We start from the raw sequence: 110,844 nt of genomic DNA on the forward strand, positions 1-110,844 counted from the left end.
TGCCGTGGCGGGTTCTCCGGCGTACGGGAGACAGCGGCAGCGCCGAACGCGCACGACTGCGCCGGGGAGCGTGCGAATTACTGGTGACAACGCCAGAAAGCCTCGCGCTGTTGCTCAGCTACCCGGACTCCCGCGAACGTTTCGCCAACCTGCGTGGCATTGTCGTCGACGAATGGCACGAACTCATCGGCAACAAGCGCGGCACGCTTCTGCAGCTCGGGCTCGCACGGCTGCATCGCTGGCTGCCGTCGCTACGCACGTGGGGTCTCTCGGCCACGCTCGGCAATCTCGACGAAGCGCTGCATGCCCTGGCCGGCGATGGCGTGCTCATCGGTGGCAGTTCGCGCAAGAAGACGCATATCGACACGGCGCTGCCGGAAGGCGGCGAACGCTTTCCGTGGGCGGGACACCTGGGCCTGTCGCAGCTACCGCGCGTCCTTGATGCCGTGCTGTCGGCGAAGACCAGCCTCGTCTTTGCGAACACGCGATCGCAGGCCGAGCTATGGCATGAGGCGCTGGCCTCCGTGTGGCCCGGCCCACCGGAGACGCTCGCACTCCATCATGGATCGATCGATCCGAAGCTGCGTTTCGCGACCGAAGAGAACCTTCGTCTTGGCGCGCTGCGTTGCGTCGTTGCCACGTCGAGCCTCGACCTCGGCGTGGATTTCTCCAGCGTCGAGCAGGTGCTTCAGGTCGGCAGTCCCAAGAGCATCGCTCGCCTGCTGCAGCGCGCGGGCCGCAGCGGACATCAGCCCGGCATGCCCTCGCGCATCCTCTGCGTGCCCACCCACCTCCTGGAACTGGCCGAAATCGCCGCGGCCCGACGCGCCCTCGCGGAGGACCATCTCGAACCTCGCCACCCCATGCGCGGCTGTCTGGACGTGCTCGCCCAGCACCTGCTGACGATGGCCCTCGGCGGTGGCTTCACGGCCGACGACGCCTATGCGGAAATCACCTCGTCGCTGGCTTACGCGCAACTGCCGCGCGAGCGATTCGACGCCGTGCTTGCCTACCTGCGTACCGGCGGAACAGCCCTGGCGAGTTATCCGGAGTACCAGAAGCTGATCGAGACCGAAGGTCGCTTCCATGTCGACAGCAGCCGTATCGCGCGGATGCATCGCCTGTCGATCGGCACCATCACCTCCGACGGCAGCCTGCAGGTGCGCTACATGAAGGGCGCGCGGCTAGGTACAGTGGAGGAGAGCTTCCTCTCGCGACTCCGGCCGGGCGATCGTTTCCTGTTCGCCGGGCGCAACCTTGAACTTGTTCGCATCCGCGACATGACGGCTTATGTGCGTGCGGCGCCGAACCGCCGCGGCGGCGTGCCACGCTGGATGGGCGGCAAGCTTCCACTGTCCGGCGAGCTGTCCGACGAGTTACGCCGCACGCTGGCCGAAGGCGCGCCGCGCAGCGCGGAGATGCGTACGCTGGCGCCACTGCTCGCCATCCAGCGCCAACGATCTGCGGTGCCAGCCCTCGACGAAACCCTTTGCGAGCGGACTCGCACACGCGAGGGCGACTATCTATTCGTCTTCCCGTTTGCCGGGCGCCTGGCTCATGAAGGCCTTGCGGCTGTGCTCGCCTACCGTCTCGCCCGCATTCACCCCGGCGACTATGGCTATGCGGTGAACGATTACGGCTTGACGATCACCGCCGCGCGCATGCCGCCGCTGGATGCCGAATCGATGCGGCAGTTGCTTCACCCGGCGCGTCTGCGCACGGACATTCTCGCGAGCGTCAATCTCACCGAGCTGGCGAGGCGGCAGTTCCGGGAAATCGCGAGAGTGGCCGGGCTCGTGTTCAATGGATATCCCGCCGCCGGTAAGACCATGCGGCAGCTCCAGGCATCGAGCGGGCTGTTATTCGACGTACTGCGCCGCCATGATCCGACCCATCCCCTGCTCTGGCAGGCCGAGCGCGAGGTGCTGGACCAACAGCTGGATTACACGCGGCTGCGTGCCTGCCTGCTTCGCGTCGCGCGTTCGCAGTTGCTCTGGCGCGAACCAAAACGGCTCAGCCCACTAGCTTTTCCGCTTTGGGTCGAGCGCCTCCGCGGCGGCATCGCGACCGACGACTGGAAGAGTCGTGTCGAGCGCATGCGTGCAACGCTAGAAGCGGATGCGGACCCGTGATGACTTACGACATCAGCGTGGCCGGCGAGCATCTCACCTTGCACCCCGAACGCGCCGTGCACTGGGCGGCCCGACGAATGCTCCTCGTGTCCGACGTACACCTGGGCAAGGGCGCCGTCTTCAGACGCGCGGGGATCGCGGTGCCCAGTGGCGACACCGACGATGACCTCGCCCGACTCGATGCGTTGATCCGCGAGTTCAATCCGGAGCGTCTGATCGTGCTTGGCGATCTCGTGCACGGTGCTGCCACGGAACGCAGCGGATGGGTGGACCGTGTCCGCGCGTGGCGCCGCTCACACGCCGACGTCGACGTCCTGCTGATCGCCGGCAACCACGACCGTCACTTCGACGTTGCCTCACTGGGCATCGACGTCGTCCCCGATCGACTGGAAATTGCGCCATTCGTGCTGGCGCATCATCCGCATGCCCATGCGGGAGGCTACACGCTCGCCGGCCACGTGCACCCCGGCGTGGTCATACGCGACGGTTGGCGGCGGCATCGCCTGCCTGCGTTCGTGTTCGATCGCGATGTCGGCATGTTGCCGGCGTTTGGCACGCTGACCGGACTTTATGAGATCGCCGCTGCGCCTGGGCGCGAGATCGTCGCAGTGACGCCGGGGGGGCTGGTGCTGGCTGAAAAGCATCGCCGATGAATCGAAGAGCATCGCCGATGAATCGGCTCCCACAGTAGAGCGGTACGACTACGCCCTGCACTTGTGGGAGCCGATTCATCGGCGATGCTCTACCAGCCAGGCTAGCCTCAAACCCTCAAGGCTTCGGCCCCCGCGTAGAAGCACTCAACAACTCAATCGTCGAAACGTTCCGGACCCACCGCGCCGGCCGCTGGTCCCCCGGCACGACGAGCCGAAGCGGCCCGTCCTTCTCATCGAGCGGCTTCCCCTCATGCCGGTCGACGAGAACGACCTTCGCCGCGCCCAGGTCGGTATCGAGTTCGCCCAACCCGAAGACCACCTGGTAGCCGTCCGACGCCGTCACGCGCACGTAGTTCGCGAGAGCATCTCCGCGCAATGCCTTGCCCAGCGGCGCACCCTCGGCGCGCAATACCTCAACCAGCGCCACACCCTCCCAAGCACTCGGTGTATCGCCGTGCGCACCCGCCTGCACGGTGGTACGCGCCATACCTGCAAGCGATTTTTCATCAAGAACCAACGGCGCCCTGCCCGGCGCGAGATAGCGAACGGACTCCGCGGCGTTTGCAGACAGGGCTGTCGCACCAAACAAGCCAACAAGAACAAGACGACGTATGAAACGAAGCATCGGATTCCCCCTTTCAAAGGCCAAGGCGCCTGAAGCGCCGAAAGATCAGCTCAACGCCGCCACCAGCGCACGCACCGTCTCTTCGTCCGTGCGCGTTTCGCCACCGCCCATGCCGAGATCATCCGACGGCGTGCGACGCATCCCCGACGGCAACCGACGTTTTGCGGAAGCATGGAACTCACGCGCACGGGTTACGTTGCGCAACGCGGCAACATTGTCCGGCTCGATGCCCGCGCCGGGCATGACGACGATACGGCCGCCCGCCTGCGCAACCAGACGCGCAATGGATGACGCACCGGCCACCGCACTATGCATGCCGCCCGACGTCAGGACGCGCTCGAAACCGAGTTCGATCACCGTCTCCAGCGCGGCACTACGGTCGGCCACCAGGTCGAACGCACGATGGAACGTCACGCCCATCGAACCGGCCGCCTCCAGGAACAGCTGGCAAGCCTCGGCGTCCACCTCGCCTTCCGCCGTAAGCGCGCCCACGACAACGCCGTCGCAACCCAGGTCGGCGCAGTGCGTAATGTCGTCGAGCATCGCTTCGATTTCGGCGTTCTCGTAAAGGAAATTTCCCGAGCGGGGACGGACAAGCACGTAGAGCGGGATATCGAGGCCTTCGCGGGCCAGCGCGATGGTGCCGTGCGAGGGAGTGACGCCGCCCTCTTCCAGGCTCGCGCATAGTTCAACCCGTCCCGCGCCGCCGGCCTGTGCAGCGAACGCGGAGGCGATCGAGTTTGCGGCAACTTCGAGCAACGCCATGATCAATACGTGCTCTTGCCGGGGATGAGCGTGTCCTGCTTTTTCGCATCGCACACTGCGTACGAAAAACCCGGCTGGATGGCCCAGGCGCCGACATTTCCCTTCTTGTCCATGGCAAGGAAACCGACCTGAAGATCTTTCGCCTCGGGCTTGCGACGCAGGATGCGTTCAACCGCTTCGCGGCAGGCGTCTTCCGGCGAACGTCCCTGGCGCATGAGTTCCACCACGAGGAAGCTGCCGACGTTGCGGATCACTTCCTCGCCGACGCCAGTGGAAGTCGCGCCACCGATCTCGTTGTCCACGTACAAGCCGGCGCCGATGATGGGACTGTCGCCGACACGACCATGAATCTTCCAGGCCATGCCGCTGGTGGTGCAGGCACCGGAGAGGTTCCCCTTCGCGTCGATAGCGAGCATGCCGATGGTGTCGTGATTGCTCGCGTCACCCGGCGTGCCGCCCGGGCCCGCGTTGTACGTCTTGACCTCGCTGTTGGCCGACGGCTTGTACTTCGCCGTTTTCAGCCATTCATGCCAGGCCTTGTCGGATTCCGGCGTCAGGAGTTCTTCTCGCGGGAAGCCCTGCTCGATGGCGAACTGCATGGCGCCGTCACCGGCAAGCAGCACGTGTGGCGTGCGCTCCATCACCCGGCGCGCAACGGAAATCGGATGTGCTATGTGTTCCATCGCAGCGACGGCACCGCAGTTGCCGTGCTCGTCCATGATGCTGGCGTCCAGCGTGACCTTGCCGTCGCGGTCCGGGTAGCCGGCGCGGCCTACGCTGTGATTGCGCAGGTCCGCTTCGGGAACGCGCGCGCCCTGCTCTACCGCATCGAGCGCACGACCACCGCCTGACAGGACTTTCCACGCGGCCTGGTTGGCGGCGACACCGAAGTCCCAGGTGGAGCACACGCGCGGAATCGTCCCGCCCGTGGCGGTCGTTGGCCCGGCCGTGGCGAGGCCTTTAGCGGTCAAGGCCACCCCGGAGGCGATCGTCGCCCCTTGCAGGAATCGTCTGCGATCCATGGACTTCCTCGTTGATCGGCGCGACGCGTGCGCCGTCGCCGATGGTCGCACGCGGCAGGTGTAACGTGCCACCGCGCCGGATCCGCTGAGCAGAGAGCGCGCGGTCGTGGACCGATCGCGACAAGGTCGCGCCCAGGATCGTCAGCATCGCCAGCACGGCGAGGACGAGAAGAAGGATCGACCCTCGCGGCGAAGCGCGCCACGGTCTCATGGCATCATCGTCCGTCGCGACACCACGCGACTGAAATGCCGGCCGTCCCGCATCGTCAACACGACCTCGACAGCATGCACGCCGGTAGCGTGACGCTGCTGGAAAGGCTCGCGATCCACACGACCTGCGCCAGCAGGTACATCGGCGATGACCCTGAGCGACAACATTCCATCCACGTAAACGTCGCATTGCTCGACGCACCGACGTAGTTCGTCCGATACCAACCAGGCGACATCGCCCGCGATCAGGGCGGGTTCCCGGAATTCGCGCGCCATCGCCTTCTGCGGACAATCCCTCGCTTCGGTGCACATATGCCATTCCTCCACCTTCTCCAGGTCGCTCGCGATAGCGGCGAGTGCCAACCACGCCCTGTCCTCATCCCGACTAGTCACCAGATGCCGTTTGGTGGCGATTCCCGTCGCGGCGAGCGATATCGTGGCGACAGCGGCGACCATCGAGGCCACGCAGAGTCCTACCGTCAGTTCGATCAGGCTCGATCCGTCAGTTCTCAACGCTCGAGTGGCCATGCCAGCACCTCCGTTCCGCGCCATGTGATGTGGATGACGCACGTGTTCGAAGGGGCACAACGCACATTGCCTTCGGCCCCCGTTCCGAGGTGGCTTGCCAGCGCTTCGCGGAAGCGCCACATATCGTCTGCGGCCAGATCAGCGGCGGCACAGGACCGAACGCATGTGGCCGGGGGCGCCTGATTCAAATACGCACCCTGGTCGAAGCCAGTCGGGTTCGATCGCATCCTCGCCTCCAGGCTGGACGCGATGGCATCGACCGCCAGCAAGCGAGATACCCGGACGTCACCGAGCGTGCTGTGAATCACCCATGCGACCGTAGCAACACTGCCGATCGACAGGACCGACAAGGCGACGAGGGATTCGACCAGGGATGAGCCGCGAGTAGTCATGCTTCCACGGTGCTCCGGCGGAACCTTAGGTGCTGCCCGGCCTTTCGGCGTCGCGCGTGGTCGCGCAGATATGCCGATGGAGCGTCTCCGGACGCCAGACCCGTCGGCGATGACCGACACCACATGCAACGCCTGGCGCTCGGACGCGTAGGAGTTAGCCCCGCGATAAATACAGTTTACCTGTACAGTTTAACTTCCCGCCTGTTAAGCTCAAACCATGCCCAGAACCGTCCCCGCCCCGGCGCCTCCTTCCCTGGCCTCACTGGCTGCCGACCTGCGAATTTCAGGCGGCAAACTCGTTCGACGGCTCCGTGAGCAATCCCATCCGGGTGACTTCACTTCATCGCAGAAGTCGGTACTCCTGCGCCTCGATCGCGACGGCCCGGGAACCGTTTCCGCCCTGGCACGAGCAGAAGGCGTCCGCCCGCAGTCCATGCGGGTCACGGTCGCCAGCCTGGAAGCGCTCAAAGCCATAACGGGCAAGCCCGACCCTGGCGATGGCCGGCAGACCCTGGTCGACCTGACACCTGCTTTCCGCAAAACCCTCAAGGCGAGCCGGGCGGCCAAGGAAGACTGGCTGGTCCGTGCCCTTCAGTCGCAATTGTCGGCCGAGGAACAGGTCGAACTTGCCGCCGCCGTAAAACTGCTACAGCGCCTCACCGACTTCTGAATTCACACGCGCCTATCCAGGAAAAGCCATGCCATTGCTCGATCTCGCAGCCTGTTTCTTTGGTGGCGCCTTCTTCACGAACGCCATCCCCCACTTCGTCAGCGGCGTGACAGGCAGGGCCTTCCAGAGCCCGTTCGCGAAGCCCCACGGCGTTGGACTTTCGTCATCGACCATCAACGTCGCGTGGGGATTCTTCAACTTCGTCGTCGCCTATGTCCTCGTCCGCCGCGCCGGTGATTTCGACTGGAAAAACACGAGCGACGCCATCGCATTCGGGCTCGGTGTCCTGCTCATGGGCCTGCTTTCGGCGCGCCTCTTCGGACGCTTCCACGGCGGTGACAAATCGACACCGGCGTGAGTAACGCGCCGACGGGCATGTTTCGTTCGCTACGGAATCCCAATTACCGCATCTGGGCGGCTGGTGCGCTGGTTTCGAACATCGGCACATGGATGCAGCGCACGGCCCAGGACTGGCTGGTACTGACAAAGCTGACGCACCACAGCGCAGCAGCTGTCGGCACGGTCATGGCGCTGCAGTTCGGGCCGCAGCTCCTGCTGCTGCCCTGGACCGGCTTCGCCGCCGATCACTACAACCAACGCAAGCTCCTGATGGCGACACAGGCAACCATGGGCGGCCTTGCCCTGGGCCTCGGCGTGCTTACCGTGACCGGCGTCGTCCAGCTCTGGCACGTCTACGCATTCGCCTTCCTGTTCGGCTGCGCCGCATCATTCGACGCACCCGTGCGCCAGACCTTCGTCACGGAACTGGTCGGCGATGCGGACCTGCACAACGCCGTGGCGCTCAACTCGACCTCCTTCAACGCAGCACGGATGATCGGGCCGGCGGTGGCCGGCCTGGTCATCGCCGGCGTGGGTATCGGCTGGGCCTTCCTGTTCAACGGCGCCAGCTTCGTCGCCGTCCTGGCGTCACTGCTCCTGCTCCGCACCAACGGCCTGCAGGGCAACGCGCGGGCGCATCGTACCAAGGGCAGTCTCACAGAAGGATTCCGCTATGTCTGGCACCGGCCAGACCTCAAGGCGATCCTGATCATGCTTTTCCTTATCGGAACGTTCGGCCTCAACTTTCCGATCTTCATTTCGACGATGGCCGTCGGCGTCTTCCACAGCGACGCCCGCGGCTATGGCCTGCTGTCTTCAATCATGGCCATCGGCACGTTGTCCGGCGCATTGCTGGCAGCGGGACGCGACCGCCCGCGATTCGCCTCGTTGCTGTTCGGCGCGGTGGTCTTCGGCGTCGGCTGCACCCTCGCGGCACTTGCCCCGACCTATTGGCTGTTCGCTGCCGCACTGGTGGTGATCGGCGTGGCCGCGCTGACCCTGACCAACACCACCAACAGCCTGATGCAGTTATCGACCGAGCCCGCCATGCGAGGACGCGTGATGGCGTTACGGGTCGCAGTAGCTCTCGGCGGAACTCCCATCGGCGCACCGATCGTCGGCTGGGTCGCCGACCACCTCGGCCCACGCTGGGCCCTCGGCGTCGGCGCGGCTTCGGGTGTCGCCGCGGCGGGAGTGGTTTTAGTGGCGATGGGCCGGACGCGCGCCGCGCTGCGGTAAGAGCCGGCGGGTCTCACCCTCGGGGCCGGTAGGCAGGCGAGAGCTTCGGGTGGGTTCTTCGCGGATGACCGGGGCTTGGGCGCTCGCCTTCGGCCATGTGGGAGCCGCTTCAGCGGCGATGACCCGTTGGCCGCACACTTGGGCGTCTCGCGGGAGACCTTGATGCCCAGGCACCGAAGGCTCTGCGCCGCGATGTCCAGGCACCGAAGGCTCTGCGCACTACCCTCCAACCCCGAAGGCTCTGCGCCGCCACGTCCGGGCCCAGAGCATCGCCGATGAAGCGGCTCCCACACGAATCAGGCACAAAAAAACCCCGCATTCGCATGCGGGGTTTCAAGGCAACGCTGTCGAGGCGATTACGCCGCGATTTCGACGCCCGAAGCCTGCGCGCCCTTCGGGCCCGTAGTCACTTCGAATTGTACGCGCTGGCCTTCCTGCAGGCTGCGGAAGCCCTTGGAATTGATTGCAGAAAAGTGGACGAACACGTCCTCCCCACCGTCCTCAGGCGCGATGAAACCGAAACCCTTGGCGTCGTTGAACCACTTGACCGTACCGAAACGCATGCGGAAACCTCTGGACATGGATTGGAAGCGCCCCTGCGTTGGCGAGGCGTTCCCCATGGATCCCCTGTGCCTGCCCCCGCGGCGCAGGCGAAGTATCGACAAGTTTGCAGGCAAAGCGCAACTAAGACTATTTCCCAGTCAATCGCCGAAGATCAGCCCCCAGCGAGCAGTCGGCCGAGAATGGGTGGGACGTTTGCGGTCGCCGCGGCGAGGTGCGCGAAGATCTCCTCGATGCTGATTTCCGCCTCGTCGCCCGCGCCGGCCGCGTAATTCGCCACCAGTGCCAGGCAGGCGAATTCGAGATCCAGTTCACGCGCCAGCACTGCTTCAGGCATGCCTGTCATGCCGACCAGATCGCAGCCATCCCGTTTCATCCGGGCGATCTCCGCCCGCGTTTCCAGACGTGGTCCCTGCGTAATGCCGTGGCAGCCGCCGTCGATGATCGTCAGGCCTTCGGCTCGTGCGGCGGCCAGGATGGCCTGGCGCAGGCTCTCGGTATAGGGCTCGCTGAAGTCGATATGGCGAACCTCGGCCCCTTCGACATCATTGAAGCTGGTGTACCGGCCGTGGCTGTAGTCGATGATCTGGTCCGGCACCACCAGGGTGCGTGGTCCCATGTCGTCACGGATGCCGCCAACGGCATTGACAGCGACCACGCGGCGCGCGCCCAGCGAATGCAGCGCCCACAGGTTGGCCCGGTAGTTGACCCGATGCGGCGGTACCGTGTGGCTCTCGCCGTGCCGCGCGAGGAAGGCCAGGTGCCTGCCGCGGAAGTCGCCGGTGACGACGTCACCCGAGGCCGGTCCGAACGGCGTTTCCACCGCGTGCCGCCGGGTGTTCTCCAGCCCTTCGAACTGATACAGCCCACTACCGCCGATGACGGCCAGATCGATCGACATGGGTCAGTCCTTCAGTGCGTAGATGGCCGGCAGGTTACGTGCCTGCTCGTGATAGTCCATGCCGTAACCGAAGACATAGCGGTCCGGCAGGTCGACGCCGTTGAAATCGGCTTCGATGCCGTGGGCGCGGCGATCGTGCAGCTTGGTGCAGAGCACGGCCAACAGCACACGCGTAGCGCCCATGTCGATACAGGCATCGCGAACCGCCTTGAGGGTGTGGCCTTCGTCGAGGATGTCGTCGACGAGGATCACCGTGCGGCCCTTCAATGGCACCTCCGGGCGGCGCAGCCAGTGCAGTTCGCTGCCGCTGGTCTCGCCGCGGTAGCGCGTCGCGTGGGCGTAGTCGAATTCGAGATCGGCACGGATGGCAAAGGCCAGCTGGCCGGCGAAAATCAGCGCGCCGTGCATGACAGTGAGAAAGACCGGACGCTCGCCATCGAGGGCGTCGTCGATCTCGCGGCCCATGCGGGCAATTTCTTTATCGAGCTGTTCGCGATTGAACAGTACGTCGGCGTGCGCAAGCGCGTAGTCGAGCGAAGCGGTGGCAGTCATGAGTGGTTTACAGCTCCAGAGCGGTCACGCGCGCGATGAAACGATCGCGCTGGGGATTGGCGACGAGTCCTTCCCAGGTCGAGCCGATCGCCCCACGCAAGGGGGTGATCCGCTCGGCGAGCGACGGACGGCGGTCCTTGACCGCCGCGATCGCCTCGGGAACGACGTCGGGAAAACAGGCGAGCACGAGATCACAGCCCGCATCGAGGTTGGCGCTGACACGCGCGGCGATGCCGCCCACGCTGCCGGCCGCGGCCATGCTGATGTCGTCGCCGAACACGCAGCCGCGGAAGCCGAGCTCGCCGCGGAGGATCTCTTCGATCCACACGTGGGAGTAACCGGCGGGTTGATCGTCGACCGCCGTGTACTTCACATGGGCGGCCATGACGGCCTCGGCATGGGCGTCGATACCGGCCACGAAGGGCAGCAGGTCGGTGGTGAGGATGTCGTTCTTGCTGCGCGGATCGACGGCCACCGACGTGTGAGTGTCTTCCGAGACCGAGCCGTGGCCGGGGAAATGCTTCAGCACCGCAGCCATGCCACCCAGATGCATACCGCGCACATACGCCTGGGTCAATTCGGCGGCAATGACCGGGTTCGCGTGGAAGGCGCGGTCACCGATCGCCGCACTGCCGCGGTCGAGGTCGGCCACGGGCGCGAAGCTGAAGTCGACGCCAATCGCGCGCATTTCGCTGGCCATGATCCAGGCGTGCTCTTCAGCGCGGTTGATCGCCTCGTACGGCACGCTGTCGTAAAGCTTGCCAATGGACGCCAGCGGCGGGAGCCGGGTAAAGCCGTCGCGAAAACGCTGTACCCGGCCACCTTCCTGGTCGACGCACACGAGGAATTCCTCGCCGGCGACCTCACGCACCGAATCGATCATGGCGGTGAGCTGCTCGCGCGAGGCGAAGTTGCGCGAGAACAGGATGACGCCCGAGACGCCGTGCGCCGTGAGGCGCCCTTGCTCATGGGCTGCCAGTTCGGTACCGGATAGACCGATGATCAGCATGCTGCGTCCTCCTTCCCTTCCTTCTCGGCCACCGACCACATCGCGTAGGGCCGGTCGATCAGGTTCACGTTGAAATAGCGCACGTGCTCGCTCACTTCGGGCCCCAGCCAGTCCGGTATCGGGTAAGGGGCATCCGGGTGCGGCAGCTCCACTTCGGCGACGATTAGACCGGCGTTCGCGCCGAGGAATTCGTCGATCTCGAAGTGTGTACCGTCGAGCATGACATGGTGACGAATCTTCTCGAGGGAGCCGTCCGACAGATCAGCGAGAAGCCGCTCCGCATCGGTCACGGGAATCGGGTACTCGAATTCCTGGCGGGAAATGCCCAGCGTGGCCGACTTGATGTTCAGCCACGCGAGCTCACCCGATATCCGCACGCGCACCGAGCACTTCACTACCCCCGCCTGGATCGCCGCCGACCCGGACAGGTAGCCCTGGGCGATCCGCTCGCTGCGGACCACGATGGCGCGCCAGTCGTCGCTGGCGAGCAGGAACTTGCGTTCGATCTCGATACCCATGGGTCTCCCGGATGACTCAGCCGCGCTCGAACAGCGCGATGGATTCCACGTGCGCGGTGTGCGGGAACATGTCCATCACCCCCGCCGATACCAGTTTGAAACCGTGCTTCTGGACGAGGATACCCGCGTCCCGCGCCAGTGATCCCGGATGACACGACACGTAGACGATCCGATGCGTTCCCTTCCGGGGCAGGTACTCGAGAACCTTGTCGGCACCCGCCCGCGGCGGGTCGAGCAGGATCTTGTCCCAGGACTGGCTGGCCCACGGCGCCGAACGCTGGTCCTCGAACAGGTTGGCCACGCGGAACGACACGTTACCAAGGCCGTTGCGCGTCGCGTTGGCCGCGGCGCGCTCGACCAGGCCGTGCTCGCCCTCTACCCCCACGACCTCGGCCGCATGGCGTGCCATCGGCAGCGTGAAGTTACCGAGGCCGCAGAACAGGTCGAGTACCCGGTCGGTCGGTTGCAGGTCGAGCAGTTCCATGGTTCTGGCGAGCATGAGCTGGTTCATCCCCGCGTTTACCTGGATGAAGTCCAGCGGCAGAAACTCCAGCTCGACATCGTCGGCAGGCAAGGCGAAAGCAAGGCGCGGCGCCTCGGGCCAGATCGGATACACGCTGCTCCCGTTACCCGGCTGCAGGTACACGGCAAAGCCATGCTCCTGGCCGAATGCCACGAGCGCACTACGGTCACGATCGGACAGCTGCGCCATATGGCGAAACACCAGGGCAACCGTGTCATCGCCCGCCGCGAACTCGACTTGCGGAATATCGCGCGCCGCGTCCATCCCATCGATCAGGTTGGCCAGCAGGCCGACCTTGGGCCCGAGAGCCGGATGGATGACCTCACAGCGCTCGATGTCGGCGACGAGGCTGGTATTGGATTCGTCGCGGAAACCGACCAGCACGCGCCCCTTCTTGGCGACATAGCGCACGGAGAAGCGGCCCTTGCGCCGGTACGCCCATGGCTGGCCGGAAAGCGGCGGCAACCAGGACGCCGGCGTGACCTTGCCGAGACGTTCGAAGTTCTCGGCCAGCACGCGCTGCTTGGCAGCGATCTGCGCGACCGGATCCATGTGCTGCAGCGAGCAGCCGCTGCACTGACCGAAATGCTGGCACCGGGGCTCGACGCGATCAGGCGAAGCCTCGATCAACCGCACGACTTCGGCGTCGTCATAGTTGCGATGACGCTTCAGATACTTCAGCACGACCCGCTCGCCCAGCAGCGCGCCGGATACGAACGTGGCCTTGTTGTCGATGCGGGCGACGCCCCGGCCGTCGTGGCTGAGGTTGGTGATGGTGGCTTCGAGTTCGGTCATGCGCTCAAAAACGTAAAGCCCGGACGACGAAGGTCCGGGCTGACTGGGAGGGTGCCTCGCGAGGGCCTACTTGCGCTTCCACGCACCGGAGGCGTCCTGATAATACCAGCCCGACGGCGAACGCTGGACCCAACCCTCGGCAAAGGTCTTGCGGATCTGCCCCTCCCATTCCGGGTGGCCATTGGCTTGGGCAACTTCCCGATAAAGCGCGTCGCGGTCGCTGTTTTCCTGCCCGACAATGGCGTTGGCTGCCGACCGCTGGTCCAGCGGGAGGGAGTTCGCGTCGCGTACGGCGACCAGGCCGTTGGCCGTGAGCCCCACCGCCCCGCTATTGAACAACGCTGTGAGCTGCCCGCTGTAACGGGCCTTCATCCGCGCACGGATCGCATCGGTTTGCGGTGTACTGATCTGGATATTGGGCGCATCCGCCGCCTGCGCGGAGGGGATCACCAGGTCCAGCAAGGATGCCGACGGTTGCTTGCCCGGGATCGGCTTTGCCGGCGCCGCCGGAGCGGTCCCCTGGGCGGGTTGGGCAACACCGCTCTCGTCAAGCACGTTTCCGATGAACTGGTCCGCGGCCTTCTGCGCGGCCGCTTCCGGGAAATACACATTGACCGTGACGCAACCCACCAAGGCGATGGCCGCCGACGTCACTATTCCAACCAGTGCTTTACGCATCATTGTTAACTCCTTTTCTAATGATCATCGTACGACCGGACCGCTGCCCTCGGTGGCTGCCTGAAGGCGCCGCACCAGGGTCGGCCAGTCCACTTCACGTTGATGGCCGACCACGGTGAGGCGCGGCAGGCCGCTGCCCTCGACGATAGTGTAGCCATCGTTGGCGGCACCCAATCCACCCATGGCGCAGACATCGCCCTTGAGGACACACGTCAGGCCGATCCGCTTGTAGCCAAACGTCTTGAATATCTTCAGGACGGTTCCCTGCAACCCACCCGCCAGGCCGCCGCCGCCGACGGCAGTGAGGTTATTGACCGCCTTCTGGCTGATACGCCCGCCTTGGTCGGCGACGAAACTGGCCTTGAAGGCGGCCGGCTTCCAGGCGACAAGACGCAGCTCATCGAGCGCGCCATTGAGGCGGCCGGTGATGCTGCCGAAGTCGAAGACGGACGTGAGCAAGGCGAGGTCGAGCTGGCGCAGCGCGATATTCCCGGTGAGAATCGGAGCATCGCCAAAGGGTTGCGATACAGTCATGCGTGTGATGTCAACAAACCCGTCGAACACATTGAGGGATAGACCGCCGCCCATCTCGACGCGGTCGTCCACATAGCGCAGGGAGGGAACGGCACCACCCACCGTTCCCTTGAACGCCGGCCAGCCGAGCGCACGACAGAGGGCGGCCATGTCGATCTGAGTCAGGGCCAGGGAGGTCTGCAGGCGCTCCCCGGTGGCGGCAGCCGGCTTCCACGCGAGACTCTGCACCCGGAACTGGCCGTCGAGCACGGGGATGGCAAGCGGCTTCTCCAGCGTCAGTGCGCCACCACGACTACGCCAACTGCCTTCCGCAGCGCCATTGGGAATCCGATAAACCTGCAGGGCCCGCCACCCGAGCTTCGTCGCCGGGCGATCACCCTTGACACTCCAGTCCAGTGCTCCACGCAACCCCGTTACCCCAAGGCGTCCCTGGGAGGCCGACAGGTCGAGACCGTCCGTCTGTACAGCGAATGCCGTCGGGCCACTTCCGTCCAGGCTGAAGCTACCGCTGACTTCGCCCCTGCCCACGAGTCCGTCGATGCCCAGGCTCCGCAGCCAGCCCTTGCCGTAACGGTCGTAAACGGCTGGGAAACGCGCACTGAATCGACTCAGCTGCAGCTGCGTGAGATCGCCGTTTGCGGTGAATCCGAGCTCGCCCTCCAGTTGCAGCGCATCCGGGTCCGTAACGCGCAGTCGCGGTATCGACAGGACGCCCTTCTGGGAGCGCGCGCTCATCGACAGTTGAACGGGATGCGGGGGTAGCGCGGCGTAAAGCGGACCCAGGAGGATTTCACCGCCCCGGAGGCTGGCATCGAGATCGATCGACGTGCTTCCGGAACGGCTGTCGATGCCCAGGCGGCCGCTTCCGGAGAGCTTCTGTCCAGCGAGCTTGCCGCCCGGGCTATCGAAACCTGTCCCGTCGAGCGCGAACTGACCAGCCGCCTGAAGACCTTCGTTGAAGAGATCCAGCGCCAGATCGGCATCCACGCGACCCGTCGTCGTACGTCCCGTCCACACCGTGGACAGCAGGCCGTTGAGCCAGCCGGCGGGCAAGCCCTTGAGTGTTATCTGGGCATGGGTGGTCTGATCCATCGGCAAGGCGATCTTTGCGCTCGCCTTGTCCTGGGTCACTGAAAGCTCGAGGGTATTGGCCGACTCATCGGCGACCATGTGCAAACGCGCATTGGTCAGGGCACCACCCGGGGCACCCTTCAGATGAAGCGCGCCGTCGAACACCCAGCGCCCGAGTTCGTCGCGGTCAAGGGCCCCATCCAGGGCGAGACCCAATTTTCGCCAGCCCATCGCTGGAATATCAGCGCGATCGGCTGACAGTGTGAGCTGCAATCCTTGTCCGTCCGGCGCCGAATTTATGTCGGCCTGCATCCCGGCCATATCGACGCCGGGGACAGTAAGGCTGTCCGCGCCCACGGAAACGCCCGCGCGCACGCTCCCCGCCCCGGCGAACAAGGCGCAGGCAAGAAGGGCGAGCGTGAGGGAACGGGTTGATACGGCAAGCATGCTCGGCCATTCTGCCAAACTCAGATGAACGACACGGAACGTTGCATGCCAGATCGCCCTTTTCCCTTGTTACTCGTAGCCGACGACGACCCCTCCACCCGCGAATTTCTCAGGGGCGCGCTCACCGGTATGGGTTACGTCGTGACGCTTGCCTGCGATGGTGACGAGGCGCTCCGGTTTGCGCGCGCCACGCGCTTCGACGCCCTGCTGCTGGATTGCCGCATGCCCTCCGGCGGCGCCGTCGATGTCCTGGCCGCCTTGCGCGCGGATCCGGCCGCCGGGTCTTACGATGCCGTGGCGATGGCCACGAGCGCGGAAGTACCCGCCGAGCTGCGAAAGACACTGCTCGATGCCGGGTTCGACTGCGTCATCGAAAAACCCTGCCAGATCGCGTCCCTCTCCTACGCACTCGGTGCCACCCTTGGCGTGAGGGGGGATGCAGCCGTCCTCGACGACGAAGAGGCCCTGCGCGCTGCTGGCGACCTCTCAACCGTGCATGCTTTACGCGAGCTGTTTCGCGACGAGTTGCGCCAGTTCCTGAAAGACCTCGAATGGCTCTCGAACGACCCTCGGCAGCTCATCGAACGCCTCCACCGGCTGCGCTCAGCCTGTGGATTCTGCGGCGCAGGGCGATTGGCCGCGCAGGCGAAGGTCCTTCAGAGCCACCTGATGGAAACGCAATGGGTATCGCCCAGTGCCCTGTGCTGCTTCCGCTGGGAACTCGAGAGCACGCTGGCGGCTCTAGCGTAAGACGCGCCAGGCCTTGAGTTCGCCACCGCCGAGATGGAAGGTAATCACGTGCCGCATCATGCGGCGCAGTGAGGAAAGTCCGGCGGTATCCGGCGGCGTGTCCGCCGCGAGGGCTAGCAGGTCGATACCACGAATGGCACGCTGGTCGCCTATCCGCCCTGGCAACACACCCGACTCCGGGTCGTAGAAATAAACCAGGGACGGGTCTACCGGTGAGCCATCGATCGCGTCGATGTCGAGCTGCAACCCGTAGCCCAGAGCATCGAGCATGTCGCGTTCGAAGCGTCGCAGGGTCCACGCCAGCGGCTCGCCCGACGCCATGCGCCGCAGGGTGCGGTCGTAGAACGCGAACAGCTCGGGATTCGCATCCTGACGGCCCGTCAGCCTGACCACCAGCTCGTTGAGATAAAGACCGGCAAGACCGGCGTCGCCCGTCAGGCGAAGCACCGCACCCGACGGCTCGGCGCTGCGCAACGTGGCGAGTTCGCCCTTCATCAGCAGGTCGAGTTCAACGCGCTGGAAAGGCTCGAGCTGTGCCCGCTGGGTACGGGCACCTTCCCGCCTCACGCCACGGGCCACCACGCCAATGCGGCCATGATCACGCGTCAGGCATTCGGCCAGCATCGAGGTTTCCCGATAGGGCCGGGCATGCAGGATGAAAGCAGGCTGCTGTTCGACGCGCATGTTGGCTCGCGCCCGGTGGCTTATTCGTAACCGAAACGCTTGAGCAGGTTCTCGTCGTCGGCCCAGCCCTCACGAACCTTGACCCAGAGCTTCAGGAACACCTTGCGCTCGAACATGGTTTCCATTGCCTTGCGCGCCGAGGTGCCAATGGCCTTGAGCTGGGCGCCACCCTCACCGATGACGATGGCTTTCTGGCCGTCGCGCTCGACCCAGATCACCGCATGCACTTCGGCAATGCCGTCGGGACGATCCTGGAACGCTTCGATCTCCACCGTGGTGGCGTACGGCAGCTCCTGGTTGAGGCGCAGCATGAGCTGCTCACGAACCATCTCCGAGGCAAGGAAACGCTCGCTGCGGTCGGTGATTTCGTCCTCGGCGTAGATCGCTGGCTGCTCGGGAAGACGCTTCAGGATGCCCTTTTCGAGGCCCTCGAGGCCTTTCGACTTGAGCGCGCTGACGTAATACACATCGTCGAACGGATGCTTCTGCATCAGGTCGGCGACGAAGGGCAGCATGATGGTCTTGTCTTTCTGCAGGTCCACCTTGTTGATGGCCAGCAGCTTGGGCACGTCAGGCTGTTCGGCAAGTGCGGCATACATCGCGGCGTCTTCGTCGGTCCAGCGGCCTGCCTCGATGACCTGCACGGCCAGGTTGACCTCGGAAATGGCGGCCCGCGCCGCGCGATTGAGGCTGCGGTTCATGGCGCGCTTGCCACCGCGGTGGAGGCCGGGCGTATCGACATACAGGATCTGCCCGGTCGGCTTGGTGGAAATGCCGAGAATGCGGTGGCGCGTCGTCTGCGGACGATGGCTGACGATGCTGAGGCGCACGCCGATCATGGCGTTCAGCAGCGTGGACTTGCCGACGTTGGGACGACCCAGCAGCGCGACGTAGCCGCAGCGGAAGTCGTCGTCGACGAGGGTATCGTTGTCTTCGTGTGTATCGATGTCGTTCATGATTTCTTTTCCAGCAAGCGGCGCAGCACCGTTTCGGCAGCGTCCTGTTCGGCGGCGCGCCGGCTGCCCCCGCGTCCTTCGACGCGAATCGGTTCCGGTTCGTCGATCGTACAGCTGACGTCGAAGATCTTGGCGTGATCTTCGCCGTAGCTGTCGGTTAATTCATAAATGGGAAGGGGAAGCCCCCTGCCCTGCAGCCATTCCTGCAGCTTCGTCTTGGCGTCCTTGCTGGAGCGCTTGATCTCGGCCACGCGCGGCGTGAATAGCCGGCGCACGACCTGACGGCAGGCGTCGTAGCCGTCGTCGAAGTAGACCGCGGCGACCAGGGCCTCGAAGGCGTCGGCAAGAATGGAGTCGCGGCGGAAACCGCCGCTCTTGAGCTCGCCGGGCCCCAGTTTCAGGTCGTCGCCGAGTTCGAGCTCGCGTCCGATGACCGCCAGGGCCTGGCCGTTGACCAGCTGCGCACGGAGGCGAGAGAGCTCGCCTTCGCTCGCATTGGGGTGTGCCTCGAAAAGGAGCTCGGCGACGAGCGCACCCAGCAAGGCATCGCCCAGGAATTCCATCCGCTCGTTATTCGGCTTCCCGGCACTGCGGTGGGTCAGGGCCAGGGTCGCGAGACCAGGATCACGAAAGCGGTAAGGAAATTCCACGAAACCTCATTGCCCTACGGCACTTTTGAGCGGCACCGACTTCTCGAAATGGAGCAGGAAGGCGATGTTGTAGATGAACGGGATCACTTTGTCGTAAGCAACACGCAGGTTCGTCTGGTTGCCCAGGCGCTGGATGGTGACGTCCTTCGGTTTGATCGTCGAATCATCCACGTACTGGAAGCTCATCTTGAAGGCGAGCTGGCGGCGTGCCTGCTCGATATCTTCGTTGCCACCCTCGGTCGACATCTGGTTGAGCGCTTTCACGACGCCCATGTACTCGATGTAGGACGGCACCAGCTTCATCGCCATGAAGGCGAAGAAGCCAACAATGGCCAACATGATGATGAACCCGATAAGGGTAATACCCGACTGCCTGGATTTCATGTTCCGTCTCCGCCGCGCGTAGCGGCTCCCCTGTTCAAGACTTTAAATGCCAACGGGGCGCGCAAGGCGCCCCGCAGCGGAGATTACCTTGTCCGGGGCGTACCGCAACGCCTTGCAGCGTGACGGACGCCACCGTTCCGTCAATGGATGACCCTGCCCATCTTGCCGAAGTCGAACCAGCCGTTGCCGGGACCGCGCCACGCAAGCCAGACGAAGAAGGCCTTCCCGACGAGGTTCGCCTCGGGCATGCAGCCCCACCAGCGACTGTCCGTGCTGTTCATCCGGTTGTCGCCCATGACGATGTAGCAGCCCTTGGGCACTTCCGATGGCACCGCCGCGTTCGGGATGTCCTGCGGCATGTTGTAGGCCGGGGTCAGCGCGATCGTGTGGTTGATGCTACCCAGATGCTCGGTGTAGAGCTTCGAGCCGAAGGTCATCAGCAGCCGGTCTTCCACTCGCGTCATGCTGCCCTTGAAGGGACCGATTTCATCGGCACCCACGCGCTCGCCATTGATGTAGAGCTCGCTGCCGCGGGTTTCGATACGGTCGCCCGGCAGGCCGATCACGCGCTTGATCCAGTTTTCGCTGGGTACGGCGGCGTGTGGATCCTGGCAGGTGATGTCGCCGCTGCGGATGGTCTTGCCGTTTTCGTCCTGGCACACGTAGCCCGGGAAGCGGAACACGATCACATCACCGCGGCGGGGCTCGCCGTTCTCGACCAGCTTGTTGTTAAAGGCCGGCATGCGCAGGCCGTAGGCGAACTTGTTGACGAGGATGAAGTCGCCCACGTCAAGCGTCGGCATCATCGAACCCGACGGGATGCGGAACGGCTCGGCCACGAACGAGCGCAACAGGAGCACGACCAGGATCACCGGGAACAACGAGCGAGCCCAGTCGACCGGCCACGGCTCGGGCTGCTCGGCGCCGAGGGCTTCGGCGCGGGCGCGGCGCGCCTTGACCAGGAAAAGGCGATCGAACAGCCAGACCACACCGAACAGGACGGTCAGCCCGAGAAGAATCGCCGAGAAATCAAATGCCGCCATACCATCTCCATCAGTCGTGTCGAAGGGCCTTACGGCCCGGTCCGGCGCATCCGGCGCCGGCTTTCCATGTCGCTTTTACTTGTCCTGCCGCAGCACGGCGAGGAAGGCTTCCTGGGGAATTTCCACGCTGCCCACCTGCTTCATGCGCTTCTTGCCTTCCTTCTGCTTCTCGAGGAGCTTCTTCTTTCGCGACACGTCGCCGCCGTAGCACTTGGCGAGGACGTTCTTGCGCAGCGCCTTCACGGTCGAACGGGCGATGACCGCCGCACCGACGGCCGCCTGGATGGCGACATCGAACTGCTGGCGAGGAATGAGATCCTTCATCCGTTCGACAAGTTCCCGGCCACGCCGGTCGGCGTGCGAACGATGCACGATCAGGCTCAGCGCGTCCACGCGATCGCCGTTGATCAGGATATCGACGCGCACGAACGGACCTGGATCGAACCGCTCGAGGTGGTAGTCCATCGAGGCGTAGCCGCGGGACACCGACTTCAGGCGATCGAAGAAATCGAGGACCACTTCGGCCAGCGGCAGCTCGTAAGTCACCTGCACCTGTGTAGCCAGGTACTGGATGGACCGCTGCACGCCGCGCTTCTCTTCGCACAGCTTGATCACGTTGCCGACGTAATCGCCCGGCGTGAGGATGGTCGCGACGATGATCGGCTCGCGAATCTCGACGATCTGCTGCGGAGGCGGCAGCTTCGCCGGGTTGTCCATCTGCAGGACGGTGCCGTCGGTCTTGGCCACCTCGTACACCACGGTCGGCGCCGTGGTGATGAGGTTGAGATCGTATTCGCGCTCGAGGCGCTCCTGCACGATTTCCATGTGCAGCATGCCGAGGAAGCCGCAGCGGAAGCCGAAGCCCATCGCCTCGGAGCTCTCCGGCTCGAAGAACATGGCGGCGTCGTTGAGGCGCAGCTTGTCGAGCGCTTCGCGCAGGGCCGGGTAATCGTCGGCGGACACCGGGAACAGGCCTGCGAACACGCGAGGCTTCATGACCTGGAAGCCGGCCAGCGGCTCTGCCGCCGGTTTGCCGGCAAGGGTCAGGGTGTCGCCCACGGGAGCGCCATGAACGTCCTTGATCGATGCATTGATCCAGCCCACTTCCCCCGGGCCGAGGCGATCGAGTTTCTTGCGCTTGGGCGTGAATACGCCGACGTCGTCGACCAGGTGCGAGCGGCCGGTGGACATGACAAGGATCTTGTCGCCCGCACGAATCTCGCCCTGCATTACACGTACCAGGGACACCACGCCGAGATAGTTGTCGAACCAGGAGTCGATGATCAGCGCCTGCAGTTTGTCGGTGTTACCCGGCTTCGGCGCAGGAATGCGATGGATGATCGCCTCGAGAACTTCGATGACGTTCTGGCCAGTCTTCGCGCTGACCGGAATCGCGTCAGTGGCGTCGAGCCCGATCACGGCCTCGATCTCGGCCTTGGCCTTTTCGACGTCCGCGGTGGGCAGGTCGATCTTGTTGATGACCGGAATGACTTCCAGGCCCTGCTCGATCGCCGTGTAGCAGTTAGCCACCGATTGCGCCTCGACACCCTGGGCCGCATCGACCACCAGCAGCGCGCCTTCGCAGGCGGACAGCGAACGGCTGACTTCGTAGGAGAAGTCGACATGCCCGGGGGTATCGATGAAATTGAGCTGATAGGTCTTGCCGTCGCGCGCCGTGTAAGGCAGCGAAACCGACTGCGCCTTGATGGTGATACCACGCTCGCGTTCGATGGGATTGTTGTCGAGGACCTGCGCTTCCATTTCGCGCTCGGTCAGTCCCCCGCACAACTGGATGATGCGATCGGCCAGGGTCGACTTGCCGTGGTCGATGTGGGCAATGATGGAGAAGTTGCGGATGAGTTCCATGGAGCGCCGTGGTCACGTTCACCATCGCTCGCGGCGCGAACGACGCGCGCCAGCCCTCGGGGCCGGCGCGAATCAAGCATTATCGCATGGAAGTCAGTCAGCGTTCGCTGGGAACGGTCACGCCGACGAACCGCGTCGAGTCATCGCGCCGGACCAGTAGCATGGCGGTGTCCCCGGACTTGATGCCACGGGCCGCGTCCCGAAACGCTGCGGCCGTCCCCACGCGCTTCTGGTTGACCATGAGGATGACATCGCCGGGCTGAAGTCCGGTATTCGCGGCCGCGGGACCCGACACCCGGCTCACCACGACGCCTTCCCCTGCCTTCAGGCCGAGCTCCTTCCGCGTCGTGGCGTCGATATCCTGCACGGCAAGGCCCAGGGCCGCCGCAGAACCGCCCTCGGCCCCATCCTCTCCCGTCGCCGTCGAAGCGAGCGCCGACTTGTCGCGCGGCAGTTCGCCGACCTTGACCTCAACGGTCTGCTTCTTGTGGTCACGAAGCAGTTCGACCTTCGCCGTCGAGCCGGGACGGGTGATCGCGACCAGGGGCGGCAGATCGGGCGCCTGGGTGACCGGCCTGCCATTGAAGGAAAGAATGACATCGCCCTGTCTGAGCCCCGCTTTGTCCGCCCCGCTGCCGGGCGTGACCTGGGCGACAAGGGCGCCGTTGGAGTCCGCAAGATCGAGATTCTTGACGAAGGGGTCCACCGGCTGCACGGTCACGCCGAGCATGCCGCGAGAGACGTAACCCTTCGCCTTGATCTGCTCGACGACGTTCATGGCGACATCGATCGGGATGGAAAACGAGAGTCCCTGGTAGCCGCCGGAGGTGGAGTAGATCTGCGAATTCACGCCGATGACCTGGCCTTGCAGGTTGAACAAGGGGCCGCCGGAATTGCCGCGATTGATCGGCACGTCCGTCTGGATGAACGAGGTATAGGGCTGGTCGCGGCTGCCAAGATTGCGACCGACCGCGCTGATGATGCCGTGAGTCACGGTGGCGTCGAGGCCAAAGGGCGAACCGATCGCCAGGGCCCACTGCCCCCGCTTGACACTGCGCGAGTCGCCGATGGCAACCGCAGGCAAGGCGCCGGCGTCGATCTTCAGCAGGGCGATGTCGTATTGGGGATCCTTGCCAACCACTTTCGCGGTGAAGCTGCGCCGATCCTGCAGCCGGACCTTGACCTCGTCGGCATCGTCGACGACGTGATCGTTGGTCAGGATGTAGCCATCGGCGGAAATGATGAAGCCCGAACCCAGCGAGGTCTGCTCGGAAGGCTGCGCGGGCGCCCCCGGGAGGCCGAAGAACCGCCGGAGGAGTTCCTCCTGGTCGTCCTGGGCGCCGGCCGGACCACCCTTCGTTTTCTTGTGGGCGCCCGTCGTCTTCGCCTCGACATGGACCACCGCCGGCGCATTCTTTTCAACCACGGCAGTGAAGTCAGGCAGGCTCTGCGCCTGTGCAGCCGCCGTCGTCAGTACCAGTGCGCCACCGAGCAAGGCACGTGCATTCAACCAACCCATCCTCTTTCCTCCTTGTCAAAGTCACGGTTGCCCGTACGTCGACGCGACCGCACGGGTGGTTACGAATAAGGGATCGGGCGCGCCGGGGACGATCGGCGCGCCAGGGTAGCGTCGCGGCTCAGCGAGCCTGCGACGCGGCGACCGGCTGCACATAACGGCTGCCGTCGGGACGGGTCAGCAGCATGTAGCCATTGCCTTCCGGGGCGGCGTCGGCCCGGGCACGATGAATCTGGTACGGCGTGGAGCGTGGAAGATAGGTCGGGCCGCCTTCGCTCGAGCTGTCGAACGCCGCCTTCTGGGTGAACTGCGACGCCATATTGCTGCCCACGAGCCACTGGGGAGCGACCGGAGCAGCCGCTGGCTCGGGCGTGGCTTCCGCGACCTGGACATCGCCAGCGGCCGGAACCAGGTGAGCGACGTCAGGCGTGGCGCCGGAACGATTGCCCGCCGGTTGGGACAGCATCAGCGCGGCAACCGCCACGCTTGCAGCGATGGCGCCGCCTGCCGACCAATGCAGCCAGCGGCGACGCGGAGCGATACCCGTGACCACGGATGCGCCTTCTTCCGCCTCGATAGCCGCCATGACCCGGTCGACGAAGTCGTGGGACACAGGAGGCATTACGTCGCGGCGAAGACCGTCACGACCCGCGTGATAACGCGACCAGACGTCGGCCAGGCCCTGATCGGCCTCGAGACGACGCAACAGGAAGCGGATTTCCTCCCGTGACAGCTCTCCGTCCATTCCGGCGGAGAGAAATTCCCGATTGGCTTCACTCATGGATTGCGATCCTCGCGGTCGGAAAGAAGCGGCCGCAGCTTTTCGTCGATGGCTTCACGAGCCCTGAAAATACGTGAACGAACGGTACCGATGGGACAGTTCATGATGGCGGCAATCTCGTCATAGCTCTTGCCGTCCACCTCACGCAGGGTAATCGCGACCCGAAGTTCTTCGGGCAAGGCTTGGACAGTGGAAAATACGGTTTGTTCCACCTGTTCCCGCATTAACTCGCGTTCGGGGGTGGCGCTATCGTGCATCCGGGTCGCCCCCGGGACGTAAACGGCGTCCTCGACGTCGATATCGCCGGTGGGCGGGCGTCGCCCCATGGCGACCAGGTGGTTCTTCGCCGTATTCACGGCGATCTTGTAGAGCCAGGTGTAGAACGCGCTTTCGCCACGGAACGACCCGAGCGCACGCCAGGCGCGCACGAACGCCTCCTGGGCGATGTCCTCGCATTCGGTCCAGTCGTGTACGTAGCGCGAGATCAACGCGATGACCTTGTGCCGGTACTTGCGCACAAGCAGGTCGAACGCGCGGCGGTCTCCTTGTTGCACACGCTCGACAAGTGCTTGATCCAGTTCGTTTTCGCCCATCCGGGCCGTCTCCTCACATCATTCGGGGCCAGTCGCGGGCGCAGCTGAGACAAGCGCGGACCGCGCAAGTTCACCGCGCGGCCCGGTGGTCATCCTGTGAAAATATGCGCAACCCGGGCTGAACCTCAAGTTCGGAAGGTCGAGGTCAGGCGGTTACAGGAGCCCTTCCTTCGGCAATCACCCGCTCGCGCTCGGCCAGCAACTTGTCGAAGGCGACCACCGGAAGCGGCCGGCAGAACAGGTAGCCCTGGAGCTCGTCGCAGCCATTCGCGCGGAGGAAGTGCAGATGCTGCTCAATCTCCACCCCCTCCGCCACCACACCGCGCTTGAGGCGATGGGCCATGTCGATCGTCGCGCGAACGATGGCTTCGTCGTCCGGGTCCACGCCGATGTTGCGCACGAAGCTCTGGTCGATCTTGATGCGGTCGGCCGGCAGCCGGCGCAGGTAGTCCAGCGACGCGGCGCCGGTGCCGAAATCGTCGATGGCGATGTGGCAGCCCATCGCGTGCAGGGCGTCGAGCGTCTCGACCAGGTGTGGCACGGTCTTCACACTGATGCTCTCGGTCACCTCGAGCTCGAGGCTGTCCGGGTTGAGCCCGGTGTCGGTCAACGCGCTGGTCACCACCTCGGCCAGGTTCTGCTGCATGAGCTGCACCGCTGAAAGGTTCACGCCAAGGCGCAGGTGCAGGCCATAGGTATCCTCCCAGGCCTTTGCCTGGGCACAGGCGGTGCGCAGCACCCATTCCCCGATCGGCACGATGAGACCACTGGCCTCGGCCAGCGGAATGAAAAAGGCCGGACTGATCATCCCCAGTTCGGGATGCTCCCAGCGCACCAGGGCTTCCATGCCGACGATGTCTTCGGTGATGGCGTTGACCTGGGGCTGGTAGAACACGCGGAGTTCGTCGTTCTTCACCGCATGACGAAGCCGTGCCTTCAGGGCGACATGCTGTTGCTGCGACGCGTCCGGATTCGCTGCGTAGATCTGGTAATTGTTGCGCCCCAGGCTCTTCGCTCCGTACATCGCCTCGTCGGCATGCCGTAGCAACAATTCGCCTTCCGTCGCATCGTCGGGGAAGAAGGAAATGCCCACCGAAACCGTCGCCTGCAGCTCGGATCCATCGTCCAGGCCAAGCGGAATCTCCATCGCCTGCACCACTTTCTCGGCGATACGCAGGACATCGTCACGCTTGATGATGTGGCGCAGGATCATCGTGAATTCGTCACCGGCGTAACGGGCGACGGTGTCAGAGGCTCGCACGCTGGCGCGTAGCCGCTTCGCCACGGCGGTAAGCACCTGGTCTCCCACGGCGTGGCCGAGCGTGTCGTTGATGCCCTTGAAGCGGTCGAGGTCGACCAGCAGGGTGGCGAAGCATTCACCGGTGCGCTCGGCCTCGCGGATGGTCGTGTCCAGCCGATCGTTGAACAGGAGGCGGTTAGGCAGGTTCGTGAGGGTGTCGACCAGGCCGCGGGCGCGCCCCTGGTCGCGCGCGCGCCGCAACTCCAGCGCCGAAGCGAAGCGTGCAGCCGCTGCTCGCAGTGCCGGCTCGAGCACGCGACCGTCGCTGGCAAGCCGGCGGCGACCGGCCAGCAAGGCGCCAAGGGCGTTGCGCCGCTCGTCCAGCAGCGGAATGAACGTGTAGGAACGCAGCCCTAATGACTCGACGAGAGGATCGGCAAGCTGTGCGGCATCGTCCTCACCCAGGTGCGAAAGCGTCTCGCCTCCCAGGCATATTTTCAGAAGCGGCAGGTCGGTTGCCTCGGGCCATTCAACCTGCCCGGGGCCATTCCAGATGCGCGTAAGGACTTCGGGCCCGAGCTCGCTTTCCGGCAGGGCCGACCAGACCGCGACGACGTCGAGTTCCAGCGCGTCGGCAAGCATCGCCGCCGCCTCGCCCATGCCTTCATCGTCGCTGGGACAGGCGTCGAGTACGGACAGTAGCGACAGCGCCCTGCCCGCCATGTCGACGGCGCGCATGTCGCGAAAGCCGACCGCGATCCGGTGCGCGCCACGGTCGACCAGGTGACGCACGTCGAGCTCGCCCCCGATCTCGCTGCCATCGAGTCGGCGCAGCGTGCAAGGCATCGCGTCACCGTCGGGAATGGGCCAGGTGCGGCCGCCCTCCATCTTGAACAGGTCGGCGAGGATCCTGCCCTGGACCGGACCATCACCCGCCAGCAAACGGTTCATGGCGGCGCCGCTTTCGATCACGCAGCCCTCGGGCGTGGAAGCAACCACCCACGCAGCGCCCGCCTCGAACGCGAACTGGTAGTCGAGCCCGGTCGGCTCGCTCGGCGCGACCGGCTCCTCGCGGTCGATGGCTGCACGGACCCGCTGGGCCAGTTCAGCCGCGATCGCGCCCTCACGCAGCCAGTCTGCGTTGTCCTCCGGTGCCACGCCCGGCGCCTCGTCCACCACGTAGACCACGGGCAGCGCCGAGTACGCCGCCGAACCACGAAGGATACGCAGACCTTGCGCCATGTCGGCCGTGCCATCCGCACCGATCACGGCGACATGCAGGGGCGGGGCGTCGGCCAGCAGGGCCTCGAGCTGTGCGGCGTCGCGTGCGCTCAGGAGAACGAAATCACCGTCGGCGTCGAGCGCGTCGAAGACGGCACGGCGAACATCGCGGCGCGGCGTAAAGATCAGCACACCCGTGGGATGGGACGTCGACATGCGCGCGCTCAAACGATCCACCTGCCGTCGCGCAGGCGCGGCGCGGCAGAGCGGGCATGCCAGTCGGCATCGACCCGGATGATGTCGTCCTCGAAGGTCGCCAGCAGCGTCGGGCTGGCACCCATCAGCACCACGCGGCGCACATGACCGGTCTGGGCACGCGCAAGTTGCCGTAAAAGTGCACCGTCGGTCGCGCTGGGTGGTCCGGGCGGCATGTCCAGCAGGTACACGCCGAAGTGCAGGCTCTGCGAGATATAGCGCAGCGCGTCGCCCAGACGCGCGCAGCCCGGCACCCTCATCTGCGCGTCGCGCAGGCTGGCGAGGCCCTCCGTATGGCGCCACAGGTAAACCGCCTGGCCGGTCCGCCGTGCGACCAGACGGAACTGGTCGATCAGCTGGTGAGTGTCGCCGGCCTGCAAAGCGACCAATGGGCCCGACGCGGACAGAATGCGATCGAAGACATCGGTTCCTACATGGGAGTCGGCGGGCATGGGCGACACATCGGCGGCAGTGGCGCGAAGTATCGGTCCAATACGGGGGCGTACGCTAGGGAGGCGCACCATACGCGGAGGTATCTCGCATTCGGCCCGGCAGGAAGGTATGGTGATGCGCTCATTCGTCAGCGTACGGCCCACCATGTTCGAAGGACTCCGTTTCAAGCACTGGAAGACCAACGTGGGCGACGACGGCATCGTCGTGCTCACTTTCGACCGCGAAGGCTCCAGCGCCAATGCGCTGTCGCGCGAGGTGCTCGATGAACTCGACACGATCGTCGAGCGCCTGGCCATCGAGAACCCGCGAGGCGTTGTCATCCACTCGGCCAAGCCGTCGGGCTTCGCCGTGGGCGCGGATATTCGCGAATTCGTCGAATACGCCCAGACCGGCACGGTGCTGGCCAATATCGAGAACGGCCAGCGGGTGTTCGAGAACCTTGCCCGCCTGCCCTGCCCCACGGTCGCCGCGATCCATGGCGCCTGTATGGGCGGCGGTACCGAACTCGCCCTGGCCTGTCGCCAACGCATCGCCGTGGACGACGACGCGACGAAAATCGGCCTGCCCGAAGTCATGCTCGGCATCCACCCGGGCTGGGGCGGCACCGCGCGCCTGCCGCGGCTCATCGGCGCGCCGGACGCATTGCCCGCCATGCTCACCGGCAAGCCGTTCAACGCGCGACGCGCGAAGGCCGTCGGCCTGGTCGACCGGCTGGCTCGCGCCGACGAATTGCTCGCCGAAGCACGCCACCTCATCAAACGTCCACACCAGCGCCCGTTCGCGCAGCGCGCAAAGGCCTGGGCGACGAACACCCTGCCGGCACGCGCCATCCTCGCGCCCATGGTCCGTAAGCAGACCGCCGCCAAGGTGCGCAAGGAACACTACCCTGCGCCGTTCGCCCTGATCGACACCTGGGCGCGTGGAGGCTCGAGTATCCAGCAGCGACTCAAGCTGGAAGCGAAGTCGGTGGCGAAACTCGCTACCACCCCGACCGCGCGCAACCTCATCCGCATCTTCTTCCTGCAGGAACGCCTGAAGGGACTCGGTGGCGGCACCGACCATGGCATCAGGCATGTCCATGTCGTCGGCGCCGGAACGATGGGTGGCGACATCGCAGCGTGGTCCGCACTGAAGGGCTTCGACGTCACCCTGCAGGATCGCGAACTTCGCTTCATCGAGCCGGCCATCAAGCGCGCACGCGCCCTGTTCGAAAAGAAGCTCAAGGCACCGGCGAAGATCGATGCCGCCGTGGCCCGCCTCCGTGCCGACGTCGATGGCAAGGGCGTCGCCGATGCCGACCTCGCCATAGAAGCGATCTTCGAGAATCCCGAAGCCAAGCATGCGCTGTACGCGAGTATCGAGCCGCAGTTCCAGGCAGACGAGATCCTGGCCAGCAACACCTCGTCGATTCCTCTCGACGAACTCCGCCAGGGCCTGAAGGCACCGCAGCGCTTCCTCGGCCTGCACTTCTTCAATCCGGTGGCACAGATGCCGCTAGTTGAAGTCGTACGTCACGACACCCTGGACCCGGCTATCGAAAAGCGCGCCCTTGCGTTCTGCAAGGCCATCGGCAAGCTGCCGGTGCCGGTCAAGGGCACGCCGGGCTTCCTGGTCAATCGCATTCTCATGCCCTACCTGATGGAAGCGATGCGCCTTTACAACGAGGGCGTCCCGGGTCCGGTACTCGATCGCGAAGCGAAGAAATTCGGCATGCCCATGGGCCCGATCGAGCTGGCAGACACCGTCGGTCTCGACGTCTGTGCATCGGTCGGCAAGGAACTTGCCCCCTTCCTCGGCCTGGAGATCCCGCACGGCCTGGAAGAAAAGATCGCGGCGAACAAGCGCGGCAAGAAAGACGGCGAAGGCCTGTACGTGTGGAAGGAAGGCAAGCCGGAAAAGCCCGAGGTCGATCCCGACTACGTGCCGCCTGCAGACATCCAGGACCGCATGATCCTGCCGATGGTGAACGAGGCCATCGCCTGCCTTGCTGAAGGCGTGGTCGACGATGCCGATCTGCTCGACGCCGGCGTCATCTTCGGTACGGGTTTCGCGCCCTTCCGTGGCGGCCCGATCCAGTACACGCGCACCGAAGGCGTGGCCGCGGTGCGCGAGCGGCTGGCAAAGCTGGAGGCGAAGCACGGTGCGCGCTTCGCGAAGAAGGAAGGTTGGGACAATCCGGAGCTGACCCAGCCCGCAGCCTGATGAGACATGTGGGAGCCGGGCATCGCCGATGAATCGGCTCCCACAAACGGCAGAAAACCCTGTGGGAGCCGCTTAAGCGGCGACGCCTCACCACATCAAATCGTCAGGCACCCCGTCATCCGACTCGCTCACCGCATTCGGATCGACCAGCAGCGCGATAAACTCGGGCGCCAGTGCCTGCAACTCCGTGATCACGCCCTTGTCGACGACGAGATAGCGCCCACCCTGCTGCACCACGCCAAGCTCGCCCGCATTGATCGCAACCAGCTGGGCGGCATCCACGTGGACGCGACGGATCTTCTCCCCGTACGGGAAATGGCGCACCTGATCGGCGTCGGCGAGATTCAGGGCCTTGCCTTTCAGCAGCTCCTCAACCATCCGCTTCTTTTCCTTGCGCAGCCGAGCCAACTCGGCCGCCTCGGCTTCGAGACGGCGACGCTCGGTCGCATCAGTCTGCGCGCGAATCGCATAGGCCTTGGCGAGATCGATCTCACCATCCTTGCTCGCGGGGCGCGAGTGACCGGCCGAGCCGGGCTTGCCGCCCTGCTGGGGCTGACCACCGCCCTGGGGACGACTGCCTTGCTGCGGGCGGCCACCGTGCTGGGGCTTCCCACCGTGCGGCTGCTTGCCGCCCTGTGCCGGCCTTCCGCCGGACGGCTTGCCACCCTGGCGAGGGCTGTTGCCCGCGTAGGGCTGGCCACTGCCGGCGGACGGTCGGCCGCCCTTTCCGCCATCGGAACCACCCTGCTTCGGTGGCACGGAGGTCCTTTTCTCTTCGCGGACCTCCTTGACGAGGCCGCTCTTCAACAACTGGTCGCGCAGGGACTCTGCCATGTTCGGTAAGGCTCGTTCGGTGTTTTCAGTAATGCGGCGGCGGGGGCTCGTTGGCGGTGTCGCTGCCGAGTCCCGCACGCATGTTCATGAGGTCGGAGCGCAGATCGCGCAAGGCCCTCTCCAGTCGGTCCAGTCGCCGGGATATCTCGACATCCGCCGAGGACAGCCCGTTGACCGTATCGTCGATGAAGGCGAGACGCATCTCGAGCTCCATCATGCGTTCGTCCATATCAGTCACCGTGTCGACCCGCCAGGCTGCGGCCGCGGCCAATGCCGTAATAGGCAATGCCTGCTTCCTCGACCACTGCCGGGTCGTAAAGATTGCGGCCGTCGAAGATCACCGCCGTCTTCAGCAGCGATTTGACGCGTGCGAAGTCAGGGGCACGAAACGTTTTCCACTCGGTGACGATCACCAGCGCGTCGGCGCCGTCGATCGCTTCGTACGGTCCCCTGACCAGATGCAGGTCGTCGCGCTCTCCATAGATGCGTCGCGTCTCCGGTGCCGCTTCGGGATCGAACGCGTTCACGGTGGCGCCCACCTCCCACAACTGTTCCATCAGGCGACGGCTCGAGGCCTCGCGCATATCGTCGGTGTTCGGCTTGAAAGCGAGGCCCCAAAGAGCGATCGTCCGTCCTTTCAGATCGCCGCCGAAGTGACGTGACAACAGGTCGAACAGACGCGACTTCTGCGAATGGTTCACCGCTTCCACGGCGTCGAGCAGGCGCGCGTCATAGCCGACCGCATGTGCCGTGCGTGCGAGCGCCTGCACATCCTTGGGAAAGCATGAGCCGCCGTATCCGGCGCCCGGATAAATGAAGTGGTAGCCGATACGCGGGTCCGCGCCGATGCCCTGGCGTACGAGCTCGACATCCGCGCCGACGTGCTCAGCGATATTCGCGATCTCGTTCATGAAACTGATCTTGGTGGCGAGCATGGCGTTGGCAGCGTACTTGGTCAGCTCGGCCGAGCGTTCGTCCATCACGACCATACGGTCATGATTGCGATTGAAGGGGCCGTACAACTTGCGCAGCATGGCGATCGCCCTGGCGCTCGATGCACCCACGATGATCCGGTCAGGACGCATGCAGTCTTCAACGGCATCGCCCTCCTTGAGGAATTCGGGATTGGAGGCGACATCGAATGGCACGTCGACGCCACGCGCCTCCACACGCGCCGCGATGGCTTCGCGCACGCGATCGGCGGTTCCAACGGGCACCGTCGACTTGTTCACCACGACGGCGTAACGGTCGAGGTTGTCCCCGATGGTCTTCGCCACGGCAAGCACGTACTGGAGATCCGCGCTGCCGTCTTCGTCCGGCGGCGTACCCACAGCGATGAAAACGACATCGCCATGACCGACGGCTGGAGCCGCATCGGTGGTGAAATCCAGACGGCCGTCCGCATGGTTGCGTACGACCATCGGCGTCAGGCCCGGCTCGTAGATAGGGATGTCCCCGGCCTTCAGGCGAGCGACCTTGCCCGCATCGACATCGACGCAGACGACATGGTTTCCCATCTCGGCAAGGCAGGTGCCGGTGACAAGCCCGACGTAGCCGGTACCGAAGATCGTGACTTTCATGGAACTCCCAGGACATCAGGACCTGCTGCCGTAACCGTCGATTGTAGTCCCGACCGGCGCGCAGGCAAAGAAAAGGGCGCGGATCGCTCCGCGCCCTTTCGGTTTTCTACGACAGACGCTAAGGCTTACTTGCCGCCCGGAGCGCCGGCGCCCGGACCACCCGGACCCTGGCCAGCCGGAGCCGGACCGGTCTTGAGCAGTTCGACGTCGAAGATGATCGTCGCATTCGGCGGGAAGCCGTTTTCCGGCTTGGCGCCGTAAGCGATGCTCGACGGGATGAAGAGCTTGTACTTGCCACCGGTCTGCATGAGCTGCAGGCCTTCGCGGAAGCCCGGGATCACAGCCTGGAGCGGGATGTTCGCCGGACCGGCAGGCTGGTGATCGGCGGAAGCGTCAAACTTCTCGCCGTTCACGAACGTACCCGTGTAGTTGATCGAGACCTGGTCGTTCGGGCCCGGACGTGCACCGGTACCAGCCTGGACAACCGTGTACTGCAGACCGGAAGCCGTGACCTTCACGCCGGGGGCGCTCTTGTTCTTGGCCAGGAAAGCATCGCCTTCCTGCTTGTTCTGGGCAGCAACCTTGTTGTACTCAGCTTCGGCCTTGACCTTCAGCTGGGCCACGAAGGCTTCGCGAACCGTCTTGGCTTCGGCTTCGGTCATGGTCGGCTTCTGACCGGAAAGGGCAGCCTGCAGGGCCTTGGCGACCGTAGCGGCATCCACTTCCTTCGCGACGAGCGGCGGCAGGGAGCTTGCAAGGTCCCAACCCACGACGTAGCTGGCCTTCTGCTTGTCAACGGTGCCCGCACCAGCTGCAGCCGGCTTGGCTGCCTGGGCGGATGCGCCCGCGGCAGTACCCAGCGCAACCGCCAGGGCGACGGCCGTCATCGTGGGACGCAAAAATTGCTTCATTCGGTATTCCCTCTCTTGGAAAGATTCGGCGACGCCGCCGGTACACCTCCGTGTGGAGGTTGAAACGCCATTGTGCGGTGGTTAGCGCCTTGCTTGCAATGACGTGGCGAAAGACAAGGTTTCACACTAAAAGTTCAGCAACCTTTCACCGAAATGACGATTGAGTCACTCATCGTGCCCGGGACCCGGCTTTTCCAGGGTGTCCCGCAGGGCTGCCTGCAGCCGGGCATGCACCTGCACGAGCACCCGCCAGAGCAGCCACGTGAGACCAATTCCGATCAGAATCAATACGCCAGCGACCTCGCGCGGGGGCAGGATCGTGGAGGCCAGGGCCGCCACCAGCAGGCCCAGGATCAGCATCGCCACCACCGGGATGATCCTTCCGAGGACGGCGCGGATTCGCCAGGTACGGCTGCCGAAACGATCCGGGATGCTCAGTTCCGCCAGCAACATGCCCAGCGCGCCCGCCTTGCGATAGGCCGCGACCACCATCGGCAGGGAAAGCAGGGCAGCGAGCGACCAGGCCAGGCTGCGGCGCACCGTGGGATCGTCGCTGAGCACATCGACGTGAAGGAAACCGCGGCGGTAAGCAAAGGCCACGATGACGAAGACCGCGATCACCAGCATCATGTTGATGATCACGTGCCAGACCAGCCGGCGGATCATTTTCATCACGATAGCGCCCTGCCCTTGCAGTCCAAGGCTGCCCATCCACTCGGTGTAGGCACCGAACACGCCTGTGACGCGAGCGGGCAAGGCACGACCCAGGAAGCTCGCCAGTGGATCGGAGGAGCGGATCAGGTACGGAGTGAGGAAGGTCGTGATGGCCGACACCGCGACGGCCACGGGATAGAGAAAGCTACTGGTCACTTTGAGCGTGAGGCCCAACGACGCGATCACGAAGGAGAATTCGCCGATCTGCGCCAGGCCCATGCCCACGCGCAGTGAGGTCCGGCCATCGTTACCGGCGACGAAGCTGCCGAAACTGCAGGTCACCACCTTCCCCACGACGACCGCAATCGTTACGACGGTAATCGGCCACGCGTACTCGACCAGCAGGGCTGGGTCGATCAACATCCCGATGGCGACAAAGAAGATCGCGCTGAACATGTCGCGCACCGGCATGATGATCCGCTCGATGCGGGCCACGCTCTCCGACTCCGCGACGATCGCGCCGATCATGAAGGCACCCAGCGCCACGCTGTAGCCCATTTCGGTGACCAGCAGACAGAAGCCGAAGCAGATACCGAGCACGGCGATCAACAGCACATCGTTACGACTGACTCGCGCGATGTAGTCGACCACGCGTGGCACGAGCAAGAGCCCCACCACCAGCGACACGGCCATGAACAGCCCGAGCCTGCCGATCGCCGCGAACGCCTGCCCTGCCTCCACCCCGCCCGTACTGGCGATACCCGTGAGCAGGGCCATCAGGACAATGGCAAGGAGGTCTTCCACGATGAGGATGCCGAACATGAGCTGCGCGAAGCGCTCGCGCTTGAGACCCAGGTCTTCGAGGGCCTTCATGATGATGGTGGTCGACGAGATCGACAGCATCGCGCCGAGGAAGATCGCGTCCATCGCGGACCAGCCGAAAAACCGGCCGATCTCGTAACCGATCCACACCATGAGCACGATTTCGGCGAACGCGGCGACCAGTGCCGCACCACCCACGGCGCGAAGTTTCTTCAGGCTGAATTCGAGGCCGAGCGCAAACAGCAGCAAGATCATGCCCAGTTCGGACAAGGTACGAATCGTTCCTTCATCGTGGATGAAGATCACCGGCAACGTATGCGGCCCGATCAAAAGTCCCGCGATGATGTAGCCGAGCACCACCGGCTGCCTCAGGCGCTGGAAGATCACGGTGGTCAGCCCGGCAACGAGCATCACCGTCGCCAGATCCTGGATGAAAACGATGCCGTGCATGCCTGTCCTTGTCGGTGCGAAGGGACAGGTTAGCGCGTGCGCAGGATCATGCCCACGGAATGCGCGTCGGGACGGAGTCGCCTGTCATCACGCAAGTCCGTGCCAGTGTTCGTCATTCTCGAATTCGTGAAAATAATTTCAAAAAAAATGTAACGAATGCTTGACGAATTACCGGGTCGGACGTAATCTTTGCGGCTTCCAGCAGGGGGCCATAGCTCAGCTGGGAGAGCGCCTGCATGGCATGCAGGAGGTCGCCGGTTCGATCCCGGCTGGCTCCACCAACTTCTAAGACGTCCCCATCGTCTAGAGGCCTAGGACATCACCCTTTCACGGTGGCGACCGGGGTTCGAATCCCCGTGGGGACGCCACTTTCTGGTCCGCCAGAGAGTGTTAAGGACGAAGAAGTTGGAAATGTTGGAAAGCTGGAACGTAAGTGTGGAGCGGTAGTTCAGTCGGTTAGAATGCTGGCCTGTCACGCCGGAGGTCGCGGGTTCGAGTCCCGTCCGCTCCGCCATTACTTCCAAAAAGAATCCCGCCATCTGGCGGGTTTTTTTTGCCCTGAATTTGCCCAGACCAGGAGCAGGGTTTCTGGCCCGCTGCCGCGGGATCGCCGATAAATCGGCTCCCACACCACACAGATCAGGTCAATCGGGCGAAGAGCGCGTCAGTCCGATTTGGTCTCGTCCAGACGCTCGAGCGTGCCAATCGAGTGCCCCTGCTCGGCCAGGAACTCCAGCCAGCGGTTGAGGAAGCCATTCATGCGCAGGCGGTGCTGGAGCACGGTATTGGCCGGCGGAAAAGGGCCGAGCACCTGCCACAGCTTGCGTCCAGGGTGGCAGTGCATCGCCTCGGCCACATGCGCATCGGTATACATGCGCAACTGCGCCGACGGTGACGGCTGGCCGGTGGTTTCGTCGACGAAATCGTAGGTGAGCTCGAGCTCCAGCGTGTACGGGTGCTTTTCCTGCACATCCAGGCGCACCTTCAGGCCGTCGTCCACATCCGAGATGTAACGGCCCGGCGCCAGCCGCTGCGGAGCGAACAGCCGTGCCAGGCGGTGGTAGTTCTCCGCATAAAGCCCCATCAGGAAGCCGAAGCGTCCCGGAAGGAAAGCGGATGGGCGTTCGATGACGGCGGTCATGCGGGTCAGGTTCTCCGTGGGGCTGTCTAGTACATGTGACGTTCGATGCCGAGGTACTCGAAAATCTTGCTCGAAATCTCCTCGATCGACGTGTGCGTGGTGTTGAGGACCGGGATATTTTCCCGCCGCATGAGCCGGTCGGCCTGCTCCAGTTCCCAGCGACACTGCTTCAGGGTCGCGTACCGGCTCCCCGGCCGGCGCTGCTCGCGTATCTGCGCAAGGCGGTTCGGGTCGATTGTCAGACCGAACAGCCGGCTTCGATAGGGGCGGAGACGGGTTGGCAGCTCCAGCTTGTCCAGGTCGTCGTCCGTGAGCGGATAGTTGGCGGCACATACCCCGTAATGCAAGGCCATGTAGAGGCAGGTAGGCGTCTTGCCGGAGCGGGAAACACCCACCAGGACCAGGTCGGATTCGTTGTAATCGACATCCAGGCCGTCGTCGTGCGCCAGGGCGTAGTTGGTGGCGTTGATCCGCGCTTCATAGCGCTCGAAGTCCACCAGGCCGTGTGAACGGTTGACCGCGCCGGACTGCTTGGTGCCCAGTTCGGCCTCGAGAGGGTCGATGAAGGGGGCGAAAACGTCCAGCATCAGCGCGCCGCTTCCGGCGACGATGTCACACAGGGCCCGGGAAGTCATGGTATTGACCACGATCGGCCGCTGGCCGTCCTGGGCGTACTTGGTCTTGATCCGCAGCGACGCCGCCTCGGCTTTTTGAGGATTGTCGATAAACGGCAGGCGGTGGGTGTCGAACTGGACCCCCTCGAACTGGGCCAGCATGCTGTTTCCGATGGTTTCGGCGGTGATGCCGGTGGAATCGGAAATAAAGAAGACAGTACGGCGCATCGGGGGCTTTCCCAGCGAGTGGTCCATGGACAAACCTTAGCGCAAGACGCCGCCATAACAAGCAACCCCCCATGATCCCTGAACGTTTGTGCATCGCGCCTTGTTTCTGTGGCGACAGGGCTACCACAATGCGCGGATTTTCAAGCGCGGCCCGCCGCAATACCGACGAACCGATGTGAGGACTTTCCTTTGAGCGACCTGGTACTTTGGCTCGACGCGCTGCGCATGACCGATCTGGGCAAGGTAGGCGGCAAGAATGCCTCCCTGGGCGAGATGATCGGCAACCTGGCGAAACTTGGCGTGTCCGTTCCGGGTGGCTTTGCCACCACGGCCGACGCCTTCCAGACCTACCTCGAAAAGAGCGGCCTCGCCAAGCGCATCCAGGAACGCCTGGCCACGCTGGATGTGGACGACGTGGATGAATTGGTCCGTGGCGGCAAGGAGATCCGCGGCTGGATCGTCGACACCGCCCTGCCCGCCGATCTCGAACAGGCGATTCGCGACGCTTACATCAAGCTCTGCAAGGACGCCGGCTCGGATGACATCGCCGTGGCCGTGCGCTCTTCCGCCACCGCGGAAGACCTGCCCGATGCCTCGTTTGCCGGCCAGCAGGAAACCTTCCTCAACGTCGTCGGCATCGACGACGTGCTGCACAAGGTGAAGGAAGTCTTCGCGTCGCTCTACAACGACCGTGCCATCGCCTATCGCGTCCACCAGGGTTTCAAGCACGAGGATGTCTTCCTCTCCGCTGGCGTGCAGCTGATGGTCCGCTCGGACGTCGGCGCCTCCGGCGTGCTGTTCACCCTCGACACGGAATCGGGCTTCCGCGACGTCGTCTTCGTGACCGGCTCCTATGGCCTGGGCGAGATGGTGGTCCAGGGCGCCGTGAATCCTGACGAATTCTACGTGTTCAAGCCGACCCTTCGCGAAGGCAAGCCGGCCGTTCTCCGCCGCAGCCTTGGCGCCAAGCAGCAGCGCATGGTCTATTCGGACCAGCCCGGCGAGCGCGTGCGTATCGAGGAAACCCCGACCGAGCTGCGTCACCGCTTCTGCGTCGTCGACGCCGACGTCGAGGAACTGTCGCGCCAGGCCTTGATCATCGAGAAGCACTACGGTCGCCCGATGGATATCGAGTGGGCGAAGGACGGCAACACCGGCAAGCTCTACATCGTCCAGGCACGCCCGGAAACGGTGAAATCGCGCGCTACCACGACCACGCTTGAGCGCTTCCAGCTCAACGAAAAAGGCAAGGTGCTCACCGAAGGTCGCGCGATCGGCCAGAAGATCGGCTCGGGCAAGGCGCGCGTCATTCGCTCGCTGGCCGACATGAGCAAGGTGCAGCCGGGTGACGTGCTTGTCGCCGACATGACCGATCCCGATTGGGAGCCGGTGATGAAGCGTGCCGCAGCCATCGTGACCAACCGCGGTGGTCGTACCTGCCACGCGGCGATCATCGCCCGCGAGCTCGGTGTACCGGCGGTCGTCGGCTGCGGTAACGCGCTCGAGACCATTCCGGACGGCATGGAAGTCACCGTGTCCTGCGCCGAAGGCGATACGGGCACGATCTACGAAGGCCTGCTCAAGTTCGATCGCATCACCGCCGACCTCGGCGCGATGCCGGAAGCACCGCTCAAGATCATGATGAACGTGGCGAATCCGGAACGTGCATTCGACTTCGGCATGCTGCCGAACGCCGGCATCGGCCTGGCGCGCCTGGAAATGATCATCGCCAGCCACATCGGCGTGCATCCGAAAGCCCTTCTCGAGTACGCAAAGCAGGATCCGGAAACCAAGGCTCGCATCGATGCGCGGATCTATGGCTACAAGGATCCGGTGTCGTTCTACGTCGACCGCCTTGCCGAAGGCATCTCCACCATCGCCGCCTCGGTGTACCCGAAGCCGGTGATCGTGCGCCTGTCCGATTTCAAGTCGAACGAATACGCCGGCTTACTGGGTGGTTCGCGTTACGAGCCGCACGAAGAGAACCCGATGATCGGCTATCGCGGCGCCAGCCGTTATGTCGATCCGGGCTTTGCTGACGCGTTCGCGCTGGAATGCAAGGCGGCCAAGTACGTCCGTGAAACGATGGGCATGACCAATGTGTGGATCATGATTCCCTTCGTGCGCACGCTGGACGAAGGCCGCAAGGTGATCGAGGTGCTGCGCAAGAATGGCCTCGTTCAGGGCGAGAACGACCTGAAGGTCATCATGATGTGCGAGGTCCCCTCCAACGCCCTGATGGCCGACGAGTTCCTCGACATCTTCGACGGCTTCTCCATCGGCTCGAACGATCTGACCCAGCTCACCCTCGGCCTGGATCGCGATTCGAGCATCGTCGCCAACCTTTTCGACGAACGCGACCCGGCAGTGAAGAAGCTGCTCTCGATGGCGATCAGCACCGCCCGCGCCAAGGGCAAGTACATCGGCATCTGCGGCCAGGGTCCTTCCGACCACCCGGATCTTGCCGAGTGGCTGATGGACCAGGGCATCGAATCGGTCTCGCTCAACCCGGATACCGTCGTCGACACCTGGCTGCGCCTGGCAAAGAAAAAAGCCGGCTGAGAAAGACATGTGGGAGCCGCTTCAGCGGCGAATAAGCAAATGTGGGAGCCGCTTCAGCGGCGAAAAGCCTACGGAGCGGCGACGCTGCGAGGCCTATCGCCGCTGAAACGGCTCCCACAGTTCCATCTACAGATGCACGGTGACACCGGCCGCACGATAACGGGCCACAACCGCCGCGTCCGTGTCCGCGGCAACCACCAGATGCGAGATACCCGTGATCGGCGCCGTATGATGCGTCGCCGAGGCCACCAGCTTATCCGGCGTCGCGATGGCCACCGTCTCGCCACTCGCCTCGATGATCGCCTGCTTGAATACCGTTTCTTCTTCGTCGTAGGTCCATAGCCCACGCTGCGGATCGATCGCGCAGACACCCGGAAAACACAGATCCGCACGGATATCCTGCGCCTGTCGCACGGTGCGCGAACCGATCGCGCCACCAATGGCGGGGTCGAGCTTGCCGCCAAGCATGATGACGTCGAAGCCCGGCCGCCCCAGCACCGCCAGCGCCACATCGGGTGCATTGGTCACCACGGTCAGGTCACTGTGGTCAGGCAACATCTTCGCCAGTACGGTGTTGGTGGAACCGGCATCAATGAAAAGAATCTGGCCTGTGCCGATCAGGCCAAGGGCCGTGCGCGCCAACGCACGCTTCAATTCGGTGCGCTCGGCATGGCGCTCGCCAAGTGGCGGAATATTCACGGCGAGCAAGGCACCGCCGTAGACACGTCGGCAGAGCCCCTGCCCGGCAAGGTCACGCAGGTCACGGCGGATCGAATCTTCCGATACACGAAACTCTTGAGCGAGATCCGTTGCAATGACCTTCCCGTCGCGCTGCAGGCGCTCGAGGATCAGCTGCTGTCGCTCACGCGGTAGCGTGGTATCCAGCACGTTCATTTCGGCAGGAACCCGAGCCCGATCAGTTCGGCACGTAGCTGGGCGGGAGTATGAAAATGGATGCCGTGGATACCGAGGGCTTCCGCAGCCTCCACGTTGACCTTGTTGTCGTCGATGAAGACAGCGCAGGTCGGGTCGATGTCGTAGCGTTCGAGCAGGGTCTCATAGAGCTTCGGGTTGGGCTTGATCATGCCCTCCTCGCCCGACACGACGATGCCATCGAAGCAGTCGAAGAACGCATACCGTTGGCGTGCGATGGGAAAGGTCTCGTGCGACCAGTTGGTCAGGCCATACAACGGATGTCCTGCGGCCTTCAGCTCGGCCAGGATGTGCAGGCTGTCGTCGATGGGACCACCGAGGGTTTCTTCCCAACGATGCTGGTAGGCCGCGATCAGGTCCGCCTGGGTAGGATGTTCCTCGGTCAGCAGCCGAACAGCCTCTTCCCACGGACGACCGGCATCCTGCTGCAGGTTCCATTCCGGCGTGGTCACTTCGGCGAGAAAACGCTCCATGCCGGCTTCGTCGTCGCCGAACAACTTGCTGTATAGATAGCGCGGATTCCAGTCGACAAGCACGCCGCCGAAATCGAAGATGACCACATTGCGTTTGGAATGCATCGAATGACTCCTTGATCAGCGGCGTGCGATGGACGCGAAAAGGGATACGACCACGAGCAGGGCCGCGACGCCACTCAGGGCGATCGACAGCGTGCTGGCTTTGGCGACGAAACCAATGACGGCCGGCCCGGCGAGCATGCCCGCGTAGCCCAGCGTGGTCACCGTTGCGATGGCAATGCCGGGCGAGGTGCGGATCTGGCGTCCGGCGGCACTGAACAGGACGGGGACGATGTTCGAGGCGCCGATACCGACCAGCGCAAAACCTGCCAGAGCCGCCGGACCCCACGGCAGCATCGTGGCGAGGAAGAAACCTGCAGCGGCAATCAGGCTGCCAAAACGGACGATATTGACCGGCCCCAATGCTGCGGTGATGCGATCACCAAGCAGCCGCCCTGCCGCCATGGCCACCGAGAACGCCGCATAGCCCAGGCCGGCCACGGAAGGATCGAAGCCACGCGAGAAGCGCAGGAAGACGGCACTCCAGTCGAGCATGGCGCCCTCGGCGAGAAATACCACCATGCACAGGAAACCGAGCAGGAACACAGCGCCGCCAGGCATCCGGAAGCGTGCGTGCGGTTCACCGGAGCCGTCGTCGTGACGAACGAGGAAGTGACGCCACTGCGTGGTCACGATGACCAGCAACAGGATCGATACCGCAATCGCGCTACCCGTCAGGGGCGAGCCGGCGTGCAACAGGGCCGCCATACCCGCGGAGCCGGCAAGACCACCCACGCTGAACAAGCCATGGAAGCCGGACATCATCGGCCTTCCCTGCTGTTTCTCGACGTCCACCGCGTGCGCGTTCATGGCGACGTCGACGACGCCGATGGAAGCACCGAAGAACAGCAGGGCCGCGCCCAGCCACCACACGTTCGGCACCAGGGTCAGCAAGGGCAACGCCAGGCAGACCAGCAGCCCGCTCACGCCGATCACGTCGCGATGGCCAAAGCGATGACTCAGGAAACCCGCCAGCGGCATGGCGATGACCGCACCGAAGCCCATGCACAACAACACGAGTCCCAGGCTGGCGTCGTCGAGAGCAAGGCGCGCCTTGGCGTAAGGCACCATGGGCGCCCAACTGGCCATGCCTATGCCGGAGAGAAGGAAGATCAAACGAGTGGCACGTACGGGATTCATGCGGATTCCGAGAACAGCGAATGCGCATTAATGTACACAAACGTGCACAATCGTGCAATAAGATTTAAAGCCAGTGAAATCCTTTCGCCATCAGCCCGGCCATACCCACGGCCACACTGATGATTGCACCGAACAGGAGCCGGAAATCCGTGCGCGCCTGTTGGCGGACATCGCGAAATTCGGAGCGGACTTCCTTCTGGAAGTCGCGCATTTCGTCCTTGAAGTCGCGAACCTCGGTTTTGAAGTCGCGAACCTCGGTTTTGAATTCGCGAAGGTCGGTACGAAGATCCCGAAGATCCTCCTGGATATGCTGGACGGTAACCTCCAGCCGGGTAAGACGATGTTCCATGGCGACATCCTGTGCTGGCGATGCAGGGCGTGCAAGCGGATTGCAGCCGACGGACTGAGTTGAAGAGGTCACCGTGGAAGCGGGGGCGATGGTCATGGCAACTCACGGACCGCTCTGGCGGCTTGTTCGGGTTGGGCCCATGATCCGCCCGACGCCAAGCGGCCTCCAGATGCCTTTGCCCTGGCCCTCGTGTAGGGGAACCCGGGAAGTGAGACTGGGCGACACGCCATTGAGGCATCCCGTATTCGCATCCCCTCTTGCACCGCCCCCTCAGCATGTGTACAAATGTACGCATGTCGACACCTACCCTTACCGAGCGTCAGCAAAAGACCCTTTCCTTCCTGCAGGAATACCTGCAGACGCAGGGGCTCCCGCCGACACTGCGCGAGATCGCCGATGCCCTGGGCTTCACCAGCCACAGTTCGGCACAGGCCTGCGTCGAGTCCCTGGTCCGCAAGGGCGTGCTGGAGCGCTCCCCGCAGCACCGCGGTCTGCGCCTGCCCGCCGGCCTGGCCTCCAGCCTGCGTGGCCCAGCCGCCAATGAGCTGCCGCTGATCGGCCGGGTCGCTGCCGGCTCGCCCATCCTCGCCGAGGAAAACATCGAATCGCAGTTGGAAGTCGATCCCGCGCTATTCCGCCCGCGCGCCGATTACCTGCTGCGTGTCGTCGGCCTGAGCATGCGCGACGTTGGCATCCTCGATGGCGACCTTCTTGCCGTGCACAAGACGGCTGTCGCCACCGATGGCCAGATCGTCGTTGCCCGCCTGGACGACGAAGTCACCGTGAAACGCCTCAAGCACGACCGCAACCGCCTCCTGTTGCTGCCTGAAAATCCCGACTTCGATCCGATCGAAGTCGACCCCCGTCGCCACACGTTCGCCATCGAAGGGCGTTACGTCGGCATCATCCGCAGGACCTGACCATGAACGCCATCGCTTCCCCGAATCTCGCTCAGGTGCTCGACCATCCCGGTATCTGGCGGCGCTCCGCCGATCGGCAGCCGCGCGTACGCGCGCTGTCCACCGGTTGGACCTCGCTTGACGCAAAGCTACCTGGTGGCGGCTGGCCGCAGGGTGCCCTCAGCGAAATCCTGTTCGAGCACGACGGCCTGGGCGAACTGGACCTGGTCATGCCTGCGCTTGCAGCGCTGACCCAGGAACACCGTCGGGTGATCTTCGTGGCGCCGCCTTATCTTCCCTATGCACCCGCGCTGGCCGCAGCCGGTGTCGACCTGCGCTTCCTGCATGAAATCCATGCCGGCAGCACCGAGGCCGCATGGAGCATGGAGCAGTGCCTGCGCTCGGGTTGCTGCGGTGCCGTGGTGGGCTGGTTGCCGGACATCGACTATCGCAGCCTGCGTCGCCTGCAGCTGGCCGCCGAAACCGGCGATGCCTGCGCCATGCTTTTCCGCCCGGCCACCCATGCCGCCGAGAACAGCCCGGCCGCGCTCCGCCTCAAGGTCAGCAACAGCGACGAGGCCACCTATGTGGATGTCCTCAAATCGCGTGGTCTGCTGACCACCACCGCTCCGCTGCTGCGCATGCGGGCCTGATGGATCCCGTCATGACGCCGCGTTCAACACGCCGTCGTGACGGACGCTCCGTCGTCGCCCCTCTTACGCAGCCATGCTTTGGGCCTGCCTCCGCTTTCCCGGCCTGGCGTTCTCCGCCGCCTTCGCCGCGACACCGGAGGCAGGCCCCTCCGCTCTGCTGGACGGCCACGCGCGCCAGCGACTGATCGCCGCCGCCAATGAAGAAGCCGCCGCCTTCGGTGTTCGCCGCGGGCAAAGCGTTGCTGCCGCCAGGGCGCTATGTCCGGCCCTCGAAGTACGCCCCCGCGACCGCGATGCCGAAACCCGTCTGCTCGCGGGTATCGCCGCATGGTGTTACCAGTTCAGTGGGCATGTCAGCCTGGCGCCGCCCCAGGCGATCCTGATGGAAGTCGGCGCCAGCCTGCGCCTGTTCGATGGTTGGCCGGTGCTCGCCGAACGCCTCCGTAGCGGACTGCTCGAGCAGGGTCATCCACACACCATGGCCGCTACGCCCTTCGCGTCGGCGTCATGGATTTTCGCCGCGAGTGCGGATGGCATGGTGCTGCCGGAACGCGAGGGCGTGCTGCGCATGCTCGCCGCCTTGCCGCTGTCGCAGAGTGGGCTCTCCGCCAGCATGGTGAAGTCGTTACAGGCGATGGGCTTTCGCCGCCTGGAAGACATCTTCCGCCTGCCTCGCCCCGAATTGACCCGACGCATCGGTCGCGATGGTGTGGCCTGGCTTGATCGCATCCGCGGCCAGTCGGCACATGCCCTGCCCGCCTGGCAACCGCCGGCGAGCTTCCTGCAGAAGATCGAATTCGACAGCGAACTCGACGGCAGCCAGCCCCTGCTGTTTCCACTACGCCGCCTGACCCGCGAGCTGGCCAACCTGCTTGCCGCGCGCGACGGCGGCGTACAGCGCTTCACACTGACGCTCGAACATGCTCGCGGCCAGAGCACCCGTATCGTCGTTGCCATGGCGGCGCCGCAACGCGAAGCCGAGCGTCTTTTCGAACTGGCGCGCACACGCCTGGAACGAACCACGCTACCGGCACCGGCACGTGCCATCGAACTCATCGCCGAAGAGTTGCCGGTATTCCGTCCGCCCGTGCGTGACCTGTTCGAACCGGTGCGTGGTGACGGACTCGACTGGCCGACGCTGGACGAGCGACTACGCGCACGCCTGGGTGACGCCGCACTACGGCAGATTGCCCTGGTCGCCGATCATCGACCCGAGCGGGCCATGTGCTATGGAACCCCTGGTCCTGTCGTTTCCCTGCCGCGTCGACGCCGGCCGCTCTGGTTGCTAGCCCGCCCCATGCCCATGCGGCCGGACCCAGTGGCCGTCCTTGCCGGTCCCGAGCGCATCGAAAGCGGTTGGTGGGACGGTGCCGATGCGCGTCGCGATTACTACATCGTGCGCACGGCGCGGGGACAACAGGCCTGGGCGTACCTTCCGCCGGGCACACTCGACGGCTGGATGCTGCACGGCTGGTTCGCCTGAATACCCATGCTTCCCTACGAACTCCCGCCTCCCGCCAATGATGGGGATGCCCCTGCCCCCAGGTACGCCGAACTTCATGCACTGAGTGATTTCAGTTTCCAGCGTGGTGCGTCCAACGCGCGGGAACTGTTCGAGCGTGCGAAGGACATCGGATACAGCGCACTGGCCATCACCGACGAATGTTCGCTTTCCGGCATCGTGCGTGCGCTGGAGGCTTCGCTGGAAAGCGAATTGCCGCTGATCGTCGGCAGTGAGTTCCGGCTTGAGGATGGCACCGTGCTCGTGCTGCTGGTCGAGAACCAGACCGGCTACACGGAGTTATGCCGACTCATCACCCTCGGTCGCCGACGTGCGCCCAAGGGTCACTACGAAGTGCACCGCACCGACTTCGAGCATTTGCCCGAAGGTCTCTGCGTGCTGTGGATCCCCGGCCCACTGGCCGCCGCGGACGCCGCGCTGCATGACGATCGCGCCCGATGGGTCGCGAACCATTTCCTTGGGCGCGCATGGCTTGCCGTGGAATTGCATCGTGCCCAGCACGACGAAGCCGAGCTGATAGCCCTACGCGAACTCGGCGCCCGCCATGGCCTGCCTTGCGTCGCCGCCGGGGATGTCCACATGCACCTGCGTCGGCGGCGTGCCCTGCAGGACGTCATGACGGCGATCCGGATCAACCGGCCTGTCGCCGAAGCAGGCCATGCCCTGTTCCCCAACGGCGAACGCCATCTGCGCCGACGCGAAACCCTCGCCCGTATCTATCCTGTCGACCTCATGGACGAATCACGCGTGGTGGCCGCGCGTTGCACCGGTTTCGACATCCGCGGCATCAACTACGTCTACCCGCACGAGCTGGTGCCCGAAGGCATGAACGCACCCGCCTATCTGCGCCAGCTCACCTATGCGGGCGCCGCTACGCGCTGGCCCGACGGCATTCCCGACGGACTGACCGAACGCATCGAGAAAGAACTGACGCTTGTCGGCCAGATGCAATACGAGGCCTTCTTCCTCACCGTGCAGGACATCGTGCGCTTCGCTCGCTCACGCGACATCCTCTGCCAGGGTCGCGGTTCGGCAGCGAACTCCGTGGTTTGCTTCTGCCTGGGCATCACCGAGGTCAATCCTGCGCAGATCTCCACCCTCTTCGAACGCTTCATTTCGATCGAGCGCGATGAGCCGCCGGACATCGATGTAGACTTCGAGCACGAACGCCGCGAGGAGGTGCTGCAGTACGTCTTCAACAAGTACGGACGCGAACGCGCCGCACTGGCAGCCACCGTGATCAGTTACCGGCGTAAGAGTGCCGCGCGTGATGTCGGGCGTTCGCTCGGCCTGTCGGAGGACCAGCTCGACCAGCTCAGCCATGCCTATTCGCATGCGCATGGCGACGTACCGATCACCGTACGCTTGCAGGAGCGTGGTTTCGATATCGCCAGCCGGACCATCCGCCAACTGGTCGTGCTGGTGGAAGAACTCAACGGCATGCCCCGCCATCTCTCGCAGCATGTCGGCGGCTTCGTCATTTCCGACACGCCGCTGCACTACCTCGTGCCCGTGGAAAATGCGGCGATGGACGATCGCACGATCATCCAGTGGGACAAGGACGACCTGGAAACCATGAAGCTGCTCAAGGTGGACTGCCTGGCACTGGGCATGCTCACCTGCATGCGCAAAGCGGTCGACCTGCTGCGCAAACTTGGCGGCGAGGATTACCGGCGTCTCGCCGACATTCCCATGGACGATGGCCCGACCTACGAGATGATCCAGAAGGCCGACACCGTCGGCGTGTTCCAGATCGAATCGCGCGCACAGATGTCGATGCTGCCGCGGCTGAAACCCGCGTGCTACTACGACCTGGTCATCCAGGTGGCGATCGTCCGTCCCGGGCCTATCCAGGGTGGCATGGTGCATCCCTACCTGCAGCGGCGAAAGCTTCCTCCTGGTGACATCGTCTACGAGCACGGCGTGCGGCCGGTGCTGGAACGCACGCTCGGTGTACCGATTTTCCAGGAGCAGGTCATGGCGATCCTGCAGGTCGTGGCGAATTTCACCGCTGGTGAGTCGGACGAACTGCGCCGTTCCATGGCCGCATGGAAGCGTCGTGGCGGCCTGCAGAAGTTCGAGCCAAGGATTCGCCGCAACATGGCGGAGAATGGATACACCCCCGAATTCACCCAACAGATCATCGACCAGATCCAGGGCTTTGGCAGTTATGGTTTCCCCGAATCGCATTCGGCCGGTTTCGCCCTGATCGCCTATGCGTCCTCCTTCATGAAGTGCCACCACCCGGCCGTCTTCACCTGCGCACTGCTCAACAGTCAGCCGATGGGTTTCTACGCACCGGCACAACTGGTCGCCGACCTGCGGCGGCATGGCGTGGAAGTGCGCCCGCCGGATGTCACGGCCAGTGACTGGGACTGCACCCTGGAGTCCCTGCCGAAGAAGCCCGATACGTACGCCTTGCGCCTGGGGCTACGCCTGATCGGCGGCCTTTCAGCCGATCTCGGCACGCGCATCGTCGCTGCGCGCGCTACCACGCCTTTCCGCGACCTCGCCGATCTCGCCCGTCGCACCAGCATGAATCGCTTTGAGCGCGAACGCCTCGCCGACGCGGGCGCCTTGCGCGTGCTCAGCGGCCATCGTCACCGCGCACGCTGGGAGAGTTCGGGCATCGAACGGACCCTGCCCCTGCTCGACAACGTGGCCGAGGAACGCCCCACCCTGCGCCCGCCCACGCTCGCGGAAAACGTCTTCGCCGATTACGCCACCCACGGCCTTTCGCTCACCGGCCATCCGCTCAGCCTGATTCGCAAGAACTTGCAGTCTCGTCGCGTACGTCGCGCCAGTGAGATGGAAACGATGAGAAACGGCGCGTGGTTGAGACATGCCGGCCTGGTCACCGTGCGCCAGCGCCCACAGACCGCCAGCGGGATCACCTTTGTCACGCTGGAAGACGAAACCGGCCAGGTCAACGTCATCGTGCGGCCCAAAGTGGCCGAAGCCTGTCGACAGGCACTGCTGGACGCAGTGCTCCTGGCGGTCGACGGACAGTGGCAATCCGTCGATGGCGTGCGTCACCTCATAGCGAATCGCCTTCACGATTTCAGTGACCTGCTGCCGGCATTAGGCTCGGTATCACGCGACTTCCATTAGTCGAGACTGCCCTCACACGGCACGTCCTACGTCGTCACTTAACAGACGCTAATTTTCACCTGAACGAACGCCTACAAAATGCTGCGTTGCAAGAGCAACGTTCATCGAAAACGAGATAGCTTCTGCACCACGTACTTAGTCCGGGTCACCGGTGAGCGATGCCTTTGCGCCGGGTATCGCAATGTTCCTATCGGCGCCACAAGTTCCAGGAGCTACGTCATGCGCAACACGAAACTGATCCTCGCGATGCTGGCTGGTTGTACGGTCATGGGCGGCGCGGCCTTCGCGCAGGATGCATCGCAGAAGGCGGATCCGACCCCGGCCGCCAAGACCGCCACCCCCACGCAGACGAGCAGCGATTCGATGAAGTCGGGTGACTCCTCGTCGATGAAATCGGACTCCTCGATGTCGGGCGATTCGATGAAGTCAGGTGCCTCCGACGGCACGATGAAGTCGACCCACAAGAAGGCGCACAAGAAGGCGGCCACGGGTGACACGTCGGCTCCGGCCAAGTCGTCCTCGTCGGGCATGTAATCCAGCCTGCATGAAACAAAAAACCCGGCGCCTCGCGGCGCCGGGTTTTTTATGCGCGTTGCCGACGGTCAGTCGATTTCAGGCAACACACTGATCTCGACGTCGGCGCCCCGCGACGGATCGACGAATTTCACGATCTGCCCGGCACGCACCTTGTGCGTCTTCCGCAACTCGACGACACCGTCTACTGAGACCAGGCCATCGGCGACGAAATGCTTGCCTTCGCCGCCGCTCTGGGCGTGGCCAGTGAGCTTCAGCAGCAGGTTGAGCTCGACGTACTCGCCTTCGAGGCGGAATTCTTCAAACGACATGGTTGGCGTCTTTTAGCTGATCGGGTTCACCATTAGAGCGCAATTCGGCCGCCGATGTTGAGCAGCATGAAGTCTTCCGCCGTGAGACCGGTCTCGGCAAGGGCCTCGCCGAGCAACCGCGGCGGCTCATCCAGCTGGTCGTCCGCCAGTTCGAAGACACCCCAATGGATCGCAATGGACCGCTTGCAGCCGATCTCCCGGTGCAGTCGCACGGCCTGCGCAGGGTCCACGTGCTGCCCCTGCATGAACCAACGGGGGGCGTAGGCACCAATCGGAATGGCCGCGAGATCGATCGGACCCATCCGGCGCCCGATCTCCGCGAGCTTGTCCGAATATCCGGTATCGCCCGCGAACCAGAAGCGGAAACCCTCATGAGCCATGACCCAACCGCCCCATAGCGAGCGATTGCGGTCCCATAACGTCCGCGCACTCCAGTGTCGCGCCGGGACGCAGGTGAACACGGCACCCCGAATCTCGGTACTTGCCCACCAGTCGAGCTCACGGACATTGCCGATGCCCGCCTTGTCGAACCAGCGCTTCAGCCCCAGCGGCACCAGGAAGACGACCTGCGGGAAGCGTCGGGCCAGCGCGTGTACCGTCGCCTTGTCGAGATGGTCGTAGTGGTTATGGGAAATGACCACGACATCGATGGACGGCAAGCCGTTCACCTCCACAGGCGCCACCGTGCGCCGGGCGGGCCCGGCAAACGAGAGCGGTGAAGCGCGCTGCCCCAGCACGGGGTCGGTGAGCACCGTTAGTCCCTTGTGGCGGACCAGTACGGTCGCGTGACCCAGCCACCATGCGGCATCCCCACGGCCACCAAAGTCTGTTGCCTGCCACCAGCGCTTGGCGAAGGCCTCGTAACCCGCTTCGGGAGGCCGCGGTAGCTGCTGCTCCTTGCGCTCCTTGCGCCAACGATTGAGGCCACCGGGCGGTCGGATATCCGGCTCAAGGTTACGGAATCCTTCCGCCGTGTGGTGTTCCTTGGAACGGTCGAAGTACGGGTTCGTCCAGGCCATGCTCAACCTTGAATGGGAAACGGGTCGCAGAAGACCTGCGGCCCGTTGCCTGTCCGTTCAAGGCTCAGTCGACGTCGATCCGGCGAATCTGCGAAAGCCAGTCTTCCAGGTTGTAGTAATTGCTGACCCGCACGATCTTGCCGTTCGCGATCTCGAAGAACGCACCGCCCGGCAGCGCATACGACTGCCCCTGGGCCAGGGGCAATCCCTCGTCGGTCGCCTTGTACACGCCATGGATCATGTACTCAGCAGCTGCCCTGCTACCACTGTCGTCGCCCATGACGATCACATTCCGCAGCTGCTCCTCATAACTGGCCGTCGTCCGCTGGAGGAACGCGGCGAAACGCTCGCGCCCGACCTCACGGCGGCCCTGGTTGAGGTCGTGCACCACATGCTCGTCCAGCAGGTCCAGCATGCCCGGCCAGTCGGCACGATTGAACGCCTCGTGGTAACGGCGAATCAGGTCGATCGATGCATTCATCGGTGGGCTCAATAAATAATGACGGAGCGGATAGCCTTGCCCTCGTGCATGAGGTCGAAGGCGCGATTGATATCGTCCAGGCCCATCGTATACGTGATCATCGGGTCGATCTTGATCTCCCCGCCCATGTAGCGGTCGACGTAACCCGGCAACTGGCTACGTCCCTTCACACCACCAAACGCCGAACCGCGCCAAACCCGACCGGTGACCAGCTGGAAGGGACGCGTGCGGATCTCCTGGCCGGCACCGGCAACACCGATGATGATCGACTCACCCCAGCCCTTGTGGCAGCACTCGAGCGCGGCGCGCATCACGTCGACGCTACCGATGCATTCGAATGAATAATCCACGCCGCCGTCGGTCAGGTCGACGATGACCTGCTGGATAGGTGTATCCGGGAAGTCGCGTGGATTGATGCAGTCGGTGGCGCCCAGCATCTTCGCCATCTCGAATTTCGACGGATTCGTATCGACCACGATGATGCGCGATGCCTTCGCCATTACGGCGCCCTGCACCACCGACAGGCCAATCCCTCCCATGCCGAACACGGCCACGGTCGAGCCCGGCTCCACCTTTGCGGTGTTCAGGACCGCGCCGATACCGGTGGTGATCCCGCAACCGAGCAGGCAGACCTTCTCCAGCGGAGCGTCCTTGTTGATCTTCGCCAGCGAAATTTCCGGCAGCACCGTGTACTCGCTGAAGGTGCTGGTGCCCATGTAATGCAACAGCTGTTTGCCGCCCAGGGAGAACCGCGAGGTCCCATCTGGCATCAGGCCTTTGCCCTGGGTAAGGCGAATCTTCTGGCAAAGGTTGGTCTTGCCCGACAGGCAGAATTTGCACTCGCCGCACTCGGGCGTATAGAGAGGAATGACATGGTCGCCCGGCTTCAGCGAGGTCACGCCCTCGCCGACCTCCTCCACGATTCCGCCACCCTCGTGTCCGAGGATGACCGGGAAGGCACCTTCCGGATCGTCTCCTGACAACGTGTAGGCATCGGTGTGGCACACACCGGTAGCCACGATCCGGACGAGGACTTCACCGGCCTTCGGACCCTGAACGTCGATTTCTTCGATGGAAAGCGGCTTTCCAGCCTCCCAGGCAACGGCGGCGCGCGACTTCATGGCGGATTTCCTTGTGCAAAAGCGGTCAAACCGGCCCTCGGCCGGGGGGAACTGTCGATTCTAACTGAACGGCCGCTCGAGCCTACGTGGCAGCCCAGGGACCCATGAGTTAAACTATGGTTAACGGATGAGGTCGAAACGGCGAACGAAAGCTACAGGGAAGACAAGCAGCGTCTGCCGTGTTTTGCCTTTGTGAAATTTTTTTTGAACCTTTTGCTTACACCCGCTGTCCAAGCTTTTAACGCTTGAAAGCCCTTGTAAAGCCTGAGGGCGCCCATACAACGGGCTGCGTAGGAAACTGGTTAGTACAGAAATTAGGCCCGGAACGGGCGTGACGAAACACTAACGAACCTATTGTTCACCAAACGAAACGGACCAGTCGCTCAGCGCCATCCTTCACGGCCTGCAGCAGCGCAAGGTCCACGACACGCCAGAGACCGGCGGCGTGACGTCAGACGATTGATAACCGGTCCCTATAAAGGCTGGGAGAAACGATATGAATGAGCTTCGCAACGATTACGGCATTTCGACCTTCGAATTCACCAATGGCTCCCGCGCGGCCGATATGGCCGGCATGGATCTCTTCGGTGGTGAAATGGACGGTTACGACTGGCTGGGCGAAGTCGCCAGCCGCCTGAGCGGCGACACCCTCTGATCCATCGCTCCCGCTAGACCCTCCAGCCAAAGCAATGGGCCCGCATCATGCGGGCCCATTGTCGATCAGGATGCCTTTCGTGCCCTGGTCCGTGCCGCCTTCTTTGCGGCCGTCTTCCTTCCCGTCGCACCTTTGGTATGCGCCGCCTTCTTCGCAGCGGCGGATCGGCTGCCTGCCGTTCGCTTGGACGCGCTCTTCTTTGCTTGGGTCGACAGCGCCCGCTTTGACACAGCCGATGTGCCCTCGCGCTTAAGCGCCTTGGTCGTGGCGCGTTTTCGAGCCGTCGATTTCTTCGCGGCCGTACCAGTGGAGCGTTTGCGCGTCGCCGCCTTCGTATCCTGCGCCGCCTTCTTTTTCGTCGCCGCGCTGGCGGTCTTCGATGGCTTTGCCTTTACGCCGTCACGCCGCGCCTTCGAGAGGCCGATCGCAATGGCCTGTTTGGCCGACCGGACCCCATGCTTGCCTTCGCGCACATGGTCGATCTCTTCCTTCACGTACTCGCCGGCCTGCGTCGCGGCTGATTTTCCTTCGCGTTTATCTTTTCGCGCCCTGGCAGTGGTTTTTTTCTCTGGCATGAGAAGAAGCCCTCCTTTTAAAGGGAATGCCTGATGTCATGGAATGCGAACATCCAGCGCTTCGGGCGCCGGGGGTTGCGGGACGCCATCACCTTCGGGATCGTCTGGATGGGCCGGACGTTCCTGTGGCCGCTCCCTCGAGGGGTCGGTGCCGGGCATTTCCGGTTTCGGCGCGTCGGGCGTCTCTTCCGGGATGACCGGCGAGGTGCCGGGCGTTTCAGGAACGAAGGGGCTCTGCATCGGATCGGGCACCGTTGATGTCGTCGGGGGCGAGACTGCTCGGCTCCATGTGATGTATGTGTCAGGCCTTTGTCATGCCAGGTCGAACACCTGGGCGACCAGCCACAGGTTCGCCGCAGAAATCACGACGAACAGGACCCACGCCGATAGCGACACCCACCGGGTGTTCGCAAACGCTCCCATCAGGAGACGATCGTCCGTGAAGCGGATCAACGGGTACATGGCGAAAGGCAGCTGCAGGCTCAGCACCACCTGGCTGGCCACCAGGAGCACACCGATAGCCCGGTCACCCATGGTCACCACGCCGATGAAGGCCGGGATGATGGCCAGCCCGCGCGTGATCAGTCGCCGTTGCCAACAGGGCAGCTTCATCCGGAGAAATCCGTCCATGATGACCTGCCCTGCGATCGTGCCGGTAAACGTGGAGCTCTGTCCCGAGGCGAACAGGCCAATCGCAAAAGCCAGGGCCGCGACCGTGCTGCCGGCGATGGGCGCCAGCAACTGGTAAGCATCCGAGATGTCCGCCACGTCGGTGCGTCCGGTCCGGTGGAAGGCCGAGGCGGCGACGACGAGGATGGCCGCATTGATCAGCAGCGCGAGGGAAAGCGAGCCGATGGTGTCGATCCGGGTTAGCCGAATCGCGGCGCGCTTACCCTCCTCGCCGGAGACGGCGCGCGTCTGCACGATCGAGGAATGCAGATAGAGGTTGTGCGGCATGATCGTGGCACCAAGGATGCCGATCGCCAGATAGAGCGGCTCACGCGACGACAGCGCATGCAGCGAAGGTACGAAGCCGGCGGCCACTGTAGCCCAGTCAGGACCGATCAGGAACAGCTGCACCACGAAACAGATGCCGATCGTGCCGACCAGACCGAGAATGATTGCTTCGACACGGCGGAACCCCTGCCCCTGTAGGCCCAGCACGATGAACGTGTCCAGCGCCGTCAGGGCCACACCCACGGGGAGTGACACGTTGAACAGCAGCTTGAAGGCCAGCGCGCTGCCGAGTACCTCGGCGAGGTCGCATGAAATGATCGATATTTCCGCCAGCACCCACTGCACCCGGCCGACCGCCCTGGGATAGCGCTCGCTGGACAATCGGGCGAGGTCCTTGCGCGTGGCGATACCCAGGCGCGCAGCCAGGCACTGCAGAAGGATGGCGGCGAGACTGGAGAGCAGCACGACGAAGAGCAGGCGGTAGCCGAAGCGCGACCCGGCTTCGATGTCCGTGGCCCAGTTGCCCGGATCCATGTAGCCCACGGACACGAGCAGGCCCGGCCCGGCGAAGCGCGCGACCTTCTTCCACCAGGGAAGCCCGGAGGGAACCACGATGGAACCGGCGACTTCAGAGGGACAGAACGGCGCAGTCGCCGTCTTCGGTAAGGAAAACATGGGCGTCATGCTAACCAAGAACTACCGCGCCGTATGCACCTCAAGACGACGCGCATTGCACGCCCTTGGCGTCACGTTCGGTTCTTTCCAACGGAGAGGCCTCCATGACGCTGAAAGCCCTGGGATTGAACTGCACCCTGTCGCCCTCGCCCAAACCTTCGTCCAGCCAGAAACTCCTTGACCAGCTCCTCGATGGCCTGAAGAAACACGGCATCGAGACCGATAGCGCCCGTGTCGTCGACCTCAATATCAAGCCTGGGGTGAATCACGACGAAGGCCCGGGTGATGACTGGCCGGCACTACGCAAACGCATGATGGCGGCCGACATCCTGGTCATCGCCACGCCGATCTGGATGGGCCAACCTTCCAGCGTGTCCAAGCGCGTGATCGAGCGGATGGACGCCATTCTCGGCGACATCGGCGAGGATGGACGCTACCCCACCTTCGGCAAGGTCGCCATCGTCGGCGTGGTGGGCAACGAAGATGGCGCCCACCACGTCACCGCCGAGCTATACCAGGCACTGGCCGATGTCGGTTTCACCATTCCCGCCGGGAGTTCCGCCTATTGGGTGGGTGAAGCCATGAGCGACACCAATTACATCGACCTGAAGAAGACGCCCGACAAGGTTGCCAGCACGATTGCGACGCTGACGACGAACGCGGCGCACCTTGCAAAGATCCTGAAGGCTTCGAATTATCCTGCGCCTCCGTGAGGGTGAACATCGCCGCACGTTCGCTTCACGCGTCTGTAATGCCGTAACGGCGTAAATCGATCCCGCTGCGAATGACGCAGAGCCAGATGAGGATTGCATCATGGACAAGAATCGTACCGACGGCATGAAACACGAGGTCAAAGGCGCCGTGAAGGAAGTGGCCGGCAAGGTCACGGGCAACCACGCCAAGGAAGCAGCAGGAAACATCGAGAAAAATGCCGGCAAGGTTCAGAAAGAAGTCGGCAAAGCTGCGGACAAGGCGCGCGATACCGATCGTCATCATTGATCTGGCCGCGCGGGAGCCCTTCACGGGTTCCCGCGCCACTCGACCATGACCCTGCGCCGCTGGTTCGACCTCGCGACGAAATCCGTCCGTACGGCAATCGACGGATTCACGGACGACGAGTTGATGACACGAGCCGCGGCGCTTTCCTTTTATTCGGCACTCTCGTTCGCACCCTTGTTGGTGCTTTTACTGTGGGTGCTGGCCGCTCTCCGGCCCGAGTGGCAGAACGATCTGGTCGATAGCCTTACCAACGTCATCGGCTCCCAGGGCGCCGGCGCGGTAAAGCTGGTGATCGACAATGCGCAGCAGCGCCCGCATCTGGGCAACATCATCGGCATCATTGGCCTTTGCATCACCCTGTTCAGCGCATCCGCTGTCTTCAGCCAGCTGCAGTCAACGTTGAACCGCGTATGGAAACTTCGTGCCAAGCCCGGCGATGCCGTGGTCGGCTGGTTGCGCACTCGCGCACGCGCCTTCGGCTTGCTCGTTGGCATCGCCTTCCTGCTGATCATATCGTTTGTCATCAACGGACTGATCAAGGCCATGATCCCCGGTGACACGACGGCCTGGCAGCTCACTGAGGCTGTTATCTCGTTCGTCGTTTTCGCCGTTGCTTTCGGCGCCATGTATCGCGTGCTTCCCGACGCTCAGATCGCCTGGAAGGATGCGACGCGCGGCGGCGTGCTGACCGCCGTCCTGTTCGCCGCCGGCAAGTTCGTTATCGGTCTTTATATCGAGCACGCGTCCATTGGCGGCGCGTATGGGCCAGCGGGCGCTATCGTCGTGCTGCTCACCTGGGTGTATTACGCGTCGATCATCGTTCTCCTGGGCGCCGAACTCACGCGTGGCCTTGCCGTGGCGCGAGGGGCAAAGATCCGTCCGGCCGAGCACGCCGAGAGCTTCGCAGACGAAGTGACGCCGAGCCGCTAGTGACGCCCGGCCCTCGGGGACGCCACGAGGGGGGCCGGCTGTTTTGTGTGGGAGCCGGCTGCGCCGGCGATCGGTCGAGGGTACCCGGTCATCGCCGCTGAAGCGGCTCCCACACTATGCTTAGGCCACGCGCGACGCGTATTACGTGCAACCGCGGACGAGGAAGATCAGGATCAGGACCGGAATCGGCACGCCCAGCACCCAAAGAAGGATGTAGCCGATGCCGCCGCGCTGCTTGTCTGCTACGGGGGTGATGTCTTTCTCTTCCATTGCACGATGCTCCGGGGGGGTGGATTGGGTACGGAGATTCGGCTGGATGACGTGCACCGTATGTGACAGCGGCGCCATGATGCATTTCGCAACGACACCGTCTTCGCACCTCGTGCATTATTCGTGACGGGCATTCACCAGGAAGGACGTCCCATGACCCTGCTCCGCCCCACCGCGCTCTTCGTCGCTCTGGCCGTCGCCACCGGCTCCGCCGGCGCTGCCGGCGCTGCCACCATGATCCGGGGCGCCCGCGTCATCGACGGGACCGGAGCACCGCCGCGGGAAGACGTGACCCTGGTGATCGACGGCGACCACATCTCCCTCATGGGCTCGGGCTTGCGCGCGAAGATGCCCGCGGGGACCCAGGTTATCGATTACACGGGCAAGACCATCATCCCCGGACTGGTCTCGGACCACGGCCATATCGGCTCGGTGGATGGTACGAAGAGCGGCCTGCCCGCGCTCTACACGCGCGACAACGCCCTGCGTCAGCTGCGTCAATGGCGGGCTTATGGCGTCACGACGGTGACCTCGCTGGGCGTGAACAACCCCGATGTTTTCTACCCGCTACGGGCTGAGCTCCATGCTGGCACGGCCGACGGTGCCGACCTTTTCGGTGCCGACCGTGGCATCGGTGTACCGAACGGCGCGCCACCGGCGAAGATGATGCAGGCCGGCCCGAATCAGCTCGACCGACCGGCGACCCCCGAGGAAGCCCGCGCCGACGTCGACGCGGCGGCCGCGCGGGGCACGGATCTGGTCAAGATCTGGCTGGACGACTTCAACGGCAGTCTGCCGGTCAAGATGAAGCCCGAGATCTGGCACGCCGTCATCGACGAAGCCCACGCAAAGCATCTCCGCGTCGCGGCGCACGTCTACTACCTCGACGATGCCCGACAGCTCGTCGATGCCGGCGTGGATATCCTTGCCCACGGCGTACGCGACAAGCCGGTGGACCCCGGCTTCATCGAAGCCATGAAGCAGCACGGCACCTGGTACATCGCGACACTCGACCTCAACGAAGCCGCGTTCATCTATGCCCGCCACCCCGGCTGGATGGACAGGCCCTTCTTCCAGCATGCCGTGCAGCCGGACCTCGCAAAGCAATTCGCGGACGGCGCGTGGCGTGACAAGGTGAATAACGATGGCTCGACACCCGGCAATGAGGAGGCCTTGCAGGTGAACCTCAAGAACCTGAAGACCCTTTTCGACGCCGGCGTGAAGATTGGTTTCGGCACGGATGCGGGCGCCATGCCGCTGAGGATTCCGGGCTTTGCCGAACACCGCGAACTGGCGCTCATGGTCGACGCGGGCTTGACGCCGCTGCAGGCGATCCACGTAGCAACGCAGAGCGCGGCGCAGCTGCTTGGCCTGGACGACCGGGGCGTGCTTGCCAACGGCAAACGGGCAGACTTCATCGTGCTCGACGGAAATCCCACCGACAACATTGAAGCGACGACGACGATCGACGCGGTGTGGCAGCGCGGCAAGCTGGTCTCGGGTCACGTCGACGCGTTCCATCCGTAGAGCCGGTCGATGACAACGACCGCCTCCGATCCGTTCGCCTTCCTGCCCGCCGATTCGGTCACGGCGAACGAGATGCGTGCACTCGACTGGTCATCGAGTCCGCTTGGGCTGCCTGGCGGCTGGCCTGCCGCGCTACGCAGCATGTTGTCGACCATGTTTTCCATCCCGCAGCCGATGTTCCTTTCCATCGGGCCGGCTTACACGTTCTTCTTCAACGACGCGTACCGGCCCATGCTGGGCAACCGGCTTGCGGGCGCCGTGGGTCGGCCCTTCGACATGCTGTGGCCCGACGTCTGGCCGGACGTTGAGTCCCACGTCCTTGGCGCGCTTGCCGGACAGGGCTCCGTGCATCGTGACATGCGCCTGTTCATGACTCGCCATGGCGCCGTCGAGGAGACCTGGTGGACGTTTTCATACGCACCGCTGCGCGACGAACACGGCGACATCATCGGCATGTACGCGGTGACCAACGAAACGACTCGCGGCGTGCGCTCGGCCCTCGCCCTGCGCGAACTGAACGCATCGCTCGAAGTCGAGATCGACATGCGCACGCGCGAGCGCGACCAGATCTGGGCCATCTCGCGCGACCTCTACGTGGTGCTCGCGCGCGACGGACACTACCGCAACACCAATCCAGCCTGGCACAACGAACTGGGCTACGAGGTCAGTGAACTGGTGGGACTCGGTTTCGAAGAGCTCGTCCATCCGGACGACCTCGACCGCGCACGTGACGCCGTCAGCCAGATGTTCGAAGGCGAGGTGGTCGAAGACCTCGAGCTTCGCCTGCGCGCGAAGGATGAAAGCTATCGCTGGTTCGCCTGGACCTGCGTACCCGACGGCGATGTGGTTTACGGCATGGGCCGGGACACCCAGCGCCGCCGCGATCTCGACGAGCAACAACGACACGCACAGAAACTGGAGGCGCTCGGTCGTCTTACCGGTGGGATCGCGCACGACTTCAACAATATCCTCGGCGGTATCGGCGGTGCGATCGAAGTCGTCGCCGAGCGGGTGGAGAATGGTCGCATCGACGGTATCCGGCGACTCCTGGACGCCGCAGGCGGCGCCGTCAAACGCGCCGCCGGCCTGACCCATCGCTTGCTCGCCTATGCCCGTCAGCAGGCACTGTCACTTTCCGATGTGGATGCCAACGCGCTCGTCAGGGAGCTGGAGCTCCTGCTGCGGCCGCTGATCGGCGAACGGGTCACACTCGACCTGCGCATGCAGGAAGACCTGTGGCGTACGCTTTCCGACGCGAGCCAGCTCGAAAGCGCGGTGCTCAACCTGGCGATCAATGCGCGTGACGCGATGTCAGCAGGTGGCACGCTCACCATCCGGACAAGCAATGCCGCTCACGCCGACATCGGACGGGGGCGTCGTGACTACGTCGTCATTGCCGTCAGCGATACGGGTACCGGCATGACGCCGAGCGTGATCGAGAAAGCCTTCGATCCGTTCTTCACGACCAAGGCCATCGGCCAGGGGACCGGACTGGGCCTGTCGATGGTCGACGGCTTCGCCCGACAGACCGGTGGCCGCGCGATCATCGATTCGACGCCCGGCCAGGGCACGACGGTAAGTCTGTGGCTGCCACGTCACGCAGGCGAGAATGCAGGCACTCACGCCCATGTCGATGCCACGGTCGTACGTGGCCAGGGGCAGCACATCCTGCTGGTCGAAGACGAAGAGATGCTGCGCTCCATTGCCCGCGAGGTACTTGAGGAAGCGGGTTACCGGGTAAGCGATTGCGCCGAAGGCTATGAAGCGCTGCGCATCATCGACGCCGGTCCGCCACCCGACCTGCTGGTCACGGACATCGGACTGCCCGGGATGGACGGGCGGCAGCTTGCACTGGCGGTTCGCGAAAGCTTGCGGTCCCTTCCCGTCCTTTTCGTGACGGGATATGCCTGGGATGCCTTTGCGGATTCTCCGGCCTTGCCCGATCGAACGGCCATGCTGAGCAAACCGTTCTCGGTGCACGCACTCATCGACGCCGTGGCCGACCTGCTTGGCGGGACGGCCGCGTAACGCCAGCCATCCATTCCGTTGACTGATCGCCACGGACACTTCACCCATGAACCGGATGCGCTACTACGCCCTGCTCGCCCTTATCGCAGCAACGATCGCGATCATCGTCGTCGGCGGCATCATGAAAGGCGGCCCAGCGGGCGATACACCCGATGATGGGAGCCGCGCACCTCGCTCGCACGCTGCGGAACGTTAAGCCGGCTCGACTTCGTCCGCCGCGCGGGCGGCGTCATGCGACGCCGCGGAACGCTGCATGGCGACCAGAAAATCGACCCCGTAGCGCATGACGAACGGCGCCACCGTGCCGGGCATGAAGCCGTCGGGCCAGGGCGCTGCAGTGCGGTCGGTGTCTTCGACGACGGGTGTGCTGACTTGCGTAACTCGACGTGCCATGGCCTTTACGGCCCCCTTTTGATGTTCCCCCGTCGCCCTTACTAAGGCAAAACCACGGCTAGGTCAATGGGTGCACCCTCTGTGGCAAAACGGCGCAGCCGTATGACCGCCTCCCACCCATGACGACGACGACGCCTAAAATACGGCTGCACTCCCTGAGTGCCGGAGGTAAGTCGTGTCGTCTGCATCAGCCATCGCCAACCCGTCCGCCATGCCTCAGCGACCGTCCATCTGCTGCAATGCGTCGTGCCGGCACGCGGCCGTTTGCGACGCCACGCGTGGCGGCGACCCTGCCCTGCTGGACATCCGTGATGTGGTCGAGCGCGTCGGTCCCTTCACCGAGAGCGATCGGCTCGTCCAGCCCGATGCACCACACCGTGCCGCCTTCGCCGTCCTCAGCGGGCTGGCCAAGACCGTCGCCAAGGGTCGCATCGTCGCCTTTCACCTGCCCGGCGAACTGTTCGCCCTGGACGTTCCGCGTACCCAGACGCACAGTGCGTCGGTGGTGGCCGTCGGCAGGACGTGGTTCTGCCGATTTCCCCGCACCGCCACCGACGCACTGTGCGAACACAGTGAAGCGATCGCTACCCACCTGCGTTCATTACGCCGCCGCGAACGCACGTTTGCACGCCGCGTCACCGACGGATCGGCCGCCGAGCGGGTGAAGGCGTTCCTGCTCGAACTACGCGACCGTCGCCTTCGCGTCGAAGCCGCAGGCAGTGGCTTCGTGCCACTGCCCATGTCGCGCGAGGATATCGGTTCATACCTGGGCATGAGTGCGGCCACGGTGACCCGCATGCTGGCAAAGTTGCGGAGCCAGGGGTCCATCGCCATCCATGCGGATGGCGTGGACGTGCTCCATGAGGCATCGCTGCGCGGTTGAGCTCTAGAGCTTCACGCGAACGCCTACGGTGAAGAACCGCCCGACCACGCCGTTCTGTGCGTAGGTCGGGTTGTAGTTCAGGGCCGCGTAGTTCAGCGGGTCGAACGGCGCTTTCTTGTCGAACGCATTCATCACCGAACCGGTGATGGCGATTTTCTCGGTCAGGTCATACCGGCCGGTCAGGTCGAAATCGGTGAACGACGCCATCCGGCAATTTTCGGGGAAGTTCGCACCGGTATCCGTGTTGGTCGAGAAGCAGCCCTCCTGGACATCCGGGGCGGTCAGCTTGAGGCCACTGGTGTAGTACAGGGTTCCCGTGATGGTGGCCTTGCCGAACGTGATGCTGTTGGCCCACGAACCTCGATAACGCGGGGTACCCGCACCTGACGACACGCCATACGGACCATGCGTGCCGACGAACTCTTCCGTGGTGCCATCCTGCAGGGTCAGCTTCCAGCTGATGATCTTGGTCAGGTTGATCTCGCTGGTGAAACGCACGTTGTCGTTGAAGCTGTAACCCGCCTTCAGGTCGAGGTCGACACCCTGGGTCTTCAGGGAGTTCTGGTTAACGTACGGCGCCGCGACGATCAGCGGACGCGGAAGCGCGCCAGGCGCTGCCGGGTCCGGACCGTCGGCGACGATCGCTGAACCGGCCGGCAGAGGCTCGCCGGCGAAGTACGCGTCGAGCACCGCGTTGGGATCCTGCTGCGCGATCACCCCTGTTTTCTTGATCCGGTAGAAATCCAGTGACGCGCTGAGGTCCGGCGTCGGCTGGAACAACAGGCCGAGGGTGTAGCTCTTAGACCGCTCAGGCTGGATTTTCGGATTGGACGTGGTGAGGAAGGCGAGCGGATACGGTTGCACGTAGCCGCTGTTGTTGTGCGCATTCTGGAAATCCGCCGGCGGCGTGAACGTCGCGAAGCCTTCACTCTGGCTGTTTCCGCTCTCGGAGAAACCAGGTGCACGGTAGCCTCTCGAGAACGTGCCGCGCACCGCCAGTTGCTCGAACGGTTTCCACTTGAAGCCGATCTTGGGCGAGAAGTTGTTACCGAAGTCCGAGTAGTGATCGAAGCGGCTGGACGCATCCACTTCGAAGGACTCCGTGAATGGCGCATCCAGCTCGACGTAGACGCCTCCGACCGTGCGCTGGCCGCTGGTACGCGCGACACCGAGACCCTGCGCCTGAAGGTTGGCGTTGAGGTCGGGATCGTTCTGCTGCTCGTGGCGCACATCGATGCCTGTAGCCAGGCCCAGCGAGCCGCCACCCAGATCCATCAGCGGACGCGACACGTGGAAATCGAGCGATTGCAGGTCGCTGGTGGACGTCTTGCGCAGCGTGGGCGCCAGCGCGTCGAGCAACTCACGCGAGTTCGCCGAGGGATTGACGAAGTTGTACGTCCCATTGGTGACTGCGGAGATGAGCTGGTCGTAGTTGAGAAGACCGTCGAGCCGCGTGTCCAGCGAATCGTGGTTCAGTACCAGGGCCGTGTCATAAGTCCAGTCGCCCCACTGACCGTTGATTCCGCCCACCAGCCGGAGGTTATGGTTATCGGTCTGGCCGCTCGCCAGGGCGTTGGGGAACGAGTAGTTGACCAGAGCCGCGCTACCCTGCGCGGCGAACGGGTTGTTCGGATTGAGCGAGCCGTCCGGCAGCGTGGCCGGCAGGGCGATCGCATTGGTGTTGTTCGGCGTGCTGGCCTGGATCTGCGCCGGCGTACCCGGGAAGGTCGTCTTGACCTCGTAGTAGCTCGCGCCGATGTACGCCTGCGTCGTATCGGACAGCTTGATGGTGAAACGACCGTACAAGCCGCCCCGCTCGGTGGTGGGCTGGATAGCGGTATACAACGCACGGTTCTGCGCACAGTAGCTGCCGGGGTTTGCCGGATCGTCCGTCACCAGGGTCCCGAGCGAACCGCACGACTGCAGCGGCTGCGCCAGACCACCTGGGTCGGCCACGCCGGACGTGACATCCCCGGGACGCGACAACGTACCGGGCGTCACCGTGCCGTAGATCGAGCCGGAGTTCTGCGATGGCTGGCCGCCGATGAGGTTGTTGCCGCCGCTGCGGCGCAGGTCGGCCGTGTTGTACGGATAGCCGCGATCGCGGGTCATGATGCTGTTGTCTTTCTGGTACTCGGCGCTGAAATAGGCGTTCCAGCCGTCCTTCTTCAGATCACCGCCGCCGAACAACACCGTGCCACGCTTCGTCGTCCCTCCGCCATGCTCCGAAGTGCCGACATCCGCCGTGAACTCGGCACCCTTGAACGTAGGCTTGAGGATGATATTGACCACACCGGCGATAGCGTCGGCGCCGTAGATCGACGAAGCACCGTCCTTCAACACCTCGATACGATCGATCGCATTGGAGGGGATGGTGTTGAGATCGACAAACGATCGCTGGCCATCGTCCGTCACCGGATAATTAGCCGCGCGCCGCCCGTCGATGAGGACGAGCGTCGAGTTCACGGTCAGGCCACGCAGCGCCACGCCGGTGGCACCGACAGCGAAGCCCGCGGTGAACGAGGCCGGGATGGAGCCGCTGTTGTCGGCCGAGATCGACCTGACGACATCGGACACGGTGGTCAGGCCGCTCTTCTGGATATCCGCCGCGGTGATCGTCGTCACGGGCGAGGGCGTTTCCACGTCGATGCGCGGCAGGGCCGAGCCCGTGACGGTGATAGCGGTCAGCTCGGTGGTTTTTTGCTGGTCGTCCGGCGGAGGATTCTGTGCGGCCGGAGCCGGAGCCGGAGCCGGAGCCGGGGCGGGAGGCGGAGGCGTCTGGGCCGAGGCTTGCGCACAGGCGCATGCGAGTGCGGCGGCGATGGACAAAGCGAGGCCGTGACGCCGGGGCGTCATGAGTGTTTTCGTTTTCATTGTGAGTCTCCGGGCCGTAGGGGAGTTGGGCTGGGACTGGCGACCCGACGAATGAGAACGCAACGAGACATTCACAGGGACGCAAGGAAAACTTACGCCGTGTAAACGGGTTGCACCATCGGCCATTCGGAATAACTTGCGCGGCCACTTCTGGCACGCGCTATGCACGTCTGGACGGGCATTCAGCGCTGGCTTGATGCCTTGCGCAGGGGATCGAGAAGACGGCGCAGGCCATTGTGATCGAGCTCGAGCATGATCGCGAGAAGCCGGCCGAGCTCGCCCGGAGGAAAGCCCTCGCGGGCGAACCACGCGAGGTAATTTCCGGGAAGATCCGCGATATCCCTGCCCTTGAACTTGCCGAAGGGCATGACCGCCGTGGCGAGTTTCGCAAGGTCCTGGCGGAAGGCGTCGTTGGGATCGGTCATGCGGTCATTCTAACCGCCTACTCGTCGCCCGGATCGAAGCCCTCGCGCTCCTTCATCAGCTTGCGCGCCGCCGTCACACCGAGCGTCATGCCTTCGGCGCAGGCGTCCTCTTCATTCTCATGCAGGGTGGTGCAGAGTTTCTCGGCGATCTCGTCGCCGTCTTCACTAATGACGTATTTGCCGCGCCAGCGCCCGGGTTTGGCGACATAGCACGAACCTTCCACGTCGAAGAAACCGATCTTACGATGCGTCATGAGTGGGGTATTCCTCCTTTCTTACCCCCATCGTATGCATCGCGCATCAAGGTGACGTGCAGCGCTATTGCAGGCCGCTCACCGGGCGCTTGGCGTTCGACTCGAATTCGCGCCAGATCCCGTCGGCCCCTTCGACCGATACAAGGACCTGGAGGCCATTCTGGACACCCAGCAGCTTGGACTGCTGCACCGCATACGCGATGGCGCGCACTCGCGTTTCGAAATTTTCCATGGGCACGCCATTCATCTGCACGTGCCAGAGCCCCGCGAGATCGGGGCTGAAAGGAATGTCGTAGATCACCAGTGCCATGAATCGGTGGGTAACCTTGAGTGGAAACGGCGGTCGGACGGCGGATGGGGAAGATTATCCGTTCGCGAATGCCCCCACAATGGAATGATGACGCATCTTTTTCTTCACACCTGACTCACGCGCCAAGGCGTTTGGATACGTGAACGCGAGGCGAGCGGCCGTGACTCATGACGGGCGTCCGGGTACGGCGTTCGTCTAGACTTCGCCGATGACGACGCCCCGCCTGCTCCTTGCCCTGCCCCTCCTGTTCGGCCTGGCCGGCACGGCCGGCGCCCAGACCCAGACGCCCACGACGTCTGCCCCCACGCTTCCCGCGCCCGCCGGCAGCGTGCCCACGCTCGAAACGGTGACGGTCAGCGGCGTCCAGCCCGGACCCGGCCTGTGGAAGGTCACCAGGGACGGGCACACTTTGCTCATCCTCGGAAGCCTGTCGCCGCTACCGCAGAACATGACCTGGAAGTCGGACGAGATCGACGATGCCCTGGCCCACGCCAGTGAGCTCATCCTTCCGCCGAAGGTCGACATCAAGCCCAACGTAGGTTTCTTCGGCAAGCTCGTGCTCTTGCCCTCTCTGGTCGGAGTCCGCAATGCGCCGGATGGCGCGACACTCAAGGACACGGTTCCCCCGGACGTCTACGCGCGCTGGCTCACGGTGAAGGCCCGATACATCGGCGACGATCGTTCCGTGGAACGCTATCGCCCCATTTTCGCCGTGGTGGAGCTGTACAAGAACGCGGTGAAGAAGACCGGCCTGGGCAAGGCCGGCATCATCACGCGCACCGTGGTGGCCATCGCCACCAAGTACAACGTCAAGCAGACACCCGTGCAGTACACCCTGATGGTGGACGATCCACGCAAGGCCGTGAAAGAGTTCAAGCGGTCCACGCTGGACGACCTTTCGTGCTTCACCCTCAGCGTCGACAACATCGATGCGCAGCTGGCCGACATGACCCGACGCGGCAATGCCTGGGCCACGGGCGATATCGCTGCGTTGCGCGACGACCGCACTGCAAAGCAGCGCGCGGCCTGCCTGGATGCCGTCACCGACGGCGGCGTGGCGCAACGTATCGGCCTGACCGACATTCCCAAGGCCGTGCGCACGACATGGCTAGGCGTCGTCGACACCGCGATGGCCCATGACACCCAGGCCGTCGCCATCGTGCCGATCGAAGACCTGCTCGGCGACGACGGCTACCTCGCGGCGCTCAAGGCAAAGGGCTATAGCGTCGAAGCGCCCGACGACGGCGACTGAGCGGGCGACGATAGCTGCGCCGGCGGCACGCCCTCGCGAATGATCGCGGAGAAATCGTCACCCGGCCGGGTGGCCCGGGCCCGATCGGTGATTCGCCCGAGCCTCCGCCATTCGTCCACGGAGAGGCGGCGGTCCAGCGCCCCATTGTCCCTCAGGTAACCCGGCAGGTACCCGGTAAGAAGCAGGCGGATGTCGAAGGGAAGGCCGCCGTCGATGCGCTTCGCCATGCGATAGACGATGGTCGTGCAGTTGGACGTCACCGTGTTGTAGAAGCGGGGTCGATCGACCAGATCGTTGGCGGCATTCACGTACGAGAGAAACAGTGAACGCATGCCTTCCCTGGGCATCCGCAACGGGAAGATGTAGTCGTCCTCGTTACGGATGTTGGTCCGCACGCGGACAATGTCATGCTCGTCCGCAGCGATCAGCACCAGCTCGAACTGCTTGAAAAAGCCGCCGACTTCCGAGAATGCCTCGCCCTTCTCGCAACGGATCTCCATCGAGAACACCACGTGCCGGCCGTCGTCGAAGCCGAACGACAGCATGGCGTGCGCGATCGCTTCGCTCGACCAGTAAGACAGAATCGCGTCGGCGGACACAAGATGGTCGAGGTCGTACTCGCGGGTTTCCCAGCGGGCATCGAAGTCGTCGTCACTGCGCCAGTCGAAGTCGCGCACGTTACGAAGCGTGACGCGGGACCCGTCGACCTCGCCCGACATCAGGTGGGCCACGTCGTCCGACCACACACGATCGTTTCGCGGACGGATGGTGGTCCACCAGCCGATCAGGAGGGCAAGCGCGATCGCCAGCCCGACGGGTGCCCACCATGCTCGCCAGCCGAAAAGGGCCACCAGCAGACCGATATAGAGAACGCCCCACACGACCGCACCGGTCGCGCGCGCCGCTGCCGGCCCCGGCAACTGGTAGAACAGGGCGATGGCGCCCCAGGCGCCGGAAACAAAGAGCAGCACGCCGGCCACGGCTCCCGCGATCGTACGGGCGAGCATCCTGCGTTTTCTCATGGGCAAAGGGGTTCCGGAAGGCTCATGGCGCAAGCATGGCCGAAATCACCTATTCGGACTATGGCGCACTGCGACAAAGCGGGTTATTTTCGGCATGAGCCGGGCATGCGACCACGGCAACGCTGTTTTCGATGGGGGGCTGGCATGGTCCGTTTTCCGGCGATACCGCAAGCGATCGTCTTCGACCTCGACGGCGTGCTCTTCGATACCGAAGCGCTTTACCGCGATGCCCTGCTCGACGCCGCCGCCGACGTCGGCATCCAGATTCCCTTATCGCTCTGCCAGCGCATGGTCGGCCTTCATGGGCACGCGGCGCGCATGCTGCTTCGCGAATACGTAAATGACGACGTCGATCTCGACGCCGTCTGGGCCGGTGCCTCCGAGCGTTATCACGCCATGTTCGAGACGGACCTCCGCCTGAAGCCCGGGGTGACCACCTTGCTCGACACCCTTGACGAGTTCGGCCTGCCCCGCGCTATCGCCACGTCATCACCTCACGGCACGGCCATCCACCATCTCGAGGCCTTCGGCCTGCGCGACCGCTTCGATGCGCTTGTCGCCGCCGGCGATTGCGAGCGCTGCAAGCCCTATCCCGATCCCTACCTGCGCGCCGCGCGCATCCTCAACAAGCCCGCCAACTGCTGCCTTGCCCTGGAAGACTCGCAAGCGGGCGTACGTTCGGCGGTCGCCGCCGGACTGCCGACGATCATGGTCCCCGACCTGCAGCAGCCATCCGCTGAGCTGCGGCGGCTGTGCGCGGGCATCGTGACCGACCTGGATGTCGTGAACGAGTGGCTGCGGCAGGCCTGCGGGGCGGCCAGCCGCGACGCTCCGACGCACTGATTCAGCCCGGGACGATCCCGCCGATGGCATCGTGCACCAGCACCGCCCCGACCTGGTCGCCATCGTCGTCAACCACCGGATAAGCAGAGCCCTGCATCGTCTGCCGTGTACCATCCGGCCGGCGAACCACCCAGCGGGCGTGCTTGCTCGTCTCGCCGTTGCGAACGGCGCGGGAGAGAGGCAGGTCCTCGGATGGGTACGGGCGCCCTTCTTCGGTGAAGATGCTGTACATCCGGCTGTAGTCGTCGGGCCCTACGGCGAGGCGAACCCAGCCATGCAGCTCCGCCGCGCGCGCATTGACGTGAACGATGTCACCGCTCGCGTCGGCGACGATCACACCGAACGACGTGTCCTTGAGGCCACGCCAGGGGTGGCCCCCGAAGGTCCACGGCTCATCGAAGCTGATACGCGACATCTCACCCCCGTTACGATGTCAGGCGGATCGCCGGTTTCCGGCGATGTGGCGGCCATAGTGGACAAAAGCGCACGTTGTCACAAGCGAACCACGTCGCGGCCCCGACCTTCTCGTCACGTTGACGCGCGGGAAACACCCCGTGCATGCCACACAGTGAAGACTGCAGGCTTCTGACGCACGGGAGTTCGACCATGGGTCGCTTTGACGAACGCAGTGTGCCGGGTGACGAGTTCGGCAGCATGTACGCCAACCGGGGGCGATTTCCGGACCAGCGCGACTTCGGAGCGAGTCCCTACGAGGTCGGTCACGAGGGTGGCGCTGGCCAGCGCCCCGGGCATCGCGACTTCGGCGGCAACCACGCGTACGGCGGAATTCACCCCGGGCACCGCCACTTCGGGCGTGACGAAGCCTCGTCCGCACAACCTGCGGAAGGAAGGCGCTGGACAGCCTCCGGCTATCCGGGCGGACACCGGGGTGTCGCGCCGAAGGGTTACACGCGTTCCGACGATCGCATCCGCGAGGATGTCTGCGAGCGGCTTACGCTGCACGACGCGATCGACGCCTCGCGCATCGAGGTCGGGGTGGCCGAAGGGGTGGTCACGCTCGGTGGCGACGTGCCCGAGCGTTACATGAAGCATCTCGCCGAGGATGCCGTCGTGGACACGATCGGTGTCAGGGATGTAGAGAACGCGCTCCGCGTACGTGTAGGTGATCGCACGGACGCCTGAAGCCGCGAATCAGGCCCGGCCGGCCGCCGAAACGGTGATGCTGGCCGGTGACCGGCCGTGTACGCCAAGACGGCCACATGCTTCGCGAATCGCGTGCTCCAGTTGCTGGGCGCTATAGGGCTTACAGACCAGGGGTGCGAGATACCGGACGGGGATGTCCAGAGGCATCGCGCCCGTGGCGAGCACATAGGGAATGCCGCGACGGATAAGTTCATCCAGCGCGGGATATGCCATCACGCCCTGCAGATCGAGGTCGACGACGGCGACGTCGCAACGCTCCACATGTGCCATGCGGATCGCATCTTCGATGCAGCCTGCGCATCCCACGACGTCATAACCGAGCCTCCCTGCGAGCAGATCCGTAAGCGCCGCGGCAAGCGCCGAATGGTCTTCGAATATGATCGCGCGCGGTGCGGCCAGCTCAGTACTCATGAAAGCCTCGATATCGGCTTTGGGGAACCTGTGGGTCAAGCTACTACCGAATTTGCACGTTGAACATAGACCACTCGGCAGATTTTTCAGGAGTGACTATTTAGCTCGATTGAATCGCAGATCCGTCATGCAAGATCACTGATTTCCGTCGGGTTCGACAATAAAAGGCGGCGCGCCACCGGCTCCTTTATTTCTTGCCCCGACGTCGTCACCCACTTTGGCGAGGCGCTGCACGATCCGTCCGCTGTCCTGGCGCAAGGCATCGGACGGATCGCCTGCCCTGGCGCTGGCGATCAAGGCCGCCTGAGCCTGTTTCAGACGCACTACACCCAGGTTGTATAGCGCTTGAGCATGATCAGGCTTGATCTTGATCGCGCGTTCGTACGCGGCGCCCGCGTCGTCGAGTTTCTGCAGGCGAAAACGGGCATTGCCCAGACGGAACCATGCGTCCGCGTCGTTGGGCATAGCCGTCACCACCGCTTCGTAGAGATCGGCAGCCTGGCGGATATCGCCGCTGGCATACGCCTGGTTGGCAGCGTGCTTGTCCAGCGACGCTTCGCCTGCGTGTCCGGGGCCTGGCGGGGGCAGCGTGCCGTGACCAGCGCACCCGGCGAGGCCTGCCATGGCAGCCATGAAGCACAACCGGGAGATTCCACGTGTGATCACGTTCGCAGTTCCTTCAAGGGCAACAGGCGTCCACCTTGCCCCCACGAAGCGCGATTCGTCAAACGCGGCCGCGATCTCTCAGCGGGCCAGCCACTGGGCAGCCAGGGCGACCGCCGCTGGCAGGGCCTGCACATAGAGGATCCGGCGGCTCGCCGTGAGCGCACCCCAAAGGCCAGCGACCACGACACAACCCAGGCCGTAGAACACGAAGGCCGTGGCGAAGGGCTCCCGCAGTGCCAGGCCCAGGATCAGGGCGACCACCAGGAAAGCGTTGTAGAGCCCCTGGTTCGAGGCCAGCGCGGCACTGTCGCGGGCGAAATCCGCGGTGATACCGAACACTTTGGGCCCACGCGTGCGCCAGAGCGCCATTTCGAGGACCACGATGTACACGTGGATCAGGATCACCAGGACGGTTAGTAGGGTTGCTGCGATGGCCATGGCGATCCTTTCCTCGAGAGTGACCGGGATTCTACTTAGGCCGCATGGCGGATTGCAGCGGCCACGCTCCGACGCTTTCATGGATGAATGCGTAACCTCATGGCAGCACAGGAGATCTCGCTGGAGGCCCTCGGGCTTCTGCAGGCCCTCTTGCATCACGACTATTTCGAAGCCCAGTTTCGCGCCAACCACGTCGCCCGGCATGCCCTGGAGCACGAGCACCTCCCCGTGGCCGATGCTGCCGAACGGATCGAGGGCCTGCTGGAACGGGGCTGCCCGAACGCCCTGGAACTGCGCATCGCCCTGCGCTTCCTCGCCGCCTCGGTCGACAGCATGCAGGTGGTCGCCCTCCGCCGCGCGGGCCGCATTCTCTAGCCGCGTTTAGCTAGCGGCATAGGGAACGTCTAGACAGGCCGTGGCAGCCGTCGGGTAGGATCAGGGCATCCCCCTGGAGGTGCCCATGAACAACGGAAACGACGGTATCAACCTGGACGCGGAGCCCAGCGGTACGGGTTGCCTGGAGTGCCTTGCCGCCGGCACGTGGTGGTTTCACCTGCGCCGCTGCGCGGAGTGTGGTCACATCGGCTGTTGCGACGATTCGTTGCACAAGCACGCCAGCAAGCATGCGCACGCCAGCGGCCACCCGGTCATCCAGAGCTTCGAGCCCGGTGAAGACTGGTTCTATGACTACCGTACAGACGACACGTTCGGCGGCCCCGCGCTCAAGCCGCCGCGCAGCCATCCGCAGAGCCAACCGACGCCGGGCCCCGAGGGACTCGTACCGCGACGCTGGCAGGCAGTGCTCGCCCGCGGCGAGGAAAGCCCGTGAAGGCCATCGTGTTCGACGATTTTGGATCGGCTGATGTCCTTCAGCTTCGTGATGTTCCCGAGCCGGAGCTCCGTGACACCGACCTGCTCCTTCGCAACCACGCGGCCGGCGTGAATCGGGCCGACATCATCCAGCGCACCGGCGGCTACGGAAAAGACAGCTTCGGCGACTCGGCGGTCATGGGCCTGGAACTCGCCGGCGAGGTGATCGACATGGGCTCGGCGGTCGAGGGATTCGCCCTGGGCGACCGCGTCATGGGCATCGTCGGCGGCGGCGGTTACGCCGAGCAGGCACGCATCGACTATCGCATGGCCATGCCGATTCCGGCATCGCTGGACTACGTGCAAGCCGCCGGCATTCCGGAGGCCTTTGTCACCGCTCACGAAGCCGCCTTCCATCTCGGCCGGCTCGAGGCCGGCGAAAGCATCCTGATCCACGCCGCGGCCAGTGGCGTCGGTTCGGCAGCGTTACAGCTCGCGCGTGCGGCAGGGGCGCGGGTCTTCGCCACTGCGAGCGCGAGCAAGCTGGATCGCGTGCGCGCGCTGGGTGCGGACGTTGCCATCGACTACAAGACCGACGATTTCGCGAAAGCGATCGAACGCGAGACCGCCGGAAAGGGTGTCGACGTGATCGTCGACTTCATCGGTGCGCCCTACTTCGAACGCAACATCGCTTCGCTGAACTTCGGCGGACGACTGGTCGAAGTGGGCCTTCTGGGGGGCGCCAAGGGTGCCACGTTGCCCCTTGATCGCCTCCTCTATCGCCACCTGCAGGTGATCGGCACCGTGATGAAATCACGTCCGCAAAGCGTCAAGCAGGCCATGACCCAGCGCTTCCGCGATCGCTGGCTGCAGGCCTTCGACGGCGGCACGCTCGCACCGGTGATCGACAGCACGTTCCCTCTCGCCCAGGCGGCGGAGGCGCATCGGCGCATGGAGTCTTCCTCCAGTGTCGGTAAGATCATCCTCACCATGTAGCCACGAATGAACTTGACGATGAGCGAGACGATCACCTGGGCCGATTTCGAGAAAGTGATGCTGGTGGCGGGCACCGTCACCCGCGCCGAAATCTTTCCCGAGGCCAGGCGCCCCGCCTACCTGATCTGGGCGGACTTCGGCCCGCACGGCGAACGCAAGACGAGCGCGCAGGTCACAGGTGTTTACCAACCGGAAGACCTTATCGGTCGGCAGATCGTGGGCGTGATCAACTTTCCGGAAAAGCAGATCGGACCAGTGCGTTCACAGTTCTTGCTGACCGGCTTCCACACCGATGAGGGTGTCGTCATCACCACCGTGGAACGGCCGGTGCCCAATGGCACGAGGATGGCGTGAGCCCACTAATCCGCGTCACAACGTGACGCTTGGTGCCGTCGGAGCCAGGAGGCTCTCGACGGCGCTTTGTATCTACTTTGCAGGTGTATCGAAGACCGGGTCTTTCAGACCCGCGATCGTATGCGACCCGCCCGCCTGCATCTCGAGTACAACGACCTCGTTGCGTCCTTTCTTGAGCCACGACGCCGGCACGTAAAGCGTCTGCTGCGGCCCGATGTTCCAGAAGCGGCCGAGGTGGCGGCCGTTGATCCACACGTTGCCCTTGTTCCACCCGCGCATGTCGAGGAAGGTGCCATCCGCCTTGCTCATCGTGAAACTGCCGTGCCAGAACGTCGGCCCCTGCCCTGTGCCGCCTGCGGTGAAGTGCAGTCCTGACAGGTCATCCAACGGCAGCGGGTAGACCGACCAGTCGAGCAGATCCTCTCCGCCGACCTGCACGGAATAGGTGATGCCTTTGTAGTCGTCTTCCATGCCCGGGCCGATATTGATCCGCCCCATGTTTTCGACCACGAGATCCAGCGTGCTGCCAGCCTTGAGGTCGACCGGCATCGCGTGCTGATCCTTGCGGCGGTCCAGCGTACCCAGCGGCTTGCCGTCGGCGAGCACGGTGGCGTAATCACGCACATCGCTGATGTCGAGCGACCCCTTGGCATCGGCGTCGAGGGCCTTGCGGTAGAGGATAAGGCCGTAGTTCTGACCGAACGTTTCCATGCCGTGCGGCGTCACGGTTTTTTGTGCCTTGCTCAGGCCCGGCAGCGCATCGAGCAGGCTGATCGAAGCGTCCATGGTGAACCGCGGAATCGCGACCGTCGGCGATGAAGCGGGCACCTTGGGAAGCGTCTCGCCCTTGGGCAGGTGTGCCGCGATGACCTTGCGCAGCGCCACAAATTTCGGGGTCAGGCGTCCGGCTTCATCGATCGGGGAGTCGTAGTCGTAGCTGGTCGTCACCGGCAGGTAGTGCGCGTCGTCGTTGTTCGCGCCGTTCATCCAGCCGAAGTTCGTACCGCCGTCGACCATGTACAGGTTGAATGAAACATCGTGGTCCATCATCCACGACACCGCGCTGCTCACATCGCCGACATCGCGTGTCTTGTGCGCAAGGCCCCAGCGGTCGTACCAACCCGTCCAGTATTCGCCCGCCATGCGCGGCATGTTCTCCATCAGCGGCGCCGAGCGTCGGAACGCTCGCTCCGTCTGCTTGCCATCACCGGTGAAGTTGATCACCGAGAGCATGCCGGGCAATGACCCGCGCGGCATCCAGGTCGGACCAGGGCCATTGGAGGTGAACATCGGCACGTCGAAGCCGGCGTCCACCATCTGCTGGTGGATCGCTTCAAGGTAATCGTGGTCGTTACCCACGTAACCGTACTCGTTCTCCACCTGGACCATGAGGATCGGCCCGCCACGGCTGCTCAGCAGCGGCGCGAGCTCCTGGTTCAGCCGCTTGAACCAGGCTGCGCTGGCCTTGAGGAAACGAGGGTCGAACGAGCGAATGCGCAGGCCCGGCGTGCGAAGCAACCACGCAGGGATGCCACCGAACTCCCATTCCGCACACACGAAGGGGCCTGGACGAACGATGACGTTCAGCCCCTCTTCCTGCGCCGTTCGCACGAACGCCGCGATGTCACGGTCGCCGCTGAAATCGAACTTGCCCGGCTCCGGCTCGCTTTCATTCCAGAACGCGTAGGTGGTGATCGTATTCAGGCCCATCGCGCGAGCCTTGTGCAGGCGGTCGCGCCAGTCCGCACGCGGGATACGCGGGTAATGCATCTCGCCCGAGCGGATCACATAGGGTTTGCCGTCGAGCAGGAACTGCCCGTGGTCGACGGCAAAGTGTGGCGTTGTCGCGGCCGGTGCGGCGGCGAAGGAAGGACAGACCGCGCCCGCCAGCAGGCAGGTCGAAAGGAGCACACTCAGACGCTTCATCGTCTCTTCCGCAGGTTCGAAGCGTCAGAACTTACCGTTGCCCACACCCCACGGCAAGGTCACAGATCTCGCTTTGTGGGAGCCGATTCATCGGCGATCGAGTCGCCACGAAAAAATCATACAATTTCAAATACCTCCGTCGGCGTGCCTTGATGGTAGATCAATTGCCAGTCACCACCAGACCTCACCCAAGTACTGCACCGCAGCGTATGCCGCGAATCCACACCAGACGGAGAACGATGCGCCGACCGATAAAGCAGCATCGCCACCCCCTCCGTAATTCGACGCAGCTCGAACCCATCCGCGACGATCGAGCCGTTCCCGCCTTCGGTCGGAAGGTCGCGCAAAACATCCATCAGTTCGATGCGGTATCCCGAGCGCCCGATCTCGACGAAGGAATGGTGCAAAAGCTCACGCAGGCGTCGGACATCACGACGCACCGACGGCACGTGAAGCTCTCGCTCCAGCTCCGTCAGTGTCGCTAGTAGCGCGCTGTCAGAAATTGGGGACATGCGCGCGATCCTCCCTAACTCAGCCGATAAAAAAACTCGGCGAGATCTCGACGGCGAACGGGTCGTGCAGCTTCACTTCGCGCGTTTCCACGGAGACGACTTCATAAGGCACGTAAATAAAACGTGCGTAGCCTTCCGACTCGATGTGCACGCGAACCCCGTCTTTTGCAGGCGGGTCGAACTCGTCGGGAATCGTCACGTTGGCAACCAGTGCCGCGGCAATGGCTTCCGAGGGCCGGCTCGCGGAGAACCGCTCGAAGATCACGCGATAGACATCATGCGCGTCCGGCTCGTCGCCGCCGTCCTCGTGACCCGCGTCGGCCGCCAGCTTGCCCTCTTCGGACACCGTGGCGCCGAACGGGTAGAAATCGCCGTTCTCTTCCAGCATCTCCTTCGCAAAATCCATCGAAAAGGTGAAGAGCTGGTTGAGCCGGGTCTGCGTGACGTCCATACGAATTCCTCGAACACGCCGATCGGCGATGGTGCAGGCATCGTAAGACAGCGTGCGCCGCGATGCTATGCCGGGGTCGGGGTCGGGGTCGGGGTCGGGGTCGGCAGGCTTTGCGCGAGCTGATCGCCAGGGACGGGGCTACCCAGCAGGAAGCCCTGCAGCACGTCGCAGCCGAGCCGGGTCAACAGCTCCTGCTGCTCGGCGGTCTCCACGCCTTCCGCGACAATGTTCAGGCCGAGGGTCTTGCCCAGTGCGATGATCGCCGACACGATGGCTTCGTCGTCGTTGCCATGGGTCAGTTCAGTCACGAAACCACGATCGATCTTGAGCTCGTCGGCAGGTAGCTGCTTCAGGTAAAGCAGGCTGGAATAACCCGTACCGAAGTCGTCGATCGAAATGCCCACGCCAAGCGCAGCGACCTGATTGAGGATGGCCAGACTGGCTTCCGCATCGCGCATGGCGGTGGACTCGGTAATCTCCAGCACGAGGCAGGCCGGATCGAGCGCATGACGCTCGAGCGTCGACCGGAGCACGTCGACCAGGCCGGTGTGCGTGAGTTGCACGGTCGACAGGTTGACCGCGACAGTCCAGGCACCGTGTCCCTCGTCCTGCCATACACGCATCTGCCGGCAGGCCTCGTCGAGCACCCAGTTGCCGATCGGGATGATCAGCCCGGTGCGCTCGGCCACGCCGAGGAACTCATCCGGCGGCACCAGGCCCACGCCGGGTTTCTGCCAGCGCAACAGCGCTTCAACACCGGTGACCGGGCCAGCGGGCGAGACAAGCTTAGGCTGGTAATAAAGCAGGAATTCGTGCTGATCGAGCGCCCGCCGCAGATCGTGCTGCAACTGCAGCTGCTGGTGCACGTTGGCGTTCATTGCGCTTTCGAAGAAGCAATAGCCGTTACGGCCCTGCTCCTTCGCGTGGTACATGGCCGCATCGGCGTTGATCATGAGGTCGTGCGTCGTGCGGCCATTTTCGGGGAAGACCGCGATGCCGACGCTGGCCGACACATGCACGCTGTGGTCATCGATCAGGTAGGCACCACCCAGCACGTCGACCAGGCGCTGTGCCTGCAACGCAGCGTCTTCGGGCCTGGCGACGTCGAGGGACATCACGAACTCGTCGCCACCCAGGCGAGCCACGGTGTCTTCGCCGCGCTTGACGGCCAGGATGCGCCTCGATACTTCCTTCAGCAGGAGGTCCCCAACATGGTGACCATAGACGTCATTCACCGCCTTGAAGCCGTCGAGGTCCATGAAGAGGACCGCGAACTGGCGCCCTTCCCTCGTGGCCTTGTGGATCGCCTGGTCCAGGCGATCGCCGAGAAGTACGCGATTGGGCAGCCGGGTCAGGTTGTCGTGCAGGGCGAGTTGCACCAGTTCGCTGTTGGCGCGATCCAGCGACGTCGTCAACACGTTGGCTCGAACATCCAGCATCGACACGATCAAGGCGATGGCGAAGACGGCCAGGCTGACGACGATCACGACCAGGGCCAGCCACTTGGCGTCGATGCCCGAATTGGCGGCCCCGCAGTAGCTCCCCACGGGGAACTCAGAAGCAGCCATGCCGGTGTAATGCATGCCGACAATGGCACAGCCCATCAGCAACGACGCCCCGAGGCGAGCAAACGTGACGCGCTCGACGTCCTTGCGCAAGCGGAAGGCAATCCAGAGTGCCGCGCCAGAGGCGAGCACCGCGATGACGATCGATAACGCGAACAGCAGCGGGTCGTAAACCACCCCCGGCATCATCTGCATGGCGGCCATGCCGGTGTAATGCATCGCGGCGATGCCCGCACCCATCATCAGGGCGCCGACAACCAGGCGCCGCCACGGCAACTGCTCATGGCACACCAGCCATAAGGCGAACGCCGAGGAACCGATGGCGAAGACCAGCGAAAGCAGGGTCAGGTCGAGATCGTATCCAAGCGGGATGGGCAGGCTAAAGGCCAGCATCCCGATGAAGTGCATCGACCAGACGCCGATCCCCATCGCGAAGGACCCACCCACCAGCCATAGTGCCGACGCCGTGCCGCGCGTGCCCGACACGCGCCCGGCCATGTTCAGCGCCGTATAGGAGGCGAGGATGGCGACCACGAGGGAGAAAGCGACGAGGATGCCGTTGTAGCTGCTGTCGAGCATGGGTTTACCTGAGGGGACCTGCCGTGCCGCCATCCCTCGGAGGAAGGGATGGCCTCGTACAGGATATCGGCTTTGGAGGCGCCATCTTGAGGAACTGCGATCAATTTCGTCAGATTTAAGCAAGCAATCTATACCGCACGGCCTAGGGCTTTAAGGCTAAGTACCTGCCATGAGCCCTTAAAAACAGGGTCGAACATCGCTTCTGTACGAGCACCCCGCTGAGCAGCCTCCTTTACGCACCTGCTCCGAAGAGTACGCTGACCAGGCTGGGACTCGGAGAAGAGGCGGTTCCGGCACCGTGGGGACAACCTGAGCTATCCGGGCAGATCTTGGCGACGCGCATCGCAGTCGGAGATTGGCTATGAAAAAACTGCTTATCGGTGGAGTGCTCCTGGCACTCCTGCTTCCGCTCCAGGTCATGGCGCAAAGTGCCTTCGATGGCACCTGGAAGGTCGACATCAACAAGGTGAAGTCATCGGACAAACCGATGATCATCACGCTCAAGGGTGGTGAGTTCACGTGCAATTGCACACCTCCCGTGAAGATCAAGGCGGACGGTGCCGATCACGCTGTCACCGGTCATCCGCGCTACGACACGGAGTCGGTGAAGATCGTCGACGACCACACGATCGTCGAGACCGTGAAAAAGAACGGCGCGCTGGTGAATACCCACACCACCACGGTCGCCGCTGATGGCAAGACAGCCACCTTCGAATCGGCGAGCACGCGCGAGTCCGGCACGACGACGGTCAAGGGCACCCTCAAGCGCACCGCCCCCGGCGCCGCCGGTTCACATGCCGCCGCAGGCTCCTGGCTCGTCAGCGGTTATCAAAGCGCTTCCGATGGCATGACGACCTACACGTACAAGGTCGACGGCGACACCGTCACCATGAATGACCCACGCGGCGAGTCGTATACCGCGAAGCTCGACGGCAAACCGGTCCCATACAAGGGCGACCCGGGCACCGACATGATCGCCGTCAAGATGGTCGGCAGCGCTTTGGAAGAAACTTCCATGATGGGTGGCAAGACGACATCGGTCGCCAAATCCACCTTGTCGGCCGATGGCAAGACCATGACCACCTTGATCCATAACGCGGTCAGCAACCGGGACATGACCCTGGTGGCAGAGAAACAGTAAAACCGGCCGGCGCTTCGAAGACACACCAACGACGAATAGCCCGGCCCTGTGCCGGGCTATTCGTCGTTGGGCCCCCTCAACTGCCAGACAATCGCATCGAACCCTCGGCCGATGGCGCCGGCCTGACCTGCTGTCTAAGTAGTTCAACGGTTTTCCGGTAGCGCTAGCCGGTACAAGATCACTCACGCCCGTCCAATCGGACACCTGCGCACGGGACGTAGTGTGTCGACGGGGGAGGACTACCGATGAATCAAGCTCGCCGCGTGTCCGGATCAACTGCGCTCGGCCGCGTACGCGCGGGTGTGGGGGCGTGGTTGTTCCTCGCGCTATGCGCGGGCAGCCTTCACGCCCAGGTACGCAGCACCGTCATCGCACCGGACTCCATCGCAACGCGCGTCATGGCTTGCACCACGTGCCATGGCGAACGCGGGCAAGGCAGTGGTGACGACTACTACCCGCGGCTCGCCGGCAAGCCCGCGCGGTACCTGTACAACCAGCTGGTCTCCTTCCGGGACGGCCAGCGCAAGTACGCGCCCATGACCTACCTGCTCGAGTACCTGCCCGACGCGTACCTGCAGGAGATGGCGGCGTACTTCGCGGAGCAGCAGACGCCCTTCCCTACGCTCCCCAGGCCGAATGTCACACCAGAGGTCATGGCGCTGGGACAGAAGCTGGCACTGGAGGGTGACGCTGCCAGACACGTACCTTCCTGTGTCGCCTGCCATGGGGCCTCACTGACCGGCGTATCGCCGGATATTCCCGGCCTGCTTGGGCTGCACGCCAAGTACATCAGCGCCCAGCTCGGCGCCTCACGGTATGGCGCGCGCGTGACGCCCAAGCCCAACTGCATGCAGAAGATCACCGTTCTCCTCTCGGATGCGGACATCACCGCAGTCTCGGCGTACCTCTCGTCGCTTCCCTCCCCGTCGAATCCTGCACCCGCCACCGAAGGGTCGCTGAAGCTGGCCCTCACCTGCCAGAGTGGTGAGGCCCGATGAGGACGAAACACTGGTTCGCTTGCGCTTTGCTCTTCCTGGCCCAGGTCGCACATAGCCAGGAGGCATCCGTCGTCGCGCGAGGCGAATATCTCGCCCGCGCTTCCGACTGCATCGCCTGCCACAGCAATCCGGGCGATAAGCCCTTTGGCGGCGGCCGCCCGATGGCGACACCGTTCGGCACGCTCTATTCCCCCAACATCTCACCCGAGCGCGCCACCGGGATTGGCACATGGAGCGCGGACGACTTCTATTCGATGATGCACACCGGCCGCTCACGGTCGGGACAACTGCTCTACCCGGCCATGCCGTTCGCCGCGTACACCAAGATGACGCGCGCCGATGTCGATGCGATCTTCGCGTACCTGAAAACCGTGCCACCGGTACACCGGCCCAACACGCCGCAAGACCTCCGGTTCCCATACAACAATCGCAGCCTTCTTCTTGGCTGGCGCACGCTTTACTTCAGCGAAGGCGAGTACAAACCCGACCCATCGAAATCGAACGACTGGAACCGCGGTGCCTACCTCGTCGAGGGGCCGGGCCACTGCTCGATGTGCCATACCGCCATCAACGCGCTGGGTGGCAGCTCCGCTTCGGCGGCGTACCAGGGCGGTCTCATTCCGATGCAGGCCTGGTACGCGCCGTCGCTGACATCAAATCGTGAGGCCGGACTCGGCGAGTGGAGCATCGGCGACATCTCCGACCTGCTGCAGGCGGGTGTCTCGACCCGGGGCGCGGTCTATGGCCCCATGGCCGAGGTCGTCCACAACAGCCTCCAATACCTCTCGGATGCCGATATCCGCGCCATGGCGGTCTACCTGAAGGCGTTGCCGTCGACGGGTTCGTCGAGTGCGCCGACGAAGGCCCAGGAGCAGGACAAACTGCGCCTGTTCCCGTTGGGCAAGAAGATCTACACGGCGCAGTGCGCGGTGTGCCACGGCGCGCAGGGCGAAGGCCGGGGCTCCGACTTCCCGCCGCTGGACGGCAACCAGTCGATCCAGATGACGTCGTCGGTCAATCCGATCCGCATGGTGCTCAACGGCGGTTACCCGCCCGGGACGATACGCAACCCGCGGCCGTACGGCATGCCTCCGTTCGCGCAACAACTGTCGGACGAGGAAGTCGCCGCCGTCGTGACCTACATCCGCACCGCCTGGACCAATCGTGGCACCGCCGTGACCAACGCGGACGTCAACGCACTTCGTTCGGCTCCGCTGGACTGACGGGAGACACGCCATGACCGAGATCGACAACACACCGCCCAGCGACGAAGACAAGCGTGTCGACGACATCGTTCGCGCCGGGCCGCGTGGCGCCCTGATGGTGGCCGGCATCGCGGTCGCACTCGTTTTCCTGATGTGGTTCCTCTTCTACTTCTTCGCCTTCCTTCCGCGTGGCGCCATTCACTAAAGGACACCTCATGGCCCGAACGGCTCCCGCAGACCCGCACGATGGCGAAGACGTCGCCACGCGTGTCGAGAATCGTTGGGCCATCACGATGGTGGGACTCGTTGCCCTGCTGGTGGCCATGGTGATCTTCACCGGCCTGCATTGGGCGACGATGCCGCCGTCCCGCGTCGAGACCATCAATCCGACGACCCTGCACGTGAGCGGCGAGTTTGTCGAAAGCAACCTCGGCAGCGCCGTGGAGCCCGACGGTTCCGTCACGGTGCGGATCATCGGACAGCAATATTCGTTTACCCCGCAATGCATCGCCGTTCCCGCAAAAACGCCCATCACTTTCCGCGTCACCAGCGCGGACGTGATCCACGGCATGCTCATCACCGGCACCAATATCAACTCGATGGTCTCGCCCGGCTATGTGTCCACGTTCAAGACGACCTTCGACAAACCGGGCGATCACCTGATGCCGTGCCATGAGTTCTGCGGCGTGGGACACGAAGGCATGTGGGCGAACGTCAAGGTGGTCGAGCCGGACGCTTTCGCGAAACTGGTCGGCCCCACCAGGAGAGCCAGCTGTGATCTATAACAAGCGGCTCATCCTCGCGCACTTCTGGCTGGCCTTCGGCCTGTTCGCCGTCGCCATCCTGCTCGGCGAATGGCAGATGTTCATTCGTAGCCCGCTGCACGGGTGGCTGCGCAATGCCGACCTGTATTACCGGTCGGTCACGGCGCACGGCACCGTCATGGGCTATGTGTTTCCCACGCTTGTCGCGATGGGCTTCGGTTACTTCATTTCCGAGGCCGCGCTGGGGCAGCCGCTGGTCGGCAGGCGCTGGGCCTGGGCCGGCTACTGGATGATCATCGTCGGATCCGTCGCCGCCGTGGTCCCGGTGGCGCTCGGACTGGACTCGGTGCTCTACACGTTCTATCCGCCGATGATCGGCAACGCCTTCTACTACATCGGTGTCGTACTCGTCGTCGTCGGCTCGTGGGTCTGGGTCGCGCTGATGGGCATCAACATGGCCGTATGGAAGCGTGCCCATCCGGGTGCGCCGGTGCCGCTGGCCATGTTCGCCAACGTGGCCGGTGCGTATCTGTGGGCGTGGACGGCGGTGGGTGCCGCGCTTGAGCTGTTGTTCCAGATTCTTCCCGTGGCGCTTGGTTTCGCCACCACTATCAATGCCGGGCTTTCACGCGTTCTCTTTTCATGGACGCTGCACGCCATTGTCTACTTCTGGCTGATGCCGGCTTATATCGCCTTCTACACCATCGTCCCGCGCGCGATCGGCGGGCGCCTCTATAGCGACAAGATGGCGCGAATCTCCTTCGCACTGTTCCTGGTGTTCGCGATGCCTATCGGCATCCATCACCTGTTCGCGGATCCGGAAGTCGGCTCGGGGTTCAAGGTGGTGCATTCGATCTTTACCGCCATGGTGGCCGTACCGACCCTGCTGACAGTATTCACCATCTGCGCTTCGGTGGAGATCGCGGCACGCCTGCGCGGAGGTCGAGGGCCCCTCGGTTGGGTGAAGGCGCTGCCCTGGAAGAATCCGCAGATGCTCGCGCTGGCGCTGTCCTTCGTCATGCTTGGCTTCGGCGGCGCTGGCGGCCTGATCAACATGAGCTACCAGCTGGACTCGACCATCCACAACACGCAATGGGTGACCGGGCACTTCCACCTGATCTTTGGTGGCGCGATCGTGATCATGTACTTCGCGCTCGCTTATGACCTGTGGCCGCATCTCACGGGGCGTGCCCTTCTGGATGGGCGGCTCATCCGCACGCAGCTGTGGCTGTGGTTCATCGGCATGATCGTGCTGACCTTCCCCTGGCATTACGCCGGTCTGTTGGGCATGCCGCGCCGCATGGCGTTCTACGACTATACGGCGCCGGGGATGTTCGCCGAGGGTGTCTCGGTGGTGATGTCGACCATCGGTGGCGCGCTGCTCGTGCTGTCGGCGGGGTGCTTCATTGCGGTGCTGGTCCGAAACCACTTGGCCGCGAGCGTGCAGCCGGAGCCCTACACCTTCAGCAAGCCCGTGCATGAGCCCGTGTCGCTTCCGTGGGCATTGAACGGCCTGACGCTGTGGGTGTGCCTGATGGTCGCATTGACGATCACCAACTACGGCTACCCGATCGTCCAGCTGATGATGACGCCGGAGGGCCGTGTCCCGCCGGTGTTCGTGGGAGGGCAACCATGAATGGCCCACTTCTTCGTAACCGGTGGTTTGTCGGCAGTGTCGGCGGGACGTTTCTGCTTATGGTCTTCTCGATTTTCGTTGGCTTCGTCTGGCTACCTTCCGCCCAGGACGACGCCCTGTTCAAAGGCCTGCTGAACTCGATATGCAGCGCCGCCGGCGTGCCCCGCTCATGGTACGAGGGAGCGAGCGCACCGGTGACCTCGGCGGTGAAAGTGTCGGAGGTGGTCATGACCCCAACGACGCTCGACGAGCCTGCATCCGGCGGTGGTGTCGGCCGGGGCGCGACGCTCGCACTCCGCTGCACCATGTGCCACGGGCTGCGTGGCGTGAGCTCATCGCAGACGCCGAACCTGGCCGGACAATACGCGTCGTCCATCTACAAGGAGCTTCGCGATTTCCAGAGTGGCGCGCGAGTGAGCGCCGTCATGGCACCGCTGGTCGTGAAGCTCAGTGACCAGGACCTGCGCGATCTCTCTGCCTACTACGCCTCACTTGCCCGTCTGCAGACGAAAGCCGCGCAGGATCTTCAATCGGCACCGGATATCGTCGCTACGGGCGCGCCGATGCGCAACATTCCGCCGTGCGGGTCGTGCCATGGCCGGCTGACGAGCAAGCTGGGGGTGCCGTGGCTGGATCCCCAGCCGCGCGATTATCTGAAGACGCAGTTGGAGGCGTTTGCGCATGGCACTCGGCGCAACGATACGAGTGCACAGATGCGGAATATCGCGCGGAATATGACGGCTGAGGAGATTGAGGCTTCGGTCGATTATTACTCGGGCGAGCGATGACGCTTAGGTAGCTTCTCTGCCGGCCCGCGTTTGCGCATACTCAGGCTGCCGCATGCTGCGGCTTTGCGCCCGGGGTTTCCAAGGATCAGCAAGGCGTATCGCGTTAGACGCCAGACCCCTGCCGCTGCGGTTGGTCTCCCCCCCGGCATAGGCGCGATGACTAACGAATCGCCGAGCAAATCTCCGAGACCGAAAGCTCTCCGTTCGTCAGCCGTCGCCGAAACTGATTGTTCGCGCCGATTCTCGGCAATCCTCTCGAGGCCAAACCTCCCTCCCTCTTTCCTCGACATGTTTCACGCGCCCTTGGTAGTACTCCTTCATCCTTTCCTTAAAAAGGACCGCTTTAGAGGGTGCTTCGTCAGGAATGCTCCCGCGAGCATCGCGCCACGGCGATTCAGCGTGCGTCATGTTCTCGAGCTGCTTCGCCGAGAGGTTGCCGTAAACGTCGGCCACCTCCATGAGGAGCGCGCCCTGATCCTCATCAAAGCATCCTTCGAGCGACCGGTCTGGAACATCGAGTGCATTCCAACCTTCGCCAGCAAAAGCGCGATAAACGCTAGGTGCGACCGGGCCATGGGCCCACGCCTGCATGTCTTCATCAAACATCGGCTTATCGAGAAATGCGAGCGACCAGGCCTGAGCGTAATAGACGAGCTTTTGGAGCTTCAGGTGAGTGATCGAGTCGCCAGCTGATCGATCCATGTTGCCGAGGAACCACGTTGCAACGTCCAATGCGGTGGCCATGAAAATGTAGCTCCCATGTTGATCCGAAGTCCTTGGTGTACAGCCATATGACTGTCTCGAGCCTCGTCCGACACGGATCTTAGCGACTCGGCATACGCACTAACAGCGGTACTAGCGACTTGGCCAGTAGGAATACAACCTCTCAGCAGCAAGCCAGCGCCGACACAATGAAGTCGCAATTCAGAACCCACGCAGCCAGCACAGTTTTTCAACGCGGAAACGATCGCCGACTGGGGGCAACACGCGTGCTCGGAACGTGCCGCCGCTCGCTTACTGATAGTGACGTCTCGTGTACTGGCCGTGGCAATTCATCGAGCGTTCTGAGATAAATCTACGTGCCAGTTCGCTTGACTCGCGCTGCGTACCAAGTGGGCCTCCACAGATGACACGCCGGAGCGGACGGAGATTGGCGTACGTGATGGCGCTCGGCTGTGCCCTTATCGCAATTGCTGTTGCCCTTTCGTGGTGTGCAGACCACGGGATTCTGATATCACGCTGACCGCTCATCGGGCATGCCGATGTTTTACGGTTCTCGTCACCTTCCCGCTGTGAATGTCGTCCTGCCGAACGCCCACAAAAAAACCCGCTTTCGCGGGTTTCTCTGCGATCCGGTGAGGTCTCCGGATCTGTGTTGGTGCCCAAGGGGGGACTCGAACCCCCACAGCCTAAGCCGCTACCACCTCAAGGTAGTGCGTCTACCAATTCCGCCACCTGGGCATAACTTTTACAGCGTGTTGCAGTGTTGCTGATTTACTTCTTGGCCGGCTCGGCGGGAGCCTTGTTGGCTTCCTGCTTCGCGGCCGGAACATCGTTGTTCGCTGCCGGGGCGGTAACGACGGGTGCCTGCGGCACGTCCGACGCGACCGGCTTCACCGGAGCGGTGTTGGCGGGAGCGGCCGGCACGGTAGCACCGGACATCACGCCAAGATCCGCGGCCGGCTGGGGCGTGCCCGAGCGACCGAGGTAGATACCCATGCCCAGGCTCAGCACGAAGAATAGTGCCGCCAGGACCGCCGTGGCGCGCGTCATGAAGCTCGACGAACCACGTGCACCGAACACGGTTGCGGACGCGCCGCCACCGAAACCGGAACCTGCATCCGCACCAGCGCCGCGCTGCATAAGAATCAGCACGATCATCGCCGCAGCTACAAGGATGTAAAGAACGCTGAAGAGGATGAACATATCTTCTGTTTGCCGTGTCGCGTTATCGACGCGCCGCGGCGCAAATTTCCAGGAAGTCGGAGGCTACGAGAGCGGCTCCGCCGATCAATCCCCCGTCTACATCAGGCTGGGCGAAAAGGTCGGCCGCATTGGCCGGCTTGACGCTGCCACCGTAAAGCACCCGGGTCAGGAGCGAGATATTAACATCCTTTTTTGCCACTTGGCTACGGATGAACGCATGAATTTTTTGCACCTTCTCCGGGGTGGCCGTGAGGCCCGTGCCAATGGCCCAGACCGGCTCATAGGCGATCACGCCGGTACGGAAAGCCTCCACGCCATAGACGTCGATCACGGCGGCTAGCTGGCGGCCGATGACCTCTTCGGCCCTGTCCGCCTCGTGCTCTTCGTGCGTCTCACCTACGCAATAGATAGGAGTAAGGCCCGCATCGCATGCCGTCCTGAACTTCTTCGACAGCAGCGCGTCGGTCTCGTGATAGTACTGGCGGCGCTCGGAATGGCCGACGAGGGTCCACTTGGCACCGACGTCGCGGACCATCGCCGCGGATATCTCGCCAGTGTAGGCGCCCTGCTCGGGATGCTCGGAAATCGTCTGTGCGCCGAAGCCCAGGCCGCGATCACCGTATTTATGGACCAGGTCGGCCAGGTAGATGATCGGCGGGATCACCAGCACGTCGACGCCGTCTTCCAGGCCCTCGACGATCTCGCGGACCAGGCCATCGGCCATCTTGCGCGATCCGTGCATCTTCCAGTTACCGGCGACGAGCTTCTTGCGCATGGGATTGCTTCCGGGCGGGGCCAAGGGGCGGCAGGATAGCGGCGGCTGGCCCGGCGGCAAAAGCTGCAACGCCGCAAAAGGCCGCCGAACACGACGTTCACCGAGGGTATCGCATAACCCTCGCAATTGACCTGCCCCGTCCCGCCTTCGATGATCCCCGCATGCGAACCCTGAGAATTTTCTTTACCGCCCTCCTTCTGACCGTCTCGGTCGCCGCCTTCGCGCAAGCGCCGGACGACGACCCGGGCAAGCAGATCGGTGATCTACGCACCCAGCTCGACCAGATCGAGAAGGGGATGAAGGACGACAACATCACCGATTCGGTGATCGACGACCTCCGCGGCAAGGCCGGCGACGTCGCCACGAAGTCGCAGAAAGTGTCTGGTTCGCTCTCGCCCAACCGCGATGCGGCCAAGGCGCGCCTCGACCAGCTTGGCCCCGCCCCGGCGACCGGGACCAAGGAGCCACCGGAGCTGGCTGCCACGCGCAAGGACGCCCAGAAGGCCTTCGACGCGGTCGATGCACAGATCAAGCAGGCCGACGGCATCACGCTGGAGGCACAGCAGACCACCAGCCAGCTGGCCGACCTGCGCCGCATTCGGTTCCAGCAATTCCTCTCCCGGAGGACAGCATCGCCATTTTCGCGTCCATTCTGGTCGGAGCCGGCGAAAGCGTTTCCTCGCGATTCGGCCAACCTGAGCGACTTCGGCGGTGGCGTGAAGGTCGATCTGGTCAAGAGCTGGACGGACGGGAACCGCGTCGCCCTGATCATCTGCGTGCTGTTCGGCGTCCTGCTGATGACGGGCGTGCGCTTCTATCTTGAGCAGCGCGCTCGCCACCTTACGGCGAACCGCATGCCCCCGGGCCGCCTGCGCCGCTCCGCCCTCATCCTCGGTATCACGCTGACCTCGGCGCTCACCACCGGCCTCGGCACCCAGCTGCTTTATCTCGGCCTGAACTGGGACGAGACCTTCAGCGACGACACGGACACGATGGCCAAGGCCCTCGTGCGCATCATCTTCTTCGGCGCCTTCATCGCCGGTCTCGGCCGCGCCCTGATTTCGGCCAAGCGGCCGTCGTGGCGCCTGCCCGCCATCTCCGACGAAACGGCACTCAGCCTGCGTCGCTTCCCGATGCTGTTCTCGCTGGCCGTGGTGTTGTTCTACTTCCTCAAGGAACTGAACCGCACGATCGGCACCAGCCTCGCTGCCACGGTGATGACGAGCAGCCTGCAGGCACTCGTACTCACCTCACTCACGGCGATCGGACTGGTGCGACTGAGCCGCTCGCATCATGTCGTCAACGAAGACGGCGATGCGCCAGCGCCTCGTCCGATCTGGGCCAGCCTGTTTATCGCAGCGGCGTGGATCGCCATCGTCGCCTCGTGGATCGGCCTGCTCACCGGCTTTGTCGCCTTCGCCTCGTTCATGGCGGGCCAGGTGGTGTGGACGATCATCGTGCTCTCGGCCACGTATCTGGCGATGCGCCTGGTCGACGATCTGTTCGAGACGTTGCTGTCCGAGAAGGGCCCGATGAGCGCGCGTGCGCAGGCCATCTTCGGCACGCATCCGCGCCTGCTCGACCAGGCAGGTGTGTTGCTCTCGGGCATCGTGCGCCTGGGCCTCTTCATGTTCGGCCTCGTCGCGGTCATCTCGGGCTTCGGCGCCGGTGCGTCGGACATCCTCACGCTCGGCACCAAGCTGCAGACGCTGAAGATCTACAACTTCGAGTTCAAGCCGGACCAGATCCTCACGGCGATCGGCCTCTTCTTCCTCGGCCTGCTCGCCGTACGCGTGATCAAGAACTGGATGTCCGAGCAGTACCTGCCGCGGACCAACCTCGATCCCGGCATGCGCAGCTCGTTGACGACGCTGCTGGGCTATGTCGGTGTCGTCATCGTCGTGGCGATCGCCCTACTGGCGATGGGACTTTCGGTACAGAACGTGGCGTGGGTGGCTTCCGCCCTCTCCGTGGGTATCGGTTTTGGTTTGCAAGCGATCGTCTCGAACTTCATCTCGGGCCTGATCCTGCTGGCGGAGCGGCCAGTGAAGGTGGGCGACTGGGTGGTGCTCGACGATGCCGAGGGTGATATCCGCCGCATCAACGTGCGTGCTACGGAAATCCAGGTGGCCGACCGTTCGACGATCATCGTGCCGAACTCGTCATTCATCACCAAGCCCGTGCGCAACATGACCATGGCTAATCCGCAGGGTCGCGTGTTGATCAAGCTGCCGATGCCGCTCGATACGGATCCGATGGAAGCGCGCGAGCACATGCTCGAGTCCATGCACAAGCACAAGCAGGTGCTGGAGACGCCGGCGCCGTCGGTGACGCTGGATAACATCGACCGCGCGGCGATGACATTCTCGCTGACGTGCTATGTGGGCGGGCCGCGCGACGTGGGAAACGTGAAGAGCGATTTGCTGTTCGACATCATTGCACGCTTGCGCAGTTCGGATATCCCGTTGCTGCGGCCGCAGGACCTGGTGTTGCGTGGCGGCGGGAACATGTCGGATATCGTGGGGCCGACGGCCGATTCGGCGCCTAAGGCGTCGACGGATGATCCGGCGGGGTGATGGGCTAGCACCCTTTCGCCGCTGAAGCGGCTCCCACACAGAGCGCGTGCCATGTGGGAGCCGCTTCAGCGGCGATGCTTTTACTTGGAAGCCTCAACCGGCACAAGCCGCAAATCCTGGAAGTCGAAGCTGAAGTCGGTCAGCGGAGACACCGGCTCCATCCGCACTTCCCTTACCTTCCCGTCTGCATCCAGGTTGAAGTTAACGAACGCGTCGCCGTTGAGCGAGCGATCGCTCCAGTGTGCGATGAAGGTGTCGTGCTGCCAGGGATCGAGGGTGCCGGTGAGCTGGGCGGTCTTGCTAAAGCTCATCACCAGCTTGCCGCCCTGCTTGCTCACCTTGACGTCGCCATACCAGGGATCGCGATACGTGCCGACATAGCCGTCCAGCGGGAGCGAGGGCTTCGAACCCTTCGCGCGTGCCGCTTCGTGCTTCTTCATGCTGTCGTCCGCGTTGCCTTCGGACTTGCGCACGCCAGCGGCATACGCGGCGATCCAGTCGGTCTTCGGCGCTTCCATGTACGCATCGAGTGCGCGCATCGTCACGGCCTGGAAGGCCGCACCGGATTCCTGGTTCGTCAACACCACGATACCCAGCTTCAGGTCAGGAACGAGCGTGACGCGCGAAACCATGCCCGGCCAGCCGCCCGTATGCCAGACCAGCTTGTGGCCGCGGTAATCGGAAACGAACCAGCCTTCGCCGTAGCCCGAGAAGTTCGGCTTGGCGCCTTTCAACTCCGGCACGCTCGGCTCGGAGATACGGATGGGCGTAAGCAGGGACCACATTTCGTTCTGCCGCGCCGCGCTGAACAGGTGCTGTTCCTTGCCTGCGCTGTCCTTGTAGACACCACCGTCGAGCTGCACGGTCATCCACTTGGAGAGGTCGTGCACGCTGGAGTAGATGCCGCCAGCGGCCTGATTGTTGTTCCAGGACATCGGCGCGACCGGCTTGAGGTCCTTGAAGTCGAACTTGGCGTGGCCCGTGGCAATGTCGTCGCCCGCACCGATGTGATCGGGTGCGTGTGTCTGCGATTCGGTCATGCCTAGCGGGGTGAAGATGCGCTGGGTGATGAAGTCGGCCCAGGGCTTGCCCGACACCTGTTCGATGACCAGGCCAGCGACGGCAAAGAGAATGTTGTCGTAGTTGTACTCGGCGCGGAAACTGTTGGTCAGCGGCACGTAACGCAGACGCTGCACCACTTCCTGCGTTGTGTAGGTCGTCGCCGGCCAGTACAGAAGGTCACCGGCGCCGAGACTGAGGCCGCTACGATGCGCGAGCAGATCGCGGATACGCATCTCGCGCGTTACGTACGGGTCGGACATCTGGAACCAGGGCAGCCGGTCGACCACGCGATCGTTCATGTCCAGCTTCTTCTCGTCGGCGAGGATCGACAACGAGGCGGCGGTGAACGCCTTGGTATTGGAAGCGATGGCGAACTGCGTATGCGCATCCACCCTGGCCGGGTCGCCCAGCTTGCGTACGCCGGAGCCCATCTCGAGCACGATCTTGCCGTCCTTGACGATGGCTACCGCGATACCCGGCACATCGAACTGCTTGCGCGTGGCATCGACATAGTCGTCGAAGTCAGCGAGATCCATCGGACGGGCAACCGTGCCGGCAGGCACCTGCTGCACCGGCTGCGCCTCCTGGGCCGACGCGGCAAGCGCGAAGGCGAAGCTGGTGACGCCGAAGGCGAGGAGATAGCGAAGACGCGGCATGGAGAGTCCCGACAGGAAAGAACGTGCCGGGACTATTCCATGCCGCGACGATCCGCGAAAGACCCTGTCAGCCCTTGCTCTTCTGACTGAAGAGCACGCTGCCGAGAATGATCGCGCCGGCAAGGGCCATTGTGGGGGTGAGGGCTTCGCCAAGGAACATCCAGGCCCATGCCACGCCGAACAGCGGCACGAGATAGGTTGAGGTCGCTGCGCGCGGGGCCCCGATGCGCTGGATCAGGCGGAAGTAGAAGGCATACGCCAGTCCCGTCGAGAGAACGCCAAGGGCGACGACGGCGATCCATGACTTGGTCGGAATAGGCGCATCCGGCCAGGTCAGTGCAGCCAGTGGTGCCATCAGGACGGTTGCGCCAAGCAGGCACCCCGCTGCAACGGCCGTGGGCGGCAGGTCGGAGAGATAGCGTTTGATCAGGTTGGCCGCGAGCCCATAGCAGAACGAAGCCGCCGCGCCGGCGAGTGCGGCGGGAGCGACGTTCTCACCCGCCGTGCGGCCGCTGGCGAGAATGACCACGCCGACGAAACCGGCGACCAGGGCGATGGCCTTACGCGTACCAATCTTTTCGCCGAAGCCGATGAAGGCGACCAGCGCAGCGAAGAGCACCGTCATGCTGTTGGCGATGGCGCCGATACCGGCCGGCGCGCGCTCCGCGCCCCAGGCAAACAGGGTGAACGGGACAGCTGCGCTCAATGCACCGAGCGCGAGCATTTTCCAAAGGTGTGAGAGGCGAACTGCCTTGCGGGCCTTCCAAAGCAGGGGCAGAAGGATCACCGAGCCAAAAAGGAGACGCGTGGCCACCATCGGGAAGGGGCCGAAATCCTTGGCGGCGACGCGCATGAAAAGGAAGGACCCGCCCCAGATGGCGCCGAGGGAGACGAGTTCGACCGGCGTGCGCCAGTCGCGTTCGGCGACCGGACCCAGGGAATCGGCGGGAGGATTGATGGCGGTCGACATACGAACCTCACTTGTGGCTAGCCTCCATTTTCGCTGGAATGGCGCGCTGGACAAGCGCATTCTTTGCAAGCCAGCCTCTCATATTATTCAGCCCTCCTATGCGATCCGCCCTCCTTCCGGCACTTGCCGCGTTCGCCTCCGCCGCCCGACACCAGAATTTCGCTCATGCGGCGGAAGAGCTGCACCTCACCGCGAGCGCCGTCAGCCATCACGTGCGCAAGCTCGAAACCGCACTGGGAGTGAGCCTGTTCCAGCGCCATGCCCGTGGCGTGGCGCTGACCCCGGAAGGCAGGCTCCTTGCTGATGCGGCGGGCTCCGCCCTGGCCGAGGTTGAAGCCGTGCTCGACAGCCTTCGGCAGCACCGGCGCGATAACGGGTTGCGCCTGAGCGTTCTGCCGTCGCTGGCGGCCAACTGGCTCACGCCGCGGCTGCGACGCTTCATCGACGCGCACCCCACCGTACGCCTGTCGATCGATACCGATCGCTCGCTTGTCCGCTTCGATGAAGGCGGGCCCGATCTGGGAATTCGCTACGGCCTGGGCCAGTGGCCCGGGCTGACGGCGCGCTTCCTCATGGACGACTCACTGCAGCCACTGGCGTCACCGGAACTGGCTACCCGGATCACGTCGCCCGAGGACGTCGCCACCCTGCCCTTGCTCACCGACATCGCGCCGGAAGGCTGGCGCGAATGGTTCAAGGCAGCGGGGGTGCGTTATCCGCGCGGCGGCACCATGCACACGCTGAGCGATTCGGCCGATGGCCTCAATGCCGCTGCTTCCGGGTTGGGTGCGGTGCTGGCACGTACGCGGCTCGCGTCGGCCCACCTGGCCGATGGGCGACTGGTCCGTCTGCCCGGACCCGAGCTGCCGACGCGCTACGCCTACTACCTGGTGCACTCGGCACACCGGCCGCCGACGGCCGCCGCACTGGCATTCATTGCCTGGGCGGAGCGCGAGACGCTGGAGCCGCGCACCTGACTGACGACTTCGGGGCGCCCATCCACCGACGGCATTACGTCACGCCGACGAACCCACCCGTCTGGTGCGCCCAAAGGCGGGCATACAGGCCACCGCGCGCAATGAGCTCGGCATGCGTACCGGTCTCGACGATGGCACCGTGCTCCATGACCACGAGGCGATCCATCCGCGCGATGGTGGAAAGACGATGTGCGATGGCGATCACCGTCTTGCCCTGCATCAGCGTTTCAAGGCTTTCCTGAATGGCCGCTTCGGCCTCGGAATCGAGGGCCGAGGTGGCCTCATCGAGCACGAGAATCGGGGCATCTTTCAGAAGCACGCGCGCGATGGCGATGCGCTGACGTTGTCCGCCCGAAAGCTTCACCCCGCGCTCGCCCGCATGCGCGTCGTAGCCGGTGCGGCCTTCGCCGTCCGACAACAAGGGCACGAACTCGTCCGCACGCGCCTTGCGGACGGCTTCGAACATCTCGGCTTCGGTAGCGTCGGGGCGACCGTAGAGCAGGTTGTCGCGAATCGACCGGTGCAGCAGCGAGGTATCCTGCGTCACCACGCCGATATTCGAACGCAGCGACTCCTGGGCGACCTTCGCGATGTCCTGGCCGTCGATGAGAATGTGGCCTTCCTCGAGATCGTACAGGCGCAGCATCACGTTCATCAGGGTGGACTTGCCGGCGCCCGAGGGGCCAACCAGGCCGATTTTCTCGCCCGCGCGGACGATCAGATCCAGCCCGCCGATGACGCCGCCCGCCTTGCCGTAATGAAAGTGGATGTCGTCGAAGCGGACTTCGCCCTTGGTCACGACCAGCGGCTTGGCGTCGTCGCGATCGACCACGGTGCGCTCCTGCGCGAGCGTGGTGATGCCGTCCTGCACGGTACCGACGTTGTCGAAAATACCGTTGACCACCCACATGATCCACCCGGACATGTTGTTGATGCGGATCACCAGGCCTACGGAAAGTGCCACCTGTCCCGTCGACACCGTACCTCGCGACCACAACCAGAGCGCGAGGGCACTGGTCCCGGCAATGAGCAGGCCGTTGAGCGAGGTAATCGAGAAATCCATCGAGGTGATCATGCGATTGGACGAGCGCACCTTGTCGGTCTGCTCGAGCATGGCCTCGCGTGCATAGGCTTCCTCGCGGTTGGTATGCGCGAAGAGCTTGAGCGTCATGACGTTGCTGTAACCGTCGACGATACGTCCCATCAGCTTCGAACGTGCTTCGGACGCTTTCCAGGAGCGCTCCTTCACTCGCGGCACAAAGAAGACGAGCATGCCGATGTAGCACGCGATCCAGAGGACCAGCGGCAGCGCCAGCAGCACGTCGGCCTTGGCGAACAGGTAGACCGACGTGCCGGCGTAGACCGTGACGTACCACATCGCATCGACGACCTGAACGGCGGATTCCCGTAACGACGGCGCGGTCTGCATGATGCGGTTCGCGATGCGGCCAGCGAAATCGTTCTGGAAAAACGACAGGCTCTGCTTCAGGACGTAGCGATGGTGCTGCCAACGAATCAGGTTGGTCATGCCGGGGTTGAGGGTCTGGTTCACCAGCAGGTCGTGCAATCCGATGGAGACCGGACGCAGCACCACCACGACGAAGGCCATCCAGAGCAGGGTCGTGCCGTGCGTCTGGAAGAACACCGCTGCCGGCGTCTTCTGGGCCATGTCGACCACCCGGCCAAGGAAGTCGAACAACGCGACCTCGATCAACGCGACGGCAAGGCCGACGATGAGCGCGACGGCGAAGATCTTCCACACCTGGCGCAGATAGTAGATGTAGAAACGCACGACACCCTTCGGTGGCGCCTTGTCCGGCGCCTCGCGGAAGATGTCGATCAGGGATTCGAACCAGCGGAATATCATGCGCTTATTCTAGCTCAGGCCAGCGTTTCACGTGCCCAGTGGCGGCCGCCGGCAATGGCCTGCAGGAACGCGCCGGTCATGTCCTCGCTGGCCTTGCCGGCCATGACCACCACGCCATGCGCCGCGCGCAGCTTGCCCTTGCCGGACGGAACCCCGGGCAAACCTTCCAGCAACTCCGCGCCAGCCCCGCTCGCGGCGATCGGTTTGCAGTGGCGCCAGCTGTCCCGGACAAAATCACCGACCTCGCCATGCCGCTTGAGCGCGTCGACGCTTCTTCGGCCACCGGGGATGTAGATCGCGTCGAAAAGGACAGAATCACCTGTGCGGAAGCTGAAATCCGCCTCCACCGTATCGTGGTGCGAAGGAATCGCGCCCAATTGCGGCGCAACGATTTTGACCCAGGCGCCAGCGCTCTCGAGGGCCTTGCGCATCGTGGCCAGGTCCCCACGGTCGTAGCCGTCGGCGAGCAGTACCGCCACCTTGCGCGTGGCGACCCCGTGCTTGCGCCCGTTGGCCATGCTCAGCGCAGGCGACGCGGGTACATCGCGTGCCGGCCGGGGCTGCAGTTTCATGGGATCCACGCCCACCGGTATGCGCCCATTGAGTGGGCCGGCGCCCTTGCGCGGCACAGGCATGCCCAGACCCTTGCCTACGCTTGCCGCCATGTCCGCGTCCACCTGGGCGAGCATGAAGAGCATGCGCTCACGTACCGTCGGCGACTGCACCTTCCCCAACTCGAACTCGAAAGCATGGCAGATGTGGTTGTACTCGGGCTCCGACTGGCTGTGCAGGAACATGCGTGCCTGCGTGAAGTGATCGAGGAAGGCATCGCTGCGCACCTCACGGCCGTGACCATGCGGCCGAGCGTGCCCGGATGCGGACGCAGTACTGCGGTTGATCGGCAGATCGGCGCTATCGACGCCTCTCATCCGGGCGTCCTGCGCATGCGCATAAGCCGCGACCCTGCCCTGCAAAAGCGGATCATCGGTCAGATCGATACCCGGCACGACGTGACCGGGATGAAACACCACCTGCTCGGTCTCCGCGAAATAGTTATGCGGATTGCGATCGAGTACGAGCTTGCCGATCAACCGCACCGGTACGACTTCTTCCGGGATCAGCTTGGTGGGATCGAGGAGGTCGAAGTCGAAGGCGTGCCTGTCTTTTTCATCGACCACCTGCACGCCGAACTCCCATTCCGGGAAGTCACCGGCGTCGATGGCGTCGAACAGATCGCGACGGTGAAAGTCCGGGTCGTTTCCCGAGATCTTCGTGGCTTCGTCCCACGTGACCGCATGCATGCCGAGCACCGGCTTCCAGTGAAACTTGACGAAGTGCCCCTCGCCGGCCGCGTTCACCAGGCGAAACGTGTGCACGCCGAACCCTTCCATCATCCGGTAGCTACGCGGAATGGCGCGGTCCGACATTGCCCACATGATCATGTGCATGGACTCGGGTAGACGGCTTATGAAGGACCAGTACGAGTCCTGCGCCGTGGCAGCTTGCGGCATCTCGCTGCGAACGTCGGGCTTGGCCGCCTGGATCAGGTCGGGAAAGGCCGTCGCATCCTGCACGAAGAAGACGGGCATGTTGTTGCCAACCAGATCGTAGTTGCCCTCCTCCGTGTAGAACTTGACGGCAAAGCCGCGCACGTCTCGCGCGAGATCGCTGGACCCGCGAAAGCCGGACACGGTGGAGAAACGGACGAAGACCGGCGTGCGCCGCCCGCGCTCTTTGAGGAAGTCCGCGCGGGTGAGAGACACCATGGATTCATAGGCTTCGAAATAGCCGTGGGCGCCGGCGCCACGTGCATTGACCACACGCTCCGGCTGACGCGCGTGATCGAACCGATCGAACCTCTCGTGCAGTGCAGAAGCATCGAACGGCGGCTTGCTCATGACGGACCTCATGCCTACGGCAGCAGGTCGGTTATGGCAGTGCCTTCGTGAATCGAGGGTCAATGCAAAGCAAGATTTATGCTATGTGCTGGTGCGTCGGGCCAGTGCCCTGTCGATTGCTACGAGACCCAAACCCAGTACAGCAAACACCACGGCGACGCCCAGGGCGTTTATCGACACGGCGCCATACCCGAGGTGATCGACGTCCATGAAGGGGTATGGATACTCATGCACGACAGCGCCGCGCAGCAGCGTCCAGACGAGATATATCAACGGAAACAGCAGCCAGCGAAATGCATCACGCCACACCAACGTGCCGTGAGGCAGGAGCACGGTCCACCAGAAAAGATAAAGGAACGGCACGACGTAATGCAGCGCGCGGTCAGCGACAAGCTGTGGACCCTGGAGGTGGAAACGTCCGGCGAGCACCGTTGCGTAGATGAGGCAGGTCACCGCGATACACAGTGCGGCGAGCCCGCGCACGCGTGGCCTCCGCCAGAAGCGCAGCGGGGCCCAGTTACCGCCCGTCGCCGCAGACGCGGCGACCAGGCCGACCAGTACGTTCGACAGGATGGTGAAGAAACTGAAGTAGCGCACCGTGGCATAGGGCATCGGGCCCGACCACAGGATCAACCAGTACTGCAGCATCAACGCCGGCCACGCGACGGCCGCGACAACGATCGCATAGAGATTCGAAATCGTGGCCGTGCGTGGCGACATGGTCTCAGCCGCCCTTGCCGGCGGCAGTGACGGCCCAGCTGTTGTTCGAGCGGTCACGATCCGGAATCACGTGATCCGGATCGATCGTCGCGGCGACGATCTTTCGCCCACCGGGTACGGTCAGGTCGAAGCTCTTGTGCTGCTGCCAGGTTTCCACCGGCACGCGGATATCGCTGGTCGTCTTGTCGTCGAAAGTGACCCGCAGCGTTGCCGGCATGACCAGCTGATCGCGGTTCTCGATGGTAACGACCGAACCATCGACCTTGGTGATCGCCATGTCCAGCTGCCAGTTGTTCGCATACCAGCCACGCCAGAACCATGAAAGGTCTTCGCCCGCCTCGCTTTCCATCAGACGGAAGAAGTCCGACGGCGAGGGATGGTGATACGCCCAGGTAGCGATGTACTTGCGGAACGCCGGATCGAAACGCTCCGGTCCGATGATCTGCTCGCGGAGTAACACCAACCCGAGGGCCGCCTTGAAGTACGTGGCAGGATGACGGTACTTCTCCTTGACCATGTCCGCACCGATCAGCAGGTTCGGTGCATCGGGGTCAGCCAGCAACGGGAGGATCTCGTCCACCGGGTTGCCGCCCTTCGGCGAATATTCGCTGTCACGCTTGGGCGCGAACTCGCCATGGTGGAACGCGTCCGCCTCGTAAACGTCGATGAACGTGTTGAAGCCTTCGTCCATCCACGCGTTACGGCGCTCGTCGGTGCCGACGATCATCGGGAACCAGGTGTGACCGATCTCGTGCGCGGTGACCATATGCAGCGGCTTGGCCGGGGCCTTCATCGGATCGAAGACGATGCCCGGATACTCCATGCCGCTGGCGGCGGAACCCGCCTCATTGACCGCGACGGGGTACGGATACGGGTACCACTTAGTGGAGAAGTGCTCGACGGAGGCCTTCAGGTACTCCGTGGAGCGGCCCCAGGAATCGTTACCGACGCTCTCGAAGGGGTAGACGGACATCGCCAGCGCCTTCTTCCCCTCGGGAAGATTGATCCGCGCCGCGTCCCATACGTAAGCCGTTGAGGCGCCGAAGGCGACGTCGCGAGTGTTCTTCATGCGGAACTTCCACGTCAGCGTGCCCGTCCTGGCCGGACGGCTGGCGGGGTCGGTGACTTCGGCCGGCGTGCGGATCATCACCGTCGCGTCGCTGTCGCGTGCCTTGGCCAGGCGCTCGCGCTGCGCAGCGGTGAGCACCTCCTCCGGGTTCACCAGCTCACCGGAACCGGCGACGATCATGTTGGCCGGTACGGTGATCGCGTAATCGAAGTCGCCGTATTCGAGGTAGAACTCGCTGTTGAGGAAGGGCGCGGTGTCCCATCCGCGCAGATCGTCGTAGACGCACATGCGCGGATACCATTGCGCCATCTCGTAGATGTTGCCGTTCTTCGAGGGCGCGAAACCGGTGCGGCCGCCGAAGTCGCCCGGCAGATCGTAAGAATATTCGATCGTCAGCGTGACCTTGCCGCCGCGGGCCGCGACGGGCTCGGGCAAACGCACCTGCATCCGCGTATCAGCAACGACGTAGCTGGCCCTGACGGCCTTGCCACCCTGCTCGAGGGTCACCGTGGCGACGCGATAGCCATCGGTATGCTGTTTCGGCGTGCGGCCCGAGGTGAAATTGCCGCGCGCATCAGCGGTATAGCGGTTCTGGTCCATCTGCAGCCAGAGCACGTCGAGCGCGTCCGGGCTGTTGTTGGTGTAGTGGATGGTCGCCTTGCCCACCATGGTGTTCTTCACCGGGTCCAGCGTCGCCGCGAGCTCGTAGTCCGCGTGGTTCTGCCAGAACAGCGGGCCCGGCATGCCACTGCCCGAGCGATACGCCGTGGCCTGCTGCGGATACGTAAAGGGCGCGAAGGTCTCGCGCGGGTCGAAAGTCGCGGCCGAAGCGCCCAGCGAACCCGCGAGGGCGAGGCTGGCGATCGACAGGCGGGCAACGTTTTTCATCGGTAGCACCTTGGGGACGACCCCTCAGCGTAACCGGCAAACGAAGCCCGCCTCTACCGTGCCGAAAGTCAGGGAGGCGGGTCGGGTCAGCGCACGTCGATCTTGCGATTTTCCCCCATGTCCGGCGTCTTCCCCGTCATGCGCGCCTTGAGGTAGTCAAAGGCGACGACCATCTTCGATGACGGGCCATCCCAGTATTCCGCGGTGTCCACGTCCACGCGGATCAGGGCCAGGTCCGGGTCGTCCTTGCCATCGGGGAACCATGTCTTGATCCACTCGTTCCAGTGAGCGTCGATCGCCGCGCGGTCCTCGACGACGACAGCACGCCCCGAGAGCGAGATGTAACTATTATCCGCCGCGCTGGCGTAGGAGACGTTGACCTCGCGGTGCGCCTCGACTTCAGCCACTTTTGGCGAGCTCTTCTGCGTGAAGAACCAGAGGCTGCCGTCGAATTCCTTTTGCGAGGCGCCCATGGGACGGCTGTAGAGGCGACCGTCGCGCTCGCTGGTCAGCATCGCAACGCGGGCGTCCTTGATCAGCGACCAGATCTTTTCATTGTCGTCTTGTCGATTAGTGGCCATGTCGCTCTCCAGGTGGGCTTTGAAGCCCCACGCTCCCATCCCGTGGCTGAAGAGGCCGTCAACTGAAGTGGCATCCGGGAAGACGCCGGACTCACATGCGGTTTACCATGGGGACCTGAATCCTCCCCGGAGCGCCGATTAGAGCGCCCCATCCCAAGGTATACCTTGCATCGCGCCACGGTATCCGCATATTCCCCACGTTGAACTCATCGAGGAACCCACGCATGAAAATCGGCTTGATCGGACTGGGCAAGATGGGCGGCAATATTGCCCGCCGCCTTATGAGGGACGGTCACCAGACCGTGGTCTACGACAATAACGCCAACGCGCGTGCCACGCTCGCCAAAGACGGCGGTGAAGCTGTCGACTCCCTCGAGGCCATGGTCAAGGCCCTGCCCTCGCCGAAGATCATCTGGGTGATGCTGCCTTCCGGCGAAATCACCGAGAACACCATCGCCACGCTCAGCGGCCTGCTCGGCAAGGACGACATCGTCATCGACGGTGGCAACACCTTCTACAAGGACGACGCCCGCCGCGCCGAAGAGCTCGCTGCCAAGGGCCAGCATTACGTCGACGTCGGTACGTCCGGCGGCGTGTGGGGCCTGGATCGCGGCTACTGCATGATGATCGGTGGCGACAAGGCCACCGTCGATTACCTCGACCCCATCTTCAAGACCCTCGCCCCGGGCGCCGGTGATATCCCGCGCACGGAAAGCCGCGATGGCCGTGATGCTCGCGTGGAAAATGGCTACATGCACGCCGGTCCGGCGGGCGCTGGCCACTTCGTCAAGATGATCCACAACGGCATCGAGTACGGCATGATGCAGGCCTTCGCGGAAGGCTTCGACATCCTGAAGAACCGTGACGGTAAGCAGATTCCGGAGCGCGAGCGTTACAGCCTGGACATGGCGGATATCGCCGAAGTCTGGCGTCGCGGCAGTGTGGTGTCTTCCTGGCTTCTCGACCTGACCGCCAGCGCGCTGGCCAAGGGCCCGGAGCTTGAGAACTACTCCGGTTACGTCGACGACTCCGGCGAAGGCCGCTGGACCGTCAACGCCGCGATCGAAGAAGCCGTCCCGGCCGAGGTGCTCACCTCCGCCCTGTTCGCCCGCTTCCGTTCGCGCCAGGATCACACCTACGCCGAGCGCCTCCTCTCGGCCATGCGCATGGGCTTCGGTGGTCACATCGAAGGCCGCGGCAAGCCGCCGAAGGAAAGCGAGCACTCCTGATAGCGAGCACTGCTGATAAAAAAACGGAGCCAGATGGCCCCGTTTTTCTGATGTGGAAGCCGACGAAAATGTCGGAGCCGACGAAAATGTGGGAGCCGATTCATCGGCGATAACCAGGTTGCGGCAAGCACCCTATCGGCGATGAATCGGCTCCCACAATGAATCGGCTCCCGGACTGAATCGGCACCCGCACCGAATCGGCTCTCACGCTGAATCGGCTCTCACCGAGGGAATGCTTCAGGCCTTGCCGTCGAGCTGGCGCAGGCGTTCCCGCCATCCTTCCGGCGTCTGCGGCTTGATGAACAGGGCCACGATCGGTAGGTTCGCCGCCTTCGTGCGCGCCTCGATCTCTCGCACGCACTCCTCGATTTCCACGGTCGTCAGCGCGTCATCGAACGCCGCGGACAACGCCACCAGCACATGGTCGGGTCCGACCTGCACCGTAAGCACGCCGTTCACTGCCTCGATCCCCGGAACTTCACCGGCGATGCTGCACACCTGCGCCAGCAGCCTCGGTTGAGCGGGCTCGCCAATCAGCAGGGCCTTGCTCTCTCGGGCCAGCAAGCTGGCGGCAGCGGAAAGCACCACGGCGATGCCGACCGACGCCCAACCGTCGATGCGCGGATCATTCAACGCATGCGACAGGTACACGCCGATCGCGGCGATGCCAAGGCCCAGCAGCGCCGCCGTATCCTCGAACAACACGGAGAACGTCGTCGGGTCCTTGGTCCGGCGGAAGGCTTCGAAGTACCCGTACTTCCCCTTCTTCCGCTGCACGCTCTTCAGCGAGAGGTACCAGGAGCTGCCTTCGAAGAGTGCGCTTACGGCCAGCACGATGTAGTTGGCCATCGGGTCTTTCAGCGGCTCCGGCGCAAGGATCCGACTGACGCCCTCGTACAATGAGAAGCCTGCGCCCAGCGCGAGGACCAGCAGCGCGACGATGAAACTCCAGAAGTAGAGCTCGCGACCGAAGCCCAGCGGATGATCCCTGTTCGGCGGCCGCTGCGAGCGCTTCAGCCCGTAAAGCAAGAGGATTTCGTTCACGCTGTCGACCAGCGAGTGCACTCCCTCCGAGAGCATGGCGGAGCTGCCGGTGAGCGCTGCGGCGATGAACTTCGCCACGGCAATGGCGACATTCGCGGCAAGCGCGACGAATACGACGAGTCGGGAGCTATGGGCCATAAGGGCAATCGTCGCCGTGAGGATGTGTTTCCCAAGTAAACCACGAGCTTTGTTCGTGGGGCATCCGGCTTCTTGTGGGAGCCGATTCATCGGCGATCCCGCGGCAGCGGGCGGGATTACGGCTAGCACCCATCGCCGCCGAAGCGGCTCCCACATGTAACGGGCATCCCCGCTTAAGCGGCTCCCACAACAAAAAAAGGCCGCGCTTTGCAGCGCGGCCTTCTCGTTTGCAGGAACCTGCCGCGAACTTACTTCGCGAACAGATGCTCCACGCCTGCGCGCTCTTCGCGCAGTTCCTTCTCGGTCGCATCGATGCGAGCCTGCGAGAACGCGTTGATCTCGAGGCCCTGGACGATGGCGTACTTGCCATTCTTCACGGTCACCGGGTAGCCGAAGATCACACCCTTCTCGACGCCGTACGACCCGTCCGACGGAATGCCCATGGAGACCCAGTCACCCTCGGCCGTGCCGAGCGTCCAGTCACGCATGTGGTCGATGGCAGCGGAAGCGGCCGACGCCGCCGACGACGCACCACGGGCCTTGATGATGGCCGCGCCGCGCTGCTGCACGGTCGGGATGAAGTCGCTCTCGTACCAGGCCTGGTCAACCTGCTCGAGCGCCGCCTTACCCTTCACCGTGGTCTGGTGCAGGTCCGGATACTGCGTGGAGCTGTGGTTGCCCCAGATGGTGAGCTTGGCAATGTCGGTCGAATGCGTGCCGGTCTTCTCGGCCAGCTGCGACAGCGCACGGTTATGGTCGAGGCGAACCATGGCCGTGAAGCACTTCGGATCGAGGTCCGGTGCATTCTGCTGCGCGATCAGCGCATTGGTGTTGGCCGGGTTGCCGACGACGAGCACGCGCACGTCGCGCTTGGCGTGGTCGTTCAGGGCCTTGCCCTGCGGACCGAAGATGGCGCCGTTCGCCTCGAGCAGGTCCTTGCGCTCCATGCCCGGGCCGCGCGGACGCGCACCGACGAGCAACGCATAATCGACGTCCTTGAAGGCGACGTTGACGTCGTCGGTGGCGACGATGCCAGCGAGCGTGGGGAACGCACAGTCATTGAGTTCCATCACCACGCCCTGCAGCGTCGGCAGCGCCGGGGTGATTTCGAGCAGGTGCAGGATGACCGGCTGGTCGGGACCCAGCATGTCGCCGGCGGCGATACGGAACAGGAGGGCATAACCGATCTGGCCGGCTGCGCCGGTCACGGCAACGCGAACGGGTGCTTTCATCTTTCGACTCCTCAGGAATATCGCTTGGGACTGATCAGGTGAGCTCGGCGAAGAACTCGACGATGCGGGCCATGCCCTTGTCGAGTGCCTCGTCCGGGCAGGAATAGGAGATACGCAGCGCACGCGGTTCGCCGAACGCCGAACCCGGCACGCAGGCCACGCCCTTGGTCTCGAGCAGGACGGCACAGAAGTCCACGTCCGACGTGATCTCAACGCCGTTGTGCTTCTTGCCGAACGCGACCGAGATATCCGGGAACGCGTAGAACGCGCCCTGCGGACGCGGGCAGACCACGCCCGGGATCGAGACCAGCGCGTTGTAGACGCGGTCGCGCTTCACGGCGAACTCGATGCACTTCGCCGCCGGCACGTCCTGCGGACCCGACAACGCGGCAACTGCCGCAGCGGTGATCACTTCCGGCAGACTGGTGATGTGGTTCGAGTTGAGCGTGGTCACGGCCTTGGCGACCGATTCCGGCGCGGCGATGAAGCCCACGCGCCAGCCCGGCATGCCGTAGGTCTTCGACAGCGAATCGACGAAGATCACGCGGTCTTTCAGCTCCGGGCGGATGTGCACGAAGTTGTGGTAACCCACGCCGTCGAACACCATGGTGTTGTAGATGTCATCGGTGATGATCCAGGTATCCGGATACTTCGCGATGACATCCGCCAGCGCGACGATTTCATCGCGCGTGTAGACCATGCCGGTGGGGTTCGACGGGTTGTTGAACAGGAAGACGCGCGGCTTGCGCGCCAGCGCCTCATCGAGCTGAGCCGGCGTGAGCTTGTAGTGCTGCTCGGGCGGGCACGGCAGGATGTTGATCTTCGCGCCGACGATCTCGGCGATGTCGAGGTAGCTGGTCCAGTACGGCGCCGGGAAGGCGATTTCGTCGCCCTCGTCCAGCAGGGCCTCGGCCAGGTTGTAGAGGATCTGCTTCGCGCCGACGCCAGTGGAGACGTTCTCGCGCTTGTAGCCCGTCAGGCCGAGGGCCTCGATGTGGCCGAGGAAGGCATCGACCAGTGCATCGGAGCCGCGGTTGCTGCCGTACTGACCGGAATCCTTCGCCAGAGCCTCGCGGGCCGCGGCGTAGACGTGCTCGCCGGGGAGGAAGTTGGGGACACCGATCGAGAAGCTGACAATGTCGCGCCCCTCGGCTTTCAGGCGCTTGGCCTTTTCGGCGATGACCATGATCGCACTGGGTTTGGCGCGACCCATTCGCGTGGCAAGCTGCGGCATCGTTTCCTCGGAGGGGGACGGGGCAAAGGCCGTTATTTTAACACGGGCGAGTAGGTGGGGCATCGCCGCTGAAGCGGCTCCCACAAAAGACCTGCGCGGACCTGTGGGAGCCGCTTCAGCGGCGAGTGTGGGAGGCACTTCAGCGGCGAGTGTGGGAGCCGCTTCAGCGGCGATACCGCGGCAGCGGGCCCATACGCAAAAACGCCGCCCGAAGGCGGCGTTTCAAACGCGGGAAAACCGGCCGCTTAACGCGCGTCCAGCACCGCATTCCACTTGGCGACATTGTCCGCCTGCTTCTCGAGCACCGCGTCCACGTCACCCTCGACAATCACCTTCTCGATGGTGTCGTCGCCAGCGATCTCGTTGACTACGGCCTGGTCTTCCGGGCCCACGACTTCGCCGAAGACGCTGTGCTTACCGTCCAGCCACGGGGTCGCACCGTGGGTGATGAAGAACTGCGAACCGTTGGTGCCCGGGCCGGCGTTGGCCATGGACAGGACGCCCGGCTTGTCGTGCTTGAGGCTGGCGTCGAATTCGTCGCCGAACTTGTAGCCCGGACCGCCACGGCCCGAACCCTCGGGGCAGCCGCCCTGGATCATGAAGTCGGGGATCACGCGGTGGAAGGTCTTGCCGTCGTAATAGCCGCGCTTGGCCAGGTTCACGAAGTTAGCCACCGTCATCGGGGTCTTCTCGTCGTGCAGGCGCAGGTGGATATCGCCCTTGTTGGTCTTCATGGTGACGTTGATGGTCATCGCAATTCCTGTAACTCGTTGAAAATCGGTCCAGTCGCCTCGTGCGACCGGCTCCGGGGGGCTGCAAGGCCACCAAAGATGGCGCCCTCTTCCCCAGAGTTCAAGCGAGAAAGCGTGATGGCGGCTCAGTTTTGAGGCAAGGCCAGCGTTTGAGCCGTCAGCGGACCGGGCCCGCGGGGTCGTGTATCACGCACGGCGGCGTCCTCCGGAAGCGCCCTACCCTCCCTTACGTGAGCCCAGGCGCGGTCCAGGGCCGCATAGCCGAAGGGAAGCAGAGGCGCATGGCGGTCGCCGAAGTCGGAGAACGCAAGAAAGGCATCGAAGTGCTGGGCGTATGGCACCTTCCAGAAGACCGGGGTGCGGCCGGCATCGCGCAACCAGTTCACATAAGGCTGCGAACTGAAAGCCACCGGGATGAGGCCGTCCTGGGTACCGTGGACGATGAGAATGGGCAGGCCTTCCCGGGGTAGCTCCGCCGCCGTGGCGTCAACGGCAGCACACAGCTGCTCGGCCTCCGGGTCTTGGCCGACCTGCAGGTCACGCAGGCTCAGCACGCCGGGAAGCGTCGGGTCGAGCGAGAGGTCCGTGCCCCCATCCAGCGAAATTCCCGTTCCGGGCGGCACACCCGACCCGTCAGCCCACCACGCGGCCCGGACGATGGCATCGATGGGACCGGCCATCCCGGCCGCGTGATGCAGCCGATAAGAAAAGCCGCCAGGCATATGAGCCGCATCGCGTTTCAGGTACGCCGAAGCATAGGCGACGGAGACGGCGCGCCACAGATCCAGCGATGTCGATGAGGCCGCGGTGGCCAGGACATCGTCCTGCCAGCCCCCTGCCCTGAGCATGGACAGCGCTTCTTCGGCCTGGGCGCCTGGAAGCGATGAGCTTAGCCGGCCGTGGGCCCGTAGCGCCGCGCCCCGCAGTACCCAGGCCGGCGGTGACGCGGCACCGACCCGGGCGAAGGGCACGTCGTCGAACTGGCGCGCGGACAAGGCAGCCGGAATCAACAGGGCAGCCTCGGTGGCGTAGTCGTAGAACGAGCGGGCTCCGCGCACATGGATATTTGGCTCCAGCGCGACGACGGCCGCGAGGATGCCGTCCTTGTCGTCACCGGCGGCACGAAGCACGGCCCCGCCGCCGTTCGACAAACCGGTGGCGATGATCGTCGTGTTTTGCGGGGTGAACGGTGCCTCCTCGGGGAAAGCGCGATCGAGCATCGCCAGGCCGAAGTGCGCCGCCTGGAGTACATGGTGCCCCCAGGCCGACTCGGGGTTATCTCCCGAATGCACGTGTTTCACCGCGATACCGGCATCGGCCGCCAGACCTTGCGGCTCGAACTCCAGCGGCGCCGAGCCGGCCCTGGCGCGCGTACCATCAAGCTGCACACCCGTCTTTTCGACAGGGTCGAAATAGCCCGCTCCGCCGGCCTTGTCCGTATAGGCCACGGCGCAGCCGCGCGGCAGGCCCCAGCCACCCGCCACGGCGATGGAACCGTAGATGCCGCGAGAGCCGGACGAAGCGGTGACCACGAGGCAGCGGCTCTTGCGATCGAAGTCGTCCGGCACCTGCACCAGGACGCGATGGGAGGCGCGCGCGCCGGGTAGGTAGGCGAACGTGGTGAACTCCCGACCGGGAACGTTCGGGACGCTGCCATACACGCTGCCGAAGCCGCCGCGCGGCCCAAGGTCCGCGATGCCCCTCCAACTGGACTGGATGGCGCGCCGGCGTAGTTCCTCCGGTGTCGGCGAGGCTGGCTGCGCGAAGCGCGTCGAGGCGCCGGCCAGGCCACGCAGTCCGAGTCCCGCACTCAGCAGGTCGTCACCCTCGCGATGCGTGGTGATGCGTACGTCGCCGAAGGTGTCGTTGACTGGCATGCGGGAAACCATGCGTGAATGACTCACCGATGGCAAGTCACTCGTGGACGAGGGAGCGGCGCCGGCTGACGTGGACCAATCGTCGGGCATTCCACCGCGCCTCCCAGCCGTTCATTTGTGCGGAGTATCCATAGAACGGACGATCCTTCCACCAGTCGCACTGCCAAGCGCAGATACGAGGGCAAGCGGTCCCCATGTCGCGCCTTCACGATGGTGTCGCGGCCGTACCGCCATGGCACGTGGCCGTAAGAGTCGTAGGTGAGTGCGAACGACGCCGTTCTGAGTTCAGCGGCTGGCGCGTCGCGCAGCACGTTGGCATAAAGGGCCGTTACATAGGTCGCCTCTTTCCCCGGGAAGAGATCCCAGTCCGGGTGTCGCCCGGCCATGTCGGCCCTGACGCCGAGCCCGTAGTAGTACGCCTCGGTCGCGCGCGAAATGCGGTGGCAATACGCGCTCTGCCATCGCCAGAATGCACGCTCGCTCGGTGCCATGCCACGCCGACGAAGCCATTCGCGTTTCATCTGGGTGCACGACTGCATCGCGTCCCAAACGGCGTACAGCGCATTCGAATCCTTGTCGACATAGGGAGCTAGTCGCGCGAGAACGCCACTCGCCGAATCATGACGTTTCAGATACTGCTTCGGCGCCTGCACCACCGCGATCCGGGCCTGCGCCAACACAGCCAGGGCACCCCCCGCGAGCATCAACAGCGCAACGACCCACACCAACGCCTTCCCGCCCTTTTCCATTGGCTAATCCTTGTCCCATTCCAGGTGCAGTCGCATCCGTGCATCCCCCGTCCCTTGCCTTTACTACCCTGCGCAGCGTGAGGGAAAGCCTATCCGATCGGCATACGGGATGCATTTCATCTTGGCGCGCCCGGCGACGACTGACA

General features: G+C 63.9%; 111 protein-coding genes and 4 tRNA genes (1 of these 115 only partly in view). 41 read left to right on the forward strand and 74 right to left on the reverse strand.

Annotation, left to right across the window (positions count from 1 at the left end; translation table 11 throughout):
- Together ACVWWJ_RS14620 and pdeM are read left to right on the forward strand one after the other, a co-directional pair.
- Nucleotides 1-2,132, forward strand: the 3' portion of a protein-coding gene (locus ACVWWJ_RS14620) for a ligase-associated DNA damage response DEXH box helicase (protein ID WP_456968448.1). Its footprint begins 310 nt before the window's first position; only the last 2,132 of its 2,442 coding nucleotides appear in the window; its start codon lies off the left edge, out of view; the stop codon is at nt 2,130-2,132.
- Complete coding sequence (pdeM, locus tag ACVWWJ_RS14625) at nt 2,132-2,785, forward strand: ligase-associated DNA damage response endonuclease PdeM (RefSeq protein WP_159896152.1); 654 nt, start codon at nt 2,132-2,134, stop codon at nt 2,783-2,785. Before ACVWWJ_RS14620 ends, pdeM begins: the two co-directional genes overlap by 1 nt.
- A 115-nt stretch (nt 2,786-2,900) precedes the next feature.
- Here pdeM and ACVWWJ_RS14630 read toward each other — a convergent pair whose 3' ends face one another.
- Genes ACVWWJ_RS14630 through ACVWWJ_RS14655 form a run of 6 tightly spaced genes read right to left on the reverse strand, consistent with a single transcriptional unit; the run spans nt 2,901 to nt 6,327 of the window.
- Nucleotides 2,901-3,410: a molybdopterin-dependent oxidoreductase gene (locus ACVWWJ_RS14630; RefSeq protein WP_456968450.1), complete on the reverse strand. Its 510-nt coding sequence runs from the start codon at nt 3,408-3,410 to the stop codon at nt 2,901-2,903.
- A 45-nt stretch (nt 3,411-3,455) separates the two neighbouring features.
- Nucleotides 3,456-4,175, reverse strand: coding sequence for a copper homeostasis protein CutC (locus ACVWWJ_RS14635; RefSeq protein WP_456968451.1), 720 nt, complete (start codon nt 4,173-4,175; stop codon nt 3,456-3,458).
- 2 nt (nt 4,176-4,177) lie between these two features.
- Entirely contained in the window at nt 4,178-5,197 is a 1,020-nt protein-coding gene (locus tag ACVWWJ_RS14640; RefSeq protein ID WP_456968452.1) for a N(4)-(beta-N-acetylglucosaminyl)-L-asparaginase, read from the reverse strand.
- Nucleotides 5,136-5,408, reverse strand: coding sequence for a hypothetical protein (locus tag ACVWWJ_RS14645; RefSeq protein WP_456968453.1), 273 nt, complete (start codon nt 5,406-5,408; stop codon nt 5,136-5,138). The genes ACVWWJ_RS14640 and ACVWWJ_RS14645 overlap by 62 nt, the downstream gene beginning before the upstream one ends.
- The gene (locus ACVWWJ_RS14650) at nt 5,405-5,935 is read right to left on the reverse strand and encodes a hypothetical protein (RefSeq protein WP_456968454.1); all 531 of its coding nucleotides are present in this window, start codon (nt 5,933-5,935) and stop codon (nt 5,405-5,407) included. Before ACVWWJ_RS14650 ends, ACVWWJ_RS14645 begins: the two co-directional genes overlap by 4 nt.
- Nucleotides 5,917-6,327 carry a type IV pilus modification PilV family protein gene (locus ACVWWJ_RS14655; RefSeq protein WP_456968455.1) on the reverse strand — a complete coding sequence of 137 codons (411 nt, stop codon included), beginning with the start codon at nt 6,325-6,327 and terminating at the stop codon, nt 5,917-5,919. The genes ACVWWJ_RS14650 and ACVWWJ_RS14655 overlap by 19 nt, the downstream gene beginning before the upstream one ends.
- 217 nt (nt 6,328-6,544) lie before the next feature.
- On the opposite strand from ACVWWJ_RS14655, the gene ACVWWJ_RS14660 reads away from it, so the two are divergent.
- Genes ACVWWJ_RS14660 through ACVWWJ_RS14670 form a run of 3 tightly spaced genes read left to right on the forward strand, consistent with a single transcriptional unit; the run spans nt 6,545 to nt 8,575 of the window.
- The gene (locus ACVWWJ_RS14660; protein WP_456968456.1) at nt 6,545-6,997 is read left to right on the forward strand and encodes a MarR family winged helix-turn-helix transcriptional regulator; all 453 of its coding nucleotides are present in this window, start codon (nt 6,545-6,547) and stop codon (nt 6,995-6,997) included.
- Between the two features lie 28 nt (nt 6,998-7,025).
- On the forward strand, nt 7,026-7,355 hold the full coding sequence (locus ACVWWJ_RS14665) for a hypothetical protein (protein WP_456968457.1): 330 nt from the start codon (nt 7,026-7,028) through the stop codon (nt 7,353-7,355).
- Between the two features lie 17 nt (nt 7,356-7,372).
- The gene (locus tag ACVWWJ_RS14670) at nt 7,373-8,575 is read left to right on the forward strand and encodes an MFS transporter (RefSeq protein WP_456968458.1); all 1,203 of its coding nucleotides are present in this window, start codon (nt 7,373-7,375) and stop codon (nt 8,573-8,575) included.
- A gap of 356 nt (nt 8,576-8,931) precedes the next feature.
- Here the strand turns inward: ACVWWJ_RS14670 and ACVWWJ_RS14675 are convergent, their stop codons facing one another.
- The 8 genes from ACVWWJ_RS14675 to ACVWWJ_RS14710 all read right to left on the reverse strand — a co-directional run bounded on the left by ACVWWJ_RS14675 (nt 8,932) and on the right by ACVWWJ_RS14710 (nt 16,164).
- Nucleotides 8,932-9,138: a cold-shock protein gene (locus ACVWWJ_RS14675; RefSeq protein WP_063573812.1), complete on the reverse strand. Its 207-nt coding sequence runs from the start codon at nt 9,136-9,138 to the stop codon at nt 8,932-8,934.
- A gap of 152 nt (nt 9,139-9,290) precedes the next feature.
- Nucleotides 9,291-10,037, reverse strand: coding sequence for an S-methyl-5'-thioinosine phosphorylase (locus ACVWWJ_RS14680; protein WP_456968459.1), 747 nt, complete (start codon nt 10,035-10,037; stop codon nt 9,291-9,293).
- A gap of 3 nt (nt 10,038-10,040) precedes the next feature.
- A complete protein-coding gene (locus ACVWWJ_RS14685) occupies nt 10,041-10,589 on the reverse strand; it encodes a hypoxanthine-guanine phosphoribosyltransferase (protein WP_456968460.1) in 549 nt (182 codons plus the stop codon).
- 7 nt (nt 10,590-10,596) lie between these two features.
- Entirely contained in the window at nt 10,597-11,598 is a 1,002-nt protein-coding gene (nagZ, locus tag ACVWWJ_RS14690; RefSeq protein ID WP_456968461.1) for a beta-N-acetylhexosaminidase, read from the reverse strand.
- A complete protein-coding gene (locus ACVWWJ_RS14695) occupies nt 11,592-12,116 on the reverse strand; it encodes a CYTH domain-containing protein (RefSeq protein ID WP_456968462.1) in 525 nt (174 codons plus the stop codon). The genes nagZ and ACVWWJ_RS14695 overlap by 7 nt, the downstream gene beginning before the upstream one ends.
- Nucleotides 12,117-12,132: 16 nt before the next feature.
- Entirely contained in the window at nt 12,133-13,434 is a 1,302-nt protein-coding gene (gene rlmD, locus ACVWWJ_RS14700; RefSeq protein WP_456968463.1) for a 23S rRNA (uracil(1939)-C(5))-methyltransferase RlmD, read from the reverse strand.
- A gap of 66 nt (nt 13,435-13,500) precedes the next feature.
- On the reverse strand, nt 13,501-14,115 hold the full coding sequence (locus ACVWWJ_RS14705; protein ID WP_456968464.1) for a YdbL family protein: 615 nt from the start codon (nt 14,113-14,115) through the stop codon (nt 13,501-13,503).
- A 21-nt stretch (nt 14,116-14,136) separates the two neighbouring features.
- The gene (locus ACVWWJ_RS14710) at nt 14,137-16,164 is read right to left on the reverse strand and encodes a hypothetical protein (protein WP_456968465.1); all 2,028 of its coding nucleotides are present in this window, start codon (nt 16,162-16,164) and stop codon (nt 14,137-14,139) included.
- Between the two features lie 45 nt (nt 16,165-16,209).
- Between ACVWWJ_RS14710 and ACVWWJ_RS14715 the strand changes: the two genes are divergently transcribed.
- Nucleotides 16,210-16,914 (forward strand): response regulator, encoded by a 705-nt coding sequence (locus tag ACVWWJ_RS14715; protein ID WP_159896654.1) that lies wholly within the window; start codon nt 16,210-16,212, stop codon nt 16,912-16,914.
- On the opposite strand, the gene recO is transcribed toward ACVWWJ_RS14715, so the two are convergent.
- From recO to ACVWWJ_RS14770, 11 genes are all read right to left on the reverse strand, one after another.
- Complete coding sequence (gene recO, locus ACVWWJ_RS14720; protein WP_159896652.1) at nt 16,906-17,598, reverse strand: DNA repair protein RecO; 693 nt, start codon at nt 17,596-17,598, stop codon at nt 16,906-16,908. The genes ACVWWJ_RS14715 and recO overlap by 9 nt on opposite strands.
- Nucleotides 17,599-17,618: 20 nt before the next feature.
- On the reverse strand, nt 17,619-18,554 hold the full coding sequence (era, locus tag ACVWWJ_RS14725; RefSeq protein WP_456968466.1) for a GTPase Era: 936 nt from the start codon (nt 18,552-18,554) through the stop codon (nt 17,619-17,621).
- Complete coding sequence (rnc, locus tag ACVWWJ_RS14730; protein WP_159896648.1) at nt 18,551-19,204, reverse strand: ribonuclease III; 654 nt, start codon at nt 19,202-19,204, stop codon at nt 18,551-18,553. Before rnc ends, era begins: the two co-directional genes overlap by 4 nt.
- Nucleotides 19,205-19,210: 6 nt before the next feature.
- Nucleotides 19,211-19,588, reverse strand: a complete 378-nt coding sequence (locus ACVWWJ_RS14735) for a DUF4845 domain-containing protein (RefSeq protein ID WP_159896646.1) — start codon at nt 19,586-19,588, stop codon at nt 19,211-19,213.
- Nucleotides 19,589-19,728: 140 nt separating this feature from the next.
- The gene (gene lepB / locus ACVWWJ_RS14740) at nt 19,729-20,631 is read right to left on the reverse strand and encodes a signal peptidase I (protein ID WP_159896644.1); all 903 of its coding nucleotides are present in this window, start codon (nt 20,629-20,631) and stop codon (nt 19,729-19,731) included.
- Nucleotides 20,632-20,706: 75 nt separating this feature from the next.
- On the reverse strand, nt 20,707-22,497 hold the full coding sequence (lepA, locus tag ACVWWJ_RS14745; RefSeq protein ID WP_456968467.1) for a translation elongation factor 4: 1,791 nt from the start codon (nt 22,495-22,497) through the stop codon (nt 20,707-20,709).
- A gap of 97 nt (nt 22,498-22,594) precedes the next feature.
- Nucleotides 22,595-24,016, reverse strand: coding sequence for a DegQ family serine endoprotease (locus tag ACVWWJ_RS14750; protein ID WP_456968468.1), 1,422 nt, complete (start codon nt 24,014-24,016; stop codon nt 22,595-22,597).
- Between the two features lie 118 nt (nt 24,017-24,134).
- Nucleotides 24,135-24,794: a sigma-E factor negative regulatory protein gene (locus tag ACVWWJ_RS14755; RefSeq protein WP_456968469.1), complete on the reverse strand. Its 660-nt coding sequence runs from the start codon at nt 24,792-24,794 to the stop codon at nt 24,135-24,137.
- The gene (rpoE, locus tag ACVWWJ_RS14760) at nt 24,791-25,387 is read right to left on the reverse strand and encodes an RNA polymerase sigma factor RpoE (RefSeq protein WP_159894922.1); all 597 of its coding nucleotides are present in this window, start codon (nt 25,385-25,387) and stop codon (nt 24,791-24,793) included. Before rpoE ends, ACVWWJ_RS14755 begins: the two co-directional genes overlap by 4 nt.
- Nucleotides 25,388-25,532: 145 nt before the next feature.
- Nucleotides 25,533-28,064 (reverse strand): putative bifunctional diguanylate cyclase/phosphodiesterase, encoded by a 2,532-nt coding sequence (locus tag ACVWWJ_RS14765; RefSeq protein ID WP_456968470.1) that lies wholly within the window; start codon nt 28,062-28,064, stop codon nt 25,533-25,535.
- Nucleotides 28,065-28,072: 8 nt separating this feature from the next.
- On the reverse strand, nt 28,073-28,555 hold the full coding sequence (locus ACVWWJ_RS14770) for a hypothetical protein (protein WP_456968471.1): 483 nt from the start codon (nt 28,553-28,555) through the stop codon (nt 28,073-28,075).
- 145 nt (nt 28,556-28,700) lie between these two features.
- On the opposite strand from ACVWWJ_RS14770, the gene ACVWWJ_RS14775 reads away from it, so the two are divergent.
- Entirely contained in the window at nt 28,701-30,758 is a 2,058-nt protein-coding gene (locus ACVWWJ_RS14775; protein ID WP_456969719.1) for a 3-hydroxyacyl-CoA dehydrogenase NAD-binding domain-containing protein, read from the forward strand.
- Nucleotides 30,759-30,845: 87 nt separating this feature from the next.
- On the opposite strand, the gene ACVWWJ_RS14780 is transcribed toward ACVWWJ_RS14775, so the two are convergent.
- The 5 genes from ACVWWJ_RS14780 to ACVWWJ_RS14800 all read right to left on the reverse strand — a co-directional run bounded on the left by ACVWWJ_RS14780 (nt 30,846) and on the right by ACVWWJ_RS14800 (nt 36,009).
- The gene (locus ACVWWJ_RS14780) at nt 30,846-31,592 is read right to left on the reverse strand and encodes a DUF2058 family protein (RefSeq protein ID WP_456968472.1); all 747 of its coding nucleotides are present in this window, start codon (nt 31,590-31,592) and stop codon (nt 30,846-30,848) included.
- Between the two features lie 25 nt (nt 31,593-31,617).
- Nucleotides 31,618-31,821, reverse strand: a complete 204-nt coding sequence (locus ACVWWJ_RS14785) for a SlyX family protein (protein WP_159894920.1) — start codon at nt 31,819-31,821, stop codon at nt 31,618-31,620.
- A 1-nt stretch (nt 31,822) separates the two neighbouring features.
- Nucleotides 31,823-33,172, reverse strand: a complete 1,350-nt coding sequence (locus ACVWWJ_RS14790; protein WP_159894918.1) for a UDP-glucose dehydrogenase family protein — start codon at nt 33,170-33,172, stop codon at nt 31,823-31,825.
- 125 nt (nt 33,173-33,297) lie between these two features.
- Entirely contained in the window at nt 33,298-34,083 is a 786-nt protein-coding gene (locus ACVWWJ_RS14795; RefSeq protein ID WP_159894916.1) for an FKBP-type peptidyl-prolyl cis-trans isomerase, read from the reverse strand.
- A gap of 165 nt (nt 34,084-34,248) precedes the next feature.
- Entirely contained in the window at nt 34,249-36,009 is a 1,761-nt protein-coding gene (locus ACVWWJ_RS14800) for a cation:proton antiporter (protein ID WP_456968473.1), read from the reverse strand.
- 205 nt (nt 36,010-36,214) lie between these two features.
- On the opposite strand from ACVWWJ_RS14800, the gene ACVWWJ_RS14805 reads away from it, so the two are divergent.
- The 3 genes from ACVWWJ_RS14805 to ACVWWJ_RS14815 all read left to right on the forward strand — a co-directional run bounded on the left by ACVWWJ_RS14805 (nt 36,215) and on the right by ACVWWJ_RS14815 (nt 36,523).
- A tRNA-Ala gene (locus ACVWWJ_RS14805) sits at nt 36,215-36,290 on the forward strand.
- Between the two features lie 11 nt (nt 36,291-36,301).
- Nucleotides 36,302-36,377: transfer RNA gene (locus tag ACVWWJ_RS14810), tRNA-Glu, on the forward strand.
- Between the two features lie 69 nt (nt 36,378-36,446).
- Nucleotides 36,447-36,523, forward strand: a tRNA-Asp gene (locus ACVWWJ_RS14815).
- Between the two features lie 150 nt (nt 36,524-36,673).
- Here ACVWWJ_RS14815 and ACVWWJ_RS14820 read toward each other — a convergent pair.
- Together ACVWWJ_RS14820 and ppsR are read right to left on the reverse strand one after the other, a co-directional pair.
- Entirely contained in the window at nt 36,674-37,150 is a 477-nt protein-coding gene (locus ACVWWJ_RS14820; RefSeq protein ID WP_456968474.1) for a DUF1249 domain-containing protein, read from the reverse strand.
- 26 nt (nt 37,151-37,176) lie between these two features.
- Nucleotides 37,177-37,992: a posphoenolpyruvate synthetase regulatory kinase/phosphorylase PpsR gene (gene ppsR, locus ACVWWJ_RS14825; RefSeq protein WP_046966780.1), complete on the reverse strand. Its 816-nt coding sequence runs from the start codon at nt 37,990-37,992 to the stop codon at nt 37,177-37,179.
- Between the two features lie 189 nt (nt 37,993-38,181).
- Here ppsR and ppsA point away from each other — a divergent pair, with 189 nt between their 5' ends.
- Nucleotides 38,182-40,554 (forward strand): phosphoenolpyruvate synthase, encoded by a 2,373-nt coding sequence (gene ppsA, locus ACVWWJ_RS14830; RefSeq protein ID WP_456968475.1) that lies wholly within the window; start codon nt 38,182-38,184, stop codon nt 40,552-40,554.
- Nucleotides 40,555-40,680: 126 nt separating this feature from the next.
- Here the strand turns inward: ppsA and ACVWWJ_RS14835 are convergent, their stop codons facing one another.
- From ACVWWJ_RS14835 to ACVWWJ_RS14850, 4 genes are all read right to left on the reverse strand, one after another.
- A complete protein-coding gene (locus ACVWWJ_RS14835; RefSeq protein ID WP_159894907.1) occupies nt 40,681-41,448 on the reverse strand; it encodes a DeoR/GlpR family DNA-binding transcription regulator in 768 nt (255 codons plus the stop codon).
- Entirely contained in the window at nt 41,445-42,065 is a 621-nt protein-coding gene (locus ACVWWJ_RS14840; protein ID WP_159894905.1) for an HAD family hydrolase, read from the reverse strand. The genes ACVWWJ_RS14835 and ACVWWJ_RS14840 overlap by 4 nt, the downstream gene beginning before the upstream one ends.
- 15 nt (nt 42,066-42,080) lie before the next feature.
- Nucleotides 42,081-43,202 carry an MFS transporter gene (locus ACVWWJ_RS14845; RefSeq protein ID WP_159894903.1) on the reverse strand — a complete coding sequence of 374 codons (1,122 nt, stop codon included), beginning with the start codon at nt 43,200-43,202 and terminating at the stop codon, nt 42,081-42,083.
- 64 nt (nt 43,203-43,266) lie between these two features.
- Entirely contained in the window at nt 43,267-43,551 is a 285-nt protein-coding gene (locus ACVWWJ_RS14850; RefSeq protein WP_159894901.1) for a hypothetical protein, read from the reverse strand.
- A 293-nt stretch (nt 43,552-43,844) separates the two neighbouring features.
- Between ACVWWJ_RS14850 and lexA the strand changes: the two genes are divergently transcribed.
- The 5 genes from lexA (at nt 43,845) to ACVWWJ_RS14875 (ending at nt 50,270) form a co-directional block, all read left to right on the forward strand.
- Complete coding sequence (lexA, locus tag ACVWWJ_RS14855; RefSeq protein WP_456968477.1) at nt 43,845-44,471, forward strand: transcriptional repressor LexA; 627 nt, start codon at nt 43,845-43,847, stop codon at nt 44,469-44,471.
- 2 nt (nt 44,472-44,473) lie between these two features.
- Nucleotides 44,474-45,103, forward strand: a complete 630-nt coding sequence (imuA, locus tag ACVWWJ_RS14860; protein ID WP_159894897.1) for a translesion DNA synthesis-associated protein ImuA — start codon at nt 44,474-44,476, stop codon at nt 45,101-45,103.
- A gap of 73 nt (nt 45,104-45,176) precedes the next feature.
- The gene (locus tag ACVWWJ_RS14865; RefSeq protein ID WP_456968478.1) at nt 45,177-46,586 is read left to right on the forward strand and encodes a Y-family DNA polymerase; all 1,410 of its coding nucleotides are present in this window, start codon (nt 45,177-45,179) and stop codon (nt 46,584-46,586) included.
- A gap of 6 nt (nt 46,587-46,592) precedes the next feature.
- Nucleotides 46,593-49,736, forward strand: a complete 3,144-nt coding sequence (locus tag ACVWWJ_RS14870) for an error-prone DNA polymerase (protein WP_456968479.1) — start codon at nt 46,593-46,595, stop codon at nt 49,734-49,736.
- Between the two features lie 219 nt (nt 49,737-49,955).
- Nucleotides 49,956-50,270 (forward strand): hypothetical protein, encoded by a 315-nt coding sequence (locus tag ACVWWJ_RS14875; protein ID WP_159894887.1) that lies wholly within the window; start codon nt 49,956-49,958, stop codon nt 50,268-50,270.
- Nucleotides 50,271-50,338: 68 nt separating this feature from the next.
- Here the strand turns inward: ACVWWJ_RS14875 and ACVWWJ_RS14880 are convergent, their stop codons facing one another.
- From ACVWWJ_RS14880 to ACVWWJ_RS14895, 4 genes are all read right to left on the reverse strand, one after another.
- On the reverse strand, nt 50,339-50,581 hold the full coding sequence (locus ACVWWJ_RS14880) for an RNA-binding S4 domain-containing protein (protein WP_159894885.1): 243 nt from the start codon (nt 50,579-50,581) through the stop codon (nt 50,339-50,341).
- Nucleotides 50,582-50,613: 32 nt separating this feature from the next.
- Nucleotides 50,614-51,600, reverse strand: coding sequence for an MBL fold metallo-hydrolase (locus ACVWWJ_RS14885; protein WP_456968480.1), 987 nt, complete (start codon nt 51,598-51,600; stop codon nt 50,614-50,616).
- Between the two features lie 64 nt (nt 51,601-51,664).
- Nucleotides 51,665-52,081, reverse strand: coding sequence for a ketosteroid isomerase-related protein (locus ACVWWJ_RS14890; RefSeq protein ID WP_159894881.1), 417 nt, complete (start codon nt 52,079-52,081; stop codon nt 51,665-51,667).
- Nucleotides 52,082-52,089: 8 nt separating this feature from the next.
- Nucleotides 52,090-53,202, reverse strand: coding sequence for an S-(hydroxymethyl)glutathione dehydrogenase/class III alcohol dehydrogenase (locus ACVWWJ_RS14895; RefSeq protein ID WP_456968481.1), 1,113 nt, complete (start codon nt 53,200-53,202; stop codon nt 52,090-52,092).
- A 496-nt stretch (nt 53,203-53,698) separates the two neighbouring features.
- Here ACVWWJ_RS14895 and ACVWWJ_RS14900 point away from each other — a divergent pair, with 496 nt between their 5' ends.
- Nucleotides 53,699-53,857 carry a hypothetical protein gene (locus ACVWWJ_RS14900; RefSeq protein ID WP_159894877.1) on the forward strand — a complete coding sequence of 53 codons (159 nt, stop codon included), beginning with the start codon at nt 53,699-53,701 and terminating at the stop codon, nt 53,855-53,857.
- Nucleotides 53,858-53,922: 65 nt separating this feature from the next.
- Here ACVWWJ_RS14900 and ACVWWJ_RS14905 read toward each other — a convergent pair whose 3' ends face one another.
- Nucleotides 53,923-54,432: a DUF6496 domain-containing protein gene (locus ACVWWJ_RS14905; RefSeq protein WP_456968482.1), complete on the reverse strand. Its 510-nt coding sequence runs from the start codon at nt 54,430-54,432 to the stop codon at nt 53,923-53,925.
- A 312-nt stretch (nt 54,433-54,744) separates the two neighbouring features.
- Nucleotides 54,745-56,064 (reverse strand): Nramp family divalent metal transporter, encoded by a 1,320-nt coding sequence (locus ACVWWJ_RS14910; protein WP_456968483.1) that lies wholly within the window; start codon nt 56,062-56,064, stop codon nt 54,745-54,747.
- A 104-nt stretch (nt 56,065-56,168) separates the two neighbouring features.
- Between ACVWWJ_RS14910 and ACVWWJ_RS14915 the strand changes: the two genes are divergently transcribed.
- The 3 genes from ACVWWJ_RS14915 (at nt 56,169) to ACVWWJ_RS14925 (ending at nt 57,993) form a co-directional block, all read left to right on the forward strand.
- Complete coding sequence (locus tag ACVWWJ_RS14915; RefSeq protein ID WP_456968484.1) at nt 56,169-56,777, forward strand: flavodoxin family protein; 609 nt, start codon at nt 56,169-56,171, stop codon at nt 56,775-56,777.
- A 100-nt stretch (nt 56,778-56,877) separates the two neighbouring features.
- Nucleotides 56,878-57,063 (forward strand): CsbD family protein, encoded by a 186-nt coding sequence (locus tag ACVWWJ_RS14920; RefSeq protein WP_159894869.1) that lies wholly within the window; start codon nt 56,878-56,880, stop codon nt 57,061-57,063.
- A 45-nt stretch (nt 57,064-57,108) separates the two neighbouring features.
- Entirely contained in the window at nt 57,109-57,993 is an 885-nt protein-coding gene (locus ACVWWJ_RS14925; protein WP_159894867.1) for a YihY/virulence factor BrkB family protein, read from the forward strand.
- Nucleotides 57,994-58,134: 141 nt separating this feature from the next.
- Here the strand turns inward: ACVWWJ_RS14925 and ACVWWJ_RS14930 are convergent, their stop codons facing one another.
- Nucleotides 58,135-58,263: a hypothetical protein gene (locus ACVWWJ_RS14930; RefSeq protein WP_325468290.1), complete on the reverse strand. Its 129-nt coding sequence runs from the start codon at nt 58,261-58,263 to the stop codon at nt 58,135-58,137.
- Nucleotides 58,264-58,416: 153 nt separating this feature from the next.
- Between ACVWWJ_RS14930 and ACVWWJ_RS14935 the strand changes: the two genes are divergently transcribed.
- The 3 genes from ACVWWJ_RS14935 to ACVWWJ_RS14945 are packed head-to-tail and all read left to right on the forward strand — an operon-like array spanning nt 58,417 to nt 62,014.
- Nucleotides 58,417-59,790 carry an amidohydrolase family protein gene (locus ACVWWJ_RS14935; RefSeq protein WP_456968485.1) on the forward strand — a complete coding sequence of 458 codons (1,374 nt, stop codon included), beginning with the start codon at nt 58,417-58,419 and terminating at the stop codon, nt 59,788-59,790.
- A 9-nt stretch (nt 59,791-59,799) separates the two neighbouring features.
- Entirely contained in the window at nt 59,800-61,818 is a 2,019-nt protein-coding gene (locus ACVWWJ_RS14940; protein WP_456968486.1) for an ATP-binding protein, read from the forward strand.
- A gap of 46 nt (nt 61,819-61,864) precedes the next feature.
- A complete protein-coding gene (locus ACVWWJ_RS14945; RefSeq protein WP_159894861.1) occupies nt 61,865-62,014 on the forward strand; it encodes a hypothetical protein in 150 nt (49 codons plus the stop codon).
- Here ACVWWJ_RS14945 and ACVWWJ_RS14950 read toward each other — a convergent pair.
- On the reverse strand, nt 62,011-62,211 hold the full coding sequence (locus ACVWWJ_RS14950) for a hypothetical protein (RefSeq protein WP_456968487.1): 201 nt from the start codon (nt 62,209-62,211) through the stop codon (nt 62,011-62,013). The genes ACVWWJ_RS14945 and ACVWWJ_RS14950 overlap by 4 nt on opposite strands.
- A gap of 175 nt (nt 62,212-62,386) precedes the next feature.
- Between ACVWWJ_RS14950 and ACVWWJ_RS14955 the strand changes: the two genes are divergently transcribed.
- Nucleotides 62,387-63,094 carry a Crp/Fnr family transcriptional regulator gene (locus ACVWWJ_RS14955; RefSeq protein WP_456968488.1) on the forward strand — a complete coding sequence of 236 codons (708 nt, stop codon included), beginning with the start codon at nt 62,387-62,389 and terminating at the stop codon, nt 63,092-63,094.
- A 3-nt stretch (nt 63,095-63,097) separates the two neighbouring features.
- Here the strand turns inward: ACVWWJ_RS14955 and ACVWWJ_RS14960 are convergent, their stop codons facing one another.
- From ACVWWJ_RS14960 to ACVWWJ_RS14975, 4 genes are all read right to left on the reverse strand, one after another.
- Nucleotides 63,098-65,968, reverse strand: coding sequence for a TonB-dependent receptor (locus tag ACVWWJ_RS14960; protein ID WP_456968489.1), 2,871 nt, complete (start codon nt 65,966-65,968; stop codon nt 63,098-63,100).
- 182 nt (nt 65,969-66,150) lie between these two features.
- Nucleotides 66,151-66,393, reverse strand: a complete 243-nt coding sequence (locus ACVWWJ_RS14965) for a DUF3820 family protein (protein ID WP_456968490.1) — start codon at nt 66,391-66,393, stop codon at nt 66,151-66,153.
- A gap of 17 nt (nt 66,394-66,410) precedes the next feature.
- Nucleotides 66,411-66,647: a hypothetical protein gene (locus tag ACVWWJ_RS14970; RefSeq protein WP_159894853.1), complete on the reverse strand. Its 237-nt coding sequence runs from the start codon at nt 66,645-66,647 to the stop codon at nt 66,411-66,413.
- A 64-nt stretch (nt 66,648-66,711) separates the two neighbouring features.
- A complete protein-coding gene (locus tag ACVWWJ_RS14975) occupies nt 66,712-66,957 on the reverse strand; it encodes a hypothetical protein (protein WP_456968491.1) in 246 nt (81 codons plus the stop codon).
- Between the two features lie 208 nt (nt 66,958-67,165).
- On the opposite strand from ACVWWJ_RS14975, the gene ACVWWJ_RS14980 reads away from it, so the two are divergent.
- Complete coding sequence (locus tag ACVWWJ_RS14980) at nt 67,166-68,209, forward strand: TraB/GumN family protein (RefSeq protein ID WP_456968492.1); 1,044 nt, start codon at nt 67,166-67,168, stop codon at nt 68,207-68,209.
- Here the strand turns inward: ACVWWJ_RS14980 and ACVWWJ_RS14985 are convergent.
- Nucleotides 68,176-69,231, reverse strand: coding sequence for a lipoprotein N-acyltransferase Lnb domain-containing protein (locus tag ACVWWJ_RS14985; RefSeq protein ID WP_456968493.1), 1,056 nt, complete (start codon nt 69,229-69,231; stop codon nt 68,176-68,178). The two genes, ACVWWJ_RS14980 and ACVWWJ_RS14985, sit on opposite strands and share 34 nt — an antisense overlap.
- Nucleotides 69,232-69,375: 144 nt before the next feature.
- On the opposite strand from ACVWWJ_RS14985, the gene ACVWWJ_RS14990 reads away from it, so the two are divergent.
- The gene (locus ACVWWJ_RS14990) at nt 69,376-70,074 is read left to right on the forward strand and encodes an HAD family hydrolase (RefSeq protein WP_159894849.1); all 699 of its coding nucleotides are present in this window, start codon (nt 69,376-69,378) and stop codon (nt 70,072-70,074) included.
- 1 nt (nt 70,075) lies between these two features.
- Here the strand turns inward: ACVWWJ_RS14990 and ACVWWJ_RS14995 are convergent, their stop codons facing one another.
- Nucleotides 70,076-70,489, reverse strand: coding sequence for a PAS domain-containing protein (locus tag ACVWWJ_RS14995; protein WP_159894847.1), 414 nt, complete (start codon nt 70,487-70,489; stop codon nt 70,076-70,078).
- Nucleotides 70,490-70,680: 191 nt separating this feature from the next.
- Between ACVWWJ_RS14995 and ACVWWJ_RS15000 the strand changes: the two genes are divergently transcribed.
- Entirely contained in the window at nt 70,681-71,217 is a 537-nt protein-coding gene (locus ACVWWJ_RS15000) for a BON domain-containing protein (RefSeq protein ID WP_456968494.1), read from the forward strand.
- Between the two features lie 9 nt (nt 71,218-71,226).
- Here the strand turns inward: ACVWWJ_RS15000 and ACVWWJ_RS15005 are convergent, their stop codons facing one another.
- The 3 genes from ACVWWJ_RS15005 to ACVWWJ_RS15015 form a co-directional block, all read right to left on the reverse strand.
- Nucleotides 71,227-71,649, reverse strand: a complete 423-nt coding sequence (locus ACVWWJ_RS15005; RefSeq protein WP_159894843.1) for a response regulator — start codon at nt 71,647-71,649, stop codon at nt 71,227-71,229.
- 135 nt (nt 71,650-71,784) lie between these two features.
- Nucleotides 71,785-72,273, reverse strand: a complete 489-nt coding sequence (locus ACVWWJ_RS15010; RefSeq protein ID WP_456968495.1) for a tetratricopeptide repeat protein — start codon at nt 72,271-72,273, stop codon at nt 71,785-71,787.
- Between the two features lie 120 nt (nt 72,274-72,393).
- Nucleotides 72,394-72,753, reverse strand: a complete 360-nt coding sequence (locus ACVWWJ_RS15015) for a DUF1304 domain-containing protein (protein WP_456968496.1) — start codon at nt 72,751-72,753, stop codon at nt 72,394-72,396.
- Nucleotides 72,754-72,840: 87 nt separating this feature from the next.
- Between ACVWWJ_RS15015 and ACVWWJ_RS15020 the strand changes: the two genes are divergently transcribed.
- The 4 genes from ACVWWJ_RS15020 (at nt 72,841) to ACVWWJ_RS15035 (ending at nt 74,913) form a co-directional block, all read left to right on the forward strand.
- Nucleotides 72,841-73,128 carry a hypothetical protein gene (locus ACVWWJ_RS15020; RefSeq protein WP_456968497.1) on the forward strand — a complete coding sequence of 96 codons (288 nt, stop codon included), beginning with the start codon at nt 72,841-72,843 and terminating at the stop codon, nt 73,126-73,128.
- 85 nt (nt 73,129-73,213) lie between these two features.
- Nucleotides 73,214-73,582 (forward strand): UBP-type zinc finger domain-containing protein, encoded by a 369-nt coding sequence (locus tag ACVWWJ_RS15025; RefSeq protein ID WP_456968498.1) that lies wholly within the window; start codon nt 73,214-73,216, stop codon nt 73,580-73,582.
- Entirely contained in the window at nt 73,579-74,559 is a 981-nt protein-coding gene (locus ACVWWJ_RS15030) for an NAD(P)H-quinone oxidoreductase (protein ID WP_456968499.1), read from the forward strand. Before ACVWWJ_RS15025 ends, ACVWWJ_RS15030 begins: the two co-directional genes overlap by 4 nt.
- Before the next feature lie 18 nt (nt 74,560-74,577).
- The gene (locus ACVWWJ_RS15035) at nt 74,578-74,913 is read left to right on the forward strand and encodes a tRNA-binding protein (RefSeq protein ID WP_456968500.1); all 336 of its coding nucleotides are present in this window, start codon (nt 74,578-74,580) and stop codon (nt 74,911-74,913) included.
- A gap of 72 nt (nt 74,914-74,985) precedes the next feature.
- On the opposite strand, the gene ACVWWJ_RS15040 is transcribed toward ACVWWJ_RS15035, so the two are convergent.
- From ACVWWJ_RS15040 to ACVWWJ_RS15055, 4 genes are all read right to left on the reverse strand, one after another.
- The gene (locus ACVWWJ_RS15040) at nt 74,986-76,839 is read right to left on the reverse strand and encodes a glycoside hydrolase family 35 protein (RefSeq protein WP_456968501.1); all 1,854 of its coding nucleotides are present in this window, start codon (nt 76,837-76,839) and stop codon (nt 74,986-74,988) included.
- Between the two features lie 116 nt (nt 76,840-76,955).
- Nucleotides 76,956-77,351 carry a nuclear transport factor 2 family protein gene (locus ACVWWJ_RS15045; protein ID WP_456968502.1) on the reverse strand — a complete coding sequence of 132 codons (396 nt, stop codon included), beginning with the start codon at nt 77,349-77,351 and terminating at the stop codon, nt 76,956-76,958.
- A 19-nt stretch (nt 77,352-77,370) separates the two neighbouring features.
- Nucleotides 77,371-77,802, reverse strand: a complete 432-nt coding sequence (locus ACVWWJ_RS15050; RefSeq protein ID WP_456968503.1) for a hypothetical protein — start codon at nt 77,800-77,802, stop codon at nt 77,371-77,373.
- Between the two features lie 65 nt (nt 77,803-77,867).
- Nucleotides 77,868-79,979: a putative bifunctional diguanylate cyclase/phosphodiesterase gene (locus ACVWWJ_RS15055; RefSeq protein WP_456968504.1), complete on the reverse strand. Its 2,112-nt coding sequence runs from the start codon at nt 79,977-79,979 to the stop codon at nt 77,868-77,870.
- A gap of 328 nt (nt 79,980-80,307) precedes the next feature.
- Between ACVWWJ_RS15055 and ACVWWJ_RS15060 the strand changes: the two genes are divergently transcribed.
- The 7 genes from ACVWWJ_RS15060 to ACVWWJ_RS15090 all read left to right on the forward strand — a co-directional run bounded on the left by ACVWWJ_RS15060 (nt 80,308) and on the right by ACVWWJ_RS15090 (nt 86,478).
- Nucleotides 80,308-81,087, forward strand: coding sequence for a hypothetical protein (locus ACVWWJ_RS15060; protein WP_159890640.1), 780 nt, complete (start codon nt 80,308-80,310; stop codon nt 81,085-81,087).
- A gap of 245 nt (nt 81,088-81,332) precedes the next feature.
- Nucleotides 81,333-82,085, forward strand: a complete 753-nt coding sequence (locus ACVWWJ_RS15065) for a c-type cytochrome (RefSeq protein WP_456968505.1) — start codon at nt 81,333-81,335, stop codon at nt 82,083-82,085.
- Nucleotides 82,082-83,308, forward strand: a complete 1,227-nt coding sequence (locus ACVWWJ_RS15070) for a c-type cytochrome (RefSeq protein ID WP_456968506.1) — start codon at nt 82,082-82,084, stop codon at nt 83,306-83,308. The genes ACVWWJ_RS15065 and ACVWWJ_RS15070 overlap by 4 nt, the downstream gene beginning before the upstream one ends.
- Nucleotides 83,309-83,321: 13 nt before the next feature.
- On the forward strand, nt 83,322-83,495 hold the full coding sequence (locus ACVWWJ_RS15075) for a hypothetical protein (RefSeq protein ID WP_456968507.1): 174 nt from the start codon (nt 83,322-83,324) through the stop codon (nt 83,493-83,495).
- Nucleotides 83,496-83,505: 10 nt separating this feature from the next.
- Nucleotides 83,506-84,075 (forward strand): cupredoxin domain-containing protein, encoded by a 570-nt coding sequence (locus ACVWWJ_RS15080; protein ID WP_159890630.1) that lies wholly within the window; start codon nt 83,506-83,508, stop codon nt 84,073-84,075.
- Nucleotides 84,065-85,690, forward strand: a complete 1,626-nt coding sequence (locus ACVWWJ_RS15085) for a cbb3-type cytochrome c oxidase subunit I (protein WP_456968508.1) — start codon at nt 84,065-84,067, stop codon at nt 85,688-85,690. Before ACVWWJ_RS15080 ends, ACVWWJ_RS15085 begins: the two co-directional genes overlap by 11 nt.
- On the forward strand, nt 85,687-86,478 hold the full coding sequence (locus tag ACVWWJ_RS15090) for a c-type cytochrome (RefSeq protein ID WP_456968509.1): 792 nt from the start codon (nt 85,687-85,689) through the stop codon (nt 86,476-86,478). The genes ACVWWJ_RS15085 and ACVWWJ_RS15090 overlap by 4 nt, the downstream gene beginning before the upstream one ends.
- Nucleotides 86,479-86,685: 207 nt before the next feature.
- Here the strand turns inward: ACVWWJ_RS15090 and ACVWWJ_RS15095 are convergent, their stop codons facing one another.
- The 4 genes from ACVWWJ_RS15095 to tpiA all read right to left on the reverse strand — a co-directional run bounded on the left by ACVWWJ_RS15095 (nt 86,686) and on the right by tpiA (nt 89,179).
- On the reverse strand, nt 86,686-87,222 hold the full coding sequence (locus ACVWWJ_RS15095; RefSeq protein WP_456968510.1) for a Panacea domain-containing protein: 537 nt from the start codon (nt 87,220-87,222) through the stop codon (nt 86,686-86,688).
- A gap of 632 nt (nt 87,223-87,854) precedes the next feature.
- Nucleotides 87,855-87,939: transfer RNA gene (locus ACVWWJ_RS15100), tRNA-Leu, on the reverse strand.
- Between the two features lie 33 nt (nt 87,940-87,972).
- Nucleotides 87,973-88,404, reverse strand: coding sequence for a preprotein translocase subunit SecG (gene secG, locus ACVWWJ_RS15105; RefSeq protein WP_456968511.1), 432 nt, complete (start codon nt 88,402-88,404; stop codon nt 87,973-87,975).
- Nucleotides 88,405-88,426: 22 nt separating this feature from the next.
- Nucleotides 88,427-89,179 carry a triose-phosphate isomerase gene (gene tpiA / locus ACVWWJ_RS15110; RefSeq protein WP_456968512.1) on the reverse strand — a complete coding sequence of 251 codons (753 nt, stop codon included), beginning with the start codon at nt 89,177-89,179 and terminating at the stop codon, nt 88,427-88,429.
- A gap of 161 nt (nt 89,180-89,340) precedes the next feature.
- On the opposite strand from tpiA, the gene ACVWWJ_RS15115 reads away from it, so the two are divergent.
- A complete protein-coding gene (locus tag ACVWWJ_RS15115) occupies nt 89,341-91,755 on the forward strand; it encodes a DUF3772 domain-containing protein (protein WP_456968513.1) in 2,415 nt (804 codons plus the stop codon).
- A gap of 80 nt (nt 91,756-91,835) precedes the next feature.
- On the opposite strand, the gene ACVWWJ_RS15120 is transcribed toward ACVWWJ_RS15115, so the two are convergent.
- The gene (locus ACVWWJ_RS15120) at nt 91,836-93,473 is read right to left on the reverse strand and encodes a serine hydrolase (RefSeq protein ID WP_456968514.1); all 1,638 of its coding nucleotides are present in this window, start codon (nt 93,471-93,473) and stop codon (nt 91,836-91,838) included.
- Between the two features lie 67 nt (nt 93,474-93,540).
- Nucleotides 93,541-94,443, reverse strand: a complete 903-nt coding sequence (locus ACVWWJ_RS15125; protein WP_456968515.1) for a DMT family transporter — start codon at nt 94,441-94,443, stop codon at nt 93,541-93,543.
- 98 nt (nt 94,444-94,541) lie between these two features.
- Here ACVWWJ_RS15125 and ACVWWJ_RS15130 point away from each other — a divergent pair, with 98 nt between their 5' ends.
- Complete coding sequence (locus tag ACVWWJ_RS15130; protein WP_456968516.1) at nt 94,542-95,420, forward strand: LysR substrate-binding domain-containing protein; 879 nt, start codon at nt 94,542-94,544, stop codon at nt 95,418-95,420.
- 34 nt (nt 95,421-95,454) lie between these two features.
- Here ACVWWJ_RS15130 and ACVWWJ_RS15135 read toward each other — a convergent pair whose 3' ends face one another.
- From ACVWWJ_RS15135 to ACVWWJ_RS15155, 5 genes are all read right to left on the reverse strand, one after another.
- Nucleotides 95,455-97,287: an ABC transporter ATP-binding protein gene (locus ACVWWJ_RS15135; protein WP_159890610.1), complete on the reverse strand. Its 1,833-nt coding sequence runs from the start codon at nt 97,285-97,287 to the stop codon at nt 95,455-95,457.
- A gap of 14 nt (nt 97,288-97,301) precedes the next feature.
- Entirely contained in the window at nt 97,302-99,185 is a 1,884-nt protein-coding gene (locus ACVWWJ_RS15140) for a catalase (RefSeq protein WP_456968517.1), read from the reverse strand.
- Nucleotides 99,186-99,266: 81 nt separating this feature from the next.
- Entirely contained in the window at nt 99,267-99,905 is a 639-nt protein-coding gene (locus ACVWWJ_RS15145; protein WP_456968518.1) for a Pr6Pr family membrane protein, read from the reverse strand.
- Nucleotides 99,906-99,909: 4 nt separating this feature from the next.
- On the reverse strand, nt 99,910-101,862 hold the full coding sequence (locus ACVWWJ_RS15150; protein ID WP_456968519.1) for a M1 family metallopeptidase: 1,953 nt from the start codon (nt 101,860-101,862) through the stop codon (nt 99,910-99,912).
- An 86-nt stretch (nt 101,863-101,948) separates the two neighbouring features.
- Entirely contained in the window at nt 101,949-102,443 is a 495-nt protein-coding gene (locus tag ACVWWJ_RS15155) for a pyridoxamine 5'-phosphate oxidase family protein (RefSeq protein WP_456968520.1), read from the reverse strand.
- 224 nt (nt 102,444-102,667) lie between these two features.
- On the opposite strand from ACVWWJ_RS15155, the gene gnd reads away from it, so the two are divergent.
- Nucleotides 102,668-103,672, forward strand: a complete 1,005-nt coding sequence (gene gnd / locus ACVWWJ_RS15160; protein ID WP_456968521.1) for a phosphogluconate dehydrogenase (NAD(+)-dependent, decarboxylating) — start codon at nt 102,668-102,670, stop codon at nt 103,670-103,672.
- Nucleotides 103,673-103,909: 237 nt separating this feature from the next.
- Here the strand turns inward: gnd and ACVWWJ_RS15165 are convergent, their stop codons facing one another.
- The 6 genes from ACVWWJ_RS15165 to ACVWWJ_RS15190 form a co-directional block, all read right to left on the reverse strand.
- Nucleotides 103,910-104,854, reverse strand: a complete 945-nt coding sequence (locus ACVWWJ_RS15165) for a cation diffusion facilitator family transporter (protein WP_456968522.1) — start codon at nt 104,852-104,854, stop codon at nt 103,910-103,912.
- A gap of 248 nt (nt 104,855-105,102) precedes the next feature.
- Nucleotides 105,103-106,086 (reverse strand): malate dehydrogenase, encoded by a 984-nt coding sequence (locus tag ACVWWJ_RS15170; RefSeq protein WP_456968523.1) that lies wholly within the window; start codon nt 106,084-106,086, stop codon nt 105,103-105,105.
- 34 nt (nt 106,087-106,120) lie between these two features.
- Nucleotides 106,121-107,320: a pyridoxal phosphate-dependent aminotransferase gene (locus ACVWWJ_RS15175; protein ID WP_159890594.1), complete on the reverse strand. Its 1,200-nt coding sequence runs from the start codon at nt 107,318-107,320 to the stop codon at nt 106,121-106,123.
- 245 nt (nt 107,321-107,565) lie between these two features.
- Nucleotides 107,566-108,072, reverse strand: coding sequence for a peptidylprolyl isomerase (locus ACVWWJ_RS15180; RefSeq protein WP_456968524.1), 507 nt, complete (start codon nt 108,070-108,072; stop codon nt 107,566-107,568).
- 125 nt (nt 108,073-108,197) lie between these two features.
- Nucleotides 108,198-109,949, reverse strand: a complete 1,752-nt coding sequence (locus ACVWWJ_RS15185) for a 3-hydroxybutyrate oligomer hydrolase family protein (protein ID WP_456968525.1) — start codon at nt 109,947-109,949, stop codon at nt 108,198-108,200.
- A gap of 23 nt (nt 109,950-109,972) precedes the next feature.
- Nucleotides 109,973-110,698 (reverse strand): hypothetical protein, encoded by a 726-nt coding sequence (locus tag ACVWWJ_RS15190; protein WP_456968526.1) that lies wholly within the window; start codon nt 110,696-110,698, stop codon nt 109,973-109,975.
- Nucleotides 110,699-110,844 lie beyond the last annotated feature (146 nt).

The organism is Luteibacter sp. HA06, assembly GCF_054061215.1.

Bases quoted from the DNA above. Each gene is read 5' to 3' on its own strand.
- pdeM (WP_159896152.1), top strand. From the start codon at position 2,132: ATGACTTACGACATCAGCGTGGCCGGCGAGCATCTCACCTTGCACCCC.
- ACVWWJ_RS14630 (WP_456968450.1), bottom strand. From the start codon at position 3,410: ATGCTTCGTTTCATACGTCGTCTTGTTCTTGTTGGCTTGTTTGGTGCG.
- ACVWWJ_RS14635 (WP_456968451.1), bottom strand. From the start codon at position 4,175: ATGGCGTTGCTCGAAGTTGCCGCAAACTCGATCGCCTCCGCGTTCGCT.
- ACVWWJ_RS14640 (WP_456968452.1), bottom strand. From the start codon at position 5,197: ATGGATCGCAGACGATTCCTGCAAGGGGCGACGATCGCCTCCGGGGTG.
- ACVWWJ_RS14645 (WP_456968453.1), bottom strand. From the start codon at position 5,408: ATGAGACCGTGGCGCGCTTCGCCGCGAGGGTCGATCCTTCTTCTCGTC.
- ACVWWJ_RS14650 (WP_456968454.1), bottom strand. From the start codon at position 5,935: ATGGCCACTCGAGCGTTGAGAACTGACGGATCGAGCCTGATCGAACTG.
- ACVWWJ_RS14655 (WP_456968455.1), bottom strand. From the start codon at position 6,327: ATGACTACTCGCGGCTCATCCCTGGTCGAATCCCTCGTCGCCTTGTCG.
- ACVWWJ_RS14660 (WP_456968456.1), top strand. From the start codon at position 6,545: ATGCCCAGAACCGTCCCCGCCCCGGCGCCTCCTTCCCTGGCCTCACTG.
- ACVWWJ_RS14665 (WP_456968457.1), top strand. From the start codon at position 7,026: ATGCCATTGCTCGATCTCGCAGCCTGTTTCTTTGGTGGCGCCTTCTTC.
- ACVWWJ_RS14670 (WP_456968458.1), top strand. From the start codon at position 7,373: ATGTTTCGTTCGCTACGGAATCCCAATTACCGCATCTGGGCGGCTGGT.
- ACVWWJ_RS14675 (WP_063573812.1), bottom strand. From the start codon at position 9,138: ATGCGTTTCGGTACGGTCAAGTGGTTCAACGACGCCAAGGGTTTCGGT.
- ACVWWJ_RS14680 (WP_456968459.1), bottom strand. From the start codon at position 10,037: ATGTCGATCGATCTGGCCGTCATCGGCGGTAGTGGGCTGTATCAGTTC.
- ACVWWJ_RS14685 (WP_456968460.1), bottom strand. From the start codon at position 10,589: ATGACTGCCACCGCTTCGCTCGACTACGCGCTTGCGCACGCCGACGTA.
- nagZ (WP_456968461.1), bottom strand. From the start codon at position 11,598: ATGCTGATCATCGGTCTATCCGGTACCGAACTGGCAGCCCATGAGCAA.
- ACVWWJ_RS14695 (WP_456968462.1), bottom strand. From the start codon at position 12,116: ATGGGTATCGAGATCGAACGCAAGTTCCTGCTCGCCAGCGACGACTGG.
- rlmD (WP_456968463.1), bottom strand. From the start codon at position 13,434: ATGACCGAACTCGAAGCCACCATCACCAACCTCAGCCACGACGGCCGG.
- ACVWWJ_RS14705 (WP_456968464.1), bottom strand. From the start codon at position 14,115: ATGATGCGTAAAGCACTGGTTGGAATAGTGACGTCGGCGGCCATCGCC.
- ACVWWJ_RS14710 (WP_456968465.1), bottom strand. From the start codon at position 16,164: ATGCTTGCCGTATCAACCCGTTCCCTCACGCTCGCCCTTCTTGCCTGC.
- ACVWWJ_RS14715 (WP_159896654.1), top strand. From the start codon at position 16,210: ATGCCAGATCGCCCTTTTCCCTTGTTACTCGTAGCCGACGACGACCCC.
- recO (WP_159896652.1), bottom strand. From the start codon at position 17,598: ATGCGCGTCGAACAGCAGCCTGCTTTCATCCTGCATGCCCGGCCCTAT.
- era (WP_456968466.1), bottom strand. From the start codon at position 18,554: ATGAACGACATCGATACACACGAAGACAACGATACCCTCGTCGACGAC.
- ACVWWJ_RS14735 (WP_159896646.1), bottom strand. From the start codon at position 19,588: ATGAAATCCAGGCAGTCGGGTATTACCCTTATCGGGTTCATCATCATG.
- lepB (WP_159896644.1), bottom strand. From the start codon at position 20,631: ATGGCGGCATTTGATTTCTCGGCGATTCTTCTCGGGCTGACCGTCCTG.
- lepA (WP_456968467.1), bottom strand. From the start codon at position 22,497: ATGGAACTCATCCGCAACTTCTCCATCATTGCCCACATCGACCACGGC.
- ACVWWJ_RS14750 (WP_456968468.1), bottom strand. From the start codon at position 24,016: ATGGGTTGGTTGAATGCACGTGCCTTGCTCGGTGGCGCACTGGTACTG.
- ACVWWJ_RS14755 (WP_456968469.1), bottom strand. From the start codon at position 24,794: ATGAGTGAAGCCAATCGGGAATTTCTCTCCGCCGGAATGGACGGAGAG.
- rpoE (WP_159894922.1), bottom strand. From the start codon at position 25,387: ATGGGCGAAAACGAACTGGATCAAGCACTTGTCGAGCGTGTGCAACAA.
- ACVWWJ_RS14765 (WP_456968470.1), bottom strand. From the start codon at position 28,064: ATGTCGACGTCCCATCCCACGGGTGTGCTGATCTTTACGCCGCGCCGC.
- ACVWWJ_RS14770 (WP_456968471.1), bottom strand. From the start codon at position 28,555: ATGCCCGCCGACTCCCATGTAGGAACCGATGTCTTCGATCGCATTCTG.
- ACVWWJ_RS14775 (WP_456969719.1), top strand. From the start codon at position 28,701: ATGTTCGAAGGACTCCGTTTCAAGCACTGGAAGACCAACGTGGGCGAC.
- ACVWWJ_RS14780 (WP_456968472.1), bottom strand. From the start codon at position 31,592: ATGGCAGAGTCCCTGCGCGACCAGTTGTTGAAGAGCGGCCTCGTCAAG.
- ACVWWJ_RS14785 (WP_159894920.1), bottom strand. From the start codon at position 31,821: ATGGACGAACGCATGATGGAGCTCGAGATGCGTCTCGCCTTCATCGAC.
- ACVWWJ_RS14790 (WP_159894918.1), bottom strand. From the start codon at position 33,172: ATGAAAGTCACGATCTTCGGTACCGGCTACGTCGGGCTTGTCACCGGC.
- ACVWWJ_RS14795 (WP_159894916.1), bottom strand. From the start codon at position 34,083: ATGAAGCAATTTTTGCGTCCCACGATGACGGCCGTCGCCCTGGCGGTT.
- ACVWWJ_RS14800 (WP_456968473.1), bottom strand. From the start codon at position 36,009: ATGCACGGCATCGTTTTCATCCAGGATCTGGCGACGGTGATGCTCGTT.
- ACVWWJ_RS14820 (WP_456968474.1), bottom strand. From the start codon at position 37,150: ATGACCGCCGTCATCGAACGCCCATCCGCTTTCCTTCCGGGACGCTTC.
- ppsR (WP_046966780.1), bottom strand. From the start codon at position 37,992: ATGCGCCGTACTGTCTTCTTTATTTCCGATTCCACCGGCATCACCGCC.
- ACVWWJ_RS14835 (WP_159894907.1), bottom strand. From the start codon at position 41,448: ATGAACGTGCTGGATACCACGCTACCGCGTGAGCGACAGCAGCTGATC.
- ACVWWJ_RS14840 (WP_159894905.1), bottom strand. From the start codon at position 42,065: ATGCATTCCAAACGCAATGTGGTCATCTTCGATTTCGGCGGCGTGCTT.
- ACVWWJ_RS14845 (WP_159894903.1), bottom strand. From the start codon at position 43,202: ATGAATCCCGTACGTGCCACTCGTTTGATCTTCCTTCTCTCCGGCATA.
- ACVWWJ_RS14850 (WP_159894901.1), bottom strand. From the start codon at position 43,551: ATGGAACATCGTCTTACCCGGCTGGAGGTTACCGTCCAGCATATCCAG.
- lexA (WP_456968477.1), top strand. From the start codon at position 43,845: ATGTCGACACCTACCCTTACCGAGCGTCAGCAAAAGACCCTTTCCTTC.
- imuA (WP_159894897.1), top strand. From the start codon at position 44,474: ATGAACGCCATCGCTTCCCCGAATCTCGCTCAGGTGCTCGACCATCCC.
- ACVWWJ_RS14865 (WP_456968478.1), top strand. From the start codon at position 45,177: ATGCTTTGGGCCTGCCTCCGCTTTCCCGGCCTGGCGTTCTCCGCCGCC.
- ACVWWJ_RS14870 (WP_456968479.1), top strand. From the start codon at position 46,593: ATGCTTCCCTACGAACTCCCGCCTCCCGCCAATGATGGGGATGCCCCT.
- ACVWWJ_RS14875 (WP_159894887.1), top strand. From the start codon at position 49,956: ATGCGCAACACGAAACTGATCCTCGCGATGCTGGCTGGTTGTACGGTC.
- ACVWWJ_RS14880 (WP_159894885.1), bottom strand. From the start codon at position 50,581: ATGTCGTTTGAAGAATTCCGCCTCGAAGGCGAGTACGTCGAGCTCAAC.
- ACVWWJ_RS14885 (WP_456968480.1), bottom strand. From the start codon at position 51,600: ATGGCCTGGACGAACCCGTACTTCGACCGTTCCAAGGAACACCACACG.
- ACVWWJ_RS14890 (WP_159894881.1), bottom strand. From the start codon at position 52,081: ATGAATGCATCGATCGACCTGATTCGCCGTTACCACGAGGCGTTCAAT.
- ACVWWJ_RS14895 (WP_456968481.1), bottom strand. From the start codon at position 53,202: ATGAAGTCGCGCGCCGCCGTTGCCTGGGAGGCTGGAAAGCCGCTTTCC.
- ACVWWJ_RS14900 (WP_159894877.1), top strand. From the start codon at position 53,699: ATGAATGAGCTTCGCAACGATTACGGCATTTCGACCTTCGAATTCACC.
- ACVWWJ_RS14905 (WP_456968482.1), bottom strand. From the start codon at position 54,432: ATGCCAGAGAAAAAAACCACTGCCAGGGCGCGAAAAGATAAACGCGAA.
- ACVWWJ_RS14910 (WP_456968483.1), bottom strand. From the start codon at position 56,064: ATGTTTTCCTTACCGAAGACGGCGACTGCGCCGTTCTGTCCCTCTGAA.
- ACVWWJ_RS14915 (WP_456968484.1), top strand. From the start codon at position 56,169: ATGACGCTGAAAGCCCTGGGATTGAACTGCACCCTGTCGCCCTCGCCC.
- ACVWWJ_RS14920 (WP_159894869.1), top strand. From the start codon at position 56,878: ATGGACAAGAATCGTACCGACGGCATGAAACACGAGGTCAAAGGCGCC.
- ACVWWJ_RS14925 (WP_159894867.1), top strand. From the start codon at position 57,109: ATGACCCTGCGCCGCTGGTTCGACCTCGCGACGAAATCCGTCCGTACG.
- ACVWWJ_RS14930 (WP_325468290.1), bottom strand. From the start codon at position 58,263: ATGGAAGAGAAAGACATCACCCCCGTAGCAGACAAGCAGCGCGGCGGC.
- ACVWWJ_RS14935 (WP_456968485.1), top strand. From the start codon at position 58,417: ATGACCCTGCTCCGCCCCACCGCGCTCTTCGTCGCTCTGGCCGTCGCC.
- ACVWWJ_RS14940 (WP_456968486.1), top strand. From the start codon at position 59,800: ATGACAACGACCGCCTCCGATCCGTTCGCCTTCCTGCCCGCCGATTCG.
- ACVWWJ_RS14945 (WP_159894861.1), top strand. From the start codon at position 61,865: ATGAACCGGATGCGCTACTACGCCCTGCTCGCCCTTATCGCAGCAACG.
- ACVWWJ_RS14950 (WP_456968487.1), bottom strand. From the start codon at position 62,211: ATGGCACGTCGAGTTACGCAAGTCAGCACACCCGTCGTCGAAGACACC.
- ACVWWJ_RS14960 (WP_456968489.1), bottom strand. From the start codon at position 65,968: ATGAAAACGAAAACACTCATGACGCCCCGGCGTCACGGCCTCGCTTTG.
- ACVWWJ_RS14965 (WP_456968490.1), bottom strand. From the start codon at position 66,393: ATGACCGATCCCAACGACGCCTTCCGCCAGGACCTTGCGAAACTCGCC.
- ACVWWJ_RS14970 (WP_159894853.1), bottom strand. From the start codon at position 66,647: ATGACGCATCGTAAGATCGGTTTCTTCGACGTGGAAGGTTCGTGCTAT.
- ACVWWJ_RS14975 (WP_456968491.1), bottom strand. From the start codon at position 66,957: ATGGCACTGGTGATCTACGACATTCCTTTCAGCCCCGATCTCGCGGGG.
- ACVWWJ_RS14980 (WP_456968492.1), top strand. From the start codon at position 67,166: ATGACGACGCCCCGCCTGCTCCTTGCCCTGCCCCTCCTGTTCGGCCTG.
- ACVWWJ_RS14985 (WP_456968493.1), bottom strand. From the start codon at position 69,231: ATGAGAAAACGCAGGATGCTCGCCCGTACGATCGCGGGAGCCGTGGCC.
- ACVWWJ_RS14990 (WP_159894849.1), top strand. From the start codon at position 69,376: ATGGTCCGTTTTCCGGCGATACCGCAAGCGATCGTCTTCGACCTCGAC.
- ACVWWJ_RS14995 (WP_159894847.1), bottom strand. From the start codon at position 70,489: ATGTCGCGTATCAGCTTCGATGAGCCGTGGACCTTCGGGGGCCACCCC.
- ACVWWJ_RS15000 (WP_456968494.1), top strand. From the start codon at position 70,681: ATGGGTCGCTTTGACGAACGCAGTGTGCCGGGTGACGAGTTCGGCAGC.
- ACVWWJ_RS15005 (WP_159894843.1), bottom strand. From the start codon at position 71,649: ATGAGTACTGAGCTGGCCGCACCGCGCGCGATCATATTCGAAGACCAT.
- ACVWWJ_RS15010 (WP_456968495.1), bottom strand. From the start codon at position 72,273: ATGGCAGGCCTCGCCGGGTGCGCTGGTCACGGCACGCTGCCCCCGCCA.
- ACVWWJ_RS15015 (WP_456968496.1), bottom strand. From the start codon at position 72,753: ATGGCCATCGCAGCAACCCTACTAACCGTCCTGGTGATCCTGATCCAC.
- ACVWWJ_RS15020 (WP_456968497.1), top strand. From the start codon at position 72,841: ATGCGTAACCTCATGGCAGCACAGGAGATCTCGCTGGAGGCCCTCGGG.
- ACVWWJ_RS15025 (WP_456968498.1), top strand. From the start codon at position 73,214: ATGAACAACGGAAACGACGGTATCAACCTGGACGCGGAGCCCAGCGGT.
- ACVWWJ_RS15035 (WP_456968500.1), top strand. From the start codon at position 74,578: ATGAGCGAGACGATCACCTGGGCCGATTTCGAGAAAGTGATGCTGGTG.
- ACVWWJ_RS15040 (WP_456968501.1), bottom strand. From the start codon at position 76,839: ATGAAGCGTCTGAGTGTGCTCCTTTCGACCTGCCTGCTGGCGGGCGCG.
- ACVWWJ_RS15045 (WP_456968502.1), bottom strand. From the start codon at position 77,351: ATGTCCCCAATTTCTGACAGCGCGCTACTAGCGACACTGACGGAGCTG.
- ACVWWJ_RS15050 (WP_456968503.1), bottom strand. From the start codon at position 77,802: ATGGACGTCACGCAGACCCGGCTCAACCAGCTCTTCACCTTTTCGATG.
- ACVWWJ_RS15055 (WP_456968504.1), bottom strand. From the start codon at position 79,979: ATGGCGGCACGGCAGGTCCCCTCAGGTAAACCCATGCTCGACAGCAGC.
- ACVWWJ_RS15060 (WP_159890640.1), top strand. From the start codon at position 80,308: ATGAAAAAACTGCTTATCGGTGGAGTGCTCCTGGCACTCCTGCTTCCG.
- ACVWWJ_RS15065 (WP_456968505.1), top strand. From the start codon at position 81,333: ATGAATCAAGCTCGCCGCGTGTCCGGATCAACTGCGCTCGGCCGCGTA.
- ACVWWJ_RS15070 (WP_456968506.1), top strand. From the start codon at position 82,082: ATGAGGACGAAACACTGGTTCGCTTGCGCTTTGCTCTTCCTGGCCCAG.
- ACVWWJ_RS15075 (WP_456968507.1), top strand. From the start codon at position 83,322: ATGACCGAGATCGACAACACACCGCCCAGCGACGAAGACAAGCGTGTC.
- ACVWWJ_RS15080 (WP_159890630.1), top strand. From the start codon at position 83,506: ATGGCCCGAACGGCTCCCGCAGACCCGCACGATGGCGAAGACGTCGCC.
- ACVWWJ_RS15090 (WP_456968509.1), top strand. From the start codon at position 85,687: ATGAATGGCCCACTTCTTCGTAACCGGTGGTTTGTCGGCAGTGTCGGC.
- ACVWWJ_RS15095 (WP_456968510.1), bottom strand. From the start codon at position 87,222: ATGGCCACCGCATTGGACGTTGCAACGTGGTTCCTCGGCAACATGGAT.
- secG (WP_456968511.1), bottom strand. From the start codon at position 88,404: ATGTTCATCCTCTTCAGCGTTCTTTACATCCTTGTAGCTGCGGCGATG.
- tpiA (WP_456968512.1), bottom strand. From the start codon at position 89,179: ATGCGCAAGAAGCTCGTCGCCGGTAACTGGAAGATGCACGGATCGCGC.
- ACVWWJ_RS15115 (WP_456968513.1), top strand. From the start codon at position 89,341: ATGCGAACCCTGAGAATTTTCTTTACCGCCCTCCTTCTGACCGTCTCG.
- ACVWWJ_RS15120 (WP_456968514.1), bottom strand. From the start codon at position 93,473: ATGCCGCGTCTTCGCTATCTCCTCGCCTTCGGCGTCACCAGCTTCGCC.
- ACVWWJ_RS15125 (WP_456968515.1), bottom strand. From the start codon at position 94,443: ATGTCGACCGCCATCAATCCTCCCGCCGATTCCCTGGGTCCGGTCGCC.
- ACVWWJ_RS15130 (WP_456968516.1), top strand. From the start codon at position 94,542: ATGCGATCCGCCCTCCTTCCGGCACTTGCCGCGTTCGCCTCCGCCGCC.
- ACVWWJ_RS15135 (WP_159890610.1), bottom strand. From the start codon at position 97,287: ATGATATTCCGCTGGTTCGAATCCCTGATCGACATCTTCCGCGAGGCG.
- ACVWWJ_RS15140 (WP_456968517.1), bottom strand. From the start codon at position 99,185: ATGAGCAAGCCGCCGTTCGATGCTTCTGCACTGCACGAGAGGTTCGAT.
- ACVWWJ_RS15145 (WP_456968518.1), bottom strand. From the start codon at position 99,905: ATGTCGCCACGCACGGCCACGATTTCGAATCTCTATGCGATCGTTGTC.
- ACVWWJ_RS15150 (WP_456968519.1), bottom strand. From the start codon at position 101,862: ATGAAAAACGTTGCCCGCCTGTCGATCGCCAGCCTCGCCCTCGCGGGT.
- ACVWWJ_RS15155 (WP_456968520.1), bottom strand. From the start codon at position 102,443: ATGGCCACTAATCGACAAGACGACAATGAAAAGATCTGGTCGCTGATC.
- gnd (WP_456968521.1), top strand. From the start codon at position 102,668: ATGAAAATCGGCTTGATCGGACTGGGCAAGATGGGCGGCAATATTGCC.
- ACVWWJ_RS15165 (WP_456968522.1), bottom strand. From the start codon at position 104,854: ATGGCCCATAGCTCCCGACTCGTCGTATTCGTCGCGCTTGCCGCGAAT.
- ACVWWJ_RS15170 (WP_456968523.1), bottom strand. From the start codon at position 106,086: ATGAAAGCACCCGTTCGCGTTGCCGTGACCGGCGCAGCCGGCCAGATC.
- ACVWWJ_RS15175 (WP_159890594.1), bottom strand. From the start codon at position 107,320: ATGCCGCAGCTTGCCACGCGAATGGGTCGCGCCAAACCCAGTGCGATC.
- ACVWWJ_RS15180 (WP_456968524.1), bottom strand. From the start codon at position 108,072: ATGACCATCAACGTCACCATGAAGACCAACAAGGGCGATATCCACCTG.
- ACVWWJ_RS15185 (WP_456968525.1), bottom strand. From the start codon at position 109,949: ATGCCAGTCAACGACACCTTCGGCGACGTACGCATCACCACGCATCGC.
- ACVWWJ_RS15190 (WP_456968526.1), bottom strand. From the start codon at position 110,698: ATGGAAAAGGGCGGGAAGGCGTTGGTGTGGGTCGTTGCGCTGTTGATG.